The organism is Actinomadura sp. K4S16, from assembly GCF_008327685.1.
Lineage (GTDB): Bacteria > Actinomycetota > Actinomycetes > Streptosporangiales > Streptosporangiaceae > Spirillospora.
On sequence record NZ_BDDE01000015.1, the window covers coordinates 287,105 to 399,176 of the forward strand.

106 protein-coding genes and 1 tRNA gene (2 of these 107 cut by a window edge) are annotated in these 112,072 nt (G+C 73.2%); 40 read left to right on the plus strand and 67 right to left on the minus strand.

Translation table 11 applies throughout. The features are described from left to right. From K4S16_RS22485 to K4S16_RS22495, 3 genes are all read right to left on the minus strand, one after another. Window positions 1-326, minus strand: the 5' portion of a protein-coding gene (locus K4S16_RS22485) for a ribose-phosphate diphosphokinase (RefSeq protein ID WP_141578287.1). The gene continues 655 nt to the left of window position 1, outside the view; only the first 326 of its 981 coding nucleotides appear in the window; it begins with the start codon at window positions 324-326; its stop codon lies beyond the left edge, outside the window. Window positions 327-521: 195 nt separating this feature from the next. Beyond that, the gene (gene glmU, locus K4S16_RS22490; protein WP_268843264.1) at window positions 522-1,967 is read right to left on the minus strand and encodes a bifunctional UDP-N-acetylglucosamine diphosphorylase/glucosamine-1-phosphate N-acetyltransferase GlmU; all 1,446 of its coding nucleotides are present in this window, start codon (window positions 1,965-1,967) and stop codon (window positions 522-524) included. A 167-nt stretch (window positions 1,968-2,134) separates the two neighbouring features. Further along, window positions 2,135-2,207 (minus strand) — tRNA-Gln (locus K4S16_RS22495). 582 nt (window positions 2,208-2,789) lie between these two features. Between K4S16_RS22495 and K4S16_RS22500 the strand changes: the two genes are divergently transcribed. Beyond that, window positions 2,790-3,743 (plus strand): fatty acid desaturase, encoded by a 954-nt coding sequence (locus K4S16_RS22500; protein WP_149260977.1) that lies wholly within the window; start codon window positions 2,790-2,792, stop codon window positions 3,741-3,743. Window positions 3,744-3,760: 17 nt separating this feature from the next. Further along, the gene (locus K4S16_RS22505) at window positions 3,761-4,543 is read left to right on the plus strand and encodes a TetR/AcrR family transcriptional regulator (RefSeq protein ID WP_268843265.1); all 783 of its coding nucleotides are present in this window, start codon (window positions 3,761-3,763) and stop codon (window positions 4,541-4,543) included. Here K4S16_RS22505 and K4S16_RS22510 read toward each other — a convergent pair. Together K4S16_RS22510 and K4S16_RS22515 are read right to left on the minus strand one after the other, a co-directional pair. After that, on the minus strand, window positions 4,535-4,897 hold the full coding sequence (locus tag K4S16_RS22510; RefSeq protein ID WP_149260978.1) for a VOC family protein: 363 nt from the start codon (window positions 4,895-4,897) through the stop codon (window positions 4,535-4,537). The genes K4S16_RS22505 and K4S16_RS22510 overlap by 9 nt on opposite strands. Window positions 4,898-5,073: 176 nt before the next feature. After that, on the minus strand, window positions 5,074-5,868 hold the full coding sequence (locus K4S16_RS22515) for a trans-aconitate 2-methyltransferase (protein WP_149260979.1): 795 nt from the start codon (window positions 5,866-5,868) through the stop codon (window positions 5,074-5,076). Window positions 5,869-5,982: 114 nt separating this feature from the next. Between K4S16_RS22515 and K4S16_RS22520 the strand changes: the two genes are divergently transcribed. Together K4S16_RS22520 and K4S16_RS22525 are read left to right on the plus strand one after the other, a co-directional pair. Further along, complete coding sequence (locus tag K4S16_RS22520; protein WP_149260980.1) at window positions 5,983-6,783, plus strand: patatin-like phospholipase family protein; 801 nt, start codon at window positions 5,983-5,985, stop codon at window positions 6,781-6,783. A 45-nt stretch (window positions 6,784-6,828) separates the two neighbouring features. Then, window positions 6,829-7,317: a MarR family winged helix-turn-helix transcriptional regulator gene (locus tag K4S16_RS22525; protein ID WP_149260981.1), complete on the plus strand. Its 489-nt coding sequence runs from the start codon at window positions 6,829-6,831 to the stop codon at window positions 7,315-7,317. Between the two features lie 10 nt (window positions 7,318-7,327). Here the strand turns inward: K4S16_RS22525 and K4S16_RS22530 are convergent, their stop codons facing one another. The 10 genes from K4S16_RS22530 to metG all read right to left on the minus strand — a co-directional run bounded on the left by K4S16_RS22530 (window position 7,328) and on the right by metG (window position 17,826). Further along, the gene (locus K4S16_RS22530) at window positions 7,328-8,446 is read right to left on the minus strand and encodes an amidase (protein ID WP_160160992.1); all 1,119 of its coding nucleotides are present in this window, start codon (window positions 8,444-8,446) and stop codon (window positions 7,328-7,330) included. Window positions 8,447-8,493: 47 nt separating this feature from the next. After that, window positions 8,494-10,257: an ABC-F family ATP-binding cassette domain-containing protein gene (locus K4S16_RS22535; RefSeq protein WP_149260983.1), complete on the minus strand. Its 1,764-nt coding sequence runs from the start codon at window positions 10,255-10,257 to the stop codon at window positions 8,494-8,496. Between the two features lie 60 nt (window positions 10,258-10,317). Further along, window positions 10,318-10,683, minus strand: coding sequence for a hypothetical protein (locus K4S16_RS44420; protein ID WP_160160993.1), 366 nt, complete (start codon window positions 10,681-10,683; stop codon window positions 10,318-10,320). A 74-nt stretch (window positions 10,684-10,757) separates the two neighbouring features. Further along, complete coding sequence (locus K4S16_RS22545) at window positions 10,758-11,000, minus strand: hypothetical protein (protein ID WP_149260984.1); 243 nt, start codon at window positions 10,998-11,000, stop codon at window positions 10,758-10,760. A 126-nt stretch (window positions 11,001-11,126) separates the two neighbouring features. Next, the gene (locus tag K4S16_RS22550; RefSeq protein ID WP_268843266.1) at window positions 11,127-12,056 is read right to left on the minus strand and encodes a 4-(cytidine 5'-diphospho)-2-C-methyl-D-erythritol kinase; all 930 of its coding nucleotides are present in this window, start codon (window positions 12,054-12,056) and stop codon (window positions 11,127-11,129) included. 21 nt (window positions 12,057-12,077) lie between these two features. Further along, window positions 12,078-13,268 (minus strand): glycoside hydrolase family 26 protein, encoded by a 1,191-nt coding sequence (locus K4S16_RS22555; protein WP_235036988.1) that lies wholly within the window; start codon window positions 13,266-13,268, stop codon window positions 12,078-12,080. Continuing rightward, a complete protein-coding gene (gene rsmA, locus K4S16_RS22560) occupies window positions 13,265-14,170 on the minus strand; it encodes a 16S rRNA (adenine(1518)-N(6)/adenine(1519)-N(6))-dimethyltransferase RsmA (protein ID WP_149260985.1) in 906 nt (301 codons plus the stop codon). Before rsmA ends, K4S16_RS22555 begins: the two co-directional genes overlap by 4 nt. 59 nt (window positions 14,171-14,229) lie before the next feature. After that, window positions 14,230-15,054 carry a resuscitation-promoting factor gene (locus tag K4S16_RS22565; protein WP_149260986.1) on the minus strand — a complete coding sequence of 275 codons (825 nt, stop codon included), beginning with the start codon at window positions 15,052-15,054 and terminating at the stop codon, window positions 14,230-14,232. 157 nt (window positions 15,055-15,211) lie between these two features. Next, a complete protein-coding gene (locus tag K4S16_RS22570; RefSeq protein WP_149260987.1) occupies window positions 15,212-16,036 on the minus strand; it encodes a TatD family hydrolase in 825 nt (274 codons plus the stop codon). Then, window positions 16,033-17,826: a methionine--tRNA ligase gene (metG, locus tag K4S16_RS22575; protein WP_149260988.1), complete on the minus strand. Its 1,794-nt coding sequence runs from the start codon at window positions 17,824-17,826 to the stop codon at window positions 16,033-16,035. Before metG ends, K4S16_RS22570 begins: the two co-directional genes overlap by 4 nt. A gap of 181 nt (window positions 17,827-18,007) precedes the next feature. On the opposite strand from metG, the gene K4S16_RS22580 reads away from it, so the two are divergent. Next, window positions 18,008-19,612, plus strand: a complete 1,605-nt coding sequence (locus tag K4S16_RS22580; RefSeq protein ID WP_149260989.1) for a glycosyltransferase family 39 protein — start codon at window positions 18,008-18,010, stop codon at window positions 19,610-19,612. 161 nt (window positions 19,613-19,773) lie between these two features. Here the strand turns inward: K4S16_RS22580 and K4S16_RS22585 are convergent, their stop codons facing one another. Both K4S16_RS22585 and K4S16_RS22590 read right to left on the minus strand, forming a co-directional pair. After that, window positions 19,774-21,624 (minus strand): hypothetical protein, encoded by a 1,851-nt coding sequence (locus K4S16_RS22585; RefSeq protein WP_200842037.1) that lies wholly within the window; start codon window positions 21,622-21,624, stop codon window positions 19,774-19,776. Window positions 21,625-21,838: 214 nt separating this feature from the next. After that, window positions 21,839-23,209, minus strand: a complete 1,371-nt coding sequence (locus K4S16_RS22590) for a glycosyltransferase family 2 protein (RefSeq protein WP_235036989.1) — start codon at window positions 23,207-23,209, stop codon at window positions 21,839-21,841. Between the two features lie 395 nt (window positions 23,210-23,604). Between K4S16_RS22590 and K4S16_RS22595 the strand changes: the two genes are divergently transcribed. Next, a complete protein-coding gene (locus K4S16_RS22595; RefSeq protein ID WP_235036990.1) occupies window positions 23,605-25,449 on the plus strand; it encodes a glycosyltransferase family 39 protein in 1,845 nt (614 codons plus the stop codon). A gap of 23 nt (window positions 25,450-25,472) precedes the next feature. Here K4S16_RS22595 and K4S16_RS22600 read toward each other — a convergent pair whose 3' ends face one another. Beyond that, complete coding sequence (locus tag K4S16_RS22600) at window positions 25,473-25,775, minus strand: hypothetical protein (protein ID WP_149260990.1); 303 nt, start codon at window positions 25,773-25,775, stop codon at window positions 25,473-25,475. A 140-nt stretch (window positions 25,776-25,915) separates the two neighbouring features. Next, the gene (gene rsmI / locus K4S16_RS22605) at window positions 25,916-26,773 is read right to left on the minus strand and encodes a 16S rRNA (cytidine(1402)-2'-O)-methyltransferase (protein WP_149260991.1); all 858 of its coding nucleotides are present in this window, start codon (window positions 26,771-26,773) and stop codon (window positions 25,916-25,918) included. A 94-nt stretch (window positions 26,774-26,867) separates the two neighbouring features. Here rsmI and K4S16_RS22610 point away from each other — a divergent pair, with 94 nt between their 5' ends. Next, a complete protein-coding gene (locus K4S16_RS22610; RefSeq protein WP_235036991.1) occupies window positions 26,868-28,691 on the plus strand; it encodes a dolichyl-phosphate-mannose--protein mannosyltransferase in 1,824 nt (607 codons plus the stop codon). A 16-nt stretch (window positions 28,692-28,707) separates the two neighbouring features. Here the strand turns inward: K4S16_RS22610 and K4S16_RS22620 are convergent, their stop codons facing one another. After that, window positions 28,708-29,916, minus strand: a complete 1,209-nt coding sequence (locus tag K4S16_RS22620) for an MFS transporter (protein ID WP_149260992.1) — start codon at window positions 29,914-29,916, stop codon at window positions 28,708-28,710. 123 nt (window positions 29,917-30,039) lie between these two features. Here K4S16_RS22620 and K4S16_RS22625 point away from each other — a divergent pair, with 123 nt between their 5' ends. The 3 genes from K4S16_RS22625 to bla all read left to right on the plus strand — a co-directional run bounded on the left by K4S16_RS22625 (window position 30,040) and on the right by bla (window position 33,213). Continuing rightward, a complete protein-coding gene (locus K4S16_RS22625; protein ID WP_149260993.1) occupies window positions 30,040-31,053 on the plus strand; it encodes a LacI family DNA-binding transcriptional regulator in 1,014 nt (337 codons plus the stop codon). Between the two features lie 65 nt (window positions 31,054-31,118). Beyond that, on the plus strand, window positions 31,119-32,153 hold the full coding sequence (locus tag K4S16_RS22630; protein ID WP_149260994.1) for a magnesium transporter CorA family protein: 1,035 nt from the start codon (window positions 31,119-31,121) through the stop codon (window positions 32,151-32,153). 106 nt (window positions 32,154-32,259) lie between these two features. Continuing rightward, a complete protein-coding gene (gene bla / locus K4S16_RS22635) occupies window positions 32,260-33,213 on the plus strand; it encodes a class A beta-lactamase (RefSeq protein ID WP_149260995.1) in 954 nt (317 codons plus the stop codon). 95 nt (window positions 33,214-33,308) lie between these two features. Here the strand turns inward: bla and K4S16_RS22640 are convergent, their stop codons facing one another. Further along, entirely contained in the window at window positions 33,309-34,958 is a 1,650-nt protein-coding gene (locus tag K4S16_RS22640; RefSeq protein ID WP_149260996.1) for a penicillin-binding transpeptidase domain-containing protein, read from the minus strand. Window positions 34,959-35,110: 152 nt separating this feature from the next. Between K4S16_RS22640 and K4S16_RS22645 the strand changes: the two genes are divergently transcribed. From K4S16_RS22645 to K4S16_RS22655, 3 genes are all read left to right on the plus strand, one after another. After that, window positions 35,111-36,082 carry a LysR family transcriptional regulator gene (locus tag K4S16_RS22645; protein WP_149260997.1) on the plus strand — a complete coding sequence of 324 codons (972 nt, stop codon included), beginning with the start codon at window positions 35,111-35,113 and terminating at the stop codon, window positions 36,080-36,082. After that, window positions 36,079-36,984, plus strand: a complete 906-nt coding sequence (locus K4S16_RS22650) for a serine hydrolase (RefSeq protein ID WP_149260998.1) — start codon at window positions 36,079-36,081, stop codon at window positions 36,982-36,984. Before K4S16_RS22645 ends, K4S16_RS22650 begins: the two co-directional genes overlap by 4 nt. A 105-nt stretch (window positions 36,985-37,089) precedes the next feature. Next, window positions 37,090-39,849 (plus strand): AAA family ATPase, encoded by a 2,760-nt coding sequence (locus K4S16_RS22655; protein ID WP_149260999.1) that lies wholly within the window; start codon window positions 37,090-37,092, stop codon window positions 39,847-39,849. Window positions 39,850-39,894: 45 nt separating this feature from the next. Here K4S16_RS22655 and K4S16_RS22660 read toward each other — a convergent pair whose 3' ends face one another. Then, complete coding sequence (locus K4S16_RS22660; RefSeq protein WP_149261000.1) at window positions 39,895-41,223, minus strand: amidase; 1,329 nt, start codon at window positions 41,221-41,223, stop codon at window positions 39,895-39,897. 494 nt (window positions 41,224-41,717) lie between these two features. On the opposite strand from K4S16_RS22660, the gene K4S16_RS22665 reads away from it, so the two are divergent. The 6 genes from K4S16_RS22665 (at window position 41,718) to K4S16_RS22690 (ending at window position 49,615) form a co-directional block, all read left to right on the plus strand. Then, a complete protein-coding gene (locus K4S16_RS22665) occupies window positions 41,718-44,078 on the plus strand; it encodes a phosphoketolase (RefSeq protein ID WP_149261001.1) in 2,361 nt (786 codons plus the stop codon). Beyond that, on the plus strand, window positions 44,066-45,178 hold the full coding sequence (locus K4S16_RS22670) for an acetate/propionate family kinase (protein WP_375708338.1): 1,113 nt from the start codon (window positions 44,066-44,068) through the stop codon (window positions 45,176-45,178). The genes K4S16_RS22665 and K4S16_RS22670 overlap by 13 nt, the downstream gene beginning before the upstream one ends. A 9-nt stretch (window positions 45,179-45,187) precedes the next feature. Then, complete coding sequence (locus K4S16_RS22675; RefSeq protein ID WP_200842038.1) at window positions 45,188-46,420, plus strand: PP2C family protein-serine/threonine phosphatase; 1,233 nt, start codon at window positions 45,188-45,190, stop codon at window positions 46,418-46,420. After that, window positions 46,413-47,843, plus strand: coding sequence for an RNA polymerase subunit sigma-70 (locus K4S16_RS22680; protein ID WP_149261002.1), 1,431 nt, complete (start codon window positions 46,413-46,415; stop codon window positions 47,841-47,843). The genes K4S16_RS22675 and K4S16_RS22680 overlap by 8 nt, the downstream gene beginning before the upstream one ends. Window positions 47,844-47,923: 80 nt before the next feature. Continuing rightward, window positions 47,924-48,703, plus strand: a complete 780-nt coding sequence (locus tag K4S16_RS22685; protein ID WP_149261003.1) for an SDR family NAD(P)-dependent oxidoreductase — start codon at window positions 47,924-47,926, stop codon at window positions 48,701-48,703. Between the two features lie 225 nt (window positions 48,704-48,928). Continuing rightward, complete coding sequence (locus K4S16_RS22690; RefSeq protein WP_149261004.1) at window positions 48,929-49,615, plus strand: hypothetical protein; 687 nt, start codon at window positions 48,929-48,931, stop codon at window positions 49,613-49,615. Between the two features lie 24 nt (window positions 49,616-49,639). Here the strand turns inward: K4S16_RS22690 and K4S16_RS22695 are convergent, their stop codons facing one another. Further along, window positions 49,640-50,140, minus strand: a complete 501-nt coding sequence (locus tag K4S16_RS22695; protein WP_235036992.1) for an Lrp/AsnC family transcriptional regulator — start codon at window positions 50,138-50,140, stop codon at window positions 49,640-49,642. 67 nt (window positions 50,141-50,207) lie between these two features. On the opposite strand from K4S16_RS22695, the gene K4S16_RS22700 reads away from it, so the two are divergent. Continuing rightward, the gene (locus K4S16_RS22700) at window positions 50,208-53,750 is read left to right on the plus strand and encodes an indolepyruvate ferredoxin oxidoreductase family protein (protein ID WP_268843267.1); all 3,543 of its coding nucleotides are present in this window, start codon (window positions 50,208-50,210) and stop codon (window positions 53,748-53,750) included. Between the two features lie 3 nt (window positions 53,751-53,753). Here the strand turns inward: K4S16_RS22700 and K4S16_RS22705 are convergent, their stop codons facing one another. Then, window positions 53,754-54,584 carry a DUF6338 family protein gene (locus K4S16_RS22705; RefSeq protein ID WP_149261007.1) on the minus strand — a complete coding sequence of 277 codons (831 nt, stop codon included), beginning with the start codon at window positions 54,582-54,584 and terminating at the stop codon, window positions 53,754-53,756. Window positions 54,585-54,835: 251 nt separating this feature from the next. Between K4S16_RS22705 and K4S16_RS22710 the strand changes: the two genes are divergently transcribed. Beyond that, window positions 54,836-56,089: a protein kinase gene (locus K4S16_RS22710; RefSeq protein ID WP_149261008.1), complete on the plus strand. Its 1,254-nt coding sequence runs from the start codon at window positions 54,836-54,838 to the stop codon at window positions 56,087-56,089. Here the strand turns inward: K4S16_RS22710 and K4S16_RS22715 are convergent. Then, window positions 56,010-57,311: a transposase gene (locus K4S16_RS22715; RefSeq protein ID WP_235036993.1), complete on the minus strand. Its 1,302-nt coding sequence runs from the start codon at window positions 57,309-57,311 to the stop codon at window positions 56,010-56,012. The genes K4S16_RS22710 and K4S16_RS22715 overlap by 80 nt on opposite strands. Window positions 57,312-57,442: 131 nt before the next feature. Here K4S16_RS22715 and K4S16_RS22720 point away from each other — a divergent pair, with 131 nt between their 5' ends. The 3 genes from K4S16_RS22720 to K4S16_RS22730 all read left to right on the plus strand — a co-directional run bounded on the left by K4S16_RS22720 (window position 57,443) and on the right by K4S16_RS22730 (window position 58,998). Continuing rightward, complete coding sequence (locus tag K4S16_RS22720; protein WP_149261009.1) at window positions 57,443-58,012, plus strand: hypothetical protein; 570 nt, start codon at window positions 57,443-57,445, stop codon at window positions 58,010-58,012. A 147-nt stretch (window positions 58,013-58,159) separates the two neighbouring features. Then, window positions 58,160-58,765 (plus strand): DUF2975 domain-containing protein, encoded by a 606-nt coding sequence (locus tag K4S16_RS22725; RefSeq protein WP_149261010.1) that lies wholly within the window; start codon window positions 58,160-58,162, stop codon window positions 58,763-58,765. Continuing rightward, window positions 58,765-58,998 (plus strand): helix-turn-helix transcriptional regulator, encoded by a 234-nt coding sequence (locus K4S16_RS22730; RefSeq protein WP_149261011.1) that lies wholly within the window; start codon window positions 58,765-58,767, stop codon window positions 58,996-58,998. Before K4S16_RS22725 ends, K4S16_RS22730 begins: the two co-directional genes overlap by 1 nt. A 422-nt stretch (window positions 58,999-59,420) precedes the next feature. Here the strand turns inward: K4S16_RS22730 and K4S16_RS22735 are convergent, their stop codons facing one another. Beyond that, window positions 59,421-60,860 (minus strand): MFS transporter, encoded by a 1,440-nt coding sequence (locus K4S16_RS22735; protein ID WP_149261012.1) that lies wholly within the window; start codon window positions 60,858-60,860, stop codon window positions 59,421-59,423. A 65-nt stretch (window positions 60,861-60,925) separates the two neighbouring features. Here K4S16_RS22735 and K4S16_RS22740 point away from each other — a divergent pair, with 65 nt between their 5' ends. Next, window positions 60,926-61,432, plus strand: a complete 507-nt coding sequence (locus tag K4S16_RS22740; RefSeq protein ID WP_200842039.1) for a helix-turn-helix domain-containing protein — start codon at window positions 60,926-60,928, stop codon at window positions 61,430-61,432. Between the two features lie 34 nt (window positions 61,433-61,466). Here K4S16_RS22740 and K4S16_RS22745 read toward each other — a convergent pair whose 3' ends face one another. The 15 genes from K4S16_RS22745 to K4S16_RS22815 all read right to left on the minus strand — a co-directional run bounded on the left by K4S16_RS22745 (window position 61,467) and on the right by K4S16_RS22815 (window position 76,807). After that, entirely contained in the window at window positions 61,467-62,099 is a 633-nt protein-coding gene (locus K4S16_RS22745) for an ATP/GTP-binding protein (protein WP_149261013.1), read from the minus strand. Beyond that, on the minus strand, window positions 62,080-62,523 hold the full coding sequence (locus tag K4S16_RS22750) for a DUF742 domain-containing protein (protein WP_149261014.1): 444 nt from the start codon (window positions 62,521-62,523) through the stop codon (window positions 62,080-62,082). The genes K4S16_RS22745 and K4S16_RS22750 overlap by 20 nt, the downstream gene beginning before the upstream one ends. A gap of 6 nt (window positions 62,524-62,529) precedes the next feature. After that, the gene (locus K4S16_RS22755) at window positions 62,530-62,949 is read right to left on the minus strand and encodes a roadblock/LC7 domain-containing protein (RefSeq protein ID WP_149261015.1); all 420 of its coding nucleotides are present in this window, start codon (window positions 62,947-62,949) and stop codon (window positions 62,530-62,532) included. Then, a complete protein-coding gene (locus K4S16_RS22760) occupies window positions 62,946-65,762 on the minus strand; it encodes a nitrate- and nitrite sensing domain-containing protein (protein WP_149261016.1) in 2,817 nt (938 codons plus the stop codon). Before K4S16_RS22760 ends, K4S16_RS22755 begins: the two co-directional genes overlap by 4 nt. Window positions 65,763-65,858: 96 nt before the next feature. Next, window positions 65,859-66,473, minus strand: coding sequence for a hypothetical protein (locus tag K4S16_RS22765; protein ID WP_149261017.1), 615 nt, complete (start codon window positions 66,471-66,473; stop codon window positions 65,859-65,861). A 39-nt stretch (window positions 66,474-66,512) separates the two neighbouring features. Then, window positions 66,513-67,082, minus strand: coding sequence for an ATP-binding protein (locus tag K4S16_RS22770; protein WP_149261018.1), 570 nt, complete (start codon window positions 67,080-67,082; stop codon window positions 66,513-66,515). Window positions 67,083-67,223: 141 nt separating this feature from the next. After that, on the minus strand, window positions 67,224-67,805 hold the full coding sequence (locus K4S16_RS22775; RefSeq protein WP_149261019.1) for a PadR family transcriptional regulator: 582 nt from the start codon (window positions 67,803-67,805) through the stop codon (window positions 67,224-67,226). A 174-nt stretch (window positions 67,806-67,979) separates the two neighbouring features. Continuing rightward, window positions 67,980-69,854 (minus strand): fatty acyl-AMP ligase, encoded by a 1,875-nt coding sequence (locus K4S16_RS22780; protein WP_149261020.1) that lies wholly within the window; start codon window positions 69,852-69,854, stop codon window positions 67,980-67,982. 5 nt (window positions 69,855-69,859) lie between these two features. Continuing rightward, window positions 69,860-71,863, minus strand: coding sequence for an acyl-CoA dehydrogenase family protein (locus K4S16_RS22785; protein ID WP_200842040.1), 2,004 nt, complete (start codon window positions 71,861-71,863; stop codon window positions 69,860-69,862). A gap of 72 nt (window positions 71,864-71,935) precedes the next feature. Beyond that, on the minus strand, window positions 71,936-72,388 hold the full coding sequence (locus K4S16_RS22790; RefSeq protein WP_149261021.1) for a nuclear transport factor 2 family protein: 453 nt from the start codon (window positions 72,386-72,388) through the stop codon (window positions 71,936-71,938). Between the two features lie 29 nt (window positions 72,389-72,417). Further along, entirely contained in the window at window positions 72,418-73,248 is an 831-nt protein-coding gene (locus tag K4S16_RS22795) for an SGNH/GDSL hydrolase family protein (RefSeq protein ID WP_149261022.1), read from the minus strand. A gap of 34 nt (window positions 73,249-73,282) precedes the next feature. Then, on the minus strand, window positions 73,283-73,924 hold the full coding sequence (locus K4S16_RS22800; RefSeq protein WP_149261023.1) for an SGNH/GDSL hydrolase family protein: 642 nt from the start codon (window positions 73,922-73,924) through the stop codon (window positions 73,283-73,285). Continuing rightward, window positions 73,924-74,181 carry an acyl carrier protein gene (locus tag K4S16_RS22805; protein ID WP_160160994.1) on the minus strand — a complete coding sequence of 86 codons (258 nt, stop codon included), beginning with the start codon at window positions 74,179-74,181 and terminating at the stop codon, window positions 73,924-73,926. The genes K4S16_RS22800 and K4S16_RS22805 overlap by 1 nt, the downstream gene beginning before the upstream one ends. Before the next feature lie 463 nt (window positions 74,182-74,644). Continuing rightward, the gene (locus tag K4S16_RS22810) at window positions 74,645-75,649 is read right to left on the minus strand and encodes a sulfotransferase (protein ID WP_149261024.1); all 1,005 of its coding nucleotides are present in this window, start codon (window positions 75,647-75,649) and stop codon (window positions 74,645-74,647) included. A gap of 195 nt (window positions 75,650-75,844) precedes the next feature. After that, on the minus strand, window positions 75,845-76,807 hold the full coding sequence (locus K4S16_RS22815; protein WP_149261025.1) for a LysR family transcriptional regulator: 963 nt from the start codon (window positions 76,805-76,807) through the stop codon (window positions 75,845-75,847). Window positions 76,808-76,886: 79 nt separating this feature from the next. Between K4S16_RS22815 and K4S16_RS22820 the strand changes: the two genes are divergently transcribed. Then, window positions 76,887-78,134 (plus strand): MFS transporter, encoded by a 1,248-nt coding sequence (locus K4S16_RS22820; RefSeq protein WP_235036994.1) that lies wholly within the window; start codon window positions 76,887-76,889, stop codon window positions 78,132-78,134. On the opposite strand, the gene hypE is transcribed toward K4S16_RS22820, so the two are convergent. The 16 genes from hypE to K4S16_RS22895 all read right to left on the minus strand — a co-directional run bounded on the left by hypE (window position 78,117) and on the right by K4S16_RS22895 (window position 89,653). After that, the gene (gene hypE / locus K4S16_RS22825; protein ID WP_149261027.1) at window positions 78,117-79,184 is read right to left on the minus strand and encodes a hydrogenase expression/formation protein HypE; all 1,068 of its coding nucleotides are present in this window, start codon (window positions 79,182-79,184) and stop codon (window positions 78,117-78,119) included. The genes K4S16_RS22820 and hypE overlap by 18 nt on opposite strands. After that, window positions 79,181-80,350 (minus strand): hydrogenase formation protein HypD, encoded by a 1,170-nt coding sequence (gene hypD, locus K4S16_RS22830; RefSeq protein WP_149261028.1) that lies wholly within the window; start codon window positions 80,348-80,350, stop codon window positions 79,181-79,183. The genes hypE and hypD overlap by 4 nt, the downstream gene beginning before the upstream one ends. Then, a complete protein-coding gene (locus K4S16_RS22835) occupies window positions 80,350-80,619 on the minus strand; it encodes a HypC/HybG/HupF family hydrogenase formation chaperone (RefSeq protein ID WP_149261029.1) in 270 nt (89 codons plus the stop codon). Before K4S16_RS22835 ends, hypD begins: the two co-directional genes overlap by 1 nt. Then, a complete protein-coding gene (locus tag K4S16_RS22840; RefSeq protein ID WP_149261030.1) occupies window positions 80,619-81,287 on the minus strand; it encodes an SIS domain-containing protein in 669 nt (222 codons plus the stop codon). The genes K4S16_RS22835 and K4S16_RS22840 overlap by 1 nt, the downstream gene beginning before the upstream one ends. Window positions 81,288-81,292: 5 nt before the next feature. After that, the gene (locus K4S16_RS22845; RefSeq protein ID WP_160160995.1) at window positions 81,293-81,499 is read right to left on the minus strand and encodes a HypC/HybG/HupF family hydrogenase formation chaperone; all 207 of its coding nucleotides are present in this window, start codon (window positions 81,497-81,499) and stop codon (window positions 81,293-81,295) included. Next, window positions 81,496-82,092 carry an SIS domain-containing protein gene (locus tag K4S16_RS22850; protein ID WP_149261031.1) on the minus strand — a complete coding sequence of 199 codons (597 nt, stop codon included), beginning with the start codon at window positions 82,090-82,092 and terminating at the stop codon, window positions 81,496-81,498. The genes K4S16_RS22845 and K4S16_RS22850 overlap by 4 nt, the downstream gene beginning before the upstream one ends. Next, on the minus strand, window positions 82,089-82,607 hold the full coding sequence (locus K4S16_RS22855) for a DUF892 family protein (protein WP_149261032.1): 519 nt from the start codon (window positions 82,605-82,607) through the stop codon (window positions 82,089-82,091). The genes K4S16_RS22850 and K4S16_RS22855 overlap by 4 nt, the downstream gene beginning before the upstream one ends. 23 nt (window positions 82,608-82,630) lie before the next feature. Then, the gene (locus K4S16_RS44425) at window positions 82,631-82,789 is read right to left on the minus strand and encodes a DUF6893 family small protein (RefSeq protein WP_160160996.1); all 159 of its coding nucleotides are present in this window, start codon (window positions 82,787-82,789) and stop codon (window positions 82,631-82,633) included. Then, entirely contained in the window at window positions 82,786-83,562 is a 777-nt protein-coding gene (locus K4S16_RS22860) for a hydrogenase maturation protease (RefSeq protein ID WP_235036995.1), read from the minus strand. The genes K4S16_RS44425 and K4S16_RS22860 overlap by 4 nt, the downstream gene beginning before the upstream one ends. Continuing rightward, on the minus strand, window positions 83,559-84,551 hold the full coding sequence (locus K4S16_RS22865; RefSeq protein ID WP_149261033.1) for a hypothetical protein: 993 nt from the start codon (window positions 84,549-84,551) through the stop codon (window positions 83,559-83,561). The genes K4S16_RS22860 and K4S16_RS22865 overlap by 4 nt, the downstream gene beginning before the upstream one ends. Next, window positions 84,539-85,210 (minus strand): DUF6084 family protein, encoded by a 672-nt coding sequence (locus K4S16_RS22870; protein ID WP_149261034.1) that lies wholly within the window; start codon window positions 85,208-85,210, stop codon window positions 84,539-84,541. The genes K4S16_RS22865 and K4S16_RS22870 overlap by 13 nt, the downstream gene beginning before the upstream one ends. A 108-nt stretch (window positions 85,211-85,318) precedes the next feature. After that, on the minus strand, window positions 85,319-85,522 hold the full coding sequence (locus K4S16_RS22875; protein ID WP_149261035.1) for a hypothetical protein: 204 nt from the start codon (window positions 85,520-85,522) through the stop codon (window positions 85,319-85,321). After that, window positions 85,519-86,187 (minus strand): DUF5947 family protein, encoded by a 669-nt coding sequence (locus K4S16_RS22880; RefSeq protein WP_149261036.1) that lies wholly within the window; start codon window positions 86,185-86,187, stop codon window positions 85,519-85,521. Before K4S16_RS22880 ends, K4S16_RS22875 begins: the two co-directional genes overlap by 4 nt. Beyond that, window positions 86,184-86,669, minus strand: a complete 486-nt coding sequence (locus K4S16_RS22885) for a hypothetical protein (protein WP_149261037.1) — start codon at window positions 86,667-86,669, stop codon at window positions 86,184-86,186. Before K4S16_RS22885 ends, K4S16_RS22880 begins: the two co-directional genes overlap by 4 nt. After that, the gene (locus K4S16_RS22890) at window positions 86,669-88,474 is read right to left on the minus strand and encodes a nickel-dependent hydrogenase large subunit (protein WP_149261038.1); all 1,806 of its coding nucleotides are present in this window, start codon (window positions 88,472-88,474) and stop codon (window positions 86,669-86,671) included. The genes K4S16_RS22885 and K4S16_RS22890 overlap by 1 nt, the downstream gene beginning before the upstream one ends. 129 nt (window positions 88,475-88,603) lie before the next feature. Continuing rightward, window positions 88,604-89,653, minus strand: coding sequence for a hydrogenase expression protein HypE (locus K4S16_RS22895; RefSeq protein ID WP_149261039.1), 1,050 nt, complete (start codon window positions 89,651-89,653; stop codon window positions 88,604-88,606). A 181-nt stretch (window positions 89,654-89,834) separates the two neighbouring features. Between K4S16_RS22895 and K4S16_RS22900 the strand changes: the two genes are divergently transcribed. The 3 genes from K4S16_RS22900 to K4S16_RS22910 all read left to right on the plus strand — a co-directional run bounded on the left by K4S16_RS22900 (window position 89,835) and on the right by K4S16_RS22910 (window position 92,089). Next, entirely contained in the window at window positions 89,835-90,173 is a 339-nt protein-coding gene (locus K4S16_RS22900) for a hydrogenase maturation nickel metallochaperone HypA (protein WP_149261040.1), read from the plus strand. Then, window positions 90,166-90,972, plus strand: a complete 807-nt coding sequence (gene hypB / locus K4S16_RS22905; RefSeq protein ID WP_149261041.1) for a hydrogenase nickel incorporation protein HypB — start codon at window positions 90,166-90,168, stop codon at window positions 90,970-90,972. The genes K4S16_RS22900 and hypB overlap by 8 nt, the downstream gene beginning before the upstream one ends. Before the next feature lie 76 nt (window positions 90,973-91,048). Then, window positions 91,049-92,089: an aldo/keto reductase gene (locus tag K4S16_RS22910; protein WP_149261042.1), complete on the plus strand. Its 1,041-nt coding sequence runs from the start codon at window positions 91,049-91,051 to the stop codon at window positions 92,087-92,089. A gap of 49 nt (window positions 92,090-92,138) precedes the next feature. Here the strand turns inward: K4S16_RS22910 and K4S16_RS22915 are convergent, their stop codons facing one another. Together K4S16_RS22915 and K4S16_RS22920 are read right to left on the minus strand one after the other, a co-directional pair. Continuing rightward, window positions 92,139-94,289 (minus strand): acyl-CoA dehydrogenase, encoded by a 2,151-nt coding sequence (locus K4S16_RS22915; protein ID WP_149261043.1) that lies wholly within the window; start codon window positions 94,287-94,289, stop codon window positions 92,139-92,141. 75 nt (window positions 94,290-94,364) lie between these two features. Next, complete coding sequence (locus K4S16_RS22920) at window positions 94,365-95,369, minus strand: oxygenase MpaB family protein (protein WP_149261044.1); 1,005 nt, start codon at window positions 95,367-95,369, stop codon at window positions 94,365-94,367. A 110-nt stretch (window positions 95,370-95,479) separates the two neighbouring features. Between K4S16_RS22920 and K4S16_RS22925 the strand changes: the two genes are divergently transcribed. Further along, window positions 95,480-96,118 carry a TetR/AcrR family transcriptional regulator gene (locus K4S16_RS22925; RefSeq protein WP_149261045.1) on the plus strand — a complete coding sequence of 213 codons (639 nt, stop codon included), beginning with the start codon at window positions 95,480-95,482 and terminating at the stop codon, window positions 96,116-96,118. 12 nt (window positions 96,119-96,130) lie between these two features. On the opposite strand, the gene K4S16_RS22930 is transcribed toward K4S16_RS22925, so the two are convergent. Further along, entirely contained in the window at window positions 96,131-96,514 is a 384-nt protein-coding gene (locus tag K4S16_RS22930) for a MerR family transcriptional regulator (protein WP_149261252.1), read from the minus strand. 41 nt (window positions 96,515-96,555) lie between these two features. Beyond that, complete coding sequence (locus tag K4S16_RS22935) at window positions 96,556-97,275, minus strand: spermidine synthase (protein WP_149261046.1); 720 nt, start codon at window positions 97,273-97,275, stop codon at window positions 96,556-96,558. Between the two features lie 218 nt (window positions 97,276-97,493). On the opposite strand from K4S16_RS22935, the gene K4S16_RS22940 reads away from it, so the two are divergent. Then, window positions 97,494-99,101, plus strand: a complete 1,608-nt coding sequence (locus tag K4S16_RS22940; RefSeq protein WP_149261047.1) for a peptide chain release factor 3 — start codon at window positions 97,494-97,496, stop codon at window positions 99,099-99,101. 219 nt (window positions 99,102-99,320) lie between these two features. Then, complete coding sequence (locus K4S16_RS22945) at window positions 99,321-100,823, plus strand: SulP family inorganic anion transporter (RefSeq protein ID WP_375708339.1); 1,503 nt, start codon at window positions 99,321-99,323, stop codon at window positions 100,821-100,823. A gap of 18 nt (window positions 100,824-100,841) precedes the next feature. On the opposite strand, the gene K4S16_RS22950 is transcribed toward K4S16_RS22945, so the two are convergent. Beyond that, a complete protein-coding gene (locus tag K4S16_RS22950) occupies window positions 100,842-101,453 on the minus strand; it encodes a TetR/AcrR family transcriptional regulator (RefSeq protein ID WP_149261048.1) in 612 nt (203 codons plus the stop codon). Window positions 101,454-101,568: 115 nt separating this feature from the next. Here K4S16_RS22950 and K4S16_RS22955 point away from each other — a divergent pair, with 115 nt between their 5' ends. Beyond that, window positions 101,569-103,014 carry an MFS transporter gene (locus K4S16_RS22955; RefSeq protein WP_375708340.1) on the plus strand — a complete coding sequence of 482 codons (1,446 nt, stop codon included), beginning with the start codon at window positions 101,569-101,571 and terminating at the stop codon, window positions 103,012-103,014. A 75-nt stretch (window positions 103,015-103,089) separates the two neighbouring features. Here the strand turns inward: K4S16_RS22955 and K4S16_RS22960 are convergent, their stop codons facing one another. The 3 genes from K4S16_RS22960 to K4S16_RS22970 form a co-directional block, all read right to left on the minus strand. Further along, a complete protein-coding gene (locus tag K4S16_RS22960; RefSeq protein WP_149261049.1) occupies window positions 103,090-103,686 on the minus strand; it encodes an HD family hydrolase in 597 nt (198 codons plus the stop codon). A gap of 153 nt (window positions 103,687-103,839) precedes the next feature. Further along, entirely contained in the window at window positions 103,840-104,649 is an 810-nt protein-coding gene (locus K4S16_RS22965; protein WP_149261050.1) for an SDR family oxidoreductase, read from the minus strand. Continuing rightward, window positions 104,646-105,335 carry a hypothetical protein gene (locus tag K4S16_RS22970; protein ID WP_149261051.1) on the minus strand — a complete coding sequence of 230 codons (690 nt, stop codon included), beginning with the start codon at window positions 105,333-105,335 and terminating at the stop codon, window positions 104,646-104,648. Before K4S16_RS22970 ends, K4S16_RS22965 begins: the two co-directional genes overlap by 4 nt. 95 nt (window positions 105,336-105,430) lie before the next feature. Between K4S16_RS22970 and K4S16_RS22975 the strand changes: the two genes are divergently transcribed. The 3 genes from K4S16_RS22975 (at window position 105,431) to K4S16_RS22985 (ending at window position 108,402) form a co-directional block, all read left to right on the plus strand. Continuing rightward, window positions 105,431-106,096: a TetR/AcrR family transcriptional regulator gene (locus K4S16_RS22975; protein ID WP_149261052.1), complete on the plus strand. Its 666-nt coding sequence runs from the start codon at window positions 105,431-105,433 to the stop codon at window positions 106,094-106,096. A gap of 216 nt (window positions 106,097-106,312) precedes the next feature. After that, window positions 106,313-107,923: an FAD-binding oxidoreductase gene (locus K4S16_RS22980; protein ID WP_149261053.1), complete on the plus strand. Its 1,611-nt coding sequence runs from the start codon at window positions 106,313-106,315 to the stop codon at window positions 107,921-107,923. A gap of 152 nt (window positions 107,924-108,075) precedes the next feature. Further along, window positions 108,076-108,402 (plus strand): MmcQ/YjbR family DNA-binding protein, encoded by a 327-nt coding sequence (locus K4S16_RS22985; protein WP_200842041.1) that lies wholly within the window; start codon window positions 108,076-108,078, stop codon window positions 108,400-108,402. Here the strand turns inward: K4S16_RS22985 and K4S16_RS22990 are convergent. Beyond that, complete coding sequence (locus K4S16_RS22990; RefSeq protein ID WP_235037031.1) at window positions 108,373-109,251, minus strand: AraC family transcriptional regulator; 879 nt, start codon at window positions 109,249-109,251, stop codon at window positions 108,373-108,375. The genes K4S16_RS22985 and K4S16_RS22990 overlap by 30 nt on opposite strands. Between K4S16_RS22990 and K4S16_RS45835 the strand changes: the two genes are divergently transcribed. Together K4S16_RS45835 and K4S16_RS22995 are read left to right on the plus strand one after the other, a co-directional pair. After that, window positions 109,159-109,371: a hypothetical protein gene (locus tag K4S16_RS45835; protein ID WP_235037038.1), complete on the plus strand. Its 213-nt coding sequence runs from the start codon at window positions 109,159-109,161 to the stop codon at window positions 109,369-109,371. The two genes, K4S16_RS22990 and K4S16_RS45835, sit on opposite strands and share 93 nt — an antisense overlap. Window positions 109,372-109,381: 10 nt before the next feature. Further along, window positions 109,382-109,822, plus strand: coding sequence for a DUF6069 family protein (locus K4S16_RS22995; RefSeq protein ID WP_149261055.1), 441 nt, complete (start codon window positions 109,382-109,384; stop codon window positions 109,820-109,822). Between the two features lie 60 nt (window positions 109,823-109,882). Here K4S16_RS22995 and K4S16_RS23000 read toward each other — a convergent pair whose 3' ends face one another. Next, the gene (locus K4S16_RS23000; protein WP_160160997.1) at window positions 109,883-110,497 is read right to left on the minus strand and encodes a TetR family transcriptional regulator; all 615 of its coding nucleotides are present in this window, start codon (window positions 110,495-110,497) and stop codon (window positions 109,883-109,885) included. Between the two features lie 226 nt (window positions 110,498-110,723). On the opposite strand from K4S16_RS23000, the gene K4S16_RS23005 reads away from it, so the two are divergent. Further along, window positions 110,724-111,653 carry a metal-dependent hydrolase gene (locus K4S16_RS23005; RefSeq protein WP_149261057.1) on the plus strand — a complete coding sequence of 310 codons (930 nt, stop codon included), beginning with the start codon at window positions 110,724-110,726 and terminating at the stop codon, window positions 111,651-111,653. A 20-nt stretch (window positions 111,654-111,673) separates the two neighbouring features. Then, a protein-coding gene (locus tag K4S16_RS23010; protein WP_149261058.1) for an alpha/beta fold hydrolase crosses the window boundary here: on the plus strand, window positions 111,674-112,072 show its 5' end (the start). 465 nt of this gene lie beyond the right edge of the window; only the first 399 of its 864 coding nucleotides appear in the window; it begins with the start codon at window positions 111,674-111,676; its stop codon lies beyond the right edge, outside the window.

The following is a 112,072-nucleotide window of genomic DNA, read 5'->3' on the forward strand; positions in this document are numbered from 1 at the left end:
TGCTTCTTGTCCTGCCGGGCGTAGCCGAAGAACGGCGCCACCACCGTGATCCGCTTGGCCGACGCGCGCTTCAGCGCGTCCACCATGATCAGCTGCTCCATGATCCACTGATTGATGGGAGCCGTGTGACTCTGGACCACGAACGCGTCGGAGCCGCGCACCGACTCCAGGAACCGCACGAACGTCTCGCCGTTGGCGAAGTCGTAGGCGGACGTCGGCGTCAGCTCGACCTGGAGGTTGTCGGCTACTTCCCTGGCCAGGTCAGGGTGGGCTCGGCCGGTGAAGAGCATCAGCTTCTTCTGGCCGCTCGTTTTGATCCCACTCACCTCTGACAACTCCCCCTCAATGGAACTATGCCCTACATGTGGGTGGTTGTCCCCACTACCCGCGCGCCAAAGAGTCCGGTGCGCGGTCGTCTTGTGACCGAGCCGCTCTCACGTCGGGCGGCTCTCTGTTGTTCCGGAAGACGCCGTCGTCCTCCACCTCCCCGCCCTGCGGCGGGGCAGTCCTCATCGGGCGCGCTACCGCGCGTCCTCCTCGCCCTCCCGGGCACGCCGGGCCGCCTCGGCCGCGGGCGTCCCCGCCCGCCTGCGCTCGACCCAGCCCTCGACGTTGCGCTGCCGCCCCCGCGCGACCGCCATGGCCCCCGGCGGGACGTCCTGGACGATCACCGAGCCGGCCGCGGTGTAGGCGCCGTCCCCGATCGTCACCGGCGCCACGATCATGTTGTCGCTGCCGACCTTCACATGGGAGCCGATGACGCTGCGGTGCTTCTGCACACCGTCGTAGTTGACGAACACCGAGCTCGCGCCGATGTTCGAGCCCGCGCCGATCTCGGCGTCGCCCACGTAGGTCAGGTGCGGCACCTTCGTGCCCTCGCCGATGTCGGCGTTCTTGGTCTCGACGTACGTCCCGATCTTGGCCTTGGGCGCCAGCCGCGTCCCGGGCCGCAGGTAGGCGTACGGCCCGACCGAGGCCTCCGGCCCGATCTCCGCTTCCACGCACACCGCGTTGGTCACCGACGCGCCGGCGCCGACCACCGTGTCGGTCAGCGTGCAGCCCGGGCCGATCCGCGCGCCCTCGCCCAGATGCGTCCGGCCGTGCAGCTGCGTCCCGGGGTGGATCTCGGCGTCCGGCTCGGCGGTCACCTGCACGTCGATCCACGTGGACGCCGGGTCGACGATGGTGACGCCGGCCCGCATGTGCGCTTCGAGGATCCGGTCGTTCAGCTGCCTGCGCGCCTGCGCCAGCTGGACCTTGTCGTTGACGCCCTGGGTCTCCACCCAGTCGGCGGCCAGATGCGCGCCCGCCCGGTGACCGTCGCCGCGCAGGATCGCCACCACGTCGGTGAGGTACTCCTCGCCGCCCGCGTTGTCGGTGGTCACCCGCTTCAGCGCGTCCGCCAGGAGCGCGCCGTCGAACGCGTACATGCCGACGTTGATCTCGCTGATGGCGCGCTGCTCTTCGGTGGCGTCCTTGTGCTCCACGATCGCCTCGGCGCTGCCGTCCGCCGCCCGGACCATGCGCCCGTAGCCGGTCGCGTCGGGCATCTCGGTCGTCAGCACGGTGACGGCGTTGCCCTCGTCCTCGTGCGCCTCGACGAGCGCCCGCAGCGTCTCGCCGCGCAGCAGCGGGTGGTCGCCGTTCGTCACCACGACCGTCCCGTTCAGCGCGCCCGTGTGCTCCAGCGCCATCCGCACGGCGTGGCCCGTCCCGCCCTGCTGCTCCTGGACGGCGGCCTCCGCGTCCGGCGCGTGCTCGGCGAGGTGCTCGACGACCTGCTCGCGCCGGTGCCCGACGACCACGACGAGCCGCTCGGGCTCCAGCTCGCGGGCGGCGGCCAGCACGTGGCCGAGCATGCTGCGCCCGCACAGCTCGTGCAGCACCTTCGAGGTACGGGACTTCATCCGGGTGCCCTCGCCCGCGGCGAGGACGATGACGGCGGCCGGGCGGCTCGCAGCGCTCACAAGGAGGCTCCTCGGCATCGCGGACGGGGATCGGTCGCGGGCCCGCCCACCTGCGACATCACGATACGGCAGGCCGGGGCGAACCCGACACGGGCAGGATACCGCCCGCCCCGCTCCTGTCACCCCATCACCCACCCGAGGGCCACCCCTCGGGACATTTCCGACAGCTCCGCCGCCAGGACTCGAACCTGGACTCTTCTGAACCAAAATCAGCTGCGTTACCCGTTACGCTACGGCGGACCAGCAGGGCTCATCGCCATCGCGAGGGCGCCTGCAAGGGCCCACGATACCGGTGCGGGCCGCACGACCCCACACTTATCGCCTTCGCCCGCCGCGGTCGGCGAAACCTCGCTGAGAACCTCCCCCGGAACGGCCGATCAGGCGTGCCCCGGAGGCCTCCGAGCACGGCACCGCGGGTTCATCGGCCGACAGCACCTCGCACCGAGGCCGTTTTGTCCGGGTTGGTTTAGAACGTGTGTCATCGAGCAAGCAAACTGCGTGCCGAGCGGCCAGGGCCCGGTCGAGCGGCGCACCGGTCTCCGCGGAGACGCGGCGGTCGGCGAGCCCGGAGCAACCGGCTCCGGAGGCGTCGCCTACCGCGATCCGGCGAGGGAGCACTTCGCACGGCGCGTACGGTCAGGGCGAGGGCCCACGCCCGACCGTCCTTCCGCGGTGGCTCGTCGACCCTCCGTTCCGCAAGAGAGTTGTGTGGCCGAAGAGGCAGTTTCCCGCTCATTTTACGGTTCGGCTCTGCACAACCTACGGTCTCGTAGGTTACGTTGGCGTAGGTAAGGCTGCCCGAGTCACAGGAAGTGATGACGCATGACAACCGCTCCGACGATGGATCCGCCCCGCCCGCAGCGGCGTCCCGAACTCGCGCCCCAGAAGCGCGGCAACGCGGAACGGGCGCTGGTCGCCGTGTTCACCGCGGTGCCCTTCCTGGCACTGTTCGCCGCCGTCCCGCTGGCCTGGGGCCGGTTTCTCGGCTGGACGGACGTCGCGCTCATGGCCGTCTTCTACCTCCTGTCGGCCGGGGGCATCACGGTCGGCTACCACCGCTACTTCACCCACGGGTCCTTCAAGGCCACCCGCGGCCTGAAGATCTTCATGGCGCTGGCCGGGAGCCTGGCCATCGAGGGTCCGGTCATCACGTGGGTCGCCGACCACCGGCGGCACCACAAGCACTCGGACAAGGAGTTCGACCCGCACTCGCCGTGGCGGTTCGGCGACGACTGGAAGGCGCTGGCCAAGGGCCTCGCCTGGGCGCACTACGGGTGGCTGTTCGACGCCAACCGCACCTCCAAGCAGCGGTTCGCCAAGGACCTGCTCGACGACCGCGACATCCGGCGCATCCACCTGGCCTTCCCGGGCCTGGTCGCGGTGTCGTTCCTGCTCCCGGCGCTGATCGGCGGGCTCGTCACCATGTCGTGGGCGGGCTTCCTCACGGCGCTGTTCTGGGCCGGGTTCGTCCGGATCACGATGGTCCACCACGTCACGTGGTCCATCAACTCGATCTGCCACACGTTCGGCAAGGAGGAGTTCGAGGTCCGGGACAAGTCGCGCAACGTGTGGTGGCTGGCGATCCCGTCGCTGGGCGAGTCGTGGCACAACCTGCACCACTCGGACCCGACCTGCGCGCGGCACGGCGTGCTGAAGGGGCAGGTCGACATCAGCGCGCGCATCATCTGGATGTTCGAGAAGCTCGGTCTGGCCCGCGACGTCCGCTGGCCGAACCAGGAGCGGCTCGCCGCCAAGCGCACGAAGCAGGCGGCTTGACCGCCACAATTGATCCTGTGACAGAACCCGTTCCCAGGATCCGCAGGAAGCGGATGACCGGCAAGGAACGCCGCGAGCAGCTCCTCGAGATCGGCCGGACGCTGTTCGCCGAGCGCGGCCTGGACGGCACCTCGGTCGAGGAGATCGCGTCGGCGGCCGGGGTGTCCAAGCCGGTGGTGTACGAGCACTTCGGCGGCAAGGAGGGGCTCTACGCGGTCGTCGTCGACCGGGAGTTCGAGCGGCTGCTGGGGCTCGTCACCGACTCGCTGAACTCGGTGGTGCACTACCGGAGCAAGCTGGAGAAGGCGGCGCTGGCGCTGCTGGAGTACATCGAGGAGCGTCCGGACGGGTTCCGGATCCTCGTCCGCGACTCGCACGGCGGGACGGGGACCGGCAGCTACGCGAGCCTGCTGAGCGAGATCGCGGGCGAGGTCGAGTACATACTGGCGCAGGAGTTCGACCGCCACGGGTACGACGACAAGTTCGCGTCGCTGTACGCGCAGAGCCTGGTGGGCATGGTGGCGCTGACGGGCCAGTGGTGGCTGGACGTCCGCAAGCCGCGCCGCGAGGACGTGGCCGCGCACATCGTGAACCTGGCCTGGAACGGGCTGTCCGGGCTGGAGCCGAGGCCGTCGCTGGATCCGCGCCGGCGCCGCAAGGAGATGGAGCGGCAGGAGAAGCGCGCGGAGAAGGCCGCCGCGAAGGCGGAGCGGGCCGAGGAGAAGGCGGCGGCGAAGGCGGAGAAGGCCCAGCGGCGGGCGCGGCGCGACTTCGAGGAGCTCGCGGACCCGTCAGCCTGAGGGCCGCAGGAACTCCAGCCGGTTCCCGACGGGGTCGTCGGCGTAGAAGCGGCGGTGGCCCGGGAACAGGTCGTCGGGCGTGACGTCGTGGCCGGCGGCCCGCAGGCGGACCGCGAGGGCGTCGAGGTCGTCGACGAGCAGGCCCGGGTGCGCCTTGCGGGCGGGCCGGAAGCCGGGCTCGATGCCGAGGTGGAGTTCGACCCCGGGGCCGCGGAACCAGGCGCCGCCGCGCTTGGCGAGTTCGGGCGGTTTGGGGACCTCTTCGAGGCCGAGGACGCCGCCGTAGAAGGCGCGGAGCCGGTCCTCGCTGCCGGGCGGTGCGGCGAGCTGCACGTGGTGGACGCCGGTGATCATGGTTGCCTCCGGACGTGGCGCGCCGGCGGCCTTCCGGAGTTCGTCCGGAAGGCCGCCGGCCGGGGTCGCCGGTCTCGGGTCGCGAGCCGGGTCGTACGGACGCCGCCCGTCCGCCGGAGGTGGCGCACCGCAGGGGAACAGAGTCGCTTCCCTCGGGCAGGCGGGCGGCGTCCCGTCTAGGGGTCGTTCCTGGTCGCGATCACGAAGATCCTCCGGAACGGGAACACGGTGCCGTAGGGGGCGGCGGGATAGGCCCGCCTGAGCCTCTCCCGGTACTCGGCGAGGAACTCGCCGGCCTCGTCCGGGCCGAGCGCGGTGAGGACGGGCCTCAGCGCGGTGCCCTTGACCCATTCGAGGACGGGATCCTCGCCCTGGAGCACCTGCGTGTAGGTGGTCTCCCAGGCGTCGACGGCGCATCCGAGGCGGGCAAGGAGGTCGAGGTAGCCGGCGGGGTCGAGGACGGGCGCGTCGTGCTGCAGGTGCGCAATTCTGCCGCCCCACTTCGGGGATCGGCCCATCTCGCGCAGCAGGACGTGGCTGGGCGCGTCGAAGTTGCCGGGGACCTGGAAGGCGAGGCGTCCGCCGGGGGCGAGCGCGTCGACCCACCGTGGCAGCAGGTCGGGGTGCTCGGGGACCCACTGCAGGACGGCGTTGGAGATGACGAGGTCGACCGGTTGCTCGGGCTCCCAGGCGGCGACGTCGGCGACGCGGAAGGCGAGCCGTCCCGGGATCTCGTGCTCGCGTGCGGCGGCGATCATCTCGGGCGAGCTGTCGAGGGCGTCGATGACGGCGTCCGGCCAGCGGGCGGCGAGGGTGGCGGTGAGTTCGCCGCTCCCGCAGCCGAGGTCGGCGACGCGGGCGGGCGGGGGGCCGCCGAGCCGTCCGGCGAGTTCGTTGAAGGGCCTGGCGCGCTCGTCGCCGAAGACCCCGTACTGCGCGGGGTCCCACACGGCCGCGGTTTCTCTCGACATCAAGAGACATGATGCCCCGCCGCTATCTTGATGTCAAGAATCTTGTGGCCCGTCACCGCGGCCCGGTCGCCTGACTGATGCGCCCTTGCAAAGCGGGCTCCTAGGCTCACTGCCATGACAGACGACGAGAACGGCTGGGCGCTGGCGCTCGGCCCTGGCGGCCCGGTCGGGACGGCGTGGCTGATCGGGCTGGCGGCGGGGCTGCGCAAGGCGGGCGTGGAGCCGACGGACGCGGGGGTGGTCGTCGGCACGTCGGCGGGCGCCATCGCCGGAGCCGCGATCACCACGGGCCGGGACCTGGCGGCGCTGGCCGAACTGCCGCCGCCGAGCGAGCCGCCCGCGCCGGTGGACGGCTCGGTGATGGCGCGGGTGTTCGAGGTGGGCGGCACGCCGGGACTGGAACCGGACGAGGCCAGGCGGCGGATCGGGCGCCTGGCGCTGGACGCGGCGGCGCCGCCCGCGGAGCGCCATCGCGCGAGCATGCGGTACCTGGTCGGCACGGACGCGTGGCCGGACACCCGGCTGCTGATCACCGGGGTGGACGCCGTGTCGGGCGAACCGGTGCTGTGGGAAGCGTCGAGCGGCGTCCCGCTGACGCTGGCGGTGGCCGCGAGCAGCGCCGCGCCCGGGTTCTGCGAGCCGGTGCCGATCGGCGGGCGCCGCTACATGGACGGCGCGTTCACCGGATGGTCGGACGCGGAACTGGTGAAGGGGGCCGGGCCGCTCGTCGTGGTGGAGCCGATGCCCCGGGGCGGCGGCGGTGACGTCCGGATCGTCCCGGACGAGCGGGCGCTGGAGGCGTTCGGGCCGAACCTCGGGGACCGGTCGCGCTGGGCGCAGGTCTACCGCGAGGGGGTCCGGCAGGCGCCGGAGGCGGCGGAGCGGATCGCCGCGGCGCTGGGCGCCCGGCGCTGATCCCGCACCCACCTTTCTCGATATCAAGACAGGTAGGGTGTCGGCATGCGCGATGAGGTCGACAGGCTGGTCGAGGCGTGGAACACCGAGCGTCCGGACCTGGACGTCCGGCCGCTGCAGGTCCTCAGCCGCGTCTCCCGGCTGGCTCGCCACCTCGACCGCGCCCGCCGCGCCGTCTTCGCCGACCACGGCCTGGAGTCGTGGGAGTTCGACGTGCTCACCGCGCTGCGCCGGGCCGGCGCCCCCTACCAGCTGAGCCCCGGCCGCCTGCTGCACGCGACCCTGGTGACGTCCGGCACGATGACGAACCGCATCGACCGCCTGGCGGCGGCGGGCCTGGTCGAGCGGCACCCCGACCCGCAGGACAAGCGCGGCGTCCAGGTCCGCCTGACCAAGGCGGGCCTGACCCGAGTCGACGCCGCGTTCGCCGACCTGCTCCGCCGCGAGCAGGCGATCCTGGAAGGCCTCCCCCCCGACCAACGCGACACCCTCGCCACCCTCCTGAGAACCTTGCTGATCCCCTTCGACCAGTAACTCACTGAGGTCAGGGGGTCAGGGCGGTTTCCAGGGTGGCGGCCAGGGCGCAGAGGTGGTCTTCGGCGCCCGCGCGGCCGATGAGCTGGACGGATGTGGGGAGGTGCGAGCCTGGCATTGGGACGGGGAGGGCGAACGCGGGGAGGCCGGCCACGTTGATCTGGCCTACCAGGGCGGTGAGGACGAGGTCGGACTCGTCCGCCTCGTCGGGTTCTGGCGGGAGGCACGTCAGGACGGGCAGGGCGATCGCGGTGTGCCGGGCGAGGATGGCGTCCAGTTCGGCCCTGATCGACTTCCGCACGCCGAGCGCCCAGTCGAGCATCCCGGCCTCGGACACGTCGATCATGTGCTGGATGCGGCGGGCGATGCGTCCGCTCAGCTTGTCCGGTTCGGCGAGAAGGCGCCCGTTCTGGCGCGGGGCCTCGTCGCTGATGATGACGCCGTTGGCGGTGGCGGCGTCGGCGTAGTGCTCGGACGTGACGTCGGTGAAGGGGCCGAGGCGGCGCAGGGCGTCGTCGACGGCGGCGTCGATCGCCGGGTCCACGCCGTCCACGCGGAGGCGCGCGATCGTCCAGGACGGGTCGTAGGGGACGGGCGTGAAGCCGGGTTCGAGCAGGCGCATCCCGAGGACGACGGCGGCGACGTCGCGTCCCATCGGCCCGACGACGTCCAGCGTCGGCGACAGCGGGTAGACGCCCTCCAGGGGGATGCGGCCGTTCGTGGTCTTCAGGCCCGCGATGCCGCAGCACGCGGCGGGGATGCGGACGGACCCGGAGGTGTCGGTCCCGAACGCCACGTCGGCCTCGCCGGTGGCGACGGCGACCGCGGAGCCGCTGGACGAGCCGCCCGGGACCCGCGACGGGTCGAGCGGGTTCACCGGCGTGCCCGTCCACGGGTTGACGCCGTCCGCGGCCATGCACAGCTCGTTGAGGTTGGTCTTGCCGGCGATGCGGGCACCCTGCGCGCGGGCGGACGCGACGACGGGCGCGTCGACCGCGGCGGGCTCGGCGCGTTCGGCGACCGCCTGGCAGCCCGCGGTGGTGGGCAGCCCGGCGACGTCGATCGCGTCCTTGACGGCGAGGCGCGGACCGTCGCCCGGCTCGTCCGTCTTCAGGATCCAGGTCGTCATCCAGGGGATGATGCCCAGTACGCCCAAAAACCGCCAGGAAACTCCTGCTAGCCGAGATCTTCGGCGAGCATGAGCCATTCCTCTTCGACCTCGGCGGCCTCGGCTTGGACCTCCTTGAGGCGGGCGTCCAGTTCCTGGAGCTTGGCGTAGTCGGTGGCGTGCGCGGCCAGCTGCTCGTGGAGGGTGGCCTGCTGCCCGGCGAGCTTCTCCAGGCGGCGTTCGAGGCGGTCGAGTTCCTTGCGGGCCTTCCAGTCCTGGCCGCCGGCCTTGGGCTTGGGGGGCGGCGGGGCGGGCTCGTCGCGGACGGCGCCGGGTTTGGGGGCGGTTCCGGCGGCGCGGCGTTCGAGGTACTCGTCGACGCCGCCGGGGAGCAGCGACACGCGGCCGTCGCCGAGCAGCGCGACGACGTGGTCGGTGATGCGCTCCAGGAAGTACCGGTCGTGGCTGACGACGACGAGGGTGCCGGGCCAGCCGTCCAGCAGGTCCTCGACCTCGGTGAGGGTCTCGATGTCGAGGTCGTTGGTGGGCTCGTCCAAGAGGAGGACGTTGGGTTCGGCCATGAGGAGGCGGAGCAGTTGCAGGCGGCGGCGCTCACCGCCGGACAGGTCGCCGACGGGCGTCCACTGCCGGTCGCCCGCGAAGCCGAGGCGTTCGAGGAGCTGGCTCGCCGTCCACTCGCGCTTGCCCACGGTGATGCGGCGGCGGATCTCCTCCACCGACTCCAGGACGCGCCGGGCGGGGTCGAGCTCTTCCAGGTTCTGCGACAGGTGCGCGAGCTGGACGGTCTTGCCCTGCACCACCGTTCCGGACACCGGCCGGACGGAGCCGTCCAGGAGACGCAGCAGCGTGCTCTTTCCGCTGCCGTTGACGCCGACGAGCCCGACGCGGTCGCCCGGGCCGAGCCGCCACGTCATGCGCCGGAACAGGTCGCGGTCGCCCAGGCGGACGTCGACGTCCTCGATGTCGTAGACGGTCTTGCCGAGCCGCGCCGTCGCGAACCGGGTCAGCTCCACCGAGTCGCGCGCCGGCGGCTCGTCGGCGATGAGGGCCTGCGCGGCGTCCACCCGGAACTTGGGCTTGGACGTGCGGGCCTGCGGGCCGCGGCGCAGCCACGCCAGCTCCTTGCGGAGCAGGTTCTGCCGCTTGGCCTCGGTGGCGGCGGCGATGCGGGAGCGCTCGGCCTTGGCGAGGACGTAGGCGGAGTAGCCGCCCTCGTAGCGTTCGACGCGGCCGTCGACGACCTCCCACGTGCGGTCGGTGACCTCGTCCAGGAACCAGCGGTCGTGGGTGACGACGAGCAGCGCGACCTTGCGGCCCTTCAGGTGCCGGGCCAGCCAGTCGATCGCCTCGATGTCGAGGTGGTTGGTGGGCTCGTCCAGCAGGAGCAGGTCGGACTCGGGGACGAGGAGCCGGGCCAGCGCGACGCGGCGGCGCTCCCCGCCGGACATCCCGGCCAGCGGCGCGTCCAGGTCGAGGTCGGCGAGCAGGCCGCCGAGGATGTCGCGGGCGCGGACGTCGCCGGCCCACTCGTGCTCGGCGCGGTCGCCCAGTACCACGGACCGGACGGTCGCGGACTCCGGGAACGCGTCCCGCTGGGTCAGGTAGCCGAGCCGCAGGCCGCGCGCGTGGGTGACGCGGCCGTCGTCGGGTTCGGTCTCCCGCGCGAGGACGGACACGAGGGTGCTCTTGCCGCCGCCGTTGCGGCCGACGACGCCGACGCGGTCGCCCTCGTCCAGGCCGAGGGACACGGCGTCGAGCAGTGGCTTGGGCCCGTAGGCCTTGGCGACGTTCTCAAGATTGATCAGATTCACGGCGCCTTCAAGCGTATTGCCCTCCGCGCACCGCTCGCACGGCGCGCCCCGCCCGGACGATCAGTTCGGGGGCGGCGGGCTCGAAGGACCGGGCTGTCCCGGCTGTCCGTACTGGCCCTGCTCCCCAGGCTGCCCGTACTGGCCCTGGTCCCCCGGCTGGCCGTACTGACCGGGCTGGCCGGGCTGGCCGTATTGCCCCGGCTGGCCGTACTGGCCGGGTTGGCCGTACTGGCCCGGCTGGCCGTACTGGCCGTACTGGCCGGGCTGCTGCTGGGGCGGGTACGGGGCGCCGGGCGGCCCGTAGGCCGCGCCCCTGCGGGACCTCGACGAGCTGGTGGCGATCACCAGTAGGACCACCACGACGGCGGCAAAGAACAGGAGCAGGAGCAGGAGCAGGAAGGGGGACAGCATGCCAAGCCGAGCCATTTCGCTAAGTTCCGACAATCGGGGGAGGCGAACCTATCGATCAGGGCGACCAAGGTCCCGGCCGCGCGGCGAGCCTACTGCCCGCCCGGCTCCCCCGGCACCACGAAGCCGGGGGCCGCGGGCTCCGGCGCGGCGTTGCCCGAGGCCGCGGAGCCCGGCATGGCGGAATCCGGAACCGCGGACCCCGTTCCGGCGGCCGCCACCACCTTGTCAGGGGCGTTGCGGCGCAGATGCCGGTCGCGGCGCACCGCGAGCAGGACGAGCGTCCCCATCATGGCGATCGCCACGAGGCCCAGCATCGCGGACAGATACGTCATCGTTCCACCTCGCCGGTCGGGTCTACCGAAGGAACCGGTGTCACCGTTAGAGGACGCGCTCTGCTACCCCGAGGTTCGCTTGTGTGACGATGGCAGCTACCGGGACACGGCCGGCACACCGTTCCGTCAGAGGACTGTGGCCCCGGGGACGGGTCCGTGGGCCCGGACGATCTGCTCGGCGACGCCGGCGGTCTCCAGCGCGTCCGCCAGGGCGGCGGCGTCCTCGCGGGTCTCGGCGAGGAACGCGCAGGTGGGGCCGGAGCCGGAGACGAGCGCTCCGATCGCGCCGAGCTCGCGGCCGGTGTCGAGCGTGCGGCTCAGCGACGGGCGCAGCGACAGGGCGGCGGGCTCCAGGTCGTTGGAGAGCGCGGCGCCGAGGGCCTTGGCGTCGCCGGTGGCGAGCGCGGTCATCAGCGCCTCGGACACGGTCGGCCAGGCCGGCGCCTCCCCCGCCGCCAGGCGGAGCCGGTCGCATTCGCCGTAGACGGCGGGCGTGGACAGGCCGCCGTCGGCGGTGGCGAACACCCAGTGGAACGTCCCGCGGGTGAGGGCGGGGGTGAGCCGCTCGCCGCGCCCGAGGCCGACGGCCGTGCCGCCGAGGACGGCGAACGGCACGTCGCTGCCGAGGTCGCCGCCGAGCTCCATCAGGTCGTCGCGGGTGAGGGCGGGCTGCTCCCGGTCGTCCCAGAGCCGGGCGCACGCGACGAGCGCGGCGGCGGCGTCGGCGCTGCCGCCCGCCATGCCGCCCGCGACCGGGATCGCCTTGCGGATCGAGAGCCGGACGCCGCCCTCGACGCCGAGGCGCGCGGCGACGAGCCGGGCCGCCCTGGCGGCGAGGTTCTCCTCACCGGTGGGGACGCCGTCGACCGCGACGCGCGCGTGCGGGGCCGCCTCGACCTCCACCGCCAGCCGCTCGGCCGGCTCGGCCGTCACCTCGTCGAACAGGGAGACCGCGTGGAACACGTTGACGAGATCGTGGTAGCCGTCGTCGCGGACCGGACCGACGCCGAGCTGGAGGTTCACCTTGGCGGGGACCCGCACCGTCACTGCGCTCACTCGCGAAACCCTACGGGACCCTCAGCCGCCACTGGTGACGGGGAGGTTGCGGGGGTTGAAGTAGGGCGCGGTGGCGAGTTCGCGGAGCGCCGAGGTCGCGTGCATGTCGCCGGTCACCGAGTAGGCGCGGCGCTTGTCGCGGGCGTTCTTCGCCTGCTCGTCGGAGTTGAAGTACACGACGGCCTTGACCTGCGGGTCCTGCAGGGTCTTGGCGGCCTCGCGGAGCCATTCGGCGCGGCGCGGGCCGTAGGACTTCGGCACCCCGAACTCGGCGATCATGATGGGCTTGTGCCGCCCGCGGGCCCACTCGGTGAACAGCTTCAGCGCCTCCGACAGGTCGCGGTAGTCGTAGTCGGCGCCGGGCTGCGCGTCGGCGCAGATCCAGTCGACCTGGTCGTCGCCGGGGTAGTACGAGCCCGCGTTCGCGCCGCTGAAGCCGCGGGCGGTCGGGCACCACACCCAGGCGACGTTGTCGACCCGCTCCCGCTTGAAGATCTCCCGCACGTGCTTCCAGGCGGCGGTGAAGTCGGCCGCCGAGTGCACGCTCCTCTGGTTGGTGGACTTGTCCATGTCGCGCGACCAGCGCAGGAACACCGGCTTGCCGAGGGCCTTGACGGCGCGGGCGCGCTTGGCGATCAGTTCGTCGTGCTCGCCCTGGACGATCTCGCGGGTGTCGGCGCCGTCCCAGGTCAGCAGCAGGTAGCGGTTCCCCTCCGCGACGGACTCCTCCAGCGCGCCCGGGAAGTCGCTCTTCCAGCCGCGGTAGCTCTGCACGATGTCGAGCCGGCGGCCGAGGCGCTGCTCGAAGCCGACGATGGGCGCCATGCCGGGCTTGCCGGCGTCCTTCCCGGACGGCGTCTCCGACGCGGAGCCCGACGGCGAGCCGGACGGCGAACCCGCCGATGGATCCGAGGACGGGTCGGAATGGGAGCCGGACGGGGAGGCGGAGGCCGAGGCCGACGGACGGCCCGCGCGCTCCGGCGGCACCCACGCCCCGAAGTAGGCGCCCTGCGCCGGCGGGACCGGCGCCACGCCCGCCCGCGCCGTCGTCGTGATCTTGGGTGCCGCGCCGGCGCCGCCCCCGCAGCCCGCCGCGACCGTGGCGACCACGCCCGCGGTCGCGAGCAGCGCCGTCCCCACGATCGGCCATCCGGCTCGCGTCGCCCGCGAACGCGCCTTCACATCGACCTCCGGCTCATGCTGATGCGTCATCCCCCGCGGGGAGCCCTCGCCTCAGGGGTTCGAGGGTGATCACCCCGGCGAGAAGGACCATACTCGGCAATCCGGGCGAAGGCGGCCACGTCCAGCGCTTCGCCCCGGGCCCGCGGGTCCACGCCCGCGGCGCGCAGCGCGTCCTCGGCGGCGGCCGCCGACCCGGCCCAGCCCGCGAGCGCCGCGCGCAGCGTCTTGCGGCGCTGCGCGAACGCGGCGTCGACCACGGCGAACACCTCCTGCCGGGACGCCGCCGTCGCCGGCGGGTCGCGGCGGGTGAACGCCACGAGCCCGGAGTCGACGTTCGGCGCGGGCCAGAACACCGCGCGGCCCACCGGCCCGGCCCGGCGGGCGTCCCCGTACCAGGCGAGCTTCACCGAGGGCACCCCGTAGATCTTGGAGCCGGGCGCGGCGACCATCCGGTCGGCGACCTCGGCCTGCACCATCACCAGCGCGGACCGCAGCGACGGCAGGACGGCCAGCAGGTGCAGGACGACGGGGACGGCGACGTTGTAGGGCAGGTTCGCGACCAGCGCCGTCGGGGCCGGCCCCGGCACCTCAGCGATCTTCATCGCGTCGGCGCGCACGACCTCCAGCCGCCCGGCGAACTCCGGTTCGCGGGCCGCGGCGGTGGCGGGCAGCTCGGCGGCGAGCGCCGGGTCGATCTCCACGGCGACGACGCGCCGCGCCAGCGGCAGCAGCGCCAGCGTGAGCGACCCGAGCCCGGGGCCCACCTCGATGACGACGTCGTCAGGGCTCAGCTCGGCGGCCCGGACGATCCGCCGGACGGTGTTGGCGTCGATGACGAAGTTCTGCCCGAGCGTCTTCGTCGGCCTGATGCCGAGCCGCCCGGCCAGCTCCCGCACGTCCGCCGGCCCGAGCAGGCCCCTGGTGTCCCCCATGCGCCAAGTCTCTCCTGTCGTCGCGGGGGCCCGTCCCCCAGGTCCCCGGTGGGCGCCGCTCAGGAGAACAGGAACTTCCCGCAGTTGGGCCACTGGCCCTGCCAGCGGCCGTTCACCCGCTTGTAGAGCAGCTGCGCCCGGTAGGTCTGCTCGGCGGAGCTCGCGTCCGACGGCTTGCCCGATCCGCCGACCGACGCCCACGACGACAGGGAGAACTGGTAGAGGCCGTAGTACCCGGCCGGGTTGACGGCCTTGGGGTTGTTGTGGGACTCGCAGTTGGCGAGCCCGTGCCAGTTCAGCCGCGTCACCGAGCCGGTGTTCGCCGACTTCGGCCCCACCGCGACGATCCGCGCGACGGGCTTGCGCTTCACCTGCTTGGCGATGACGGTGATGACCCGGCGGCCCTTGCGCCGGGCGTAGGCCACCTTCACGACCGTGATGCCGGGACGGCCCTTGCGCAGTTCCTTCTCGCTCCACGGCGGGACGGACGAGCTCTTCTTGCGGACCGTCGGCGCGGGCGTCTTCACGACCTTGGTCACCGGGTCCGACAGCAGCCGCATGATCTTGATGACGTCCCCGGCGGGCCGGTCGGCGGCCGGCTTGACCAGGTCGTGCGGGCCGAGCGCGATCTTCGCCTGCTCCAGCACCTGCGCGACGGTCGTGCCTGTCGTCATCGTCTCGGTCTTCTTCGCGTCGACCACGATGACGACCTTGCGCGGCGCGGGGGCGCTGGTGCGCGGCGCGTCCGCGACGACGCCGTTCTTCGGGGCGGCCGATCCGCCGTCCCCGCCGCACGCCGAGGCCAGTAGCGCCGCCGCCAGCAGGACGGCGGCGGGGGCGAGTGCGCGGGGCGCGCGCGTCCGCGCGGCAAGGGGGGAAGGCACGGGGAGTTCCTCCAGGGAGCCGGGCTCGGGGGGCGCCCGTCCAACGGCCAGAGATTAGAGGTCTCCGCCCGTCTCCGCCACCGCAACGCCATCACTCGCCCCATTTGCCCGGTATGCGGGCCATTGGGTCCGCATACCGGGCGAAAGCGGGGCGCGGTCACCAGGGCCCGAAGGCCCGCTCCCCGTTCGCGGCGATCGCGGTGCAAAGCTCCGCCAGGTCCACGCCCTTGACCTCCGCCATGGCGCGGACGGTGTGCGGGATCAGGTACGAGGCGTTCGGCTTCCCGCGGTGCGGAATCGGCGTCAGGAACGGCGCGTCGGTCTCCACGAGCAGCAGGTCGAGCGGCGCCGCGCGCAGCGCCTCCCGCAGCGGCTCGGCGTTCTTGAACGTGACGTTCCCGGCGAAGCTCATCAGGTAGCCGCGGTCGGCGCAGACCCGCGCCATCGCGGCGTCGCCGGAGTAGCAGTGGAAGACCACCGTCGCGGGCGGGCCCTCCTCCTCCAGGATCGCCAGCACGTCGTCGTGGGCCTCGCGGTCGTGGATGACGAGCGCCTTGCCGGTGCGCTTGGCGATGTCGATGTGGGCGCGGAAGGAGCGGTGCTGGTCCTCCTTCGGCGCCCAGTCGCGGTAGTAGTCCAGGCCCGTCTCGCCGATCGCGCGGACCTTCGGGTGCGCGGCCAGCAGGGCGACGTCGTTCAGGACGGCGTCGCTGACGCCCGTCGTCTCGTTCGGGTGGATCGCGACCGCCGCGTACACGTCGTCGAACTCGCCCGCGGCCTCCACCGCGAACCGGGAGGACGGCAGGTCGCAGCCGATCGTGACGATCCGCGCGATGCCCGCCGCCCGCGCCGACCTCAGCTGCTCGTCCACCGGCGTCTCGACGATGTCCAGATGGCAGTGGCTGTCGAAGACGTCGACGGGCAGGCGCTCCGGGAGCGGCGGGTAGGACCGTGCGGCCTGCCCGTCCCCGTCTCGGGTCACGCCTGCTCCAGCCTGGCGAGCTCCTCGTCCACGACCGACGCGTCCAGCTTCTTGAACAGCGGCGTCGGCTTGGCCAGCGGGACGCCCGGCTTGATCGGCACGGACTCCCAGCGCGCCTCGGTCGCGTAGTCGCCGGTGAGGACGCGGTAGTCGGGGCCGCCCTCCTCCGACACCGTCTCCAGCTCCGGCATGCCGCTCCACACGCCCTGGCCGCCGAGCATCTCGTAGACCTTCTGCGAGGAGTTCGGCAGGAACGGCGTCAGCAGCGTCTTGGCGTCGTCGACGACCTGCAGCGCCGTGTGCAGGATCGACTTGACGCGCTCGGGGTCGTCCTTCAGCTTCCAGGGCGCCTGGTCCGACAGGTACTTGTTGGCGTCGCGGACGACGTCCAGCGCCTCGGTGATCGAGTTCTTGAACCGCGAGCGCTCCAGCTCGGCGCCCACCGCCCCGAACGCGTTCCGGCTGCGCTCCAGCAGCGCCCGGTCGGCGTCGGTGAGGTCGCCCGCCTCGGGGACCGCGCCGAAGTTCTTCGCCGCCATGTTCACCGAGCGGTTCACGAGGTTGCCCCACGCGGCCACCAGCTCGTCGTTGTTGCGGCGGACGAACTCCGACCACGTGAAGTCGGTGTCCTGGTTCTCGGGGCCCGCGACCGCGACGTAGTAGCGCAGCGCGTCGACGTCGTAGCGCTCCAGGAAGTCCTTCACGTAGATGACGACCTGGCGGGACGAGGAGAACTTGCGGCCCTCCATCGTCAGGAACTCCGACGACACGACCTCGGTCGGGAGGTTCAGCGCGCCCAGCGAGCCGGGGTTGCCGCCCCGGTCGCCCTGGCCGCTGTAGCCGAGCAGCATCGCCGGCCAGATCTCGGCGTGGAAGACGATGTTGTCCTTGCCCATGAAGTAGTAGGACAGGGCCTCCGGGTCCTGCCACCAGGCGCGCCACGCCTCGGGGTCGCCGGAGCGCCGCGCCCACTCCACCGACGCGGAGAAGTAGCCGACGACCGCGTCGAACCACACGTACAGCTTCTTGGCCGGGTTGTCGCGCCAGCCGTCCAGCGGGATCGGCACGCCCCAGTCGAGGTCGCGGCTGATCGCCCGCGGCTGCATGTCGTCCAGCAGGTTCAGGGCGAACTTCAGCACGTTCGGCCGCCACTGGCCCTGCTTGCCGCGCAGGTACCGGCCGAGGACCTCGGTGAACGCGGGCAGGTCGAGCATGAAGTGCTCGGTCTCGGTGAACTTCGGCGTCTCGCCGTTGATCCGCGACACCGGGTTGATCAGGTCGATCGGGTCGAGCTGGTTGCCGCAGTTGTCGCACTGGTCGCCGCGCGCCCCGTCGTACCCGCAGATGGGGCAGGTGCCCTCGATGTAGCGGTCCGGGAGCGTCCGGCCGGTGGACGGGGAGATCGCGCCCATCGTCTTGGTCGGGAAGATGTAGCCGTTGTCGTACAGGCCCTTGAAGACCTCCTGGACGACCGCGTAGTGGTTCAGCGTCGTCGTCCGGGTGAACAGGTCGTAGGACATGCCGAGGCCGTGCAGGTCCTCGGCGATCACGGAGCTGTAGCGGTCGGCCAGCTCGCGGGCCGTCACGCCCTCCTTGTCGGCCTGCACCTGGATCGGCGTGCCGTGCTCGTCGGTGCCGCTGACCATCAGGACCTTGCTGCCCGCCATCCGCTGGTAGCGGCTGAACATGTCGGCGGGCAGCGCGAAACCGGAGACGTGCCCGATGTGACGGGGCCCGTTGGCGTACGGCCATGCGGGCGCGGTCAAGATATGACGGCTTGACGAGGACATGGAATCAAGGGTAGTCGCGTCGCGGAGGCCACGGCACGCGAGTAACCTGGTCCGGCGTCGCGGGGCGGCGCGGGGGCGGCGCGGGGCGCCGCGAGGGCGCGGCCATCGGCGCCGCGGGCCGGCCGCCGGCGGCACGGATCGGCCACCACCAGCACGGACCAGCGGAGGCGGGAACCCAGGCATGGCCCAGACGACGTCCGACGAGCCGCTCGCCCGGGAAGCCGACGACGCGGGGCCGGACGCGCCGTCCGCGCGAACGGGCCTGGTGGGCCGGGTCCGGCGGACCCGGCGGGTCGTGTGGCTGTCGCTGCTGGTCGCGGCGTCCGCGGTGCTCGCCCAGTGGGTGGTCATGACGCCGCCGCTGTACTTCGACCCCTACTACGTGTGGCTCGCCGCCCGCGACTGGCCCCACATCCCGCTCACCCAGTGGCCGTTCGACGAGGTGCCGCACCAGGTCACCCGGATCGGGCTGGTGCTGCCTGCGCGGCTCGCCCAGGAGGTCCTCGGGGACGGCCAGGCCGCCTACTTCACCGTCGCGGCCGTCGGCGGCGCCGCCTTCTTCGTCGGGACGTACCTGGTCGTCCGGTCCCTGTTCGGGGACGCGGCGGGCCTGGTGTCCGCGGCGGTCATGCTGGTCCACCCGTTCTTCACCATGACCAACCCGTTCGGCCACGAGATCACCTGGTCGACCGGCGTCATGCTGCCGGACATGCCGGGCGCCGGGCTGTTCACGATCGGGATGGCGGGCCTCGTCGTCGCGAGCCGCAGGACCGGCCGGGCGCAGACGCGGATGCTGCTGGCCGCCGGGGTGCTCCTCGGCGCGTCGTTCCTCGTCCGGGAGTTCCTGGCCTTCCTCTTCCTCGCCATCCCCGCCTACCTGGCGCTGCTGCGCATCCCGTGGCGCCGCAACGTCACGGTCGGCGCGCCGATGCTGGCGATCCTGCTGCTCAACTTCGTCCACAACCAGCTCGTCTGGGGCAGCCCGCTCGCCGGGCTCATGTCGGCCGCCGAGCACGGCGGCCAGTCCCGCGACTACGTCACCCGCTCGCTCGCCGCGCGGTCGTTCCTGCGCGCGATGCACGAGTGGAACCCCCTCGGCCTCGTCTTCACCGCCGCGCTGGCCCTCACCGTCGTCGGCTGGGCCCTCACCCGCGACCGGCGGCTCGCGCTGGTGCTGGTGTGGTTCTTCACGCTCGCGGTGCCGCTGACGCTGTTCTCCGGCGTCCTCGACCCGAACGACATCTCGCTGCGCGCCTGGCTCCAGCGGTACTGGTTCGCGGTGCTGCCCGCGCTGCTCGCCGGCGGGTCCGGCTCGCTGATCCTGATGTTCCGGATGCTGCCGCCCGGCCTGGTGTCGCGGCTGCGGCTGCGGACCGTCGTGGCCCCCGTCCTGGCGGTCGCGCTGGGCGCGACGTACGCGGTGGCGGCCGTCCGCGCCGTCCCGGAACTGCCGCGCGACAAGGCGTGGAACGAGCTGCGCGGCTACCTCGGCGACCACCGCGACATCACGCTGATCTGCGCCGACCGGCGGCTCGCGCAGACCCTCACGTTCTACACGCGCGACATGTGGGGCCGCCCCGTCTGGCGCGGCGAGATCCGCGACTTCCCGCACTACCTGCCGGTCCCGCGCAACGCGACGGAGGGCCCGATGCTCTACACGCGCTGGCGCGGCATGGAGTCGCAGATCGGCGGCGGCTGGCGACCGGAGCCGTCCCAGGGCTGGACGCTCATGTGGCGCTCGTCGGACGGGGTCCTCCAGCTCTGGAATCCCCCCGCCGCGAGCTAGAGCCTGCCTCGAAGTGGCCTCCGCCACGCACGCGAACGCGTGACCTGGCCGGTGGAGCGAAGCCGGAGGCGAGCGGAACCGGGCAGATCGCGAAGCGATGCCGCGTTCGCCCAGGCCCGGTCACGAAGCGAGCCGCCAGGCGAGCGCAGTGGGCCGGGACTTCAGCCACGCAGCCAGGCGACCCAGTCGCCCTCGGCGGTGCGGCGGCTGGCGACGACGTGCCAGCCGGGCGGGGCGCCCTTCGGCCACGACGCGGTGGGCGGCGCGTCCTTCGGCCAGGCCAGGACGACCATGTCGGCGTCCTGCGGCGGCGCCGTCCACCGGGCGTCGAAGACGCTGCCGTCGCTCCACCAGGCCCAGTAGTACTGGGAGAGCCGGATCGTCCACCAGATGTTCCAGTCGACGGCGATGGACCGCTGCTTCGTCAGGTCGACGCTGCCCCGCAGGTCGGTGTAGGCGGTCTCGGCGCGCACCAGCGGCTGCGCGATCCGCTCGGTGGCGGTGGCGCACATGGCGAGCGCGACCGCGGCCAGCAGGCCCGCCAGCAGCAGCGGGCCGGTCGACCGGCGCGGGCGGACCAGGACGGCCGCCACCGACAGCGCGAGCAGCAGCAGGCCCGCCAGCGTGGCGTGCCAGAGGTGGAACGCCTTCCAGTCCCAGGTCAGGAACGCCGTCTCCGGGAAGTCGTAGGCCGTGTAGGTGTACCGGGTGAGCAGGTCGCCCGCGTACCACTGGACGACGCAGGCGGCGACGACCGTCAGGGCGGCCGCGGCACCGGCCGTCCACAGCAGCGTCCGCCGCGAGGCGCGCATCAGGACCGCGACGCCCACCGCGAACAGCACCGGCGTGACACTGGCCAGGTAGCGGCCGTACACGTAGTTGCCGATGCGGTACTCGACCGGCAGGGCCGCCGACGTCGCGAACGCGATGCCCGCCACGATTGCGAGGAGCGCGAGCGCCAGCGCCCGCGTCGGCCCCGGTGTGGTGCGGCGGACGGCGAGGAACGCGACCGTGACGAGGCCGAGCGCCGCCACGCCGCCGGTCGCGACGGCCTGGTACCAGACCTGGCCGGTGCCGAGCGAGAGCATCCAGCCCCACCCGTCCAGGGTGGTGACGCGCTTCACGACGTTGCCGCCGAGGTCGTTGTCGCCCTGCGGGTACATGTGCGGCAGCAGCGACCGGTTCAGCAGCATGCCGGCGGCCGTCGCGGCGCCGAGGACGAGCACGGACGCGGACACGGCCCGCCAGGACCGCCACCGCAGCACCAGGGCGGCCCCGAGCAGCGCGGCGTGCACGAGGAGCAGGATCGCGCCGCGGGTGTGGCAGGCGTAGGCGTAGGCGACCAGCAGCGAGGCGCCCGCGCCGGTCGGGGTCGGCCGGACCGGCGTGCGGCCCCCGGCCGCGGGCGGGGCGGTCAGCCAGGTGTGCGTCAGCAGCAGCCAGCCGGCCACGAGCACCGGCAGGATCGCGTCCGTCAGCACGAATCCGGAGTAGAAGAGCACGCACGGCAGCAGCGCCGTGACGTGCGCGAAGACGTACGACCAGCGCCGCCGCACCGCCAGCCGGCGCAGCAGCAGGTAGGCCAGCGGCAGCATCGCCGCGCTGACCAGCGCGTTGATCACCAGGGCGGCCCGGTACACCCCGACGGGGCCCGCGCCGATCCAGAAGGCGGGCGTGAGCAGCAGCGGGTAGCCGCCGCGGTACACCGTCCCGAACGACATGTCGGCGTCGGGGCCGCCGGTGAGGACGCGGGCGGCGAACAGGTAGCCCGACTCGTCCGGCGTCGCGACCGGCATCGTCTGCCCCGACGCGAGCCAGAGGCGCACGGCGACCTGCGCGGCCCAGCCGAGCACGAACAGCCAGGCCCAGCGGCGGCGGTCCGCGCGCGGGGCGGCGACCGGGTCCGCCGGCGGCCGCGCGACGGCGGCCGGCGCGGGCGGCGGTGCGGCGTCGTCCGGCGGCGCGGTGTCGTCCGGCGGCGCGGTGTCGTCCGGCGGCGTGCGCGTGCTCACCGGCGTACGGCCCGCCGGGCGCGGACGGTCGGGCAAGGGAGATCCATCGACGGTCAAGCCTGTCATAGTGCGGGCGGGGCGCCGGTCCCAGGCCCGGAGACGCTCAGCGAGCTCTCAGCCTCCGGCACGGTCTGCCCCCGCGGTTTCTCGGATGGTGACGAAGACCGGCTCCGCCGGGGACGGGTGCCGCGCGGGCCGCGAGCGCGGGCGCCCGTCAGCGCGCGGACGCGCCGTCCTCGTCGCCGTCCTCGTCGCCGGCCCCGGCCGTCGCGCCCGCCTTCGCGGCGGGGACCTTCTCCGGCTCGGCCGCGGCCTCGCCGGCCTCCGGCCCGGCGCCCCTCTCGGCGCGCTCCGCCTTCTCGGCCTCGCTCGCGGCGACCTTCCGCACGGCCGCGTCGACGACGCCCGCGGCCTCCTCGGCCGGGTCGGTGAGCGGCGGGTGCTGGCGGCGGCGGATGCCGAGGATGCTGACGAACAGCGAGGCGAAGATGGCCTGGAAGCTCATCACGAGCGCGGTCGCGGCGGGGACGACGATGCGCAGCGAGTGCCGCGGGTCGAGCTCGCCGAAGCTGTTCACCCGCCAGTGCAGCAGGGACGCGACGAGGCCGGCGAGGCCGGCGGCGGCGAGCAGCCCGCCGAGCAGCAGGCCGCGCTCCAGGCTCCACCAGTCGATGACGCGCTGCACCCGGCGGTCGTGCGGCAGGAAGCCCTCCTGCATCGCGTAGACCTTCGTCAGCAGCGCGAACAGCACCGCCTGGAAGCCGATCACCAGCGCGGCGGACGCGCCGACCAGCGTGTCGACGTCGAAGGCGATCTCTCCGACGGTCACCGGACCGGTCGACAGCGCGATCCCGGCGATCAGGCCGAGCGTCATGAAGACCAGGCCGGGGATGAGGAACAGCCAGCGGGGGCTGTAGAGCATGAGGAAGCGCAGATGGCGCCAGCCGTCGCGCCAGGTGTTGAGGTGCGGGGCGCGGGTCCGCCCGTCCGGCGACAGCGTGGTCGGCACCTCGCGGATGTCGTAGCCCTGGAGGGTCGCCTTGACGACCATCTCGCTGGCGAACTCCATGCCGCCGGTCTGGAGGCCGAGCCGCAGGATCGCGTCCTTGTCGAAGGCGCGCAGGCCGCAGTGGAAGTCACCGATCTTGCTGCCGAAGAACAACCGGCCGACGAAGCTGAGCACGGGGTTGCCGAGGTAGCGGTGCAGCGGCGGCATGGCGCCGTCGGCGATGCCCCCCTTGAACCGGTTGCCCATGACGAGGTCGGCGCCATCGCGCAGCTCGTCGAGGAACGGGCCGAGGGTGGCGAAGTCGTAGGAGTCGTCGGCGTCGCCCATCGCGACGTACTTGCCCCGCGCGGCCCGGATCCCGCCCATGAGGGCGTTGCCGTAACCCTTGTCGATCACCGGCACGACGCGCGCGCCCGCGTCCCGCGCGAGCTGCTGGCTGCCGTCCGTGCTGCCGTTGTCGGCGATGACCACCTCGCCGTCGATGCCCTTGTCCTCGAAGAAGGCGATCGTCTTGCGGACGCAGGTCTCGACCGTCTCGGCCTCGTTCAGACATGGCATCACTACGGAGAGTTCCACGCGATCTCCTTCGTTACCCCTGGTGGCGTCGTTACTCTTGGTGACCCTGTTACACCTGCTGACCGTCTGCGGCGTTTTCCACTAATCTCTGTTGTTCCGCGTGTGGTTCCTCGGGACGGCCCGTCAGCGTTCAATGATGCCCGCCGAGGGCGGGGCTTGAGGGCCGCTCTCGTCAAGAGCACCCGTATCGTGTTGCCCACTTGCAACCGGAAGACCCTATCCGGCGCGATCGCGGGCGGCATGTTAGGACGTCAAGCATACGGGCACGGCGGCCCGGAAAGGGTTGGGCGGCTGTGACGCGCTCCGCAGGACGCAGTGCCGTGGACGAACGTAGTGCCGGGGACGGACTCAGTGCCACCGGACCGGGGGCCGGACATCGAAGGGAAGGTGCGGCAGTGGCGGGGGAAACGCCGCGGGGCACCGCGCTCGACGGGTCGGCGCAGGGCGGAACGGCCCTGGCCACGGCGGCCGCGTCCGCCGCGACGACGGACGTCCCGGGCGACACGCCCGGGGGGCCGAAGACCATCCCGGATTCGGCCAAATCTCCTCCAGGCTCCGGCAAGGCCGCGCTCGATTCCGCGTCGGCGGCACTGGAGTCCGGCATATCCCGCCCCACGGTCGCCGATTCCGGCACCGCCATTGAGGACGGCCCGGAAACGGACACAAAGGCACGTCCGGAATCGGGCGACGCGCCCGAGGAGCCGTCCGCCGCGACTGCGGCGCCGGGCCGCCGGCGCGCTCGCGGCCTGTGGACGCTGGCGCGCCGGAATCCGACGTTCAGTGTGATCATTGCCATAGCGGCGCTGCTCCGCCTGGTGACGATGCTCGGCTACCAGCCGGTGATGTTCTTCAACGACAGCTTCGACTACCTGAACGTCGCGATGGACCCGTATCCGCACCCGCTGCGGCCCGACGGGTACTCGTTCCTGCTGCTCGTCCTGAAGCCTTTCCACAGCTTCGCGCTGGTCGCCGGGATCCAGCACCTCATGGGCCTGGCCATGGGCGTGATGATCTACGCGCTGCTGCGGCGCCGGTTCCGGCTGCCCGGCTGGGGCGCCGCGCTCGCGTCCGCGCCGGTCCTGCTGGACGCCTACCAGCTCCAGCTCGAGCACCTGGTGCTCTCGGACACGACCTTCACCTTCCTGGTGATGTGCGCGGTCACGCTGCTGCTCTGGCGGGACCGCCCGACCTGGAAGATCGCCGCGGCGGTCGGGCTCATCGTCGGGATGGCCTGGCTGACCCGCTCGGTCGGCATGCCGGTGCTCCTCGGCGTGCTGGTGTACATGCTCATCCGGCGCTGCGGCTGGCGGCTCATGGCCGCGACGCTGGTGGCCTGCCTGCTGCCGGTGCTCGGCTACATGGGCTGGTACAAGGCCGAGAGCGACAAGTTCGCGATCACCGAGAGCAACGGGATCTTCCTGTACGCCCGGGTCTACAAGTTCGCCGACTGCCACCGGATGAAGGACCTGCCGGTCAGCGAGTACCCGCTGTGCACCGAGCCGGGGAACCGGCTGCCCAACTCGCAGGACGGCATCTGGAACGCCCGCTCCCCGCTCAACCGCTACACCGGCACGCGGTTCAGCCCCGAGAACAACAAGCTCGGCAACGACTTCGCCAAGCGCGCCATCACCGCCCAGCCGCTCGACTACGCGCGGGTCGTCGCGCACGACTTCTTCCGTGTCTTCCAGTGGAAGCGCACGGTGTTCCCCGACCCGGCGACGTACTCGCAGTACGAGTTCGAGAAGAAGAGCAGGCCGCTGCCCGACTGGCACATGCCCGGCGGCGGGACGGCGGCGCAGGACGCGCGCGGCTACGAGCACGGCAACGCCCGCACGCAGGTCGCCGAGCCGTTCGCCGGGGTCGCCCGCGGCTACCAGGACGTCTTCTACCTGCGCGGGACGATGGTCGGCGGCATCCTGCTCATCGGCCTGGCCGGGCTGGTCCCGCTGTGGCGCCGGTTCGGCGGCGAGGCGCTGCTGCCGTGGACGCTCGCCACCGGGCTGCTGCTCGCGCCCGCGGCCACCGCCGAGTTCGACTACCGGTACGTGCTGCCCGCCGTCCCGCTGGCGGCGCTCGCCGCGGGGCTGGCGTTCCGGCCCGAGGCCCGCGAGACGGTGACCGGGTGGACGCGCCGCCTCGCCCGGCGCGCGAAGAGCGAGTCGGCACCGTCCCCCGAGCCCGCGCAGCCCACCGAGCCGGCGGTGCCCGAGTCACCCCTGGCCACCGAGGTCACCGCCTGAACGGCAGAGTCAGCGCCGGGCGGCTACCAGGCGTGCATCCGGCGGAGGTGGAAGACCATCGCCACGTCGCTGACGCTGCGGGCCATCGGCGGGTCCTCTCGCCTGCCATGCGTCGCGGACAGCGCCTTGACGTTCTCGCTGCCGCAGGTCGGGCAGCACCGGTTGACCCAGGGCGTCGTGCAGGGTTGGCCGTGGCGCTCGTAGACGACGGCCTCGTTGCCGTGCCCGTCGCCGGAGTGCCGGACCCGGAACTCCTCGTCCCAGGACCCCGCGCAGCTCAGGCACTCGAAGCCCCACACCTCGTGGTTCGTCCATGCCTCATGCACGGCACTCACCCCCTCGCAGACCGTTCCGTACGCATCTGACCGCGGCGCCTCTGGTCTGCTTCCCACGGATGCCCCGGCCGGAGGCCACCGGCTCAGTTATGCCCGCAAGGACCCCGTTTGCATCGCTCTGGGGGCGGTGACTATTTCCTTGCCTTGACGACGGCGTCGTAGACGAGGCGCTTCTGGGCGCCGTTCTCCCGGGCGACCTCGGCGATGGCCTGCTTGCGCGGCGTCCCGGCCGCCTCGCGCGCGGCGACCGCCGCCGCCAGCTCCACCGGGTCCGACAGCCCGCGCGGCTCGGGAGCGCCCCCGACCACCAGCGTGATCTCGCCGAGGACGCCGTCCTTCGCCCACGCGGCCACTTCGCCGAGCGTCCCCCGCCGGACCTCCTCGTAGGTCTTGGTCAGCTCGCGGCAGACCGCGGCGGGACGGTCCGCGCCGAACGCCTCCGCCATCGCCGCGAGGGTCACCGGCAGCCGTCGCGGCGACTCGAAGAACACCATCGTGCGGGGCTCGCCGGCGAGCGCCTCCAGCCGCCGGGCCCGCTCGCCCGGCTTGCGCGGCGGGAACCCCTCGAAGCAGAACCGGTCGGTGGGCAGCCCCGACACCGCCAGCGCGGTCGTGACCGCGGACGGCCCGGGCAGCACCGTGACCGGAACGCCCTCGGCGACGGCGGCGCGGACGAGCCGGTACCCGGGGTCCGACACGCCCGGCATCCCGGCGTCGGTGATGACCAGGACGTCCCGTCCGGCGAGCAGGTCCTCGACGAGGCCCGCCGCCCGCTCCCGCTCGTTCAGGTCGTTGTAGGACACGACGCGCGCGGCGAGTTCGACGCCGAGGTCGCCCGCCAGCCGCCGCAGCCGCCGCGTGTCCTCCGCCGCGATGACCGGCGCCTCCGCGAGCGCGGCCCGCAGGCGGGCCGAGGCGTCCTCGGGCCTCCCGATCGGCGCCGCGGCGAGCCGCAGCGTCCCCGTCACGGCCCCTGTCACGGCCTCCATCACGGCCTCCATCCCGGTCCGGTCACGGGGCCCATTGTCCCAGGGGGCGCCCCGAGGTCCTGAAGGAGGCGGCGAGTGCAAATAAACTCGCAGGATGGCGACGACGGATCTGGCTTCGGTCCCGGCCACGGCGTCCCGGCGCCGGCCCCCTCAGCTGCGGGAATGGCTCACGCCCGCGATCCCGGGCAGCCCGCTGCTGTCCTGGCTGGGCCCGCTGCTGGTCACGGCGCTCGCCGCGTACCTGCGGTTCGACCGGCTGGGGACGCCGAAGGCGGTGGTCTTCGACGAGACCTACTACGCCAAGGACGCGCTCGCCCTGCTGAAGTTCGGCTGGGAGCACAACACCGTCGAGAACGCCGACAAGATGCTCATCGCCGACCCGGACGCGCACATCTGGGGCAGCGGCCCCGCGTTCGTCGCGCATCCGCCGTTCGGCAAGTGGATGATCGCGATCGGCGAGGCGATGTTCGGCGCGACCCCCTTCGGGTGGCGGTTCGTGCCCGCCCTGGCCGGGACGCTGTCGGTGCTGATCCTGTGCCGGGTGGCGCGCCGGATGACGGGCTCGACGCTGCTCGGCTGCGCCGCCGGGCTGCTGCTGGCGCTGGACGGCCTGGCGTTCGTGACCAGCCGGGCCGCGCTGCTGGACGTCTTCGTGATGTTCTGGGTCCTCGCCGGGTTCGCCTGCCTGGTGAACGACCGGGACCGCTCCCGCCGCGCCCTCGCCGACCGGATCGAGGCCGGCGAGACCTCGGTGTACGGGCCGTTCCTCGCGCACGGCTGGCGGTGGGGGGCGGGCGTCTGCCTCGGTCTCGCCTGCGCCACCAAGTGGACGGGGATCTTCTACGTCGCCGCGTTCGGGCTGATGACCGTCCTGTGGGACTACGGCGCCCGCCGCGCCGCCGGGGTGCGGGCCCCGCTGCAGGGGACGATGCTGCTGGAGGCCGTCCCGGCGTTCGTGCAGATGGTCGTGGTGGGGCTCGTCACCTACCTGGCGACCTGGTGGGGGTGGATCTTCAAGCCGGGCGGCTGGGGGCGCGGCACGGCGTCGGACAACCCGCTGTGGCGGCCGTTCGAGGCGATGCCGAAGCTGTGGCACTACCACGCGGAGATGCTCGGCTTCCACACCGGGCTGGACGCCAAGCACCCCTACCAGTCGTGGCCGTGGGACTGGCCGATCCTGCGCCGCCCGGTCGCGTTCTTCTACACCGAGCCCAAGGGCGCGTGCGGCGGCGCGTCCCGCTGCTCGCGCGAGATCCTCGGGATCGGCACGCCCGCCCTGTGGTGGGGCGCGCTGGTCGCGCTGATCGTGGTCGCGTTCATCTGGCTGATCCTGCGGGACTGGCGGGCCGGGGCGATCCTGCTCGGCTTCCTCGCGGGCTGGCTGACCTGGTTCCCGTCGGCGTTCGCCGACCGCACGATGTTCCTGTTCTACGCGACGCCGCTGATCCCGTTCATGGTGCTGGCGGTCGTCCTCGTGCTCGGCTACCTGATCGGACCCGCGCCCGGCTGGGCGGCGGGCGCGCACGCGGCACGTCCCGGCGAGAACGGCGGAGCCGCCGATCCCCAAGGGGCCATGCCCGAAGGGCCTCCCGGCCTGCCCTGGGACTCCCCCGCCGACCAGGATCCGGCCCTCGCGCCGTACGGCGAGCAAGGCCGGTACGGCGAGCACGCTCCCTATGACGAGCAGCCGTACGACGACCACGGGTACGGCGAGCATCCGTACGGCGAGCACGGGGCGCACGCGCCGCCGGCGCCCGTCCAGACCGCCGGGGTCAGGCGGCTGATCGGCGCCGCCGCGGCGGGGGCGTTCCTGCTGGTGGTGCTGGCCAACTTCGCGTACTTCCATCCGATCCTGTCCGCGCAGACGATCCCCTACGAGGACTGGCACGAGCGGATCTGGTTCCAGTCCTGGGTCTGACGCCCGGCCGGGACCGCTAGAGCCCGGCTGCGGCGTCCACGGGGACGGCGGGGCGCGCGGCGGGGCGCAGCGTCCGCGCGCCGAGCAGGCACACGGCCAGGGCCAGGACGCCCCCGGCGCCGGCGCCCGCGAACGCTCCGGGGACGCCCGCGGCGTCCTGCCCGACGCCCGAGACGAACGAGCCGACGGAGCTGCCCGCGCCGATCGCCGCGACGATCCATGCGAACGCCTCGGTGACGGTCCCGGCCGGGGCGAGCCGGTCGACGAGCGTGAAGCTGCACGCCAGCACGGGCGCGAGGAAGACGCCGGAGGCGAACGCGATCACCGACATGAGGGGCAGGCCCGGCGCGAGGACGAGCGGGAGGTATCCGGCGGCGAGCGCGGCCAGCAGCCAGGGCAGCCGCCGGTGCGCCGCGCCCGCCCACGAGCGGGCGCCGTAGGCGATCCCGCCTGCGAGGGCGCCGCCCGCCATGCACGCCAGCAGCAGCCCGGAGGCGAGGTCGCTGCCCTGGTCCTCGGCGTAGGCGACGACGGCGACGGAGTAGACGCCGAGCGCGATCCCGGCGCAGCCGAGCGACAGCAGCAGGACCCGCAGGCCCGGGGACCGCAGCGGCCCGGCCCAGTCGGAGGCGCGCGGCGCGCCCCGCCACCTGCGCGACGGCCCCGACAATGCGACGACGAGCGTTCCGGCGATGCCGAGCGCGCCGGTGAGCAGCAGCGCGGTCTCGGTGTTCACGACGGCTGCGGCGACGACGAGCAGCGGCCCGGCGGTGAACAGCAGCTCCTGGGCGGCGGCGTCGAGCGCGTAGGCGGCGTCGACCTGCTCGGGGCCGTCCAGGACGTCGGGCCACAGCGCGCGGAGCCCGGCTTCGAGGGGCGGGGTGGCGAACCCGGCGGCGAAGACGGCGGCGACGGCCACCGGGAGCGGGTCCGCGCCGACCGCGGCGAGCAGGGCGAAACCGGCCGCGGAGGCGCAGGCGGCGGGCAGCAGGACGCGCGGCTGGCCGAACCGGTCCATGGCGCGGCCGAGGACGGGCTGCCCGGCGGCGGTGGCGAGGCCGAGGATCGCGGCGAGGGTCCCGGCGAGCGGGTAGCCGCCGTCGTCCGCGCGGACGTGCAGGACGACGGCGAGGATGCCCATCCCGTTGGGGAGCCGTCCGAGGAGGGTGCCGCCGAGCAGGCGTCCCGCGTACGGCCTCCGCAGGAAGACGACATAGCCGCGCATCGATGGCCCCCGAGATCCCGTCCTGCTTGCCGAGTCATACGTATTACTCCCGTCATACGTACCACCTCCGGGTCGTCCCGTTCTAGTCTGATTTCGTCCGACCGATCCGCCAGGGAGGCGCAGGTGCCGGCGATCAGCCGTCCCACCAGCAAGGACGTGGCTCAGGAGGCCGGGGTCTCGCAGTCCACGGTCTCGCTCGTGCTGGGCGGCAAGTGGAGCGGGCGCGTCTCCCCCGCGACCGCGCGCAGCGTGCGGAGCGCCGCGGAGCGGCTCGGCTACCGGCCCAACCAGGCGGCCCGGAACCTGCGGCTCGGCACGACCCGGACCGTCCTGCTGATGGTGCCGACCCTGACCGCGCCGTTCTTCGGCCCCGTCTACACCGGCGCGGCGCGGGTCGCCGCCCGGCACGGCTTCGGCGTCGTGGTCTCGACCTGGCCGGACGACGCCGCGGGCCCCGCCGACAGCCCGTTCGCGGCGCCGGACGAGGCGATCGACGGCATCCTCGCCAGTTCGATGGCCGTGGAGGCGCTCGGCCGGTTCCGCGGGACGCCCGCCGTGATGCTGGACAGCGGCCCGGCGGGGCGGCCCGGCGCCCCCGTCCCCACCGTCGACTTCGGCGTGGCCGACGGGATGCGGGAGATCGCGGCGCACCTCGCGGCCCTCGGCCACCGCCGGATCGGGCATGTCGCCGCCGCCGTGGACCAGTGGACGTTCCACGCCCGCGCGGACGCCCTCGCCGGCGCCGTCGCCGGCCTGCCGGGCGGTGTGCTGACCCGGTCCGCCTGCGCGATCGACGTCGCCTCGGCCAAGGGCGCCGCCACCCGGCTGCTCACCGCCCCCGACCCGCCGACCGCGCTCGTCTGCGACGACGACCTGATCGCGGCGGGCGCGTACAAGGCGGCGCGCGCGCTGGGGCTGGACGTCCCGACCGACGTGTCGGTCACCGGGTTCGACGACGTGCTGCTGGCGACGGCGCTGGAGCCCGAGCTGACCACCGTCCGGCTGCCCGCCGAGGAACTGGGCGCCCAGGGAATGGCGGCGCTGCTCGCCCTCCTCGACGGCCGCGCTCCGGCTCCCCTCGTCCTGCCCGGCGAACTCGTCGTCCGCGGGTCGACGGCGCCGCCGCGCCCCCGCTGACCGGTCCGGGGCCCGCAAGCCCACCGGACCATCATGTTTTCGAAAAGAGGGGTATAACGCCGCCCATGGAATCCCACCCGTCTGAGATCGACATCGCCGCGCATCCGGACGACCGGATCGGCTCGGCGCCGCCGCGCACGCGGGCCTGGCGGGACGGCCGCATCGAGGCGGAGGGGTTCCCCGTCGCGGAGCTCAGCGGCTACCTGGCGCGCCCGGACGTCGTCGTGTGGCTCGACCTGTGCGGGCCGCAGCACGAGGACATGCGCGTGGTCAGCCGCGAACTGGGCATCGATCCCGTCGCCGTGGAGGACGCGGTGTCCCGGCACGAGCGGGCGAAGCTCGACCGCTACCGGGGGTACGCGTTCCTCAACGTCTACGTTCCGGTGGTGACCGACGGCGAGCTGGCGATGCACGAGGTGTCGGCGTTCCTCAGCGAGCGCGCCTTCGTCACGGTCCGGCAGGACTGCGGCTTCGACGTGGACGCGCTCATCCGGCGCTGGGACCAGAGCCCGGACGCCGGGCTCGGCGAGCCGAACGCGGCCTTCCTGCTCTACGGGCTCCTGGACCTGGTGGTCGACCTGCAACTGGCGGCCGTCCAGGCGCTGGACGACGAGGCCGACGCGGTCGAGGACCTGGTCTTCGACGACGCGTTCCCGGTCAAGGAGATCCAGCGGCGCAGCTACCGGCTGCGCAAGAACCTGGCCGCACTGCGGCGGATCGCGCTGCCGATGCGGGAGGTGCTGAACACGCTGCTCCGCCGCGACCCGCGGATCGTCCCCGCACCGCTCGTCCCCTACTTCCAGGACGTCTACGACCACACGCTGCGCGTCGGGGAGTGGACGGACGCCCTGCGCGACCTCGTCGCCGACCTGCTGGAGACGCGGCTGGCGCTGCAGGGCAACCGGATGAACGAGGTGATGAAGAAGGTCACCAGCTGGGCGGCGATCATCGCGGTGCCGACCGCCGTCACCGGGTTCTACGGACAGAACGTCCCCTATCCCGGGTTCGGCCACTACTCCGGGTTCGTCGCCAGCACGGTCATCGTCGTCGTCTGCAGCCTCGCGCTCTATGTGATCTTCAAGGTCCGCGACTGGCTCTGACCGCCGGGTCCGGCCAGGTCACGGCACGTCATATGCGTTCGCATATCGGATCCCGCGCCATATCAATATTGGACATGTCGTTCGCGGCTCTGGTCTGCTCTCCCGCATGACGACCCACAGCACCCGACACCGGCGGCTCGGCGCCGCCGCTCTCGCCCTGACGACGATCGCCGGCCTCGCCGGCTGCGGTTCCGGCACGGAGCCGGACGTGCGGACCGCGGCGCCGCGCAGCGCCACGTCCACGATCGCCGTCGATCCCGCGCAGGCGAGGGTCACCCGGCAGATCGGCCGCCTCGAGGCGACGCACCACGCGCGCATCGGCGCCTTCGCGATCGACACCGGCACCGGGCGCGCCGTGGCCCACCGGCCGGACGAGCGCTTCCCGTTCGCCTCGACGTTCAAGGCGATGGCGTGCGGCGCGGTGCTGCGCAAGGCCCGGCAGTCCGACCCCGGCCTGCTCGACCGGGTGATCCACTACACGAAGGACGACCTGGTCGAGTACTCCCCCGTCACCGAGAAGCACGTGGACACCGGCATGACCGTCGCCGACCTGTGCCACGCCGCCATCACCCAGAGCGACAACACCGCCGGGAACCTGGTGCTCAAGCAGATCGGCGGGCCCGCGGGCCTCACCGCGTTCTTCCGCTCGCTCGGCGACACGGTCAGCCGCAGCGACCGCTGGGAGACCGACCTCAACATCTGGAAGCCGGGCGAGGTGCGCGACACCACCGCGCCGCGCCCGTGGGCGGGGAACCTGCGGGCGCTCACCACCGGCGGCGCGCTCGTGCCGGCCGACCGCGAGCGGCTCGTCGACTGGATGAAGGCGACCGTCACCGGGGACAAGCGCATCCGCGCGGGGCTCCCGAACAACTGGACGGTCGGCGACAAGACCGGCACCGGCGGCACCTACGGCACCGCCAACGACATCGCGATCGCCTGGCCGCCGTCCGGCGCCCCGCTGGTCATCGTGATCACCACGAACCGGTTCGCGCCCGACGCGGCCGCCGACGACCAGGCCGTCGCCCAGACGGCGCGCGTCCTCGCCAACGCGCTCCGCTGAGCGCTCCCCGGAAGCGCTCCGAAGGCGATCGCCCCTGGTACCGGACGTCCAGGCGTCCGGTGCCAGGGGCGACGCGCGTCGCGGACAGCCGCGGGCTAGAGCGCCCGGAGGAACTTCGCGGCGATCGGAGCGGCGGCCTCGGCGCCGGTGCCGCCGCCCTCGACGATCACGGCGAAGGCGACGTCCCCGCGGTAGCCGATGAACCAGGCGTGGGTCGGCGGGTCGTCGCCCTCGCCGAACTCCGCGGTGCCGGTCTTGCCGGCGGTACCGGCCGGGAAGCCGACGCCGGACGCGGTGCCCTCGCTGACGACGGCCGGCATGAGGGCGTGCAGGGCCTTCTCCACGGCGGGCTCCAGCCGCTTCGGCGGCTCGGGCTTGCGGCCCCCGGCGTCGGCCGCCTGCGCGGCGAGGGAGGCGCCGACCAGGCGGGGCGAGCGCCAGGTGCCGTCGGCCGCGGCGGCGGCGACGCTCGCCATGTTGAGCGGGCTGGTCAGCACCTGGCCCTGCCCGAAGGACGCGGCGGCGAACGCGGTGTCGTCCTTGGTGTCCGGGAACGCGGCGCGCACGGCGGGGAGTCCCGCGATGACCGGGGCGTTGAACCCGAACTGCGCCGCGACCTGGGCGAGCCGCTTCTCGCCCAGCTTGTCCACGGCGAGGCGCGCGAACGTGGTGTTGCAGGAGTGCGCGAACGCCTCCCGGAGCGGGACCGACCCGAAGTCCTCGTGCTTGTAGTTGTGGAACGACCGGCCGCCGACCGTGGTGGTCGCCGGGCACCCCACCTTCGACGCCGGGGACATGCCGCCCGCGACGAGCGCGGCGGCCGTGACGACCTTGAACGTCGAGCCCGGCGGGTACCGGCCCATCAGCGCGCGGTTGTAGCCGCCGGGCTGGTTCGCCACGGCGAGGATCTCGCCGGTGGAGGGGCGCAGCGCCACCATCGACGCCGGCTTGCTCGCGCTCGACACCGCCTGTCCTGCGGCGGCCTGCGTCTTCGGGTCGATGGTCGTCTTCACCGGCTCGCCCTCGGCGCCGCCGAACCGCTCCAGCGTCTTCACCGGGACGTCCTTGCCGTCCACGATCTGCACGGCGAGCGCGGGCTTGCCGGAGAGGCGGTGCTCGTACTGCTTCTGCAGGCCGTCCACACCGGCCGGGTCGCCCTTGCGGTAGGGAGCGCCGAGCTTGCCCGCGGCCTCGGCGGACACGGGGCCGACCTGCCCGGCGAGCTGCCGGGCGGACCCGGACGGCGAGGAGGCGAGGTCGCTGCCGTCCGCCGCGAGGACGGCGGCGCGGTCCGGCCAGGCGCGGGACGCGCGCAGCCGCTGCCCCTCCTTGAGCTCCGGGTACACGACCTGCGGCGACCAGCGCACGCGCCACTCGCCGTCCGTCTTCACCATCGGCAGCGACCCGGTGTACTTCCACTTCCGGTCCCCGGCCAGCGTCACCTCGGCGCCGTAGGACCCGCCGACCGCGTCGTCCTTGGGACGCCCCACGGAGGCGACCGTGTAGCGCTGCCCGACGGCGCCGAGGTCGTCCCGCATCCGCTTGAAGCGCGCCTCGAAGTCGGCGGGCGGCCGGTCGGTCAGCGCCTTCATGGCGGCGAAGTCGCCGCCGCTCCACGCCGCGAGATAGCGCTCGGCGGCGTCCCTCGGGTCGTCACCGTCGCGCAGGAACCACACCGCCCCCGCCCCCACGATCACGACCGCCACCGCGACCGCGGCGACGGCGAGCACACGGGATCGGCGCATCGTCCAACTCCTTCCCCCTGATCGGTCCACCGGCCGGGGGCCCGCTGACGGGCGGGCGGACCGGTGGGGGCACAAGGAGACCAGGCTCTGCCCGAAAAGTCCAAGATTGATATCGCTCCGGATGAATATCCGAATTGGTATCATCGCTGCTCGTGAACCTGGTCGGGCATCTGCGGTGCTTCGTCGTCGTCGCCGAAGAACTGCACTTCGGCCGCGCGGCCGAGCGCCTCGGCATGGCGCAGCCGCCGCTGAGCCAGCGTATCCAGCGCCTGGAGAAGGAGCTCGGCGTGCGGTTGTTCGACCGGTCCAGCCGGCGGGTGCGGCTCACCCCGCCGGGCGGCCTGCTGCTGGAGGAGGCACGTGACATCCTCACCCGCGTGGACCGCATCTACTCCGTCGCCGAGCGGGCCCGGCTGGGGGAGGTCGGGACGGTGCGCGCGGCCCTGCCGAGCGACCTCGGCGGCCGGGTCGTCGCCGCGCTGATCGCCGCGTTCCGGGAACGCCGCCCGGACCTGCGGCTCGACCTGCGCGAGACGGGCACCGACGACCAGATCCGCGCGCTCGCCGAGGGCGCGCTGGACGCCGGGGTGGTGCGGCACCCGTGCGACACCCGCGGGCTGGAGCTCGGCCCGATGCTGGCGCAGCCGCTCGGCGTGCTGCTGCCCGCCGGCGACGGCGCCGCCGAGCCGGGCGCGCCCCCCGAGGTGCACCTGGCCGACCTCGGCACCCGCGAGGTCGTCGTCCCGCCGCGCGAGGAGGCGCCGGGCGCGCACGACGAGCTGCTCGCGGGCTGCCGGCGGCACGGGTACGCGCCCGCCGCCGTGCACGAGGCCCGGCATCCGGGGTTCGCGCTGGGGCTCGTCCTCGCGGGGACGGCCGTGGCGCTCGTCCCGCGCACCGACGACACCGCCGGGGCGGCGTGGCGGCCGCTGGCGGGCGAGCCGCTCGCCTGGCGGACGTCGTGCGCCTGGCGGCGGGCCCGCGACCCCGAGCACGCCCGCGCCATCGCCGACTTCACCGCCGTCGCGACCGCGGTCCTGCGCGACGAGGCCGGCATGGCGCCCCTCGACCGGCCGCCCGCCCGCCGGGTCGTCCCGCGCCCCTCCTCGGGGTTCCTGGCATGAGCGGGGCCCCCGTCAGGAGCGCGGAGGCGGCCGAGCGGATCGAGACGGCGTTCCGGTCCGCCGGGGTGACCGGCTTCCTGCACGTCGTCGACATGGACACCGGCCGGGAGGTCGCGGTCGGCGCCGACGAGCCGGTGGTGCTCGCGTCGGTGTTCAAGGTGCCGCTGCTCGTCGCGTTCCACCGGCAGGCCGCCGACGGCGTCCTCGACCCGACCGAGCAGGTGGTGCTGCGCCCCGACGACCGCACGGCCGGGCCGACCGGGGTGTCGGCGCTGCTGGACGAGGTCCGCATGTCGCTGCGCGACCTCACCTGCCTGATGATCACCGTCAGCGACAACGCCGCCGCCGACGCCGTGATGGAGCGGGTCGGCCTGGACGCCGTCAACGCGACGGCCGCCGACCTCGGGCTCCGCCGGACCGTCATCCTGGGCAACGGCCGCGAGCTGCACGAGACGCTGCTCGCCGACGCCGGGGCGGACAGCGTCGCCGAGGTGTGGGCGAGGCTGGACGAGCCGGGCCTCCAGGGCCGGCTGCGCGCCCTCGACCCGCTCCGCACGAGCCGCAGCACGCCCCGCGACATGACCCGGCTGCTGTCGATGATCTGGCGGGACGAGGCGGCCCCGCCCGCCGGGTCGGCGGCGATGCGGCGGCTGCTCGGCCTCCAGGTCTGGCCGCACCGCCTGTCGTCGGGGTTCCCCTACGACGACGTCGTCGTCAGCGGCAAGACCGGCACGCTGCCGACCCTCCGCAACGAGGTGGGCGCGGTCGAGTACCCCGACGGGGCGCGCTACGCGGTGGCGGTGTTCACCAGGTCGACGCTGCCCGTCGCCGTCCTCCCGGAGGCCGACGCGGTCATCGGAACCGCCGCCCGGATCGCCGTGGAATCGCTTCGCCGGCCTTGAGTGCGCAGTGGGACCCTTGAGTGTGCGGTGGGACACGGACGCCACGGCACCCGCTCTGGAAACATAAGCTGTACCCCTGTTTTGGACGGTATTGGGGAGTGTTCGTTGCGGCTGCCGGAGCATCTGGAGCTACTGCTCACCGACGAGCCGGTGCTCGACGTCTACTCGCACGGCCCGTGGCGCGTCCCGGACGGGCTGTTCGAGGAGATCTCGGCCCGGATCGACGGGCTGGCGGCCGACCCGCGGGCCGTGGAGCTGACCACCGACGAGCACAAGCTGCTGACGCTGCCGGCGTCGCTCGTCACCGCGGAGATCTTCGGCATGCTGGCGTTCCTGCCGGGCGGCGGCGCGATCAAGGCGGGGTCGTGGTCGCAGCTCCCCGAGCGGCTGCTGCACCGCCACCTCGTGAACCCGGGCCCGCTCAGCGACCGCATGACCCGCTGGGACGCGCCCGGCGGCCGGTGGCGCCCGCCGGTCGACTGGCTCATCGAGGCGCCCGACCGGGCCCTGGCGATCGAGCTGGCCCGCGACTGCCTGTCGGTGCTGGAGGGCATCGAGCCGCTGGAGGAGCGGCGCAAGGCGCTGCTGCGCCTCTACGACGACCCGCCGGTCTGCGACGTGAACCTGCCCAAGATGGAGCTGCGCGAGCACTGGCACGCGCACGCCGGGGACGACATCGTCGCGGCGGTGCCCGAGCTGCTCGGCCCGGTCGGCTACCTGGAGTGGGTCTGCGCGGGGCTGACCGCGTCCTACGAGCACCTGGTCGAGGCGGCTCCGCGCGAGGAGGGCATCGAGGTCCACCTGGTCCAGCTGCTCCTGCAGGGCAGCATGGACCACGTCCCCGCCGAGCTCGCGGTCGCGCTCGGCGAGGACCGCTACGGCGAGCTGCTCCAGCGGTTCACCGCGGAGCGCCGCGGGTTCAAGCCGGGCGCGTGGCAGGAGCGGACGCGGGCGTGGCTCGTCCGGGCGCTCGTCGCGGGCGCCGCCGACGCGTGCCGCGGCTGGCTCGACATGGCGATGCGGTTCGTCGCGATCGTGCAGGGCCTGCCGGGCGACCCGTGGTTCCCGAAGGCGGAGTGGATCCCGGTCGGCCAGTTCCAGACCGACCTGCGCCGCCTGTACGCGCCGCGCCGCCGCGTCGTGAACCCGCTCACCGAGACGCTGAAGAGCGTCCCCGCGGCGGGCGGCGCGGGCGCGGGGGCCGCCGCCGCGCGCTCGGAGATCGCCACGACGCTGGTCGAGCAGCCGGAGGTGACCGCGGCGCTGGACGAGCTGACCCGCGGCAGCGCGCCCGTCCGGCTGCTGATCAGCGGCCCGGACGGCACCGGCAAGCGCGACGCCGCCGAGGAGCTCGGCAGGGCGCTCGCGTTCGGCCGCGACCCGCACTGGGTCACCGACAACCTGTTCGCCGGGCAGCGCCTGTCGGACGCGGTCGCCAAGCTGCACGCCGACGCCCGCGACTGCGCCGGCGACCGGCTGCTCATCATCGAGGGCCTGGACGGGATCGTCGCCGACCCCGGCAACGGCGAGGCCCTGGCCGCCGAGCTGCACCGGCTCCTCGCCGTCCACCCCGACCTGAACGTGGTGGCGCTGTGCGACGCCGGCGGCGAGGAGCGGATCCGCGAGATCAACCCCGTCCTGCCGCAGCGGTTCCGGATCGCGCGCACCCGGCCGTTCACGGCGGCGGGCCACGCCGAGCTGTTCCGCCGCGCGCTGGACGCCCGCGGCGCCCGCGCCACCCGCCCGGCCGTCGAGGCGGCGGGCGCGCTGCTGGCCGCGACCCCGCCGATGCAGACGCTCCGCAACGCCCGCCTGGCGCCGCACCTCGCCGAGCAGGTCGTCGCCGCGGCGCGGGCCAAGCTCGACCCGGGCGCGCCGGGCGGCGAGCCGGTCATCCGCAAGCAGGACATCCCGGCCGCGCTCGACACCGCGCAGGCCGCCGGGAACCCGCTGGCCGAGCTGCGCGAGCTCACCGGCCTGGAGACCGTCAAGCACGAGATCGCGCTGCTCGTCGCGGGCACCCACGCGGCGCGGCTGCGCAGCGAGTCCGGCCTGCGGATCACGCCGCCGACCCGGCACATGGTGTTCACCGGCAACCCGGGCACCGGCAAGACGATGGTGGCCCGGCTGCTCGGCCGCATCTACAAGCGGCTCGGCGTCCTGTCGTCCGGGCACCTGGTGGAGGCGTCCCGCGCCCACCTCGTCGGCGAGTACATCGGGCAGACCGCGCCCCGGACGCGCCGGCTCGTGGAGCGCGCGGTCGGCGGCGTCCTGTTCATCGACGAGGCCTACACGCTGACGCAGTCGCCGCTGAAGGGCGACTACGGGCACGAGGCGATCGCCGAGCTGGTCAAGCTGATGGAGGACCACCGCGACGACCTCGTCGTGATCGTCGCGGGCTACGAGCAGGAGATGGCCGAGTTCCTCGCCGCCAACCCCGGCCTGGACTCCCGGTTCCCCAAGCAGATCCACTTCCCCGACTACACCGACGACGAGCTGATCACCGTGTTCCGCCAGCTCGCCGCCGCCGACGGCTTCGAGCTGGCCCCCGGCACCGAGGACGTCCTGCACACGATGCTGCGCCGCGCGCCCCGCGGCCCGTCCTTCGGCAACGGCCGCCTGATGCGCAACATGCTGGACGTGGCCGTCGCGAACCAGGCCGACCGCGTCGCCTCCGCCGCCGTCTCCTTCAGGAAGGACGCGGCGGCCGAGAACGGGGCCGCGGCCAAGAAGGGCGCCGGGGGCAAGGAGAAGGCCGGCGTCCAGGCCGCACTCCCCACGAAGGAGGAGCTGGTCACCCTGACCGCCGAGGACCTCCCCCCGCTGCTGGAGCACCCCGAGGAGTTCTTCGGCCTCTACCTGTAGGCAAGGCCCCGCCTCACTTCGAGACAGGCCTGGGCGCGGCCCGGGTCAGGGGGCGAGGTGCTCGGCGGCGGCGAACAGGAGGCTCTCGCCGCCGCGGCGGGTGACGAGCTGCGCCCCGACCGGCAGGTCGACACCGCCGTCCGCCGGGACGGTCCCGGCGGGGACGGTCAGGGCGGGCAGGCCCAGCACGTTCCACGGCGAGGTGAGGCTGACCAGGAGCGCGGTGAGCGGCCCGAGCCCGACCTCGGCGGCCCCGATCCGCGGCGCGGGGATCGGCATGGTCGGCATGGCCAGCAGGTCGTAGCGGTCCAGCAGCCCGGCGATCTCCTCGGCGTACCGGTCCCGCTCGCGCAGCGCCCGGACGAGCCGCCAGCCCGGCATCCGGCCCGCCTCCTCCAGGCGGCCGAGCGTCGCCGGCTGGAACAGGCCGGGCGCCTCGGCGACGCGCTCGGCGTGCACGTCGTAGGCCTCGCTGTACTCGATCGCGAGGAACACCTGCCGGAGGCCGGCGAAGTCGATCCGCTCGGACGGCGCGTCCGGGAACAGGGCGCGGACGCGCCGCTCCACCTCGGGGTCGCACACCGGCGGCTCGATCCACGCGACGCGCCCGTACGGCGCGCCCCCGTCCGGGCCGCCGCTCGCGGACGGCCCGTCCACGCGGGAGGGGACGGCCACCGCCGGGCCGGTCAGCGCGTGGTAGGCGATGCGGCAGTCGTCGGCCGTGGCGGCGAGGACGCCCACGTGGTCGAGCGAGCGCGAGAGCGGGAACACGCCGTCCGCCGGGATGACGCCGTAGGGCGGCTTGAACCCGGCGATCCCGCAGAACGCGGACGGGATGCGCACCGACCCGCCCGTGTCCGTGCCGATGGCCAGCGGGACCGTGCCGGAGGCGACCGCGACGGCGCTGCCGCTGCTGGACCCGCCGGACATCCGCTCCCGGTCGCGGGGGTTGCGGACCGCGCCGTTCACCGACACGTCGCCGCTGCCGCCGAACGCGAACTCCTGCGTCCCGGTCTTGCCGAGGATCACGGCGCCCGCGTCCCGCAGCATCCTCACGCAGGCCGCGTCGGTCTCCGCGACGTGCCCGGCGAAGTGCCCGGACCCCATCCCGGTGGGCAGCCCGGCGACGTCGATGATGTCCTTCACCGCGACCGGGACGCCGTGCAGCGGCCCCCGGTCGACGCCGGACGCCAGCTCCTCGTCGGCCCAGCGGGCGGCGGACTCGGCGCCCTCGGCGTCCAGGGTCGTGAAGGCGTTCAGGTCCTCGTCGACCGACTCCAGCGCCCGGGCGACCAGGCCCCGCGCCGACTCCCGGCCCGAGCGCAGGTCGCGCCCGATGCCGGTCAGCGTCCGTCCGGTGAAGAACCCGCCCATTCCGCCTCCTTGCCGGTTACCTGTACCGATCTGCGTAGCATCTCAGACCGCACCGGCCCCTCCGGCCCCTCCGGCGGCCCCCGCCGGCGGGGCCGCGATCGGGCGCTCCGTCACCATTTGATCACTCATTGTCGACCGCTCGTCGCAGGCGGCCCGCCGCTTGTCGACCGCGCTCCGGGAACCGTGCACCTACGCACGGGTAGGCGGCAGGCTTCATCGCACCCAGTGGTCCCGCCGGTTCGCTGGGGGGCGGGGCGGAGGCCGGGCGCCGGCTCGCACGGCAGGCCGCCCCTGTAACCGGCGACGTTCACATCCAGGTGGGGGGAACGAGGTCACGGCCGAGCGCCGTGGCCTCGTTGTCGTTCCGGCCTTCCGGGACGTTCGGCCCTAGGCCCGCGGGCAAAGGGCTGATGGGCTCTCCATGACGGTTGAGAACCCCGTTCGTGGGGACGGGATGTCCTCAGGGCGGTCACGAGCACCCGGAGGACGCGCAAATGACCCAGTCGGTCACCCTGAGCGATGACGAACTGCGAGAGATCAACGCGTACTGGCGGGCGGCGAACTACCTGTCGGTCGGGCAGATCTACCTCCTCGACAACCCGCTGCTCCGCGAGCCCCTCGAACGGCGGGACCTCAAGCCCCGGCTCCTCGGGCACTGGGGCACCACGCCGGGGCTGAACTTCTGCTACGCGCACCTCAACCGCGTGATCAAGGCGCGCGACCTCGACATGATCTACGTCATGGGCCCGGGGCACGGCGGGCCGGCGGCGGTCGCCAACGCGTGGCTCGAAGGCACCTACAGCGAGGTGTACCCGGAGGTGTCGCAGGACGAGGCGGGCATGCGGCGGCTGTTCCGGCAGTTCTCCTTCCCCGGCGGCATCCCGAGCCACGTCGCGCCGGAGACGCCCGGCTCCATCCACGAGGGCGGCGAGCTCGGCTACTCCCTCGCCCACGCGTTCGGCGCCGCGTTCGACAACCCCGACCTCGTCGTTGCGTGCATCGTCGGGGACGGCGAGGCGGAGACGGGGCCGCTGGCGGCGAGCTGGCACTCCACCAAGTTCCTCGACCCGGTGCGCGACGGCGCCGTCCTCCCGATCCTGCACCTCAACGGCTACAAGATCGCCAACCCGACGGTGCTGGCCCGGATCCCTGAGGAGGAGCTCGTCCAGCTACTGGACGGGTACGGCTACCGCCCGGTCCTGGTGAGCGGGGACGAGCCCGCGTCGATGCACCGCAAGATGGCCGCCGCCCTCGACCAGGCCCTCGACGAGATCGCCGACATCCAGCGCGGCGCCCGCGAGGGGCGGGCGACCGAGCGGCGCCGCTGGCCCATGATCGTCCTGCGGTCCCCCAAGGGCTGGACGGGCCCGAAGGAGGTGGACGGCCTGCCGGTCGAGAACACCTGGCGGGCCCACCAGGTGCCGCTCGCCGGCGTGTGCGAGGACGCCGGGCACCGCGCGCAGCTGGAGGAGTGGCTGCGCTCCTACCGCCCGGAGGAGCTGTTCGACGAGGACGGCCGCCCGGTCGCCGCGCTGCGGGCCCTCGCGCCCGAGGGCGAGCGGCGGATGAGCGCGAACCCGCACGCCAACGGCGGGCTGCTGCTCAAGCCGCTGACGCTGCCCGACTTCCGCGAGTACGCCGTGGAGGTCGGCAAGCCCGGCACCGTCACCACCGAGCCCACCCGGCGCCTCGGGACCTTCCTGCGCGACGTCGTGCGGGCCAACCCGGACAACTTCCGGATCATGGGCGCGGACGAGACGGCGTCCAACCGGCTCGGGGACGTGTTCCAGGCCACCGACCGCGTCTTCGAGGGCGAGCTGCTGCCGACCGACGAGCACCAGTCGCCGTCCGGCCAGGTGATGGAGGTGCTGAGCGAGCACCTGTGCCAGGGCTGGCTGGAGGGCTACCTCCTCACCGGGCGGCACGGGCTTTTCAACAGCTACGAGGCGTTCGTGCACATCGTCGACGCGATGTTCAACCAGCACGCGAAGTGGCTGAAGGTCACCCGCGGCCTGCCGTGGCGGCGGCCGATCGCGTCGCTGAACTACCTGCTGTCGTCGCACGTGTGGCGGCAGGACCACAACGGCTTCACCCACCAGGACCCCGGCTTCCTCGACGTCGTGCTGAACAAGAAGCCCGAGATCGTCCGGGTGTACCTGCCGCCGGACGCGAACACGCTGCTGTCGGTCGGGGACCACTGCCTGCGCTCCCGCGACTACGTCAACGTGATCGTGGCCGGGAAGCAGCCCGCGCTGAACTGGCTGCCGATGGACGCCGCGATCGCGCACTGCACCCGCGGCATCGGCATCTGGGAGTGGGCCTCCACCGACGGCGGCGAGGACCCCGACGTGGTGCTCGCCTGCGCGGGCGACATCCCGACGCTGGAGACGCTCGCGGCCGTCGACCTGCTCCGGCAACTGTTCCCCGAACTGCGCGTCCGGGTCGTGAACGTCGTCGACCTGATGCGGCTCCAGCCGGACAGCGAGCACCCCCACGGCCTGTCGGACCGCGAGTACGACACCCTGTTCACCAGGGACAAGCCCGTCATCTTCGCCTTCCACGGCTACCCGTACCTCATCCACCGCCTCACCTACCGGCGCGCGGGCCACGGCAACCTGCACGTGCGCGGCTACAAGGAGGAGGGGACGACGACCACGCCGTTCGACATGGTCATGCTGAACGACCTGGACCGGTTCCACCTCGTCATGGACGTCATCGACCGGGTCCCGCAGCTCGGCGCCCGCGTCGCCCACATCCGGCAGCGGATGGCCGACCAGCGCCTCTTCCTGCGCTCCTACACGCGCGAGCACGGCGAGGACGCGCCCGAGGTCAGCGACTGGACGTGGCCCTACTGATGCGGGTCCTGACGGTCAACCCCGGGTCGAGCAGCCTGAAGGTGAGCCTGCTCGACGCCGACGACACGGTCCTCGCCGAGGACTCCGGCGGCGGCCACGAGATGGCCGGGCTGGTCGCGGACATGCCCCGGCCGGACGCCATCGGCGTCCGGTTCGTCCACGGCGGTACCGACTTCACCGAACCGGTGCGCGTCGACGGGAAGGCCGCCGAGCGGCTCCGCGAGCTCGCCGACCTCGCGCCGCTGCACCAGCCCGCCTCCCTGCACGCCCTGGACGAGATCACCGGCGTGCTGCCGGACGTCCCGGCCGTGGCGTGCTTCGACACCGCGTTCCACGCCACGCTGCCGGAGGCGGCCGCGGCCTACGCGCTCCCCCGGGAGTGGGTCGAACGGTTCGGCCTGCGCCGCTACGGCTTCCACGGCCTGTCGTTCTCCTACGCCGTGCGGCGCGCCGCCGAGATGCTCGGCACGGACCCGGCCGCGCCGCGGATGGTGGTGTGCCACCTGGGGGCCGGCGCGTCCCTGTGCGCGGTGGCCGGAGGCCGGTCGGTCGACACCACGATGGGGTTCACGCCGCTCGAAGGGCTGGTCATGGCGTCCCGGGCAGGAAGCATCGACCCCGGCATCCCGCTGTGGCTGATCAAGCACGGGGTGCCGGCGGCGGAGGTGGGCGACGCGCTCGAACGCAGCTCCGGGCTGCGCGGCCTGACCGGCACCGGCGACATGCGGCGGGTCCGCGAGCGGGCCGCCGAGGGCGACCCGGCCGCCCTCGGCGGCCTCGACGTCTACCACCACCGCCTCCGCGCCTGCGCCGCCGCGATGACCGCCTCCCTCGGCGGGCTCGACGTGCTCGTCTTCACCGGCGGGATCGGCGAGCACGATCCGGCGGTCCGCGCGCGGCTGGCCGAGGACCTCGCGTACCTCGGGACCTCCGTCGACCCCGGCCGCAACGCCGCCGCGGACGGCGACACCGACGTCACCGCGGACGGCGCCGCCGTCCGGACGCTCGTGGTGGCGGCCCGCGAGGACCTGGAGATCGCCGACGGTGTCCGGAGGTGCCTCGGGAACGATTCCTGCCAGGACCGGCGGGTTAGTACATAAGGTGTGAAGGTGGAGAAGACGGCGGGCGCTACGGAGGGCGCGAACCGCAGGCTGGCGAACATCCAGGCGATCACCGACGAGGCGTTCGCCCAGATGGACGTGGACGAACTGCTCGACACCCTCCTCGACCGCGTCCGCGCCGTCCTCGGCGTGGACACCGCCGTCGTCCTGCTCCTGGACCGCGAGGAGCGCTTCCTCGTGGCGACCGCCGCGAAGGGCATCGAGGAGGAGGTCGCCCAGGCCGCCCACGTCCCGGTCGGCGAGGGGTTCGCGGGGCGCGTCGCCGCCGAGCGCCGGCCGGTCTACATCCCGGACGTCCCGAGCGCCGGCGTGTTCAACCCGCTGCTCGTCGAGCGGGGCCTGCAGTCGCTGCTGGGCGTCCCGCTCGTCGGCGCCGGAAGGCTGGTCGGCGTCATGCACGTCGGGACGCTCGCCCACCGCCGGTTCACCTCCGAGGAGACCGAGTTCCTCCAGCTCGCGGGCTCCCGCGCCGCGCAGGCGGTGCAGTCCGTGCTCAGCCGCTCCGAACACGCCGGCGCGCTGGAGCTGCAGCGCAGCCTGATCCCGGGCGCGCCGCCGGACGTCCCCGGGTTCGAGATGGCCGCCCGCTACCGTCCCGGCAAGGCGATCGTCGGCGGGGACTGGTACGACGTGTTCACGCTCCCGTCCGGGGAGATCGGCATCGTGATCGGGGACGTGGCGGGCAACGGGCTCCCGGCGGCCGTCGTCATGGGCCGGATGCGCAGCGCGCTGCGCGCGTACGCGCTCGACAACGACGATCCGGCCGAGGTGCTGCGCAAGCTCAACCGGAAGATGCTGCACTTCGAGCCCGAGGCGACGGCGACCGTGCTGTACGCGGTCGCCGACCGCGGCGGGGGCCGGATCCGGCTGTCGTCGGCCGGCCACCCTCCGCCCGTCCTCGCGCCGCCGGACGGCCCGGCGGAGCCCGTCGACATGAAGTTCGACGTCCTGATCGGCCTGGGCGAGGACATCCCCCGGCGGACCAGGACCATCGACGTCCCGCCGGGCGCCCTGCTCTGCTTCTACACCGACGGCCTCATCGAGCGGCGGGACGACTCGATCCTCAACGGCGTCGCCCGGCTGTGCCGGGCGGTCCACGCCGGTCCGCCGGAGGCGGTCGGCGCGGCGGTGATGTCGGCGCTGATCGGCCGCGAGGCGGCGCCGGACGACGTCGCCCTCCTGCTCATGCGCCGCGTCCCGCAGGACCCCCGGGATGGCTGACACGGCGCCGGGCCGCGCGTGCCGTTCCTGCGGCAAGCCCATGCCGCCCGCGGCCGGGAGGCCGGGGCGCGCGTCGCTGTACTGCTCGGCAGCGTGCCGGCAGAAGGCGTACCGGACGCGGCGGGCCGGGGGCGAGGCCGTCCACGAGCTGATCTCCGACATCGAACGCCAGGTGCGCGGCCTCACCCCCGAAGCGCCCGGGCCGTTCTACACCGGCGTTCAGTCGCTGGCGTCCTCGGTCGGACGGCTGCGCCGCATCGCCCGGGTGGCCCGGGACGCGGCGGGAACCGCAACGCCGGAACGCGTGACGCAAACCGACGCGGCGCCGGGCCCCGCACCGCGGAATTCCGTAACGGAAGCCTCCGTGACGGAACCGGTCGCGACGGAATCAGGCGTAACGCAACCGGGCGCGACGGAACCGGACGAGGCGGCGGAGTCGGAGGAGGCGGCCGTCCTCCGGGAGGGCGACGAGTGGGCCTTCGCCGGGCTGGTCGAGCGGTACCGGCACGAACTCCAGGTGCACTGCTACCGGATGGTCGGCTCCTACGACGACTCCGAGGACCTCGTCCAGGAGACGCTGCTCAAGGCGTGGAAGAACCGCGACGGCTTCGCGGGGCGCTCCAGCCTCCGCGCCTGGCTCTACAAGATCGCCACGAACACGGCGCTGGACTTCCTGCGCCGGGACGAGCGCCGTCCCCGGCGCTACGGCCCCTCGCCGGTCCCGCCCACCGACGGGGTGGAGGCGTCGCCGTTCCTCCCCTGGTTGCAGCCGTTCCCGGACGCGGAGCCCGAGGCGGCGGCCGAGTCGTCGGAGACGATGGAGCTGGCGTTCCTCGCCGCGATCCAGCACCTGCCGCCCCGGCAGCGCGCCGTGCTGATCATGCGGGACTTCCTCGGCTGGCCCGCCGCCGACACCGCGACCGCCCTCGACATGACCCTGGCCTCGGTGAACAGCGCCCTCCAGCGGGCCCGCCCCGCCCTGCGCGAGCGCCTCCCGCGGCGGCGCGAGCGGTGGGCGCGCGGCGCCGACCCGTCCGAGGCGGAGAAGGACCTGCTCGCGCGGTACATGAAGGCCGCGGTGGAGGGCGACACCGCCGCGATGGCGGCCATGCTCCGCGACGACGTGCGGATCACCATGCCGCCCAACCCGCTCTGGTTCGGCGGCCGCGAGGCGATCATCGGCATGCTCCGCCAGACGTTCGACCCGGCCTCCCCCGCCTACATCGGCCGCTGGCGCCACCTCCCGACCCGCGCCAACGGGCAGCCGGCGGTCGCCGGTTACGTCCAGCGCCCCGGCACCAGCGTCTACCGCGCCCAGGTGCTGGACGTCCTGCGCGTGGAGGACGGCCTGATCGCCGAGATCACCTCCTTCGAGCCCCACCTGTTCCCCGCCTTCGGCCTCCCGCTCACCCTGGCGCCCTGACCTTCCCGCCCGGCCCGCGATGATTTCTCAGCCGGGGTACGTCTCAATATCCGTTCGCCCTACAGGAACGGAGCAAGGACATGCTGGAGAACAAGAACGCGATCATCTACGGCGGCGGCGGCGCGATCGGCGGCGCGGTGGCCCGGACGTTCGCCCGGCACGGCGCGACCGTCCACCTGGCCGGCCGGACCCGCGCGAGCCTGGAGGCGGTCGCGGCCGGCATCGCCGCCGCAGGCGGCCGTGCCGAGGTCGCCGTGGTGGACGCGCTGGACGAGAAGGCCGTCGAGGAGCACGCCCGCCGCGTCGTGGAGGAGGCCGGGAGCCTGGACGTGTCGCTCAACCTCGTCTCGCGCGGCGACGTCCACGGGACCCCGTTGACCGCCGTGCCGGCCGAGGACTTCCTGCGCCCCGTCACCACGGGCATCACCGCGAACTTCCTCACCGCCCGGACCGCCGCGCGGCACATGTCCGAGCAGGGCTCGGGCGTGATCCTCGCGCTGAACAGCGGCTCGGCCAAGGGCAGCCCGATGATGGGCGGCACCGGCCCGGCGGACGCCGCGATCGACGCCCTCGTCCGGAACCTGGCGCAGGAGTGCGGCCCGAGCGGCGTCCGCGTCGTCGGGATCTGGACGGCCGGGCTCCCCGAGACGATGACGCGGGAGAAGCTCGCCCTGCACGGCGCCGACCTGGACGAGGCCGCCTTCGAGAGGCTGCTGACGCGGCTGGCCGAGATGCGGATGCTGCGCCGCTCCCCCACGCTCGCCCAGATCGCCGACACCGCCGCCTTCCTCGCCTCGGACGGCGCCGCCGCGATCACCGCGACGTTCGTCAACGCGACGGCGGGCATCTTCACCGACTGAGCGGCGCCGCTCAGTCGGGCGGGGGGTGTGGGGGGTCGCCCCCACAAAGACACTGCCGACTGAACGGCGCGCTGCCGACTGGCCAGGAGTTCCGCCCGGTCGCGGAACCTCGGCGTCGGCGGGAGCGTCCGAGCGGACGTTCGGAGAGGTGAGGGGGCGGCGGTGGCGGGCGTTCGGCGGGTGGTTCTTGGTCGGCGATGGCTTCTGGGCGCGATCCTGGCGGGGATGGTTGCAGTGGCGGGAGCGGTCGCGACAGCAGTGGTCGTCCTCGCCGAGCCCGCGCGGCCTCGGGGGTGCGGGTGCGCGCTGCCGCCGGACACCAGCGGGATCAGCGGGGTGCCGCGCGAGTGGCAGGCCGCCATGGCCCGGCGCGACGCCGGGGCGGCCTGGCGGTTGCTGACGCCTGAGGCGCAGCGGCGGTACGGCTCGGTGAGGGGTCTGCGCGGCGCGCTCCCTCGGCTCGCCCCGGATTCCCATGGGTCCGCGGGGTGGAGGCTCGTCCGCCAGGTCACGCAGGGGCGCGGCACGCCCAGCCGGTTCCTCTACCTGCTCGTCGAGAAGCGGAGCCTGCGGCCGGCCGGAGCCGTCGTCGTCCACTCCATGGCGGACGGCTCCGCCGATGGGCGGGTCGATCCCGCGCCCGCCGCAACCGTCCGCATCCTGGAACCGGCCGCGCGGGCCACCGTGGACGCGCGCCCGCGCCTGCGTGCTGCGACCGGGAGTCCTCCCGCGTACGTGGTCGTGCGGCGGGACGGTGAGACCCTCGGTGCCGTGGGATCCATCCGTGGCGCGGACGGGTGGGACACACCGTTCCACAAGGCGCTCAAGCCCGGGCCCGCGCTGATCGTCGCGGTCGATGCGGACGGCGGCGGGCGCCTCTCGTACGGAAGCGTCCGCGTCACGATCCGCTGACCCGGACCGGGGCCGCCGGTGCCGTCAGTCGGCCGGTTTGCGGGCCTTCGCGCGGGCGCGCTTCTCCTCGTCCTCCAGGAGGGGGCCGATGCGGAACGGGACCTGGTGGGTCAGGACGATCGAGGTGGTGCTGCGGCGGACGCCGGGGCAGGCGAGGATCGAGTCGATGACCTCGTGGAGCTGCTTGCCGTTGGGCGCGACGGCGCGGACGAGGAGGTCGCCCTGGCCGGTGATCCCGAGGACCTCCAGCACGCGCGGGATCGCGGAGAGCGCGACGGCGGCCTCGCGCAGCCTTCCCTGGGCGACCTCCAGGGTGACGAAGGCCGTCAGTTCGAAGCCGATGGCGCCGAGGTCGACCTCGCGGCCGCGGTGGCCGATGACGCCCTCGCGTTCGAGGCGCTCCACGCGGGCGTGCGCGGTGTTGCGGGCGATGCCGAGCTTGGCGGCCAGTTCCGTGACGCCGATGCGGGGCTGCTCGACGAGGCGGCGGAGGATCTGCAGGTCGAGGAGAGTGGTACGGGTCACAACGCTCAGCTCCGGCGGGTAACTCGGTTCTGACTTGAGCAATCTGCTCAAGTATCGTCCCACCATCTTGCACTCCGCTCAGCAGAGGCGGCTCAATGCAAGCATGAGCACCACCGTTTCTTCCTCCCCCCTCCGCGACCGGCTCGAACTGGAGCGCGGCCGGATCGCGATCGGCGGGGTGCACGCGCTCGTCCGGCTGCTGCTCGAGCAGCGCCGTGCGGACACCCGGCGGGGCTGGCGGACCGCCGGGTTCGTGTCCGGGTACCGCGGGTCCCCGCTCGGCGGCCTCGACCAGCAGCTCATGCGGGACGCGAAGCTGCTGGAGGGCCACGACATCCGGTTCGTGCCGGGCGTGAACGAGGAGCTCGCGGCGACGGCCGTGTACGGGTCGCAGCTGGTCGAGCACCTGCCGGGGCCGCGGTTCGAGGGCGTGTTCGGGCTCTGGTACGGCAAGGCGCCCGGCGTGGACCGGTCGCTGGACGCGTTCAAGCACGCGAACTGGCTCGGCACGTCCGAGCGCGGCGGGGTGCTCGCGGTGGTGGGCGACGACCCGTCCGCGAAGTCGTCCACGCTGCCGTCGGCGACGGAGGGCGCGCTCGCCGAGGCGTTCATGCCGGTGCTCGTCCCCGGGTCGGTGGGCGACCTGCTGCACCTCGGACGGCACGGGTTCGAGATGTCCCGGTTCAGCGGGGCGTGGACCGGGTTCAAGCTCGTGACGGACGTCGCCGACTCCCACGAGGTCGTGGACGTGGAGCCGGTGCCCGACCCGGTGTACCCGGAGTTCGCGTGGCGCGGCCGCCCGTGGAAGCCGACGCGCAAGCCGGGCGTCGACCTGAAGGGCACGAACGCCCTCGAAACGGAGGTCCTGCAGGGCCGCCTGGAGGCCGCGACGGCCTACGCCGCGGCCAACGGCCTCGACCGGATCGAGGGGGCCGCCGGCGACGCGGTGATCGGGCTGGTCGCCGCGGGGCGCACCTACGTGGAGCTGCGCGAGGCCCTCGACCGGCTGGGACTGGACGACGAGGCCCTGGCCCGCCGGGGCGTCCGGCTGCTGCGCCTCGCCCTGATCTACCCGCTCGACGCCGACCGGATCCGCGAGTTCGCCCGCGGGCTCCGCGAGATCGTCGTCGTGGAGGAGAAGCGGGCGTTCGTCGAGACGCAGATCCGGGACGTCCTGTACGACCTGGCGGAGCGCCCGGCCGTGTACGGCAAGAACGGCCCGGACGGCGCCGGCCTGGTCCCGACGGACGGCGGCCTGGACGCCGACCGCCTCGTGAAGGCCCTGGCCAGGCTGCTCGCCGACCGCGTCGGCGAGGAGCACGTGGACCTGCGCGACGCCGTGCTCAAGCCCCGCAAGCCGCAGATCAACCTGCTCGCCCCGGCGCGCACCCCGTACTTCTGCTCGGGCTGCCCCCACAACCGGTCGACGGTCGTCCCGGACGGGTCGGTCGCGGCGAGCGGCATCGGCTGCCACGTGATGACCGTGTTCACCGACCGCAGCATCGGCACCACGCAGATGGGCGGCGAGGGCGCGATGTGGGTCGGCGCGGCGCCGTTCTCGGACACCGAGCACATGTTCCAGAACCTCGGCGACGGGACGTTCTTCCACTCTGGCAGCCTCGCGGTCCGGCAGGCCGTCGCCGCCGGGACCAGCATCACCTTCAAGCTCCTCTACAACGCGGCCGTGGCGATGACCGGCGGGCAGGACGCCGACGGCGGCTCCGACCCGGCCGCGATCACCCGGATGCTGCACGCCGAGGGCGTCGCGAAGATCGTGGTGGTGGCGGACGACCCGTCCCGCTACCCGCGCGGCACCGACTGGGCGCCCGGCGTCCGGGTCCGGCACCGCGACGACCTCGACGCCGTCCAGCGGGAGCTGCGCGAGATCCCGGGCGTGACCGTGCTGCTGTACGACCAGGCGTGCGCGGCCGAGACGCGGCGCAAGCGCAAGCGCGGCCTCGTCCCCGACCCGCAGACCCGCGTGCTGATCAACGAGGCGGTCTGCGAGGGGTGCGGCGACTGCGGCACCAAGTCGAACTGCCTCAGCGTGGAGCCGGTCGAGACGGAGTTCGGCCGCAAGACGCAGATCAACCAGACGTCCTGCAACAAGGACTACTCGTGCGTCGACGGCGACTGCCCCTCGTTCGTCACCGTCATCCCCGGCGACAAGCCCAAGGCGGCGCGCACCCTGCCGCGGATCGGCGAGCTGGAGGAGCCCGCGGAGCGGCCCGAGTCGGCGGACGTGCTGCTCGTCGGCATCGGCGGCACCGGCGTCGTCACGGTCAACCAGGTCCTCGCCACGGCGGCCCTCATCGACGGCCGCCACGCCCGCGCCCTCGACCAGACCGGCCTCAGCCAGAAGGCCGGCGCGGTCGTGTCGCACCTGCGCATCGGGACGGCCGACCGGGACCGGCCGGGCATGGTCGGCGCGGGCGGCGCCGACGCCTACCTCGTGTTCGACTCGCTGGCCGGGACCTCGGAGACCAACCTGCGCCGCTGCGCGCCGGACCGGACCGCCGCGGTCGTGTCCACCAGCGAGGTGCCGACCGGGCGGATGATCGTCGACACCTCGGCGTCGCTGCCGCCGAGCGCGTCCCTGGTCAAGCAGATCGCCGAGCGCACCCGGGCGGACCGCCTGGTCGCGCTCGACGCCCTGGCGCTCGCCGAGCGCTGGTTCGGCAGCACGACCACCGCGAACTTCGTGGTGGTCGGCGCCGCCTACCAGGCGGGGCTGCTGCCGCTGTCGGCGAAGGCGATCGAGGAGGCCCTCACGCTGAACGGCGTGCAGGTGGAGGCGAACATCCAGGCGTTCCGGGCGGGCCGCCGGCTGGTGCTCGAACCGGAGGGCCAGGACGCCTCCGCCACGGCGGGGACCGCGCAGGTCGCGCCGCGCCCGCTGGACTCGACCGCGTCGGCCGCGATGGACCTCGTCGACGCGTCCGGCGTGGACGGCGAGCTCGCCCGCGTCCTGCGGATCCGGGTGCCCGACCTCGCCGCGTACCAGAACCTGGCGCTCGCCAAGCGGTACCTGGACGCGGTCCTGCGCGTCGCCAGGGCCGAGGAGGCGGCGGGCGCGGGCGAGCGGCGGCTCGCGGTCGCCGTGGCGCGGAACCTGCACAAGCTGATGGCCTACAAGGACGAGTACGAGGTGGCCCGCCTGCACCTCGACCCGGAGCTCACCCGGCGCGTCGAGGAGCAGTTCGGCCCCGGCTCCACGGTCGCGTACATGCTGCACCCGCCGCTGCTGCGGGCCGTCGGGGTGGACAGGAAGATCGCGCTGCGCCGGACGGCCCGGCCCGCGTTCCGCGCGCTGCGCGCGATGCGGCGGCTGCGCGGCACTCCGCTCGACCCGTTCGGCGCCACCGCGCAGCGGCGCGCCGAGCGGCGCCTCGTCACCGGGTACGTCGCGGTGGTGAACGAGCTGGTGGCCGGGCTGGAGGCGGGGGCCGCCGGGGACGGCCGCCTCGACGCCGCCGTGCGGATCGCCGAGCTGCCCGACATGATCCGCGGCTACGAGGACGTCAAGACCGCGAACGTCGCCCTGTACGAGGAGAGCCTGCGCGAGCAGCTCGCCGCGTGGCGGGCCGAGCGGTCGCCCAGCCGGGTGTGACGCTCAGGTGATCGCGCCGGCCAGCGCCCCGGCCAGCGCGATCACCACCAGCTCCAGGGCCAGCAGCTTGACCAGCGCGCCGGGCACGAGCCGGCACGCGTAGCACTGCTCGACGAAGATCTTGAGCTGGTCGGCCGGGCGCAGGCGCGGCGCGGAGTGCCGGGACGGGACGCCGCGCAGCGCCTGCGGCGGGGGCGGCTGCTCCTCCACCGGGCGCACCAGGACGCTGTTGACCGCCCGCGTCGGCACGACCATCCGGTCCCAGTGCAGCGCGTCCAGCGGCAGCGGGCCGCCGTGCCCGTCGAGCTGGAAGATGGGGCCGCACAGGGTGATGAAGGACAGGTCGGGCCCGCGCGCCGCCGATTCCTCGCCGAGGAGTCCGCGAAAGGTCTCTCCGCTGTTCAACGTGATTTCGAGTTCGACGTCGCGGTCGGCGTAATCGGCGCGCGGGCCGGTTGCCGGACGGGCCGCGGCGGGCAGCGGCCCGGGAAGATTCTCCAGGCGCGCGAGAACTGCCGCTGCCAGCGAGGAAAGCGTCAGGGAAATCGCGAGGAAACAGCACACCGCCCAGGCCGCGGCAAGGGTCGGGACCGCGCCGCCGCCCTCGTCCAGGAGGAGGCGGGGGCTCGGCACGGCGGACTGCCCCAGCACGCCCAGCAGGATCGACGTCACCGTCGTGACCACCACCCCGGCGACCACCGCGCGGGACAGCCGCGGCAGCGCGTCTCCGGGTCGGGCCCGTTCCCGGCGGCCGCGCACCAGATCGAAATGCAGGCCCGGCACCGCCGCCAATGCCAGCAGCGCGACAGGCACGGCAATAGAGCCTTCGGTCATGGTCACCCCTGCCCTGAGTCGGGGGTCATGAGGTACAGATCCTGTCAGTTGGACCGGGGATTCTCAATATCGAGACACCTGACTCCCGGTCCAATTGCCGTTCCATTTCCCGGAGCCGTTCGGAAAGGCCTTCGCCGCGCACCGGCCCCGGGTCGAGGTGGACCGGTCGAACCCCGCCGCGCCCGCGGTGCGTACCTCCTGGCGAGCCGGGGACCACGCCCGGCACCGGAGTGCGACGAGGGTGACGTCGAGTGGAATCGGGCTTGCGGCTGACGGAGCGCTACCGCCTCGTGGAGCGCCTCGACGACGGCGGGGCGATGGAGGTTTGGCGCGGCTGGGACGAACTCCTGGGACGTCCCGTCGCGGTGAAGGTCCTGGCGCCCGCGCGCACCGGCCCGAACCGGGCCTTCCGGCGCGGCGTGAACCGCGCCGCCGCGCTGTCCCACGCCGCGCTGGAGACGGTCTACGACAGCGACCAGACCCGCGACGCGTCCGGTCGGCTCGCGTCCTTCGTCGTGACCGAGTTCCTGGTCGGCGAGACCCTCGCCGACCGGCTGCGGCGCGGGCCGCTCCCGGCGCCCGAGGCGGCCGCCGTCTGCGGCCAGATCGCGGGCGCCCTGGAGGTCGCGCACGCCGCGGGCGTGACGCACGGCGATCTGCGGCCGGAGAAGGTCATGCTCGTCCACGGCGATGCCGGGGCCGACGTGAAAGTGGTCGACACCGGCATCGGCGCCGTCGTCCGCGGCGCCCGCACGCGCGAGGGCGCGGAGGACGCGGACGGCTTCCCCGCCGCCGCGAGGGCCGCCGACGTGCGCGCGCTCGGCGCCGTCATCGCCGCCTGCGTCGCGCCCGGGGCGCCCGAGGACCTGTCCGCGCTCGCCGCCCGCTGCATGGGCCGGGACGCCCCGTCCGCCGCCGAGGTCGCCGCTCTCCTCGGCCGCGACGAGGAGCCGTCGAACGCCGTCTTCACCGTCTCCCGCACGGCTTTGCCAAGCGACGACCGCACCAGGGCCCTGCCCCCGCCTCCCCCACCGCCTCCGCCGGCCCGCCGCGGAGGCGCCCGCCTCGCCGCGTTCGCCCTCGTGGCGGCCATTCCGGTCACGGCCGCCGCCGCGGTCGTGCTGTCGGCGCCGCGCTCCCCGGTCGCCGTCGCGCCCCCGGCGCGGACGAGCACCGCCCCCTCGGCCGAGGCCCCGGCACCCACGGTGCGCACGCCGCAAACGCCGCCGCCGGAGGGCGGCCCCCGCGTCACCGACGCGCTGGGACGGCTGCGTCCCATCGTCAGCCGCGGCTACGCCTCCGGGAAGATCCGCTCCGACGTCGCGATCGACCTCAACAACGTCATCACGAACCTGGAGAACGACCTCACCGCCGACCGCGACGTCGACGTGGGCGGCCGCATCGCCGAACTGCACGACAAGATCGTCACCCGGCTGCGGGAGCGCGGCCTGTCCCCCGAGCTCGCGGACGAACTGAACCGCGTCCTCGCCACCGTGCAAGCTTGACTTCCTCTCCCGCCTGAAGGCGGAGGATTCCAGCGGTCGCCCGCCGGGTTTCCTGCTTCGCCGACGAGTGCCCCGTCCGGGAGGAGTCCCGTTGAGGTCTTACACCGTCTCCACAGGCCGACACCGCCAGCCCGGCGGCCAGGATGTTGCGCGCCGCGTTCACGTCGCGGTCATGCACCGCGCCGCACTCGCACGTCCATTCGCGGACGTCCAGCGGCAGCTTGGCGCGGACGGTTCCGCAGGTTCCGCACAGCTTGGAGGAAGGGAACCAGCGGTCGACCACGACCAGCTCGCGCCCGTACCAGGCGCACTTGTACTCCAGCATCGACCGCAGTTCCCGCCACGCGGCATCGGAGATGGCGCGTGCGAGCCCGCGGTTCTTGAGCAGGTTGCCGACGGCGAGGTCTTCGATCACGACCGTTTGGTTCTCACGGACGAGACGGGTCGACAGCTTGTGCAGCACGTCGCGGCGCCGGTCGGCGATCCGCGCGTGGACGCGGGCGACCTTGCGGCGGGCTTTGTCCCTGTTCGCCGAACCGGGGGCCTTGCGGGCCAGGTTCCGCTGCGCCTTGGCCAGGCGGCCGTGGTCACGGCGCTCGTGCCGGGGATTGTCGACCTTCTCCCCGGACGACAGCACCACCAGGGAAGTGATCCCGGCGTCCACCCCGACCACTGCCTCCGTGGCGGGGGCCGCAGAGATGGTGTCCTGGCACAGCAGGGACACGAACCAGCGGCCCGCGCTGTCGCGGGAAACGGTCACCGTAGTCGGCTCCGCACCCTGGGGCAGCGGACGCGACCAGCGGATGGCCAGAGGCTCGGCCATCTTCGCCAGCGTCAGCCTCCCCTCGCGCCAGGTGAAGGCGCTGCGGGTGTACTCGGCCGAGCAACGCGACCGCTTGCGCGACTTGAACCGCGGATACCTGGCGCGCTTGGCGAAGAAGTTGCCGAACGCCGTCTGAAGGTGCCGCAGCGCCTGCTGGAGCGGGACGCACGACACCTCGGCAAGGAAGGCCAGTTCCGGAGTCTTCTTCCACTGCGTCAGCAAGGCCGAGGACTGCGCGTAGGAGACGCGGCGCTGCTCGTCGTACCAGGCTCGAGTGCGCTCCTCCAGCGCCTTGTTGTACACCAGCCGCACGCAGCCGAACGTGCGCGACAGCTCCGCCGCCTGCTCGCTCGTGGGGTAGAAGCGGTACTTGAACGCCCGCCTGACCTGCCGCGCCATGACCTACGTTCTAGCAGCCTCGGTGCGCGCCAACCCGGTGGACGGCAAAACACCCTGGCTTCCCCGACCTGCCCCGCAAGAGCCCGTTTCCTCACCGGCCCGAATGCCGGGGTATCCACGCAGGAGAACCGATGACGGGCGAGCGGGAGAACGCGAAGTGGCGGCGCGAGGACCTGCCCCGCGCCCCGTCCTCCGTCCGCTTCCCCTGGCTCGCGCTGGCCGGTGTCGCCGCCACGATCGTGGCGGCGACCGTGCTCGTCCTCGGCATCGGCGACACCGTCTCCAGCCGGGACGGCTCCGCGGACCGGCTGCTCCCGCTCCAGGCGGCCTCCCCGCCCGCGACGTCCCCGCCGGAGACGACCGGCTCGCAGACGCCCTGGCCGCCCCCCGCCGAGCCGCCCCCGCCGACGACGCCGCCCGAGACGGCCCCGCCCCGCGGAATGAGCGTCGACGGCGCCCTGATGAGGCTGCGCCGCGCCGTGGACGAGGGCGTGGCCGCGGGAGAGGTCCGCGACGACGTGGGCGTAGACCTCGGCAACGTGATCGAGGGGATCCTCGATCGCCGGGCCCGGAGCCTGGACCGCCTACGCGCGGACGTCGCCGGCCTCCGCCACAAGATCGCCACCCGCACCCGCGAGGGCACGATCACCGGCGGCCGCGCCGAGCAGTTCCGCCTGATCCTCGACAACGCGGCCGTCTGACCACCCGGCCGCTCCCCCGCCCCGCCACCGACCGAGCTGATCGGCCTCTCCCGACCCTCCATGTCCGTTCACGGACGAGGGCTTGACGGCGACATATCGTTTATCGTTACTATCGAAAAACGATATGCCCCCCTCAAGGAGACGCGCATGGCCCCGAAGACGCTCTGGACGCGATTCGACAGCCGCGTCCTGGAACTGGCCATCGGCCTCGGCCTGCTGCTGGTCGGGCTGTTCCAGGTCCTCTTCCCGATCCTCGGCGTGACCGGCCCCTTCCCGCCGATCGACACCCGCGACGTCCGCCTCGACACCACCGCGCAGGTGCCGCACCTCGCGTCCGGCGGAGCGGCCCTGCGCGGCACCCACCACGCCGAGCTGGCGGTCAGCGACCCCGGCTTGTGGGACCGGGTGCTGCTCGCCGCCCCCGAGGTCGCCCGGGGCGTGCTGATCATCGTGATCCTGTCGCTCCTGATGCGGATGGCCGCGACGTTCCGTTCCGGGGACGTGTTCGTCCCGGCGAACATCCGGCGGCTCTTCACGATCTCCACCGCCGTCCTGCTGCTCGGCACCGCCGCCCCCGCCCTCGACATGATCACGATGAACGCGCTGGTCGGCGGCACCCCGATCGAGCCCGCGATCGAGATCGGCTTCACCGTCCAGGCCTCGACCGTCCTGCTGGCCATCCTCATCGCCGCGCTGGCCGGGGCGTTCGGGCACGGCGCCCGGCTGCGCGAGGACACCGAGGGCCTGGTCTGATGCCGCCCGAGGACCCCCACCAGATCACCGTCCACCTGGACGCCGTCCTGGCCGAACGCGGCATCACCCTCGTCGAGCTGGCCGAACGCGTCGGCGTAACGCCCGTCAACCTCTCCATCCTGAAGAACGGCCGCGCCAAGGCCATCCGCTTCACCACCCTCAGCGCCCTCTGCCGCGAGCTGGGCTGCCAACCCGGCGACATCCTCTCCTTCACCGAAGACAAAGCCCCTTGACGGAACGCAACCGCCGAGGGCGACAGGTCCGAGCCCACGAGCACCAGATCGCCGAGTGAGCCGCCAGGCGAACAAGGCGATGCACGAACCGCACCGTCCGCACGGTCGGCCACCGTCGGACGCGACAACCCCAGCCGCCACAGCAACCACCCGACAACCTCCACCGTCGCGATTGCGAGCGAAGCCAGGTTCGAGCCTGCGAGAACCTGATCGCCGAGTGAGCCGCCAGGCGAGCCGAGGCGATGCAGCAATCGCACGTGTTTTTTGGGCGGTCGGCGCCCCCCGGGCGCCGACCGCCCAAAAAACACAATAAATACAGCAGGCACCTCTCCGGATGAGGTGCCTGCTGTGCGGGGTACGGACGAACCGGGCCTCGCGGTCCGGGTCAAGGCTTCGCCCGTTTCCCGTGTCAAGGAGGGGTTTCAGGCGCGGGCGATCACTTCCGTTTCTGGCTCGGGGACGGGACTGGACGGCCGGGGCCGGCGCGGTGTCATGCCAAGGGCGGTGATCGCGGCGATCACCATGAACGCGCCGACCATCAGCCAAGCGTGGACGTAGGCGGTGTGGAGGCCGGGGTAGCCGTGCGGGGTGCCGAGGACCGCGACGGCGAGGCTGACGCCGAGGACGGCGCCGATCTGGCGGCTCATGTTCACCACGGCGCTGCCGGTGGCGTAGCGGTGGGACGGCAGCTCGACCGCGGCGGCGGACAGGATGGTGGGCAGGGCCAGGCCGACGCCCGTCCCGCCGACGAGCCAGCCCGGCAGCATCTCCGACGCGTAGGCCGGCGCGGGGCCGAGGCTCATCGCGATCAGGACGACGCCGAAGGCGCAGAGCATGCACCCGACGGCGGTGATCAGCCCGACCGGGACGCGCGCGGCCGCGAGGCGTCCGGCGATGAGCGCCATGACGGGGACCATCAGCGGGCCGGGCGCGACGGCGAGCCCGGTGCGGATGGGCGAGTAGTGCCAGACCTGCTGCATCCACAGGACGCCGAGCAGCAGGTTGGCGGCGAACGCGACGGTGAACAGCAGCACCGCGGCGTTGGACCAGAAGAAGGTGCGGACGGCGAGGAGCGCGGGCTCGATCACCGGTGCGGGGTGGCGCAGGGAGCGCAGCCAGAACCAGGTGAGCGCGAGCAGCGCGGCGGCGACCACGACGGTGGTCCGCTCGCCCGGCCAGTCGTTGATCTTGACGAGGCCGAGCGCCAGCAGCGCGATCGCCGCGGTGGCCACGGCCGTGCCGGCCAGGTCGGGGACGCGGGCGGTGGCGCCCTCGCGCGAGTCGGGGACGAGCCGGGCCGCGAGCAGCACCGCCGCGATCCCGATGGGGACGTTGACCTCGAACACCCAGCGCCAGGAGGCGTCGACGAGGACGCCGCCGACGGCGGGCCCGGCCGCGGCGGCGATCGCCGAGGCCGCCGACCAGATCCGCACCGCGCCGCCGCGCCGCTCCGCCGGGAACGCCGACAGCAGCAGGCCGAGGCTGGTGGGGATGAGCGCCGCGGCGCCCGCGGCCTGGACGACGCGGAAGGCGACGAGCCACCACAGCGAGGGGGCCGCGGCGCACGCCTGGGAGGCGAGGGTGAAGACGGTGAGGCCGAGGACGAGGCCCGCCTTGCGGCCGTAGCGGTCGGCGAGCCTGCCGAGCGGCACGAGCAGCGCGGCGAAGGCGATCGCGTACCCGTTGAGCACCCACGACAGGTCGGCCATCGACTCCCCGGCGAAGTCGCGGCCGATGTCGGTGAACGCCACGTTGACGATGAACAGGTCGAGGCCCGCCATGAAGGAGGCGACGGAGAGCACCGCGAGCACCGGCCCCCTGCGGACCCGGCCCGCGCCGCGCACCTGACTTTGTTCCACCATAGTCAGGGAGGCTAGCGAGCCCCCTGACTTTGGTCAAGCAAAGTCAGCAGGTTTATAGTGGAACGGTGACAATCACACTGGAAGGGCACTTCGCCGACCGCGAGACCTGGTCGATGCAGAACTGCCCGGTCGCGAGGACGCTCGCCGCGCTCGGCCCGCCGTCGGCGGTGCTGGTGCTCAGCGAGGCCTTCTTCGGGACCAACCGATTCGGCGACTTCGTGCGCAACCTCGGCATGACGGAGTCGGCCGTCACCGCCCGGCTGCGCCATCTCGTCGACGCCGGCCTGCTCACCAGGGAGCCCTACCAGGAGCCGGGGCAGCGCACGCGCTACGAGTACCACCTGACGAAGATGGGCCTGGACCTCGCGCCCACCCTCGTCAGCCTCATGGAATGGGGCGAGACCTACCTTCCCCACGAGGAGGGGCGCCAGGTCATGCTGACGCACGCCCGCTGCGACGAGCGCGTGACGGCGCAGGTCAGATGCGCCGACGGCCACGACGTGGCGGTGGACGAGATCGTCATGGGGCCGCCGAGCACGGCGGACGACGAGCCCGGCGGAACCGGGGGCTGACCGGCGGCGGGCCGGTCCCGCGACGGGCCGGCGGTCAGGGATGCCGGGTGCCGCCGGCGAGCCGCAGGGCGTGCTCGACCAGCGACACGAGCACCTGCTTCGCCGACACCGTCCGGCGCGCGTCGCACAGCAGGACGGGGACGTGGGGGTCGATGTCCAGCGCCGACCGGATCTCGGGCGGCTCGTAGCGGTCGGCGTCGTCGAAGCAGTTGACGGCGACGATGAACGGCGTGCCCTTGCGCTCGAAGTAGTCGATCGAGGCGAAGCTCGCCATCAGCCGCCGCGTGTCGGCGAGCACGACCGCGCCGAGCGCGCCGCGCGACAGCTCGTTCCACATGAACCAGAACCGCTCCTGGCCGGGCGTGCCGAACAGGTAGATGGCGACGCCGTCGCGCAGCGTGATGCGGCCGAAGTCCATCGCCACGGTCGTGGTGGTCTTGGCGGCCACGCCGTCGAGGTCGTCGACGCCGACGCTCACGTCCGTCAGCGCCTCCTCGGTGCGCAGCGGCCGGATCTCGCTGACCGCGCCGACCAGCGTCGTCTTCCCGACGCCGAACCCTCCGGCGACCAGGATCTTCAGTGCGACGCGCGGGCCGTCCGCCCGTTCGTCGGGCTCGTCCGGGGCCGCCGCGGCGGGGGGCGGGGCGTCAGAGCGCGCGGAGTTCATCGAGCACCCTCCTGAGCAGGTTCGGGTCGTTGTGCGGCTGGATGGCGGTCGCCTGGCCGAACGGCCCGGACGGCGACGGCGCCGGGGACCATCGCTGGACTTCCAGGAGGCCGGAGTCGATCAGGTCGCCGGCCAGCACCCGGATCACCCCGAACGGCAGGTTCAGGTCCGAGGCGAGGTCGGCGAGGGCGTGCGGGCGCCGGCACAGCGCCAGCAGCCCGCGCTGCTGGCGGGAGAGCCGGCCGGGCTCGGGCGGCGGCCGCCCGGTCGCGACGAGGATCGCCACGATGTCGAGCGGCTCGCCGCTCGGCCGGGTGCGGCCGCGCGTCACCGCGTAGGGGCGGACGATCGGCCCGGCGGCGGCGTCGAGCCACCGTTCCCGGCCGGGACCCCGGGGAGCACCGGGCCCGCTACTGGGGTCCATGGCGGGTCACCTGGGTCCGGTCCCGGGCGCGCCCTGCCTGAGTCCGGTGGACAGCTGCCGGTGGACCCGCTTGACCAGCATCGTCATCTCGTAGGCGACGAGTCCCGCGTTGGCGCCGACCTCGCTCAGCAGGGCGAGGCAGCTGTTGGCGCCGGCGGGCACGACGAAGAACAGGCCCTTGTCCATCTCGACGAGCGTCTGCCGGATCTCGCCGGAGTCCAGTTGCGGCCGCGCCCCGACGGCGAGGCTGTGGAACCCGGCGGCGAGGGCCGCGAGGTACTCGGAGTCCTCGCGGCCGACGCCCCGCGACATGCCCATGACGAGCCCGTCCCTGGACAGCACGACCACCTTCCGGATCTGCGGGACCCGGTCGACCAGGTCGTCGAGGAGGAAGTTGAGCTCGGCGGCGACTCCCTGATGGGTCATGATCTTCCTTCCGTGCCGTCCATGGGTCCGTCCGGCGCCTCGTCCTCGTCCCGGCCGCGCAGCCAGCCCGCCTGCAGGGACGCGAACAGGTCGCGGGACGCCTCCGCCGACCGTTCCTCCCAGGCGGCGATCGCGTCACCGGTGGCCGCGGACTCTTCTCCGTACGGGCCGGTCTCCTCGTAGGGGTTCGTCTCCTCGTAGACGGCGGCGTCGCGCAGTTGGGGCGCCAGGCTCCCGCCGCGCACCCGGCGCGGCAGCGGGGCCCGCCCGCCGGCCGTCTGCGCCTCCCCGAACGGCGCCCCGCCGAACGGAGGCTCCCCGAACCCGGGGTCGCCGAACGACGCGGGCGCTCCGTACCGGCCCGCCGCTCCCCCGTACGTCCCGCCGCCGTAGGCGGGAGCCTGGGGGCGAGCGGCCTGGAACGGCCGCGCGGCCTCGGTCTGCGGCGGCGCCCCCCGCGACGGCGGCGGACCGTGCGACGGTGGGGTCCCGAACGACGTCGGGGTCTGGTCACCGTCGCCGAACCCCACCGCCGCGTTCTGGTCCGGCCTCTCCTCGCTCGTCCATTCGGGGAGGGACACCGGCGTCTCTGACGGCGCTCCTTCGCCGACCGGCCCCGTCTCGTGGGGCGCCGTGCCATTGGGCACAGCACCGTTGGGCAGTGCGCCGTTGGGCAGGGTGTGGTTGGGCGCCGTGTCCGTGGAGGCCGTGTCGGTCGGCGCGAGGTCCTGGACGGAGGCCGTGTCGTACACGGGCGCGTTGAGCGTCGCGGTGGACGCCGGGGGCGGGGGCCACGGCCGCAGCGACCCGTTCACCGGCGCCGCGCCCCGCTGCTGGGCGGGCCCGGCCTGGACGGCGCCGTCCTCGTCCTCGGGCTGGTCGACGTCCACGATCAGTTGGCGCGGGATCAGCACGACCGCGCTGACGCCTCCGTACAGGGACGGCTGCAAGGCGACCCTGATGCCGTGCCGGCCGGCGAGCCGGGCGACGACGAACAGCCCGAGCCGGTCGGTGACGGCCAGGTCGAACTCGGGCGGCCGCGACAGCCGCAGGTTCAGCGCGTCCAGCTCGGACTGGTCGAGCCCGATGCCGCGGTCGATGATGTCGACGGCGAACCCGTTGGCGCCCATCTCGCCGCGGACGAGCACCTCGGTGGGCGCGGGCGAGAACACCGTGGCGTTCTCGATCAGCTCGGCGAGCAGGTGGATGATGTCGGCGACGGCCTCGCCGATCACCGCGGCCTGCCCGGACACCACGACGATCTCGACCCGCGTGTAGTCCTCGACCTCGGCGACCGCGGCGCGCAGCACGTCCTCGACGTGCACCGGCCGGCTCCAGCCCCGCCCCGGGGACGTCCCGGACAGGATGACCAGGCCCTCGGCGTGCCGGCGCATGCGGGTGGTGAGGTGGTCGAGGCGGAACAGGTCCTCCAGCACCTTGGGGTCGGACGCGTCGCGCTCCATCTCGTCCAGCATCCGCAGCTGGCGGTGCAGCAGCGACTGGCTGCGCCACGCGACGTTGAGGAAGACGCGGCTGATGCCCTGCCGCAGGTAGGACTCCCGGACGGCGGTCTCGATCGCGGTGTGCTGCACCTTCGTGAAGGCGTCGCCGACGCGCGCGACCTCCCGGGTCTTGCCGATGACGAGCGGCGGGGCCTCGGCGTCCACGTCCACCTCCTCGCCGCGCCGCAGCCGGGCGACGACGCCGGGCAGCCGGTCCTCGGCGAGCTTCAGCGCGGCGCGCTGGAGCCCCCGCAGCTCGCGCGACAGGCTGCGCGCCGCGAGCAGCGACAGCACGATCGAGGCGATGACCGCGAGCAGTCCGAACCCGCCCGCCAGGACGAGCCGCATGACGATCCGCTCACCGATCGGCTTGGCCATCTCGTTGAGCGCGAGGCTCGCCTCGGTGACCTTCTGCGCCCACGCCTGCGACAGCAGCTGCGAGGTGGCCTGCCAGTCCGCGGCCTCGGACGGCAGCCGGTCGCCGCGGGCGTTCACGATCGCGTCCTCGGCCGCCCGGTACCGCTGGAACTCCGGGGACGCGGCGAGCCGGCCCAGCGGCCCGCGGATCTGCTCGTTCAGGTCGGCGAGCCCGGCGTCGAACTCGCGCCGGCCCTCCGCGGCCCACTGGACGAACGCGGTGTGCTCGGCGGGGGTGAGCCGGCCGCCCCGCGCCATCGCGGCGGTGACGAGCGAGTCCTCCCGCAGCATGTAGGCGCGGGCGTTGCCGATGCCGATCAGCGCGCGCCCCTGGGTGAAGATCGCGACGTCGTTGACCGTCACCAGGCCGTCGAAGACCTTGATGACCTGGTCCAGCAGGACGCTGTAGGAGTTGATGACCTCCAGCGGCTGGACCCGGCCGGAGTCGACCTTGGCGCGCAGCTGCGGCAGCCGGTCCAGCGCCCGGACCGCCTCGGCGAGCCGCTTCTTGGTCTCTGGGCGGGCCGCGTCCCGCGCGTCGGGCGACAGCGCGGTGGAGCGGAACGCCTTGTCGACGGCGCTCACCCGGGCGCGCTGCCCGCCTAACTTCTGCCGGTCGGCGGGGTCGCGCGTGCTGAGCGCGACTACGCTGAGGGACCGCTCCGCCTGGAGCTGGTTCACCAGGTAGATGCCGGGAAGGCCGACCTTCTCGTACGTCGTCGAGAAGTCGTACTTGTCGAACGCGTCGCCGAGCGTGATGTTCGCGGCGAACGCCCACAGGGCGATGAGCGACACCAGCGGGACCAGCAGCAGCGCCGTGATCCGCAGCCGGATGGGGCGCCTGCGCCGGGGCCTGCGGCCGGCCGCGTCGTCGCGGGGTTTGGTGCGGGACATCGAGATCACTACCTCAAGCCGGGGACGGGCCGCGCCTGCCGGCCCTTGTGTCGGGGGTGCCCACGTGTCGGGGGTGCCCGTGTGTCGGGTGTTCGGTCAGGGCCGCGCCTCGTCCAGCGCCGCGCGGGCGACCAGGCCGCGCAGCCGACTGGTGATCATGGCGACCGCCTGGGCGTGCCCGCGCAGGGCCTTCTCCCGCGTGGTGTACTGCCCGATGTCCGCGTGCATCGCGTGGTCGGACACGATCGTCTGCCACAGCAGCGGCCTCCCGTTCGCCGCGAGTCCGAGGTCGATCACGGTGAACCAGGTCGAGACGACCACGACGACGGCGCCGACGCGGATGACGTCCTGCGCGAGCAGGCGCCCCCGCACGTCGAGCAGCAGCCGCTGGGCCTCCTCGGCCGTGGCGCGCCGCCCGTCCTCCCGGTAGTAGTCCGGGGGGCGGCGGGGATCGGCGGGCCGCCGGCCGGCCGGCTCGTCCTGCCGGGGCCGGTGGTCGCCGGGCCTCTCGGCGGGCCCTCGGCCGACGGCCCCCTGCCCGAAGGCCCCCTGCTCGAAGGGGCTCCGGTCGACGGGCCGCCGGTCGGCGGGCCCGGGGTCGACGGGCCTCTGGTCGGGCCGGCGGTCGGCGGGCCACCGGTCAGCGGGCCCCTGGCCGCCGGGCCCCTTGTCAGCGGGCCCGTTGCCGGCGGGCATGGCGTTAGCAGGCATGGCACTTCCCATCGCCGTACCGGGGTGCGCGGGAGATGCTCAGCGGCCGGGGTGCTCGTCCCGCGGCCAGGCGCGCACCTCGCACCAGACCGCCTTGCCGGAGGCGGTGTGGTCGGTGCCGTGCCCGTCGGCCATGACCGCGACGAGGAACCAGCCGCGGCCCGTCTCCTCCATGAGGTCGACCGGCCGCGCCGTCGGGACGGCGGCGCTCTGGTCGTGTACCTCGATGCGGAGCCGGGTACCGGCGCGCAGCAGCCGCAGGGACAGCGCGGAGCCGGGGACCGGCGCATGCCGGACGGCGTTGGTGACCAGCTCGGACACGAGGACCTCGGCGTCGTCGGCGATGTGCCCGATGCCGGACGCGGTGCTGACGGACCGGCTGAACCGCCGGGCCCTCGGCACCGACTCCCGCTCGGCGGGCAGCGCCAGCTCGCCCAGCAGGACCGCCGGGGGCTCGTCCAGGGCCCGCAGCCCGTCCGGCAGGGTGCCGTTCGGCAGCGTGCCGTTCGGTGGGGCGCCGTTCGGTGGCGCGGCCTGCGACGCGGTGGTGGTCAGGTGGCTCGGGAGTGGGGTGCTAGGGAGTTCGATGGTGTGGTGGTCGCCCGACATGATGAACGCCTCCTTGACTAAGGCGTGCCGCCCTGTTCCAGCCCGGCCGGGGTGCGAGGCTGAGATGGGCTCGGGGGGTTGGTGCCGGTGCCGCCGCCGTCCGGGCGGACGGCGGCACGGCGTGCGAGGGACGCGGCCGGCTCATGGCGGGCCGCTCCCCTCGGACTGGGTGCCCGCCCGGGCGCGCAGCAGCCGGGCGGTGCTGGTGAACCACTCGTAGTTCTCCTGCTCGAAGCGGCGTCCGCGCAGGCACGTGAGGTAGGGCCCGAGGGGGGACCCGGTGCGCAGGAACTCCTCCTCGTCGAGGTCGCCGCGCAGGTGCTTGAGGGTCCGTTCGAAGACCTCGACCTTGGCCGCCGAGGCCACCGCCCGGTCCTCCAGCTGCGCGATGACGGAGTCGGCGGAGAGGTGGTCCACCGCCTGGACCATGACGAGCAGGTTCTCGCGGATGATCCCCGGCTTGGCGGGGGTCACGGCGAACCGTTCGAGCTCGTCGACGCCGGCCTGGGTGACGGTGTACACGCGCTTGTTGGGCCGGTCGTGCTGGATGATCTGCCGCCCGCTGATCAGACCTTCCGTCTCCAACCTCGACAGCTCCGAGTAGAGCTGCTGCGGTACGGCATGCCAGAAGTTGGAGACCGACAAATCGAAGATCTTGGCCAGCTGGTAGCCGCTGTACTCGCCGTCGAGCAGCGCCGCCAGCACCGCGTGACGCAACGCCATCGGCCTTCTCTCCCCGCCTTGACTCAGGGTGATGCCCGACGTTATCAGACAACGACATGATTAGTCATCATTTTGACTAGGATTGGTCAGCGCCAATTTGGACGATCTTCGAATGGGACGCCCGAAGCGCACGAAAAGGGCGCACGGCGGCGCGCCGAGCGCCGGGCCCGGCGCTCACGCGCGCGCTCCGCCGAGGCCGGCGACGCCCGGTTCGAGGGCGCCGGCGAGCTCGCTGATCTGCCCGTTCAGGAACGCCTCGCGGGTCAGCCGGCGCTGCATCTTGCCGCTGGTCGTCCGCCTGACCGAGCCCCGCGCCGCCAGCACGACGCTGACGGAGGGCAGCTCGAAGGCGCGGGCGACCCGGGTCTTGATGACCGCCGCGACCTCCTCCAGGGGCGTCCCGGCCGCGGCGCGGGTGCTGATCTCCTGGACGATGACGACCTGCTCCCGGCTCGCGTCGACCTCCCGGCCCGTGTCGGCGGGGTCGCCGACGTCGGCGTCGATGGCGGCGTCGATCGCGAAGGCGGCGCCGTGCAGCGCCGCCGGATGGGCCGCCCGCGCCACCTCCTCGATGTCGTGCGCGTGGATGTTGCGGCCGTTGACGATGATCAGATCCTTGATCCGCCCGGTGACGTAGAGCTCCCCGTCGGCGACGAAGCCGAGATCGCCCGTCCGCAGGAACGGGCCCTCGTCCGCGGCCGTGCGCGCGCGGAAGACCGCCTCGGTCTGCTCGGGGCTTTCCCAGTAGCCGCGGGCGACGCTGCCGCCGCGCACCCAGATCTCGCCCACGCGCCGCTCCGGCCGCTCTTCGCGGGTCTCGGGGTCGACGACGCGGACGTCGAGGGTGACGGGCCGCCCGCTGCTGACGAGCCGCCTGACGCCGCCGCGGCCCGCGCCGTTCGAGGAGGCGGAGCCCTCCGGAACCTCGCCCGCGGGGGCCGCTTCGCTCGCGGGGACGGCCTCGTTGCGTGCGAGGGCGCCTGCGTCGAAGTCGCGGACGACGGGGCCGCCGCCGAGGGGCGCGCCGGTGATGAGCAGGGTCGTCTCGGCCATCCCGTAGCAGGGCATCCACATCGAGGGCTTGAACCCGACCGGGGCGAAGCGCTCGGCGATCGCCTCCAGCGTCGCGGCCCGGACGGGCTCGGCGCCGTTCTTCACGACGGTCAGCGACGACAGGTCCAGGCCCTCCAGCTGCCGGTCGGTGACGCGGCGCAGCACCAGCTCGTACCCGAAGTTCGGCGCCACGGTGATCGTCCCCCGGTGCCGGGTGATCAGCTCCAGCCACAGCACGGGCCGCTTGATGAAGGTGATCGGCGAGGTGAACACGTACCGGCAGCCGAGGTAGAGCGGCTCGATGAACTGCCCGACCAGGCCCATGTCGTGGTAGTGCGGCACCCAGCCGACGCCGACGGTCGCGGACGACCCCTCGATGCGGCGCTTGATCTCCTCGCCGTTGGCCAGCAGGTTGCCGTGGGTGACCATGACGCCCTTCGGCGCGCTGGTCGACCCGGAGGTGTACTGGAGGAAGGCGAGGGTGTCCGGGCCGCACTCCGGCGGGGCCCAGTCGCCGGGATCGGTGTCCTTGCCCGCCTGGGTGTCCAGGCAGTGGACGCGCCCCTTCAGCCCGGCGGCCGACAGCCACGCGTCGAGGGTGGCGCGGTGGGCGGTGTCGGTGAGGATGAGCGCGACGTCGGCGTCCTCGATGATCCGGCGGGTGCGGCCGAACCTCCCCGCGTCCAGGTCCGGGAGCGGGGCCGGGACGGCGACGACGCGCGCGTACAGGCAGCCGAGGAACGCCGTCAGGAACTCCAGCCCTTCCGGATAGAGCAATAAGACGGCCCGGTCGCGCAGGCCGCGCGCCTCCAGGCGGCAGCCGAGCGCGCGGGCCTTCCGGTCGAGTTCGGCGAAACCGAGCACGTTCTCCTTGTACTTCCGTCCCGGTTCCTCGCTGATGAAGGTGAAGGAGCGGGCGTCGCCGTGCGTCCGGACGTTCTGCCGGACGAGCGACACGAAATCCGCGTGTCCCGTGGTCTCCGGTGCCCCGGCCATGGGTGTCACTCGTCCCCGGCCGAGGGGAGCAGGGAGGAGGACGGCGGGACGAGGGAGAGCAGGGAGAACCAGCGCCGCTCGCCCGTGGCGGCGAACATCGCCTCCTCCAGTGCGGGGAGGAGGTCCTCGGACAGGACGGTGTCGGGTTGCGCCCGCTGGAGCAGCCGTTGCAGGCACAGGACGAGCCACTGGCCGTCCTCGAAGGCCCCGCCGAACGCGCTCCGGTTGTGCAGCCAGGTGAGCATGCACGAGGTCATCGCGTGCAGTTCGCAGTACCTCTTGGCCCGCGTCAGCGCCGCCACCGACGAGGTGTCGCCCTCGTTCGCGCGGATGCCCTCCTCGATCCTGGCGCGCAGCGCGCCGATGGCCGAGACCAGGTCCTTCAGCTCGGCCGCGACGCCGGGCGCGGCGTGCGCGTTCGCCGCCGCCAGCATCTCCTCGGAGATCTCCTCGAACCGCTGGCCGACCTCGTCGCGGCCCTCGTTGGTGAGCTGGAGCAGGCGGCCGTCGGGGTCCCAGGGGGGCGGCGTCCGCGTCCAGCGGAACAGGTCGGCGAGCAGCTCGTCCTCGCGACCCGTCTCCGCCGGCGGGTCGATCAGGAAGGGCAGCTGGCCGGCGACGTTGGCGAGGTTCACGTGCGTGGTGCCCTCGAAGATGCTCGCGATCGCGTGGTCGCGCTGGAGCTTCTGGAACACCCCGTGCGCCACGCCCTCGCGCAGGTAGCCGCGCGCGGCGAGCACGGTCCCGATGCTGGCCACGACCTCCTCGCCGAGGACGGGCACGAAGTACTTCGCGATCGACGACCACAGGCTGAGCCGGCCGGGCGCGACCGTCAGGCAGCGCGCCACCGGGATCGCCACGCACTCGGCGATCAGCAGGTCCAGGTGCGCCTTGACCAGGTGGTCGCGGATGACCGGGATCTTGTAGATGTCCGAGCCGTACAGGGTGCGCTGCCGCGCGTACTCCATCCCGATGCGCACCACGGCGTCCATCGTCCCGACCGACAGCGCGGCGATCGCGGTCCGCGTGATCTGGAGGGTCTTCAGCGTCTGGACGAGCCCGGAGCCGCGCCGCCCGATCACCCGCTCGGCGGGCAGCCGCGCCCCGGAGAACGCGACCCCGGACAGGTCGTGGCCGCGCAGCCCGACCGTCCGGACGGGCGGCAGCGACGACCAGGCGGCCGGGTCCAGCTCCCGCTTGTCGACCAGGATGAGGGAGAAGTCGCGCGGGCCGGTCCTGGCATAGGTGGTGACGAACCGTCCGCGGGTGGCGTTGCCGACCGGCCACTTCACACCGGTCAGGACCAGCTCGTCCCCCTGGATCTCGGCCTCCGACTCCGACGCCATCACGTCGCTGCCGTGGTCGGCCTCCGAGACGCCGAAGCAGGCCAGGTCGCCGCGCAGCACGCCGTCCGCGACGGTCCTGCGCTGCCAGTCGTCGCCCCACAGCCACACCGGGTTCACCGCCAGGAGCCCGGAACCGTACATGACCGCGACGGTGACGCTGCGGCGGGAGATGCCGCGGGTGACGAAGAACAGCTCCTCAAGGGTCGTCAGGCGCCCGCCCAGCCCGATCGGCACCAAGTACTTGGGAAAACCCCATGCCCGGACGGCGTCGACCGCACCGGGCGGAAGCTCGTCGCGCTCCTCCGCCTCCACGATGGCCTTGTAGGAGAACGGTCCGGCCTCGTCGTCCATCGGGTCGCCGAGGTAGCCGTCCAGATCGGCTGCGATCCGGTGCGCGGGGGCCAGCCGCTCGCGCGGCGGCCTCTCGCGTGCGGCCCCCTCGGGGCCGGGGTTCCCGGGTCCGCGGTCGTCAGGTCCAGAGTTCTCGGGTGCGGAGTTCTCGGGTGCGGAGTTCCCGGGTGCGGGGGTCTCGGGGGCCGGGTTCTCGGCATGGCCCGGGTGGACGGAATGCGCGGGGTGGGCGGGGTTCTCGGCGTGGGCCCCGTGCGCGGAGTGGGCGGGGCGGGCGGAGTGCACGGGGTGTGCGGGGACCTTGCTATCCATTTTTCTCTTCGACTCCCTTGTGCGGGTCGCGCCTCCCGGGGCGAGGGCGCGACTCCTGTGCGGGTCGGCTCCCTATGGCTGCGCGGTATCGCCGGACGGGCCCCCCGCGTCGTCGGCGTTCATCGGATCCTCCATGCGCCTCCCGACCACCCGGGCGAGCGTCATCGCCGCGGGCAGCGGGCGGACCATGACGGTCAGACCGGTCACGAGCCCGGTCTCGCCGTACCTGAGCAGGTCCAGTCCCTGGACGGCCTTGCCCAGCACCTTCGCGCTGAAGACCAGCGCGTGCGCCGGCGGGCCCGCGCCGTTCGCCCCGCCGGAGGGGACCCCCACCAGCTCGTCGGTGTAGTGGAAGTCCTCGAAGACGTCCAGCAGGACGCCGAGCAGCGCGGCGACGGTGTCGCGGCCCACGTAGGGCTTCACCATCACCGGGCTGCGGAACTCGATGGCCGGGTCCAGCGCACCGATGATCGCGGCGAGGTCCTTGGCCTCCACCGCCGATCGGAACGTTCCGGGCACCGTCATCTCGGCTGCTCCCTTCGCTTGCCGTGCGGTCAGTCGGCCGTCCTTGGCGGGACGGCGCCGGCGGGGGGCGTGTCCGGTGCGGGGTCGCCGAGCGCGGCGGCGGGAGCGGTGCGGGGCACGGCGGCGCTGGCGAGGTCCCGCGCCCAGACCCGGTAGCCCGCGGCCGACGGGTGGAAGCCGTCGGACGCGAACAGCCGCCGGTCGCGGGCCATCGCCTCGTCCATGGGAGCGTGGACGGCGCCGCCCGCCGCGGCCGCGTCCCGCATGACGCGGTCCATCGCGCGCGCCCGCGCGCCGAGGACGGAGCGCAGCGGGCGCGGGAGGGCGGGGAACCGGTGCACCGGCGGCATGCCGGCGACGAGCACCGTCGCGTCCGGGAACCGTCCGCGCAGCAGGGCGACGAGCTCGGTCACGTCCGCCGCCCAGCGGCGCAGGGAGCGCCGCCGGATCAGGTCGTTGATGCCCGTGGTGACGACCACGAGGTCCGGCGGCGACCCGTTCGCGGGCGGGACGAGCCCGCCGATGATGCGCCGGGCCGTCGCGCCGTTCTCGCCGGAGACCGACCAGGACACGCTGCGCCGCAGCCGCTCGCCCAGTTCCTCCGCCAGGAAGCCGGGCAGCGCCTCCGCGTGCCGGGACGCGCCGACGCCCACGGCGGTGGACTCGCCGATCACCACGACCCGGAAGGCGGGGCCCCGCCGGGGATCGGCGCCGGCGACGAAGCCCCTCTCGTCCCCGGTCGCCGGGGCGAGCCGCGGTGTCCGCCGCACCGTCCGCCATGCCTGCACGGCCAGCACGGGAGCGAGCAGCGGCAGCAGCGGCGAACGCAGCGCGCGGGCGGCGGAATATTCTCTTTTCATCAGTCTCCCAGACTGCTTGATCGGCCCCCGGAACTCATTTCACCCGCTCGCCGAGCAGGCTTGCCGCGATCTGCGCCATCACCTCCGCGACATAGGCGTGCCCTTCCGGGTTCAGATGGATTCCGTCGGCGCTCCACATCGCCGGATCGGCGACTCTCGCCACCGTTTCCCGCTCGGGGAACGCCATTCCGAACTCGCGCGACACCCGGTCGAGTTCGGCGTTGAAGTCGTGAATGCGTTGTACGGTGCGTTTCTTTCGGAACTGCGATATCGGGCTGATGTCCAGCAGCGGCGGCCGCGGCACCGGGATGGCGAGGGCGACCGCGCCGCGCCCGCGGGCCCAGCCGAACAGCTCCGCCAGCCGGCGGGCCGCGGCCTCCGGCTCGAAGCCGCGCAGCGCGTCGTTCATGCCGCAGCCGAGCACGACCAGCCGCGGCCGCAACTCCCGCACGCCGGGCAGCTGGTCGCGGACCACGTCCTCGACCGTCGCGCCCGGATCGGAGGCGTTGAGCATCTCCTCGCGGGGAATCCCCAGGTGACGGGCCAGTCGTCCGGCCCAGCCGAGCCAACCGCCGGCCGGATCCGGATCGTCCTGGCCCTCGGCCACGCTGTCGCCGAGCACCACCATGGCGGGCATGGCGGGCCCGGCGGCGCCGGCCTCGGGCCGGCCGGCCATCACGTGACGAGGTCGAGCAGGTAGTCGGTGAGGTCGGCCACCGTCTCCCGGCGCCGCGCCTCGGCCACGTCGACCTCGACCTGGAGGTGGTCCTCGATGTCGCTGATGATGCTGATCGCGTACACCGAGTCGACCCCGTAGCGGGCGAGTTCCACCCCGGGATCGATGTTTTCCACAGGCCTGTCGAGGTAGAAGGCGATCTTGTCAAGAAGCCACGATTGCAGCTCGTCGTGGGAAATTGTTTCCGATCGGGTCACCGCCACTCCTCCTTTGTCAGAGGATCATCGAATCAATCGCGATTGGTAACGGAAGACGAGCAACACGCAAGATACAACCAAATGGTGGGCGTGTCTCGATCCGGCTGTGAACGATCGGACACGAAGGTGTCTCCGTCCTGTAAACCGAGTCAGTGGTACGGTAAAAACGGCGAGAAGTTACCGATCAGTAACCACTTCCGATTAGGGCCCAGCGCGGGCCGGGCGGGCACGCCCTCACCCCGCGCCCCACCGATACGTCCACCCCCGCGGGCCCCCCGGCGGCACGCGACCTGCGCCGTTCCCCAACCGGCTCGGCCCCGGGGCGCCGCTCCGCCGACCGCACCCCGGGCACGTTCCATGAGAATTTCGGACAACCCTTCGACCGGGTGCCGCGCGGCCCCGCGGCGCCGGTCTTACCAAGAGGCAAGGTTCATCTGTCCAACCGGCAGGAGCCATCAGTCGGTCAGGACACGCTTACAGGGCCGTCCAGGCACGACACGACGGGGTTGGGCTCGCGCGCCTCCGCGAGCCGGGCGAGGACCGCCCGCGCGTGCCGCGACCGCCACCGGTACACCGCGAGCCGGTGGAATCTTACGAGTTGCCCGGCCGGAGGACGGGCCCCCTCCGTCAGCGCGTAGCCGTGGCGGCGCAGCCGCGACGCGAGAACGTACTGGACGAAGTCCGCCTCCCAGCCCTCCAGGCGGTCGCGCCAGGCCCCGACCCGGCGGGCGTTGACCTCCTCGTGCGTGCGCAGGTGCCACTTCCGCGTGGACGGCACCGTCTGCCGGGCGTGCCGGTGCGCCGTCCTCATCCCGGGGTCGTACTCCTCGCCGAGGAACTCGCAGAGCCGCGTCAGGGCGTCCTCAGGGTCGGCGACCAGGTCCTCGTAGCGGAACTCGTAGAACGTGGCGGGGCCGAGGCGGGCGCGCAGGCGCATGCCGGTGTCGACCGCCTCCCGCCATGTCAGCGCGGCGGTGTGGATGTCGCCGTGGAACCACGGCATCCGCATCAGGGAGCTCACCGCGTCCCGTCCGTCCCTGACGAGATGGATGAACTGGGCGTCGGGGAACATCCGCCGGAGCATCGGCACCCGGCGGAAGTAGCTCGGCCGCTTGTCCCCCCAGCGCGGCTTGCCGTGCCGGCGGGCGTAGGCGCGGAACACGGCCGCGATCGCCGAGCCGAGCGTCGGCGGCCCCTGCACGATCTCCTCGACCACGGCGGCGGCGTCCAGCCGCAGGACCTTGAACTTGGTGCCCTCGCCGCTGGTGATCCACTCGGCCAGCGCGCGCCGGTTCTCCGGCCGCTCCAGGTCGCCGAACCGGTGCCGGGCCTCGTAGGCGGTGTGCACGAACCGCGTCTCGGACGGGAACGCGATGCGCCGGTGCGAGTGGAGCATCTGCTGGAGCAGCGTCGTCCCCGACCTCGGGCACCCGAGGACGAAGACCGGCCGGCACGATTCCCCTGTCATGGCCAGCGGGTACCCGCGCCCCCCGCGAAGAACGCCCAAGCGGATCTCAACATCACGTGAAAAGCGCAGGCCTGCGGGCCGGTGGGCCGGTCGGTCCCCAATTGTCGGCCATGTAATGCCAACAAGCGGTTTCTTGGTCTCCGCATAGGGCGCGGGATATGCGCCGCCGGACGGAGTCGAAGCCGCCGGAGTGGTTCACCGCCCGGCGGCTTCGACCTCGTCCGGCGGCGCCCCGCCCTTTTCCGGCCCTGGCGTTTCCGGTGTTGCGCCGCGAGGTGGGGCGGTGGCCGCCGGGACGTCCAGGCCCGCCAGGAAAGCGGCGGCGGCCGGGGACGGGCCCAGGCGGCTCCAGATCATGTGCTCCACCCGGGTGGGCGGGTCGCGGAGTTCGATGACGTGCAGGCCGGCGACCCCGGTGACGTAGGCGGCGGGCAGCATGCCGACGCCCAGGCCGAGCCGGACCAGCCGCACCACGAGGTCCGGGGTCGTCACCTCGAAGGCGACGTCCCGGACGACCCCGGCGGCGGCGAAAGCCTCGTCGGACTGCGCGCGCCCGGCCGTCCCGGCGGAGAAGTCGACGAACACCTCGTCCGAGAGCCCCCGCAGGTCGACGTCCGCCGCCGCGGCCAGCGGGTGCCCGGGGGCGACCACCGCGACCAGTTCACCGCGGGCCAGGACGCGGCCGTGGACGCCTTTCGGCTGCGCGCTGCGCGGCAGCCCGAGGAACGCCACGTCCAGCGTGCCCTGCCGCACCCGCTCGGCCATCTCCGCGCTCCCGCCCAGGCGCAGCGTGATCCGCACCTGCGGATGGCGGACGTGGAAGTCCTTCAGCGCGTTCGGCAGGTCCACCGCCGTCACGGTGGGGATCGCGCCGATGGCGAGCCGGCCGCGGATCTCGCCGGACACCGCCGCGACCTCGGCGCGGGCCCGGTCCGCGGCGTCGAGGGCCTGCCGGGCGGCGAGGAGGAAGGCCTCCCCCGCCGGGGTCAGCCGCACCCGGCGGCTCGTCCGGTCGAAGAGGCGGGTGCCGAGCTCGCGTTCCAGCCGGGCGATCTGGTGGCTCAGCGCCGACTGGACGACCCGGCACCGCTCGGCCGCGCGGGTGAAGTTCGCCGTCTCGGCCACCGCGACCACGTAGCGCATCTGCTGGAGCTCCATCGATCCATCGTGAATCACGATCAATCAGATGACAAACATGTGTTGGACTCATCAATGGCTCCCTGGCGAGACTCCGGGGGTGGACAAGAACGCGCCGACAAGCGAGAACGAGAAGACGGCCGAGAGCCCGGCCGCACCCGAGGAGCGGACCCCGGCGGCCCTGCGGGCATGGCTGGGGGTCGCGGCGATCACGGCGAGCCTGTTCGCCTTCCTCACCACCGAGTTGATGCCCGTCGGCATCCTCACTCCGGTGAGCACCAGCCTGGGCGTCTCGGTCGGGGTCGCCGGGCTGATGGTCACCGTCTACGGCATCTCGGCCGGGCTGGGCGTGCCGTTCATCGTGGCGTGGACCAGGCGCGTCAACCGGCGCGTCCTGCTGTCGGCGCTGCTCGCGGTCCTGGCGGCGGGGAACCTGGTCACCGCCGTCTCCCCGAACTTTCCGCTGCTGCTGGCGACGCGGCTCGCCATGGGGTTCGCCAACGGGGTGTTCTGGGCCATCGGCGTGAGCATGGCGATGCGCCTCGTCCCGGAGCGCCACGCGAACAGGGCGGCCGCGGTGGTGATGTCCGGCATCTCGATCGCCGCGGTGGCGGGCATGCCGCTCGGGACGCTCCTCGAGGACCTCACCGGCTGGCGGACGACGTTCCTCATCTGGAGCGGCCTCAGCGCGCTGGTGCTCCTCACGGTCGCCGCCGTGATCCCGTCACTGCCGTCGCGGAACGCGGTGCCGGTCCGGGAGGTCTTCCTCCTGCCGGTCAGGAACGTGCCGCTCCGGACGGTGATGGTCACCGTCGTGCTGTTCGTGCTCGGCCACTTCGGCGCCTACACCTTCGTGCGGCCGTTCCTGGAGGGCGACGCGAACGCCTCCCCCGCGGCCATCACCGGGCTCCTGATGGCCTACGGCATCGGCGGCGCGGTCGGGAACTTCGTCGCCGGGCACACCGCGACCAGGCACCTGCGGGCCACCTTCGTCACCGCCTGCTCGGGGCTCGTGGCGTCCCTGCTGCTCCTGCTCGCGATCGGGCACTGGACGGCCGCGCCGGTCGTCCTGCTCGTCCTGTGGGGCGTGTCCTTCGGCGCCTGGCAGCTGTGCCAGGTCAACATGACGCTCGCCGCCGCGCCCGACACCTTCGAGGCCGCGATGTCGCTGAACACCATGGCCTACAACACCTCCATCGCGGTCGGCGCCCTGTTCGGCGGGCTGTTCGCCGACCATCTGGGGGTCAGGAGCGTCCTCTGGTTCGGGGCGGCGCTGACGGCGGCGTCGCTGCTCGTCACGCTCGCCGGCGTCCGCCGGGGCCGTCCCGCGTCAGCAGATGCGCGGTAGCGGGTCGCCGACGAGGAGGTCCACGATGCGGGTGCCGCCGAAGGCCGTCCGCAGCAGGACGAGGCCGGACGGGTCGTCGGTCACGCGGCCGATGACCGCGGCCTCCTCGCCGAGCGGGTGGGCCCGCAGCGCCGCCAGCGCGGCCTGCTCGCACTCGGGGGCGACCACGACCACGGCGCGGCCCTCGCACGCGACGTACATCGGGTCGATCCCGAGCAGCTCGCACGCGCCCCGGACGGCCGGCCGCACCGGGATCGCGTCCTCGTCCACCGCCACGGCCGCCCCGGCGTCCGACGCCAGCTCGTTGAGGACGGTCGCGACGCCGCCCCGGGTCGCGTCCCGCATCCGCCGGACGCCGCCCGGGCACGCGTCGGCCAGGTCGGCGAGCAGGCAGGTCAGCGGCGCGGTGTCCGACTCGACGTCGGCCTCGAAGTCGAGCTCGCCGCGGGCCAGCATGATCGTGACGCCGTGCTCCCCGATCGGCCCCGTCACCAGCACGGCGTCGCCGGGCCGGAGCTCCCCGGACAGCCGGGAGCGCACGACCCCCACGCCGCCGGTGTTGATGTAGCAGCCGTCGGCCTTCCCGCGCTCGACGACCTTGGTGTCCCCGGTGACGATGTCGACGCCCGCCGCGTCGGCCGCACGCCGCATCGACTCGGTGATGCGGCGCAGGTCGGCGACGGGGAAGCCCTCTTCGAGGATGAACCCGGCCGACAGGTGCAGCGGGCGCGCGCCGCAGACCGCGAGGTCGTTGACGGTCCCGTTGACGGCCAGGTCGCCGATGTCGCCGCCGGGGAAGAACAGCGGCGACACGACGTAGGAGTCGGTGGTGAAGGCGAGCTCGGCGCCGTTCACCGCGAACCGCGCCGAGTCGTCCAGCCGGTCCAGGAGCGGGTTGGCGAACGCCTCCCGGAACACCGCCTCGATCAGCGTGTGGGTGGCCTTGCCGCCGGAGCCGTGCGCGAGCGTGATGGCGTCCTCGCGCAGCCTGGCCTTGCGGCCCCGCGCGCGCTCGATCCGTTCCAGCACCTGCTCCTCGCGGACGGTCATCGAACTGTCTCCCTTACCTGGCCGGGGTTCTCCGGCTGCCTCGTCCGGCCGACCTCGATGATCCGCTCGCGGGTGAAGCGGCCGAAGTTGTAGTACGCGGCGCACGCGCCCTCGGACGAGACCATGCACGTGCCGATCGGCGTCTCCGGGGTGCAGGCGGTCCCGAAGACCTTGCACTCCCACGGCCTCAGGACGCCCTTGAGCACCTCGCTGCACTGGCACGCCTTCGGGTCGGCGACCCGGCCGCCCGGGATCTCGAAGATGCGCTCGGCGTCGAAGGCGGCGTACTCCTCCTTCATCCGGAGCGCGGAGTGCGAGATGAAGCCGAGGCCGCGCCACTCGAAGTACGGCCGCAGCTCCATGACCTTGGAGATCGCGTCCAGCGCCCTGGGGTTGCCGTCCCACGGGACGACCCGGCCGTACTGGTTCTCCACCTCCGAGCGGCCCTCGGCCAGCTGGACCAGCAGCATGTGCACGGCCTGCAGGATGTCCAGCGGCTCGAACCCGGCGACGACCAGGGGCTTGCCGTAGTCGCCGGTGATGAACGAGTAGGGCCGGCAGCCGATGACGGTCGACACGTGCCCCGGGCCGAGGAAGCCGTCCAGGCGCAGGTCCGGCGAATCGAGGATCGCCTTGATCGCCGGAAGGATCGTCACGTGGTTGCAGAACACCGAGAAGTTCTCGATGCCCGCCGCCGCCGCCCGCAGCACCGTCATGGCCGTGGACGGCGCGGTCGTCTCGAACCCGATGCCCATGAACACCACGCGCCGCGACGGGTTACGCTCGGCGATCCTCAGCGCGTCCAGCGGCGAGTACACCATCCGGATGTCGGCGCCGGCGGCCTTGGCGTCCAGGAACGACCCCTTGCCGCCCGGCACCCGCATCATGTCGCCGAACGACGTCATGATGACGTCCGGCTGGGACGCGATGTGGATCGCGTCGTCCACCCGCCCCATCGGGATCACGCACACCGGGCATCCCGGCCCGTGCACCAGCGAGATGGACTCGGGCAGGTAGTCCTCCAGGCCGTGCTTGTAGATGGTGTGCGTGTGGCCGCCGCACACCTCCATGAACTTGTAGTGCCGCCCGGGCTCGCACAGCGAGGCGATCGAGGCCGCGAGCGCCCGCGCCCGCTCCGAATCCCGGTACTCGTCGACGTAGCGCATCAGTCGATCCTCGATTCCCGCAGCGCGTCGATCTCGTCGTCATAGGCCTCGCCGAGGCCCTCCAGCAGCGCCAGCGTCGCCCGCGCCTCGGCCTCGTCGATCTTGGACATGGCGAACCCGACATGGATGAGGACCCAGTCGCCCGCGGCGAGCCGCTCCCCGTCCAGCAGGGCGGTGTTCACCGCCCGCCGGACGCCGGTCACGTCCACCTTCGCCACCGGGCGGTCCGGCATGATCTCCACGATCTCGCCCGGTATCGCCAGGCACATCAGAAAGCCTCCCCCGTCGATCCCTGCTGTGCGAGTTCGTGCTGGGTCAGTTCGTGCTGGGTCAGTTCCCAGAGGGCGTGGTAGACCGTCGTCTGCGCCTCCTGGATGCGGTGCACCGACGACGAGGGCACGGTGAACAGGTGGTGCAGGCCGGGCATCTCCGCCATCTGCCCCCCGGTGTATCCGGCGAGCCCGACCGTCACCATCCCGCGCCGCTCCGCCTCCCGCAGCGCGGCGATCAGGTTGTCGGAGTTCCCGCTGGTGGACAGCGCCAGCGCGATGTCGCCGGGACGCCCGAACGCGGCGAGCTGACGCGCGAACACCACCTCGAACCCGATGTCGTTGGACAGCGCGGTGACGACGGCGGCGTCGGTCGTGAGCGCCAGCGCCGGCAGCGGCCGCGCGGACCCGCCCGGGTGGAGGAACAGCGCCGCGACGTCCTGCGCGTCCGTCGAGCTGCCGCCGTTCCCGAACGCGAACAGCCGGCCGCCGGAGCGGAACGCGCCCGCCATCCGCGCGGCGCAGGCCGCGAGGTCCTCGCCGTACTCCTCCAGGACGGTCTCGCGCAGCCGGACGATGTCGCCGGCCTTCTCGCGCGTCGAGCGGCGCACGTCCTCCAGCAGGGTGTCCAGCCCCGAGCCGCCCGCGTACAGGAAGGGATAGAGCATGTCGGTCACGTCGCCACGACCCCGATCGCCTCCTTGGCGTGGACGAGCACGGTGTCGCCGACACCGGCGTCCACCAGTGCCACGCTGACCCGTTCGAGCCGCCCGCCGCCGACGTCGACGTCCGCGAGACCGCCGTCGAGGAGCCGCGCGACGACGACCGGGACGGCCTCGTCCGCGCAGGTCACGCAGTGGTCGCCCGTGCATCCGGTCACGCGGTCACCTCCTGGTCGAGCACGGCCGGCTGCTCCAGGAACACGTGGACCAGCTCCCACAGCACGTGGTACGCGGTGACGTGCACCTCCTTCACGACGCGCGGGTCGTCGGACGGCACGGTGACCAGGTGGTCGACCGCCCCGGCGAGCGCTCCGGGGTCCCCGCCCGCCAGCGCGACCGTCAGCATGCCGAGCTCCCGGGCGCACTCCAGGGCGCGCCGGACGCTGCCGCAGCGGCCGTCCGGCGAGATCCCGAGCGCGATGTCGTCCGGGCCGCCGAAGCAGCGGACCTGGTGCGCGAACACGTCGTCGAACCCGGCGTCGGCGCAGACGCCGGTGAGCGTCGCGACGTCGCCGGTGAGCGACAGCGCGGGCAGCGCCCGCTTGCCGACGATCACCGGGTGCACGAACTCGACCGCGACGTGCTGCGCGTCGGTGGCGGCGGCGCCGGTCCCGAAGGTGAGCAGGCGCCCCCCGCGGTGGAACCGGGCCGCCATCGCGTGGCAGGCGGCGGCGATGGCGCCCGCCGCGTCGGCGAGCGCGGCCGCCGGCTCCGCGCGCCGCCGGAACACCTCCGCCACGGCCGCGGTCATCGCCCGCCCCCCGCGGATGGCGGGGAGTGCCCGGCGCCGCGGGCGCGCAGCGACATCTCCACGGCGATGTCCCAGCGGTCCGACAGCTCGTGCGACATCGCGTGGGCGTCCTCGCACATCGCCGCCGCGACCGCCGCCGTCTCCCGGTCCCCGGCGCGCTCGGCGAACCGGCGCAGCGTCTCGCCCGCCGAGATCTGCAGGTGGACGGCGACGTAGGCGTCCCGCATGTGCCGCACGGGGTCGCGGTGGCCGCGCCCGACCCCGGCCTCCACCACCGACGCGAGCAGCGACCCCGCGTCGCGGGCGATGCTCGGCGACGCCCCGTGCGCGTGCAGCCGCGCCTCGACCGCCCTCGTGTACGCCCGGGACCGCTCGGCGTAGTGGCCGAGCGGCCGGGAGAGGTCCGGCTCGTCCGCCGCCGCGGTCAGCATCTCGCTCAGCGCGGCCTCGGCGTGCTCCTGGAGCGCGTGCGCCTCCTTCAGCTGGCCGACGAGGCGCCGCTCGATCGACGTCATGAGCGTCCGCTCCGCGTCCCCGATCACATCGACTCGGCTTTGAGGTACCGGCGCAGCCCCGGAAGCTCCCTGACGACCAGCACGACCGCGCCGACCGCGACCAGCGCGAGCATCACCCGGGCCCCGCCCGCGCCGATGCAGAACCCCTTCTTGATCTCCACTCTCCGTCCGTTCGCCTTCATCTCCCCGCTCCCTCCTGCGCGAGTTCCTGCGTGAATTCCTCCGCGAGCAGCCGCTCGACCAGCGCGGCGGCCTCCCCGACCGCCGCCTCGACCGGCGCGCTGAGCCGCATCTCCCAGGTGGCGTCCGTGGTCCGCGCCGCCGGCTCGCACGCCACGAGCAGGATGCGCGGCGGGACCGGGCCGTTGTCCCTGGCCAGCCGCAGCACCTGCGCCGGGTCGAGGCCGTGCGCGTCCACCGCGACGCCGCCGAAGTCGTCCGGGCCGGGCTCGACCAGCGACACGGTGCCCGGCGGGTGGCCGCGCTCGGCGGCGTCGACCAGGACCGCCGCCCCGTAGCCGTCGCCGAGCGCGTACATCAGGTCGATGCCGCGGATGCCGAAGTCGACGACGTCCACGCCGGGCGGCAGCGGCCGCGTCTCCAGCCGCCGGACGACCTCCACGCCGAACCCGTCGTCGCCGTGGAACACGTTGCCGATCCCCGCGACGAGGACCCTGCGGTCCGGCGCCTCCCCGGGCAGCGGCTCGACCTCGTCCGGCCGGACGAAGAAGCGGTGCCCGAGCTGGTTGCGGGGGCCGAGGTCGCGGCCCGGGTCGTCGTCCAGCGCGACGACCAGGTGCACCCCGCCCTCCATGTCCTCCTCGACGCGCTCGACGACGGCGGTGCGCCCGACGAGCGCCAGGTCGAAGATGTCGGCGCCCCCGCGGGGACGCAGCCTGACCCGGCTCCCGGGTGCCGTCTCCCGCCCGCCCGTGCCCATCTCTCCCCCGCTCACCACACGTCCTTCCGCGGATCCCGCAACGTCCCGTGCAGCGCCAGCAGCTCACCGGACGACAGCGCGTCGCACCGCTCCAGGATCCGCCGCGCCTTCGGATCGGTCGCCGCCATCTCCCGCCGCTCGTCCTCGGTGAGGCTGAGCACGCTGAGGATCAGCAGCCGGTCGATCTCCGTCCCGTCGAACAGGTCGCCGGGGCTCTCCGGCGCCACCTGCGGCCAGTCGTAGAGGACGATCGGCGCCGCGAGCACGGTGTCGTGGCCGCCCGGCTCGCCCGCGAGCACCGGCCACAGCCCGTCCTTGCCGCACTCCGCCGCCGCCTGCGCGAGCCGCTCCGGCGGGTCGGTGAGCGAGACGAACGCGCCGCCGCCGGTGTGCGCCACGACGTGCGCGCACAGCATCCCGGCCCGCACGGCGTCCTCGCGCTCGTCGGCGGCGCCGGTGTTGACGACCTCCACGCGCAGCCGCACCGCGCCGTCCCCGGCGGGCACGGCCGAGACCTCGACCCGTCCGTCCACCCGCTCCCACGACCGGACGAACCGCACCCCGCCGCCTCCGCACGGCCCCCTGCCGTTCACGGCCTCCTCTTCGCTGCCCGCCGCGACCTCGACGGGGACCTGGACGGGGGCGCGCACGAGGCGCTCGACCGCGACCGGCCCGCTGGTGAGTTCGCGTTCTCGGGCCTCCTGCCAGGTGGTGCAGATCTCGTTCCCGACGCGGATCTCGTCCACCGGGGCGTCGCCGTTCATCACCTGGCGGTGCACCGCGTGCAGGAAGCGCAGCGTGACCTCGACCTCCGCGCCGGGGCCCGCCTCCATGAGGAACTCGGCGTGGACCGTCCAGCGGTCGCTGTTCCGCTCGGCGTAGCCGCGCGGGTAGACGCCGCCGATCGTCCAGCGCTGGCGGTTCTTCAGGGCCGACCGGCGGTACGGCCAGAGGAGGTACCCCTCGTAGAGGACGGTGTCCGCGATGGCCCTTACGCGGTCCACTCTTCCTCCTCACGTCGGCTCTCGGCGTGCCGCAGCAGCTCGTCGACCGTGTCGTCGAACGAGGAGTGCGCGCGGCGGGCCCGGTAGGCCGACAGGCGGCCGAAGCAGTCGTCGTCCAGGCGCAGCCAGCGGGCGGTGCCGTAGTAGCGGCCCATCAGGTCCCGCCACGCCTGGAGGGGCAGGTCGCCGGTGGCCTCGTGGTGCCACGGGATCTGCATGGTGCGCAGCCTGCCGTCCTCGCCGGGGTAGAACACCGTGCCGTTGAAGGTCAGGTCGAGCGGGACGTCGCCGCCGCCGAGCGCGTGCAGGTAGCGGTCGGCCGCCACCTGCATGTCGTGCCCGCACGGCAGGGACAGCGCCACCTCGGTTTCCCCGCGGAACGTCGGCACGGTGGCGCCGACGCGCGCCCAGGTCAGGCCGTGCAGCGACCGGTCCCACATCTCCGGCGGGCCGAACACCCCGGCGAGCCGGTCGCGCTCGGCGTCGTCGTAGCCGCGGCGCGCCGCCGCGATCGTCACCGTCGTGGTGAGCAGGACGCACTGCACGGGCCCGCCGTCCAGCCGCCGCAGCCCGACCCGCAGGCTCAGCGTCGGCGTAGCCGCGTACGCCTCCGCCTCGATCCCGAGCAGATCGAGCCCGAGCTCCGGTGTCGAACTCATGCTCCGCCTCCCCGAGGGGGGACGCCCCCCCACGCCCCCCGCTTCGCTTCGCTCATGCCCTGCTCCTTCGAGGGGGGGCGACCCCCCACGCCCCCCGGTTCGCTTCGCTCATGCCGGAGACAAATTCGGCATCGAGTCGAGGATCGGGCCGCGGGCCGCCGGGTTGATCCCCGTCGAGCGGGCCGCGGTGGACGTGCCGTCGGGCAGGTGCCCGACCTGCTTGTCGTAGTTGCCCGTCGCGTTGCCCTCGTGGACGCCCCTCGTGTGCGAGGGCTTGTCGGGCGAGACGTCGGGCTTCCCCACCTTGATCATCGTGTTCTCCTCTTCTCCTCGGTGCCTGCCTGCGCCGCCTTCCCACCGGCCGCCCTCAACTCCGCGAAGAACGCGCCGATGCGCTCCCAGACCGCGTCGCCGCCGGTGAAGCCCGTCCAGTGCTCGCGCAGCAGGGCGGTGAGCCGGTAGCAGTCGTCGATCGGGAGGATCCAGTGCTCGGCCGCGCCCCGCGCCCGGTGCACGACGAGCGCCTCCACGTCCGGGCGCAGCTCCGCCAGGACGGGGTTGGCGTCGGCCACGCGCCGCCAGTTCTCCGCGTGCACGGCCGCGCGCAGCGCGCCGGCCGGGCTCGGGTAGCGGGCGGTGACCTCGCCCAGCTCCGAGACGGAGAAGAAGGCCAGGTCGACGGGGATGCCGAGGCCCGCCCACAGCGGGCCGTCCAGCCGGAAGCCGGTCAGTTCGCGCCGCCGGTCCGGGACGAGCCGGTAGTGCCGCCCGCCCGCCGCCCGGCCGTCGAACAGCAGGGTGCACGCCCCGCACGCGCACAGCAGCTCGCCCTTGTCCAGGTCGAGCAGGTGCCGGTGCGCGCCGCGCACGGGTTCGGCGCACAGGTCGCACTGCTCCTCGGCCTCGGCCGCCGGCGGCGGGAGCGGCGGCGCCGAGGCCAGCGCCGCCAGCCTCGGCGTGGACAGCGCGGGCGTCATGCGCGGCTCCGCACCTGGTCCAGGGTGATCAGCACCTTCTCCGGCGCGGGCGCCTCGATCTCGACCCGCTCCAGTTCCGGCGCCGCGGCCAGGGCCGCCCGCTCCACGGCGTCCAGCACCGGGCGGGGCGCGGCGGCGCGCCCCTCGGTCGCGACCTTCAGCCGCACCGCCGCCCCGTCGATCCCGGCGAACTCCACCGACGTGCGGTGCTTGCCGAGGAACCCCTCCAGCGCGGCGAGCGCCCGCCCGACCCGCGCCTCCGGCGTCTCCGGGTGCAGGCCGTGCATGGCCAGCAGGTGGCCGACCAGCTCGTCGCCGGCGAGGGCGGAGGCGTCCGCGGTGAGCCGCACGATCCGGTCGAGGGCCTCCCCGTACAGCTCCACCAGCGCCTGGACGGCCTGGTGCGCCGCCGGGTCGAGGCCGTCGAGCAGCCCCTCCAGGCGCCGGACGTGCTCCCGCACGCGCTCGTCGTCCCAGCCCATCAGTGCTCTTCCTGGGCGCCGAACATCGGGGAGTGCCGCTTCTCGATCGTCCGGCCGTTGCCGACGTACATGTGCACGCCGCACGGCAGGCACGGGTCGAAGCTGCGGACGGTCCGCATGATGTCGATGCCCTTGAAGTCGTCCGGGCCGTTCTCCTCGAAGATCGGCTGGCCCTGGACGGCGTCCTCGTACGGGCCGGGCGTGCCGTAGGAGTCGCGCGGGCTGGCGTTCCACGGCGTCGGCGGGTACGGGTGGTAGTTGGCGATCTTGCCGTCGCGGATGACGAGGTGGTGCGACAGCACGCCGCGCACGGCCTCGTGGAACCCGCAGCCGATCGCCTCGTCCGGGACGTCGAAGTCGGTGAACACCTTCGTCCGCCCGCCCCTGACCTCGTCGAGGGCCTTCTCGGCGAAGTACAGCGCCATCCCCGCCGCGTAGGCGATGAAGTAGGCGCGGGCCCGGTCGCGCTCGATCGTGTTGGCGTACTGCGGCGGCTTCCACTCCAGGTTGACCTCCGGCATGCCGGGCGTCTTCGGCAGGTCGATCTGGACGCTGTGCCCGGTGGAGCGGACGTACGGGGTGTCCACCTCGCCGGCCAGCGCGGTCGCCCACAGCCGGGCGAGCGGCCCGCCGCCGGTGTCGAGGGCGAGGTGGTCGCCGGTCTCGGGGTGGCGCCAGCGCGGGCTCATCACCCAGCTGTACTTGCCGCCGTCGAGGTCGCGCTTCTGCGGGTTCGGCAGCGTCGTCTGGTTCCACGGGTGCCGCTGGTCGATCGGGTTGCCGAGCGGGTCCTCCTTGACGAAGGTCTCCTCGTTGACCCAGTCGTCGTAGTAGGAGCTGCCCAGCAGGATCCGCATGCCGAGGTTGATGTCGACCAGGTCCGTCGTGAGGAGCTCCCCGTCCACGACGATGCCCGGGGTGACGTAGGCGGCCCGCCCCCACTCGGACATGTGCCGGTAGTCGTAGTCGCAGACGTCCGGGTTCTGGAAGGCGCTCCAGCAGCCGAGCAGCGTCCGCCGCCGGCCGACCTGGTCGTAGCCGGGCAGCGCCTCCAGGAAGAAGTCGAAGATGTCGTCGTTCATCGCGACGGCCCGCTTGACGAAGTCGAGGCAGCGCGTCAGCCGGACGAGGTAGTCGGTGAACACCTGCGGCGTCGCGACCGTCCCCACGCCGCCCGGATACAGCGTCGACGGGTGGACGTGGCGCCCCTCCATCAGGCAGATCATCTCGCGGGTGATGCGGCTGAGCTGGAGGGCCTCCTTGTAGACCGAGCCCTCGAACGGGTTGAACGCCGTCATGATGTCGGCGATCTTGCGGAACCCGTGCACGGAGCCGCGCGGCGCGTCGGTGTTCTTCGCCGTCGCCAGCAGGCTCGGGTTCGTCTCGGCGACCATCCGCTCGCAGAAGTCGACGAAGACCAGGTTGTCCTGGAAGAGCGTGTGGTCGAACATGTACTCGGCGGCCTCGCCGAGGTTGATGATCCAGTCGGCGAGCGGCGGGGGCTTTATCCCGTACGCCATGTTCTGTGCGTAGATAGAGCAGGTCGCGTGGTTGTCGCCGCAGATGCCGCAGATCCGGCTCGTGATGAAGTGCGAGTCGCGCGGGTCCTTGCCCTTCATGAACACGCTGTAGCCGCGGAAGATGGACGAGGTGCTCCGGCACTCGGCCACCTGCCCGTTCGCGAAATCGATCTTGGTGTAGATGCCGAGGTTGCCGACGATCCGGGTGATCGGGTCGAACGCCACCTCCACGAGGCCCGCCTGCGTGGCCGCCCGTTCGCCGCGCGCCGCCGTCCCCTGCTTCATGACTCGCCCCGCTTCATCGCTCGCCCCTGTTCCGCGGCCCGTCCGCCGTCCCCGGCGCGGCCGTCCTCCGCTCGTGTCTTTCCTGGTCGGGCCGTGCCGCCGCCGGCCCGGCGGCGGTACGGCCGCCGCTCACTGGTGCGGCCAGCGGGGCTGGTAGCCGCTGGTCAGCCGCTCCCGGTTGTGGCGCCACTTCGGCTCCCGGTTCGCGCCCCTGTTGGTGATCGACCGCATCGTCCGGATGAACGGCCCGTAGGACCTCAGCAGCGTGGTGGACAGGCTCGCCCCGGGCGGCTCGTCCATGAACGGCATGAACTTGTCCGGGAAGCCGGGCATCGTGCAGCCGATGCAGATGCCGCCCACGTTGGGGCAGCCGCCGACGCCGTCCATCCAGCCGCGCTTGGTGACGTTGCAGTTCACCACCGGGCCCCAGCAGCCGATCTTGACCTGGCACTTCGGCGAGTTGTAGTCGCGCGCGAAGTCGGCCTGCTCGTAGTAGGCGGCGCGGTCGCAGCCCTCGTGGACGGTCTTGCCGAACAGCCACGTCGGCCGCAGCTTCTCGTCCAGCGGGATGACCGGCGCCAGCCCGGCCGCCTGGTGCAGCACCCAGAGCAGCGTCTCCATGAAGTTGTCCGGCTGGACCGGGCAGCCCGGCACGTTCACGATCGGCAGCCCGCCCGCGGAGCGGAAGTCCCAGCCGAGGTAGTCGGCGAGGCCCATGCATCCGGTCGGGTTGCCCGCCATCGCGTGGATGCCGCCGTAGGTCGCGCAGGTCCCGGCCGCGACGACCGCCCACGCCTTCGGCGCGAGCCGGTCGATCCACTCGTTCAGCGTGATCGGCTCGCCGGTCTCCGGGTCGTTGCCCATCGACGTCCAGTAGCCGTCCCCGTTGATGTTCTCGTTCGGGATCGAGCCCTCGACGACGAGGACGAACGGCGACAGCTCGCCGCGCGCGGCCTGGCGGAACGCCTCCATGAACTCGTCGCCGTTCTCGTAGGCCAGCACCTTGTTGTGCAGGTGGACCTTCGGCAGGCCCGGTATCGCGCCGAGGACGACGTCCTCGATGCTCGGCAGCGAGGCCGCGGTCACCGAGACCGTGTCCCCGTCGCAGCTCATTCCCTCGGACGTCCACAGAATGTGGATCTCGTCCGTCAGCGGCTCCGCCGGAGCGACGCTCGTCATCGCTTCCCCCCTCGACCGGCTGCGGTCATCACCTCTTGCGGTTGCCCTGCGGGAACGGCGCGAAACACCGCCCGAAAAGCGCCTCAACCCCTTTCCTCGGTTCGGTAAACACACCGTTTGAACTGGGGAGATCGGGGCAGCAGAACGGCGGTGGGGCAATGGAAGCGGGCCGGGAGGACGCGTGCACGAATTGGCCGTCACGGAGAGCGTCATAGCGGCAATTTCCACCCAATTGCCCGATTCGCGGGTGGTGGTGGTCCACCTCGAAATAGGGAGACTTTCCGGAGTCATGCCGGACGCGGTGCGTTTCTGCTTCGAACTGGCCGGCGAGGGGACGTGCGTCGAGGGCGCGCGGCTCGACATCACCGAGCCGGAGGGCGTCGGCGACTGCACCGCCTGCGGGGCCTCGTTCCCCGCGCGCGATCCGCTCGCGGTGTGCCCGTGCGGCAGTGCCGACGTGGTCATCAGCGGCGGCGCCGACCTGACGATCAAGGCGGTGGAGGTCGCCGACGATGTGTGAGAACTGCGGCTGCGACGGCGAGGACGCCGCGCGCCTGACGACCCTGACGGCCCCCGGGCACGTCCACGGCGAAACCGCCGGGCACGTCCACGGGCACGTCCACGATCTCGTACACGACCTGGAGGACGACCTCGGGGAGGAGGAGGGGCACGTCGTGCCGCTGGGCCGCAGGGTGCTGGCCCGCAACGACGAGCTGGCCGGCCGGAACCGGGCGTGGCTGGCCGAACGCGGCATCGTCGCGCTCAACGTGATGAGCTCCCCCGGTTCGGGGAAGACCACGCTGCTGGAGCGCACGGTCGCCGACCTGAGCCGCGACCGTCCGATCTCGGTGATCGAGGGCGACCAGGAGACGCTGCTGGACGCGCGGCGCCTCACCGCGGCCGGGGCCCGGACCGTCCAGGTCAACACGGGCGCCGGCTGCCATCTCGACGCCGGGATGGTGGCCGGGGCGCTGGCCGCGCTGGCCCCGCCGGACGGCTCCACGGTGTTCGTCGAGAACGTCGGCAACCTCGTCTGCCCGGCGCTGTTCGACCTCGGCGAGCGGGCCCGCGTCGTGCTCATGTCCGTCACCGAGGGCGACGACAAGCCGCTGAAGTACCCGCACATGTTCCGCGGCGCGGACGTCCTGCTGGTCAACAAGACCGACCTGCTGCCGTACGTCGACTTCGACATGGACGCCTGCCGGGACGCGGCCCGCCGGCTGTGCCCCGGGCTGCGCGTGCTGCCCGTCTCGGCGACCCGCGGCGACGGCCTGGACGCCTGGTACGACTGGCTCGCCGAGACGGCGTCCGGCGCCTGACCGCGCTTGACCGCGCTTGACCTGGAGCGCGCTCCAGCACCTAGCGTTCCTCGCGTTCGCCTAACGAGGAGCACGCATGCAGTACCGCAAGCTCGGCCGTACCGGCGTCGAGGTCAGCACCCAGACCCTCGGTGCGATGATGTTCGGCGCCGTCGGCAACCCCGACCACGGCGAGTCCGAGCGGATCGTCCACCGGGCGCTGGACGCCGGCATCAACTTCATCGACACCGCCGACATGTACTCCACCGGGGAGAGCGAGAAGATCGTCGGGAAGGCCCTCAAGGGCCGCCGCGACGACGTCGTCCTCGCGACCAAGTTCTTCTTCCCGCTCGACGACGACGCGCGCAACGCCCGGGGCGGCTCCCGGCGCTACATCGTCCGTGCCGTGGAGGACAGCCTGCGCCGCCTCGGCACCGACCGCATCGACCTGTACCAGATGCACCGCCGCGACTGGGAGACCGACCTCGAGGAGACGCTCGACGCCCTGACCGACCTCGTCCGCCAGGGCAAGGTGCTGTACGTCGGGTCGTCCTCCTTCCCCGCCGACTGGATCGTCGAGGCGCAGTGGGCCGCCGAGCGCCGGGGCGGCGTCCGGTTCGTCTGCGAGCAGCCGCAGTACTCGATCTTCGCCCGGTCGATCGAGGAGTCCATGCTGCCCGCGGCGCGGCGGCACGGGATGGGCGTCATCCCGTGGAGCCCGCTCGCCGGCGGCTGGCTCACCGGCAAGTACCGGCGCGGCGAGCAGGCCCCCGAGGGCGCCCGCTTCGCCCCCTCGGACAGCCCGGTGTGGCGGGGCCGCACCGTCGACACCGACCCCAGCACCTCCGCGCGCTACGACGCCGTGGAGCGGCTCACCAAGATCGCCGAGCAGGCGGGCCTCTCGCTGACCCACCTGTCCCTCGGGTTCGTCGCCGAGCACCCGGCCATCACCTCGACGATCATCGGCCCGAAGACGATGGCGCAGCTGGAGGACCTGCTCGCCGCCGCCGACGTCCGGCTCGACGCGGCCACCCTCGACGCCATCGACGAGGTCGTCCCGCCCGGCACCGACATGGCCGGCATCAGGCACATGACCGGCAACCCGTCCCTGGAGCCGGCCCACCGCCGCCGGTCGTGAACGCAAGGCCCCGGCCCCGGCGTGACCGCGCCGGGGCCGGACCGTCCCGTCAGCGGATCAGCGGGTCGCGGGGCAGGCCGAGGATGCGCTCGGCGATCTGGTTGCGGGTGATCTCGGAGGTGCCGCCCGCGATGGAGATGCCGCGCGACCCGAGGCGCATCAGGCCCGCGAACTGGCCGAGCCCCTCGTTGAACGCGGTCTCGGGGCCGGCGAACTCGGCGAGGAGCGCCGCGGTGGCGTGGCCGTGCTCGGCGAGGACGAGCTTGGTGATGTTCCCCTCGGGGCCCGGCTCACCGCCCGCGACGGCGCGCTCGGCCGAGCGGAGGTTGAGCAGCCGGAGGGCCTGCTCCTCGGCCGCGTACGCGCCGACCCGCTCGGCCGCCGCCGGGACGCGGGCACCGCGCTCGGTGTAGAGCCGGAACACGTCGGGTCCGGGCGGGCCTCCGACGCCGCCGCCGATGCTGACCCGCTCGTTGCCGAGGGTGGCGCGGGCGACCGACCAGCCCTTGTTCGGCTCCCCCACGACGTCGGCGTCGGGGACGAAGACGTCGGAGAAGAACACCTCGTTGAAGTCGGAGGCGCCGGTCGTCTGGCGCAGCGGCCGGACCTCCACGCCGGGGTGGTGCATGTCGATGACGACCATCGTGACGCCGGAGTGCTTCGGCGCGTCCGGGTCGGTGCGGACGGTCGCGAAGCCCCAGCGGCAGTACTGGGCGCCGCTCGTCCACACCTTCTGGCCGTTGACGAGCCAGCCGCCGTCCACCTTGACGGCGCGGGTCTTGACGGCCGCGGCGTCCGATCCGGCGTCGGGCTCGCTGAACAGCTGGCACCAGACCTCCTCGCCGGTGAGCGCCGGACGCACCCACCGGTCGATCTGGTCCTGCGTCCCGTGCTGGACGAGTGTGAGGATCACCCAGCCGGTGATGCCGAGCTGCGGGCGCTTCACACCTGCGGCGCGGAACTCGTCCTCGATGACGAGCTGGAGCCCGGCGCTCGCCTCCACGCCCCAGGGGCGCGGCCAATGCGGCTGGACGTAGCCGGTCTCGATGAGCCTCTCGCGCTGCTCGGCCTTGGGCAGCGCGGCGATCTCCCGGGCAAGCTCGCGGATCTCCGCGCGCCGCGCCTCCGCCTCGGGCGGCAGGTCGAGGCTCGTCTCCCGGACGACCCCGGCCACCCGCAGCCGGGTCACGTCGCGCTCCGCCGCGTGCGGGTCGCCGACGGCCTCCAGCGTCGCGGCCCGGCGCAGCAGCAGGTGGGCGTCGTGCTCCCAGGTGAAGCCGATCCCGCCGTGGACCTGGATGTTCAGGCCCGCGTTGGAGGTGAAGGCGGGCAGGGCGAGCGCCGCCGCGACGGCCGCGGCCAGCTCGAACTGGTCGGCCGGACCGGACGCGGCCCGCGCCGCGTCCCACACCGCGGCCGTGGCCAGCTCCGCGGCGACGAGCATGTTCGCGCAGTGGTGCTTGACGGCCTGGAACGTCGCGATCGGCCGCCCGAACTGCCGGCGCACCTTGGCGTACGCGGTGGCCGCGTCGACGCATTCCAGCGCGCCCCCGACGGCCTCCGCGGACATCAGCGTCCGGGCCACGGCGGTCGCGTGCGCGCGGGCCCCGGGGAGGACCTCCACGGCGGCGCCGTCGAGCCGGACGCGCGCGGAGCGGCGGGCCGGGTCCAGGTTCTCGGGCACCTCGACGGTGACGCCCGGTGCGTCCGCCCGCACGACCACCATGTCGTCCCCGGCGGGCAGGACGAGCAGCTCCGCGAGGCCGCCGCCCAGCACGACGCCCGCGTCCCCGGTGGCGGCGCCGCCGCTCACGGTGAGCGCCCCGTCCAGGCCGAGGGCCGCCGGGGTCGCGCCCGACGCGAGGCCGGGCAGCAGCCGGGCCCGCGGTTCCTCGTCCTCCGCCGCGGCGAGCACGGCGGACGCGATCATCGTCGGCAGCATCGGGCCCGGCGCGGCGGCGCGGCCGAGCTCCTCGGCGACCACGACGAGCTCCGGGAGGCCCGCTCCCCCGCCGCCGTGCTCCTCGGGAAGGTGCAGGCCGAGCAGCCCCAGTGCGGCGAACCCCGTCCAGAAGGCGGGCAGGGTCTCCTGCTCCGCGTCCAGCAGCGCGCGGTTCGCCGCCCGCGCCTTCTGGTCGCGCAGGAACGCGCGCGCCGTCCGTGCCAGCTCGCGGTGTTCGTCGCCGATCGCGATCGCCATGGCCCCTCCAAGTTCTGCGTCCAGAACACCAGAATGTCATTCGGTTGCCGTCCGGGGCGAGGGTGGGCGCCGAAATCAGGCGATGGCCTCGACCTCTTCGCGGGACAGCTCCGGGTCGGGCGCGGCCGGCGCGGTGGAGGCGACCGGCGCCGCCGCGCCCGCCGCCACCCGGGCCCGCGCCTGGCGGAACTCCGGCAGCGGCCCGGTGGCGTCGTGCAGGGCGTTGAGGGCGACCCACAGCGTCGTCCGGCGCAGCCGCAGCGCCACCGGGTTCGGCGGCCGGTAGAGGGCGAGCTTCCGCGCCCACTCCGGCAGCATGTCGCGGGCCGCCCAGTCCATGAACGGGCTGCCGGGCTCCCACGGCTTGGCCTTGCTGTCGCGCAGGTTGGGCCCGGTCCCGAACGCCTTGATCGGGGTGAGGGCGAGGCGCGGCAGGTAGGACTCCAGGCACTCGGCGACCTCCGCCTTGGTGGCGGGAAGGTCCGTGCCGCCCAGCGCCTCGCCGACGCGGACGAACTCGCGGTAGTAGCGCTCCAGGCCGTCGCCCTTGAGGGGGCGGCGGTGGTAGCGCTCGTGCGCGGTCGCCAGCCCCCACACGACGGTGGCGTAGTTCCAGCGCAGCCAGTCGGGGTCGTCGGCGTCGTAGGGCAGCCCGTCCGGACGGGTGCCCTTCACCGTGTGGTGCATGGCGCGGACGGTCCGGGCGAGGCGCTCGGCCGTCGCGGTGGAGCCGTAGGCCGTCCCGATGAAGAACGACAGGGAGTGCCCGAGCCGCACCGCCGCGCCCTCGGGGTCGATGCCGCCGGTCGGGACGCCGTCGACGCGCTCGGGGATGCGGGAGTGGTCGTAGGCCATCCAGCTGATGCTCGGGTCCAGGCCCTCGATGTAGGCGGCCCCGACCAGCCCGAGCAGCAGGGTCGGCAGGTGCGAGTGGACGTACCAGACCGCGCTGCCGGGCCCGAACCAGCCGGGGTCGCCCTCCGGCCCGGCGAACTCCAGGCCGCGGAAGAACCTGGAGCGGATATCGGTGTCGAAGGCCCGCTCGAACCGCGCCGCGATGATGTTGGTCCTCGATGGCATGCCGCAACTCCCGGCCCATTCTGGTGACAGGTGTATCCAGAGTAAGTGTTTGGGTACAACCGTGTCCAGACTTCCGGGGCGCGCGGCGGCGCGGGGGTAGGGTGACCGGCATGGCGAGCACGCGCACGGCCGCGTCCACACGGTGGGCCGGGGTCCCCGCGAGCAGGCGCCGCGACGAGCGGCGCGCCATGCTCGTCCGGGCCGCGTTCCGGCTGTTCGGCGAGGAGGGCGAGGCGGCCCTCACCGTCCGCGCCGTCTGCCGCGAGGCCGAGCTGCACACGCGCTACTTCTACGAGAACTTCCCCGACACCGGCGCGCTGCTCGCCGCCGTCTACGACCGGGAGGCCGCCTCGCTCGCCGAGGTCCTGGCCCGCGCCCTGGAGGAGGCGGGCCCACACCCGGACGTCCGCACGCGCGCGGGCATCCGCGCCGTGCTGAGCTTCATCAGCGAGGACCCCCGCCGCGGACGCGTACTGTTCGCCGAGGCGCGCGGCCACGAGGTGCTGGCCGAGCGCCGCCGCGCCGCGCAGACCGCCCTGCTGGAGGGCGTCCTCGCGATGAGCCGCACCGAGAGCCCGCGGCTCCCCGTCGTCGTCGGCGCGACGATGTTCACCGGCGCGATGACCGAGCTGGCCCAGCAGTGGGCCGACGGACGGCTGGGCGACGACCTCGACGCCGTCGTCGACAGCGCCGTCGAACTCTCCCTCGCCCTGCACGCCACGACCGCCCCCCACCTCCCCGGCGAGTGAGCCCCCGCCGGGTCAGCGGCGGTGCTTGCGCAGTTCCGACGTGAGTTCGGTGGAGAACCGCTCGGCGTCCGACAGGCGGGTGCGGAGCTTCTCGCAGCGCTCCTCGACCAGGGCGCGGTAGAGGGCGAGGCGCTTGGCGAGGTCGGCCCGCGTCGCCTCGTCGGCGTCGCCGGAGCGGAGTTCGTCCAGGACGGTCAGCAGGTCGCGCATCTCTTCGAGGGTGAAGTCGAGCGGCTTCATCCGCTTGATGACCAGCAGGCGCGCGACGTCCTCGTCCGTGTAGAGGCGGAACCCGCCCTGCGAGCGCGCCGTGGGGACCGCGAGGCCGACCTCTTCGTAGTGGCGGATGGTGCGCAGGCTCAGACCGGTCCGGTCCGCGACCTCGCCGATCTGCATCTGCCGGCCGTCCGTCGGCTTCCTCCCCACGCCGGCCCGCCTCACCGCTCGGTGCGGGCGACGTAGACGGTGTTGGCTGAAGTACCCCCTTGGATGGGGTTCGAGAACTCCACGACGTGCGCCTCCGCCTCGGCGAACACCTCACCGAGCACGGCGCTGAAGCCGTCGTCGGGGGCTTCGTTCGACCAGAGGGCAAAGATGCCGCCGGGGTGGAGCCGCTCGGCCATGCGACCCAGCGCCGGGGGCCGGTAGAACGAGGCGTGGGCCGGGTCGAGGACGTGGCTCGGCGAATGGTCGATGTCGAGCAGGATCGCGTGGAAGCGGGCTTCCGGATTGCGCGGGTCCAGCCCGTCCGGGGAAGGGGCCATGGCGAAGAAGTCACCCTGGACCAGGCGGCAGCGCTCGTCGCCCGCCAGCCGTTCGCCCAGCGGCACCAGCCCTGCCTGATGCCATTCGATGACCTCGGCAAGGGCCTCCACCACGACGAGCGAACGCACGCGGGGATCGTCCAGCGCGGCCTGGGCGGTGTAGCCGAGACCGAGCCCGCCCACGGCGACGTCGAGCGCGTCACCCACCGCCGCGGCCAGGCCGAGGCGGGCGAGCTCGGTCTCGCCCTCCGTCCACAGGCTCGACATCAGGAAGTCGTCATCGAGTTTGATCTCGTAGACATCGACGCCGGCGGCAGGATCGCGGCGCCGCCGCAGGCTGACGGCGCCCATGGGCGTCGGACGCCAGTCGAGTTCTTCGAACCGTGCGCCCATGGGGTTCACATCCTCGTGGTCCTGCGGCGTCCGGCCGGCCGTCCGGTCGGCTCTGCGGGCGCGGCGACAGCCGTGCAAGCCATCTCCGCCGACCCGCCCACCTCGAACTCTAACGTAAGGTTAGATTGTTCCGGGACGGTCTCGGACGTACGAGCGGCCGTGGCGGACCGGACGCGTCCGGCCGGGCCCGGCGAGGCGGAGCACGGGAGAGGAGCGCGGTGAGCGCCGGAATCGGGACGGCGGAGGACGTCGCGGCGGAGGCGGCGCGGCGCCGGACGTTCGCGGTGATCAGTCATCCGGACGCGGGCAAGTCCACGCTGACCGAGGCCCTCGCGCTGCACGCGCAGGCGATCGAGCAGGCGGGCGCGGTGCACGGCAAGGCCGGCCGGCGGGGCGTCCGGTCCGACTGGATGGACATGGAGCGCTCGCGCGGGATCTCCATCACCTCCTCGGTGCTGCGGTTCGAGTTCGGCGGCGCCCTGCTGAACCTGCTCGACACCCCGGGCCACGCCGACTTCTCCGAGGACACCTACCGCGTGCTCGCCGCCGTGGACGGGGCGATCATGCTGCTGGACTCGGCCAAGGGCCTGGAGGCGCAGACGCTCAAGCTCTTCGACGTGTGCCGGCACCGCGGCATCCCCGTCATCACCTTCGTCAACAAGTGGGACCGGCCGGGCCGCGAGCCGCTGGAGCTGCTGGACGAGGTCGAGCAGCGCATCGGCCTGCGCCCGGCGCCGCTGAACTGGCCGGTCGGGATCGCCGGCGACTTCCGCGGCCTGATCGACCGCGCCGACGGCTCCTTCACGCGGTTCCGCCGCACCCCCGGCGGCGCCACCCGCGCGGCCGCCGAGCACGTCCCGGCCGACCGGGCCGCCGCCGAGGAGGGCCAGGCGTGGACGACCGCGAACGAGGAGCTGGCGCTGCTGGAGGAGATCGGCGCCACCCTTGACATGGACGCCTTCGCCGCCGGCGTCTGCACCCCGGTGCTGTTCGGGGCCGCATTGCCCAACTTCGGCGTGAGCGCGCTGCTGGACACCGTCCGCCGGCTGGCGCCCGCGCCGTCCGCGCGCACCGACTCCGAAGGCCGCGAGCGCCCGGTGTCGGCGCCGTTCTCCGGGCAGGTGTTCAAGGTGCAGGCGGGCATGGACAAGGCACACCGCGACCGGCTGGCCTTCATCCGGGTCTGCTCGGGCCGCTTCGAGCGCGGCATGACCCTCACCCACGCCCCGACCGGGCGTCCGCTGGCCACCAAGTACGCCCAGACGGTCTTCGGCCGCGACCGCTCCACCCTGGACGCCGCCTACCCCGGGGACGTGATCGGCCTGCCGAACGCCTCCGGCCTGACCGTGGGCGACACCCTGTACACCAAGACCCCCGTGGCCTTCCCGCCGATCCCGGCGTTCGCCCCCGAGCACTTCATGGTGGCGCGGGTCAAGGACAACAGCCGCGCCAAGCAGTTCCGCCGCGGCATCGACCAGATCGACAGTGAGGGCGTCGTCCAGGTGCTGCGCAGCGACCTGCGCGGCGACCAGGCCCCCGTGCTCGCCGCGGTCGGGCCGCTGCAATTCGACGTGGTGACCGCGCGGATGGCCGACGAGTTCGGCGCGCCGGTCGAGCTGACCCGCCTCGACTACACCACCGCCCGCGTCACCGACAAGGAGTCCGCCGAGACGCTCGCCGGGCGCCGCGGCGTCGAGGTGCTCACCCGCACCCTCGACGGCTCGTACGTCGCGGTCTTCGTCGACAAGTGGCGGGTGCGCGCCATCGAACGCGAGCACCCCGACGTCACCCTCACCCCCATGCTGGCCGCCGGCGTCCTGGACTGACCCGCCCGCGAGGGGTGTGACGCTCGTCCCTGCCGGCTGCCCGGCGCCTCCCGGCGGCACCGGAAACTCTCCCCTTACGTTAGGGTAGTGAACGAGCCGCGGCCTGACCGCCCGCGCGTCCCGCGGCCTTCTCGCCGGCATCGGCGCCGGCCCCCGCCCGCACGCCGTTGTTCGTGTGCCCGCGCCGTACCGGTGCGGACGATTCATGTCTGGAGTGTTTTGAGCCTGCCTGCCGTCCTGGCACGCCATCTGAAGCCCGCTCTCACGCCTTCGCAGCCGGTCACCGCAAGGCTGCTGCGCACCGAGGCGCTGGCCGGCCTGGTGGTCGCGCTCGCGCTGATCCCCGAGGCGATCTCCTTCTCGATCATCGCCGGGGTGGACCCGCGGATCGGGCTGTTCGCCGCCTGCACGATGGCCGTCACCATCTCGGTCGTCGGCGGACGCCCCGCGATGATCTCCGCGGCCACCGGCGCGGTCGCCCTGGTCGTCGCGCCCATCGCCCGCGAGCACGGCCTGGGACACCTGTTCGCCACCGTCGTCCTCGCCGGGATCTTCCAGATCGTCCTCGGCGCGCTGGGCGTGGCCCGGCTGATGCGGTTCGTGCCGCGCAGCGTGATGGTCGGCTTCGTCAACGCCCTGGCCATCCTGATCTTCATGGCGCAGGTCCCCGAACTGCGCAACGTCCCGTGGCCCGTCTACCCGCTGGTGGCCGCCGGTCTGGCGCTGATGGTGCTGTTCCCCCGCGTCACCAAGGCCGTCCCGGCGCCGCTGGTGTCGATCGTCATCCTCACCGTCATCACCGTCGCCGCGGGCATCGCCGTGCCGACCGTCGGAGACAAGGGCGCACTGCCGTCCTCCCTGCCCACCCCCGGCATCCCCGACGTCCCCCTCACCCTGGACACCCTCACCCTCATCGCCCCCTACGCGCTGGCGTTCGCGCTGGTCGGGCTGATGGAGTCGCTGATGACCGCCAAGCTCGTCGACGACATCACCGACACCCGCTCGGGCAAGACCCGCGAGTCCATCGGACAGGGCATCGCCAACATCGTCACCGGGTTCTTCGGCGGCATGGGCGGCTGCGCGATGATCGGCCAAACCATGATCAACGTCAAGAGCGGTGCCCGGACCCGGCTGTCGACCTTCCTGGCCGGGGCGTTCCTGATGACCCTGTGCATCGCCTTCGGCCCGATCGTCTCCGACATCCCCATGGCCGCCCTGGTCGCCGTCATGGTCCTGGTCTCGGTCGGCACCTTCGACTGGCACTCGGTCCAGCCGTCCACCCTCAAGCGCATGCCGCTCGGTGAGACCATCGTCATGGCGGTCACCGTCGCCGTCGTGGTCGCCACCCACAACCTCGCCATCGGCGTGGTCGCCGGCTCGATCACCGCAATGATCGTCTTCGCCCGCCGGGTCGCGCACCTGGTCAACGTCTCCGCCGTCACCGACCCCGACGGCGGCCAGGTCGTCTACGCCGTCACCGGCGAACTGTTCTTCGCCTCCAGCAACGACCTGGTCTACCAGTTCGACTATGCCGGCGACCCCGACCGCGTCACCATCGACCTCACCGACGCCCACGTCTGGGACGCCTCCACCGTCGCCGCCCTCGACGCCGTCACCACCAAATACGAGCGGCACGGCAAGACCGTCGAGATCGTCGGCCTCAACGAGCACAGTGCCCGCATGCACGGCGCCCTCAGCGGCGAGCTCGCCGGAAGCCACTGACCGCCCGGCGCTCACGCGTCAGGGGTAGAGGGCGGCGATCGCGTTGAGGACGCGGTCACGCGCCGCCTCCGGTGCGGTGACGCCGATCAGGACGTAGTAGGCGAGGCCCTCGGCGAGCGCGACGAGATCGACGGCCGCTTCTCGGGGGTCCACCACCGCGGAGAGGAGCCCGGCCTCCCGGTCCCTGCGGAGCAGGTCGGCGATCTGGTCGTGGAAGCGCGCGTAGTCCGCCCGCATGCGCCGCGCGATCGACTCGTCCGTGAGGGCCAGCGCGGTGAAGGACTGGCGGACGCGCATGTGCGCCCGCGTCTCGGGGTCGTAGGCGATGAGCTCGGTCAGCACGACGACCAGCACCGTGCGCGGCGCGGCGCCTTCGAGGTCCTCGCCCACCAGCGACCTGATGCGGGCGGCGCTCAGCTCGTTGCCGCGCTCGAACGCGGCTTCGACGAGCTTCTGCTTGGTGGGGAAGTAGTGCTGGACGCGTCCCGCCGACACCCCCGCCTGCGCCGCGACCTCGGTCAGCGACACGGCCGGAAGGCCGCGCTCGGCGACGACCGCCAGCACCGCGTCGGCGATCTCCCGCCGCCGCACCTCGTGGCCCGCCCCCGGCCCGCGCGTCCGCCGCTCCATCGACCACTCCCGGCTTTATCGATGCGACCACATCGGATTGACCTCCGAACCTAGCCGACCCTAGCCTGATGCGAGCAATACGATGTGAGCACATTGATTTGACTGGCGGTGGCATGTGACCCGAACCGGACCGGACGGTGCCCGCACGACCGCCGAGGCGCCGGCCGCACCCGCGTCCCGGGTGATCCTCGCCCTCGCCTGCGCCGCCCAGTTCATGGTCGTGCTGGACGTCTCCGTGGTGAACGTCGCGCTGCCCTCGATCCAGACGTCCCTGGGCTTCGCGGCCACCGACCTGCCGTGGGTCGCGGGCGCCTACACGCTCGCCTTCGCCGGCTTCCTGCTCCTGGGCGGGCGACTGGCCGATCTCTACGGGACCAGACGCGTCCTCGTCGCCGGCCTCGCCCTGTTCACCGTCCCGAGCCTGATCGGCGGCCTGGCGACCACGCCCGCGCTGCTGATCGCGGCGCGCGCGGCGCAGGGGGTCGGCGCCGCCGTCCTCGCTCCGGCGACCCTGACCGTCCTCACCACCACGTTCCCCGAAGGCCCCCGCCGCACCCGCGCCCTCGCCGTCTGGACGGCGGTGAGCCTGGCGGGCGGCGCGGCGGGAAACCTCGTCGGCGGCGTCCTCACGCAGTCGCTGTCCTGGCGCTGGATCCTGCTGATCAACGTGCCGATCGGCGCGGCCGCGCTCGCCCTGACCGGCCGCCTGCCCGCCGCCCGCCGCCGCACCGGGCGCGCCGCCCGCCTCGACCTTCCCGGCGCCGCCACGGCCACCGCCGGCCTGGCGCTGCTCGCCTACGGCATCATGCAGGCCGGACCGCGCGGCTGGGACGACCCGGTGACCGCGGCCGCCCTCGCCGCCGCGGCCCTCCTCCTCGCGGCGTTCGCGCTCATCGAGACGCGCCTCGCCCGCGACCCGCTGATCCCGCCGCGGCTGTTCCGCATCCGGGCGGTCTCCGCCGGGAATGCGGTCATGCTGCTCGCGGGCGCCTGCTTTCAGGTGCCGATGTGGTACTTCCTGACCCTCTACATGCAGGACGTCCTGCACTACACCGCGCTGGAGACGGGCCTCGGCTTCCTCCCGCACACGCTCCTGACGATGATCGTCGGCCTGCGCGCCACCCCGCGGCTGATGAGGCGGGTCGACGACCGGGCCCTCGTCATCGCCGGGGCCCTCGTCGCGGCCGCCGGCTTCCTGTGGCAGAGCCGCATCACCGCGGACGGCGGCTACCTCTCGGCCGTGCTCGGCCCGGCGGTCCTCATGTCCGTCGGCGGCGGCCTGCTCAACACGCCCCTGACGGCCACCGTCACCTCCGGCGTCACCGAGCGCGACGCCGGGGCGGCCTCCGGCCTGATGAACACCGCCAAACAGGTGGGCGGCGCCCTAGGCCTGGCCGCCCTCACCGCGGCCGTCGCAGACCATGCCCCCACCCCGCCGTCCCTCGCGGACGCCTACGGCGACGCCTTCCTGATCATGGCGGTCATGCTGCTCGCCATCGCCGCCGCCTCCCTCGCCCTCCCGCCCAGACGCGACCCCGCGGCCGCGGACACGCCGCGGTGAGCCGGAAGGCCGTACTCCTCGAGGGCGGCAAGAGCATCGGCCGGCACATTCGCAGTCCTGAATCCGGCGGCGGGGTCACGGGAGGTCTTCAGGGTTTCTGGGGGTGTTCAGGGCTTGGGTTAGCCAGGCTAGGGAGCCGGTTTTCTGGGTCTGCTCGGCGAGGCGTTTGGCCGACGGGGTCTGGAGTTGGGCCAGTGAGCTGTCTATCCACGGTTGGGTGTTCCGGTTGCCCTGCTCCCGGTACTCGATGGCCTGGATGAGGCACTCCAGTTTGTCGGCGTCGCGGGCGCACAGCGCCTCGGCGCTGTCCTTGCCCTCGTACTCCGCTACGGCACCCGTGATCAGGGCGGCCACCGCTTCCGGCAGGCCGCGTGTCTGGTGCTCGGTGACCTGCTCGTTGGGCGCCTTCTCCACGTACGGTCTGGCCAGGTACGGGAGGTCCGTGAGGCGCGTCTCCTGGCTGTCGTGGAAGAGGCTCAGCAGCGCGGCGCGGGCGGGGTCGGCGCCCTCCAGCGCGGCCAGGACGCTCGCGATGACCGCCGTACGGAACGAGTGGTCGGCGATGCTCTCCGGGGCGTTCACTCCCGCCACGAGCCAGCCCGTGCGCTTGTAGCGCTTGAGCAGGCCGATCTCGTACAGGAAGCCAGCCAGCCGCTCCGTCTCGTTCGCCATGCCCGCCCTTCTCTCCCCGGTCGTCCGCCGGACCAGGCTTTCACGTGCTCGTGGCGCGCCGGGGGATCAGGCGGGATTCAGCTCGGTGGTCCCCACATACGCCGCCGGGCGGACAGGGCGTCCCCGCTGTGCCGCGTCCGCCCGGACAGCGGGTCAGGGGCCGGTGCGGTCGAGGTAGGCCCGCCGCTCGTCGGGGTCGAAGTCGCCGGGCGGACGGTGGCGGGTGACGACGCGTTTGAGGGTTTCCAGCGCCGGTTCGGGCAGGGCCTGCTCCACAGCGCCCATGGGGGCGAGCCAGCGCGGCACGGTGACCTCCCGGCGGCCGTGCCGGGCACTGGCGACGATCGCCTCGGCGACGTCCTCGGGCTTCAGCGTCGGCTGGAGGTCGAGGGAGACACCGGAGGTGAGGTCGGTGCGGGTGGCGGCCGGCATGATCGTGGTGAGGGTGACGCCGGTGCCGTGCAGCTCGGCGCGGACGGCGCGCGACAGCGCGGCCACGGCGAACTTGGTGGCGCAGTAGACCGCGATGCCGGGGGTGGTCACCTTGGCGGCCATGGACGCCACGTTCACGATGTGGCCGCGCCCCCGGGCGATCATGTCCGGCAGGACGAGGTAGGTGCCGTTGACCACACCGGACAGGTTGACGGCGATCTCGTGGTGGTGGCCGGCCAGCGACTGCTCGGAGAACGCGCCCATCCGCATGATGCCCGCGTTGTTGACCAGCATGTCGACCGGGCCGTCCGCGCGGGCGGCGTCCAGGAACGCCCGGAAGCCCTCCGGATCGGTGACGTCCAGCAGATGGCCCTTCACACCCAGGTCGGACGCCGTCTCGGCGACCGCGTCGCCGTCGACGTCCCCGATCCACACGCGCGCGCCGCGGGCGGCGAGCGCGGCGGCCGTGCAGCGGCCGATGCCCCGGGCGGCCCCGGTCACGCACACCACCGCGCCCTTCAGCTCGATCATGCGCGCAGCCCGGCGACCGGTTCGCGGAGCGCGAAGTGGGCGACCGTGCGGATCTCGCCGCTGTGCATGGTCAGCAGGGCGCGGCCCAGGTACAGGCCGGGCAGGAGCTCCACGATCTCGTCGCGGGTCCGCTTGATCGGGAACGTCCGCACGCTCGGGTTGCGATAGGCGCTCACGCCGTAGTCCAGGGCCCGGACCGGGATGTGGGGCTCGATCAGCCCGGTGTCCAGGCGGTGGTCGAAGTCGAACCCCTCCATCGCGTTCCCGGCGCGGCGCAGCCCGCCGTAGCGGGGGGCGATCACCCGCATCGCGTACCGGGCGAGCGGGATCAGCCGGTTGAAGCCGGTTCCGGCGGCGGCGTCGAAGGTCTTGCCCAGCCAGGTCGGGTCGATCGCCAGCAGCGGGTTCGCCAGCGCCGCCTCCGGGATGCCGAACAGCCGGCCGACGATCAGGCCCTCCAGCCTCCCGTCCAGCTCGCCCGGGGGCAGTCCGCGGGCGAACAGCGCCGAGATCGCGGCGCGGTCGTTCTTGCGCCCCAGTTCGCGCAGGTACTCCCAGCCCGCGACCCGGGCCCGGCAGGGCGAGACGGCGGCGAGCGCCCGCAGCTCGTCCAGCAGCGGATCGCCCGATCCCGCGGCTTCGCCGGCCGGGCGCGGCACCGCGGCGGCGGCACGTTCGGTGGTCATCGAGAACCTCCACGGATCGAATCTGGTACATTTTTGTACCAGATGGCGGGCAGGAGGTGTCAAGAGCGGGTCCGGCGGGATGCCACCATGACCTGGTGGCAGACGAGACGGTCCGGCGGCGCGCCTACGGAGGGCAGTCCGCCGACCAGCGCAAGGCGGTCCGCCGCGGGCGGCTCATCGACGCCGCCCTCACCTCCATGGCCGACGGCGCCTGGCGGGCCGAGACCGTCGCGCGGCTGTGCGCCCGAGCGGAGTTGAACAAGCGCTACTTCTACGAGAGCTTCACCGACCTCGACCAGCTCGCCGTCGCGGCCATCGACCAGATCGCCCAGGAGGTCGGCCAGGCCGCACTCGACGCCTACGCCGCCTCCGCCGGCCTCCCTCTGGCCGGCCAGGCCCGCGCCGCCATCGGCGCGGTCGTCCACGGCCTGGCCGACGACCCCCGCAAGGCGCGCGTCCTGTTCGGCATGGTCGGCGGCCCGCCGCTCATCCAGCAGCACCGGGCCGCCGTCGTCCAGGGCCTCACCGAGATCCTCATGGACCACGCCCGCGCCATCCACGGCGTCGAACTCGCCGCCGACAGCCTCGCCCGGACGGCCCCGCCCTTCGTGGTGGGCGGCACCGCCGAAACCATCCTGGCCTGGGTGAACGGCACCGTCGCCGTCCCGCTCGACATCCTCATCGACGACCTGACGACCCTGTGGCTGATCACCGGCAACGGTGCCGCCGACCACGCCCGCCACCGCGTCCGCAACCCCTGACCCCACCGCCCGAACGGCGGCCGGCGGAAGGCCGCTCCGGGGGCGTCGACCGCCAGAGATCTTCCAACGATCTACTACTCATAGCATTCACAGCAACACTCTGGGTCAACTAGTAGTGGAGGGGCCGGACGTATCCGGGCGTCCCCCGCGTCCCGGATCGGCCGCCTCCTTCCGCCCGGCCGGGTCACCGGCTCGAGTCCCCCCGGAGGTCAGTGCATGCCCCCCAACCCTCCGCCGTTCGAACCCGAAAAGCGTCCCGCCATCACCATCGGACCCGACGACGGCCGGTACCCCACGCTGAGCCGCGGCTTCAACCAGCGGTGGATCGCCCACCCGGAGTACGTGCGGCTGATCACCTCCTCGGACGGCGTGGTGACCGCGCTGCGGGAGGCGGTCAACCAGAAGCCCGCCGACCCGAAGCGCACGCGCGTCACCGTCCGGTCCGGCGGCCACTGCTACGAGGACTTCGTGTGCGGCGACGACGTCCGGGTGATCCTGGACCTCAGCCCGATGTGCGGCATCGCCTACGACCCGCGCCTGGAGGCCTGGGCCGTCGAGGCGGGCGCCACCAACTGGCACGTCTACAGCCACCTGTTCCCGCTGTCGGGCCGCACCCTGCCCGCCGGATCGTGCTACTCGGTCGGGCTCGGCGGACACATCACCGGCGGCGGCTACGGGCTGCTGTCGCGCCAGGCCGGCCTGACGGTGGACTACCTCTACGCCGTCGAGGTCGCCGTGGTCAACCGCGACCGCACCGTGGACCTGGTGGTCGCCACCCGCGACGACCCCGACCCCCACGTGCGGGACCTGTGGTGGGCGCACACGGGCGGAGGCGGCGGCAACTTCGGCGTCGTCACCCGGTTCTGGTTCCGGGACCTGCCCACCCCGCCCCGCAAGGTCCTCATCACCGCCCGCGCCTGGCCGTGGTCCGGCTTCAAGGAGAAGAAGGACTTCATTCCACTGGTCGCCAACTACTGCGACTACTTCGCCCGCCACCAGGACCCCGGCACCGCGGCCGGACGGCTGTTCGCCCTGCTGACCCTCAACCACCGCGCCAACGGCGAGATCGGCCTGGTCGCCCAGGTCGACACCGCCACCGACGATCCCGGCGACACCAAGGACGCGGGTGTCGCCGCGATGCAGGACTTCCTGCGCCAGGTCGACAGCCGCGCCGTGCCGGACTCGAGGCCGATGTGGGAGTCGGTCGCCGAGCACGCCGCCATCCCCAACGCATGGCACCCCCGCATGATGCCGTGGCTGACCGCCACGCAGGCCCTCAACGGCTCCGGGGAGAACCGCTGCGGCAAGTACAAGTCGGCCTACCTGCGCAAACCCCTCACGGACGACCAGATCGGCGCCATGTGGGACTACCTCGGCAACGCCCACTTCAAGGACTACGACAACAAGGCGGCGGTCATCCAGATCGACTCCTACGGCTCGGCGGTCAACCGTCCGCCCCGCGACACCGCCACCCGGCAACGCGACTCGATCCTGAAAATGCAGTACCAGGTGTACTGGAACCGGCCCAGCGACTCGCTCCCCGACCACGAGGCCGAGGCGCGGCATCTGAAATGGATCCGCGAGACCTACCGCGCCACCTTCGCCGAGACCGGCGGCGTCCCGGTGACCGACGGCCGAAGCGACGGCTGCTACATCAACTACCCGGACGTCGACCTGTCCGACGACGACTGGAACAAGTCCGAACAGCCCTGGTCGCAGCTGTACTACAAGGACGCCTACGACCGCCTGCAGCGCATCAAGGCCCGCTGGGACCCCCTCAACGTCTTCCACCACGGCCAGTCCATCCAACCCAAGTCCACGCGCTGAAAGCACGGGCCCCGAGCATCCGCCACTGCCGGCGCCCCCGCCGAGTGAGACGGTCTCGGCGGGGGCGGTCCTCTCATCGGCCGGGCAGGACCGGTGACCGCGGTGGTATCGACGGCGGTGAAGCGTCCGACCCGGCTGGTACACCTTCGGGCATGCGTCCTGAGGAGTTCCTGCACATGGTGCTCGACCTGCCGGAGGTCACCGAACGCGAGGCGTTCTCGAACCTGACCGGCTTCCGGGTCCGCGACAAGGGGTTCTGCTATTTCAACGAGGACGAGGGCTTCGTCCTGCTCAAGGCCACCCGGGAGGAACAGGCCGCCCTCGTTGCCGACGACCCCGGCACCTTCTCCCCGTCCTGGGCCAGTGGGCGCTTCGCATGGGTGGAGGTCAAGCTGGCCAGCGTCGACCCCGAGGAAATGAGAGAGCTGGTCACCGAGGCCTGGCGGCTCTCAGCCCCGAAACGCCTCGCGGCCGGATGACGGCTCGGCGTCCTCCGTCCGGTCCGGCCGGCCAGGAGTGCGGCTGTCGCGCCGGTGGCGCCCGGGGGAGACACCGAACTCGCGCTTGAACGCGTTGGCGAAGGAGAACTCCGAGGCGTACCCGACCTGCTCCGCCACGGCGCTCAGCGGAGCGTCGGAATCGCGTAGCGGCCGCATCGCGGTCGTCAACCGCCACCAGGTCAGGTACGCGAGCGGCGGCCGCCCCACCAGCGCCGTGAAACGGCGGGAGAAGGCGGCCCGCGACAGTGCCGCGTGCGCGCCCAGGCTCGCGACGGTCCAGGGCCGTGCCGGATCGTCGTGGATCGCCCCCAACGCGGCGCTGACGGCGGGATCGGCGAGCGCCGCCGCCCATCCGGTGGCCCCGCCGTCCGCCGGTTGGTCGGCGAACCAGGCCCGCAGGATGTAGAGCAGCAGCGTGTCCAGCAGCGCGGGCACCAGGGCACCCGTCCCCTGCTGCGGTTCCTCCAGCTCGGCGCCGAGCAGATCGACGGCGGCGCGCAGCCGGGGATGGCGTCCGAGCCGAGCGGGCAGGTGCAGCAGCGGAGGCAGGTCGGCCAGCAGCGGGTGGACGCGAGCGGCGTCGAGCTCGTAGGCCCCGCACAACGTCACCGTGGTCGAAGCACCGGCGGGTGCCCGGCCGACCGGCGGCGCGGCGTACCTGCGTTCGAACCTGGGGCCTTCCCGCGGGTCGCAGACGTGTTCGGCCAGCGGCGTGGACGGAGCGTCGGCCAGGCCGTGCCGACCCGCGTGGGGCAGGAACACCACGTCGCCGACGGCGAGCGGGAAGGGCTCACCCTCTTCGGGAATGAGCCAGCAGGGGCCGCGCAGATCGACGCGGGCGCGGTGCGGGTGGACGCCACGGCGTCCCGCCCCCTCACCGAGCTGCCGGCCGTGCACCGCGACGCCGAAGCCGGCCGCACCAGCGGCAAGACCATCCTCATTCCCTGAAGGAGCCCAGATGACGACCACTCCCACCCGCCCGGCCGGTCAGAACCTCCGCCGCTACGCCTACGCGGTGGGCGGCGCCGTCCTGGCCACGGTCCTGGTGTGGACCGCGGCGCACGGCCTGGGCGTCGACCTTCGCGTTGATCCCGGCGATGGACGGCCCGGCCAGGTGGTCGGCCTGCCCCTCACCGCCGGCGTCACGTTCGTCGTGGGTCTGCTCGCCTCGGCCACGCGGGCGGCGCTGGACCGGTTGACCGACCGCGCTCCGGCCATCTGGACCGGATCGGCCTTCATCGTGCTGCTGGTGTCGTTCGTGCCGGTGCTGTACGTCGAGGCGTCAAGCAGCACCCGGCTCATCCTCGGGTCGCTGCACCTGATCGTCGCCGCCGTACTCGTCCCGCTCCTGAGCCGCCGGAACCGGCCGGTTCCGCACCGCGAGCGACCCGCGAAGTAGCGCCCACCGGCTCGGCCCCAATGCGGGGCCGAGCAGAGCGCGTTCCCGGACGGGGCGGGATCACGGTTGGTCGGGGTCGCTGCGCGGGACGAGGTTGCGGCGGGCGAGGCGGGTCAGGCGGGCGACGGTCGTCTCGGTGGGGTCGAGGGGTTGGAGCAGGTGGCTGGCGGTGAGGCGGACGAGGGCGTCGGCGGTGGCGGTGACGTCCTCCTCGTCCAGATGGGGTGCGCGGGCGGTGATGTGCTCCTGCAGCACCTGCCCGGCGAGGGTGATCAGAGGCTGGGAGTTGGCGGTGAGGAGGCCGAGCAGGGTGTCGCCGCCGTGGTCGCCGGACAGCACGGCGCGCAGCAGCGGGTTGGCCGAACCCTCGGTGAGTCCGTAGCGGACGGCGGCTTCGATCGCGGCGACGGGGTCGTCGTGCGTGGCGAGCCGGTCGGCGACGCCGTCGAGGAACCGTGCGGCCTCGCGGTTCAGCAGGGCCTGGCCGATCTCGTCCTTGGAGGAGAACTCCTTGTAGAGGGTCTGGCGGCTGACGCCCACTTCGGCGGCGATCGCGGTCATGGTGACCGCCGCCCAGCCCCGGTCGACCAGGAGCCGGTACGCGGCGTCGAGGGCGTCGTGATGCAGCTGGTGGCGCACTCGCGCGTGGAAGTTGGCCGGTGCGGAACTGGTCACGGGCTCGACACTATCAAGCGGACTGTCCATGCAGCTGACATCGACCCAGTCACTACGCCATGGGTGACAGTTATTGTCTGACCGTTCTTGCCCTTGACAGTTGAGCATAGAGTGTCAACATGGAGGCGTGCCGAGCCGACGAGCCGTCCGCCGCCCTCGGCGTTCGCCCTGGCTCGGCCGCCGCCATGGCGAACGCCCCGCGGGATGCCACAAGGAGAACGCGACCGTGACCGACCTGCAGATCCGCAAGATCCCATTCGAGTTCGACGAGTCCGTGCCCTTCCAGTGGAACCCCGCCAACCCCGACTTCGGCCTGCTGGTCAACGCGCTCAGCGTGCTGGCCATCGCCTTCGAGCGGTACATCCTCGGCGTCACCCGGCAGGTCCTCCCGAGGCTGAGCGACCCCGGGATCGTCGAGGAGGCCGAGGCCTTCCTGCGGCAGGAGGGGCAGCACTCGCGCGCACACCGGCTCCACGTCAACGCGCTCATCCGGCAGTACCCCGGTCTGCGGGACGTCCTGGACGGCGCGATCGCCGACTACGACCGGCTGCGGGAGCGGGAGTCGCCCGAGTTCGGCATCGCCTACATCGCCGCCGTCGAGGCCACGTTCACGCCGCTGTTCAAGATGATGCTCGACAACCGCTCGACGCTCTTCAGCCCGGGCGACGCGAGGGTCGCCTCCCTGCTGGTGTGGCATCTGGTCGAAGAGATCGAGCACCGCAGCTCAGCCCTGGTCATCTACCACGGGCTGATCGACGACCCCTGGTACCGCACCCGGACGGCCCCGCGGGTCTTCGGGCATCTGACCCGGCTCTACGGTGAGGTCATCGAAGGCTTCCACCGCCACGTACCGCCCGAGGACCTGCAAACCGATCTCCGCCGCATCAAATCCAAGCAGGCCTGGGTGCGGGAGGCCGCGGTGCACCTCCCCCTCATCGGACCCCGGAGGCGCTCGTCGGACCGTCCGACCGCCTTCCAAGCGGTGCCCGGCCGTCAGCTCATGGTGGCCCTCCTGCGGCTCCTGCTGTCGCAGACCCCGCACCACCGGCCGGCCGACGAGCCCCTGCCCGCCTGGGCCGAGACCTGGTTCGCCGCCTACGACGAGGGCGTGGACATGACCCGGTTCGAAGGCAAGCCCCTGCGGAGCGCCTCTTGAGCGACATGACGGAGATCGACATGACTCAGCCGATACGGACGATCAAAGCCAACGGTCTGGATTTCGGCTACCTGTCGGCCGGGCCGGACGACGGCCCGCTCGCCCTGTGCCTGCACGGCTTCCCCGACTCGGCCTACTCCTGGCGGTATCTGCTCCCCGAGCTCGCCGCGGCGGGCTATCACGCGGTCGCCCCGTTCATGCGCGGCTACGCGCCCACCGAGGTGCCGTCGGACGGGGCCTATCAGAGCGGGGCGCTCGCGGCCGACGCGAACGCGCTGCACGAGGCGCTCGGCGGCGGCTCGGACGCGGTACTGATCGGCCACGACTGGGGCGCGATCGCCGCGTACTCGGCCGCCGCCCACGCACCGGACCGCTGGAGGACGGTCGTCACCCTGGCGGTCCCGCCCGTGTCCGCCATG

Excerpts from the sequence above, each read along its gene's own strand:
- K4S16_RS22500 (WP_149260977.1), top strand. The coding sequence starts at position 2,790 with ATGACAACCGCTCCGACGATGGATCCGCCCCGCCCGCAGCGGCGTCCC.
- K4S16_RS22510 (WP_149260978.1), bottom strand. The coding sequence starts at position 4,897 with ATGATCACCGGCGTCCACCACGTGCAGCTCGCCGCACCGCCCGGCAGC.
- K4S16_RS22515 (WP_149260979.1), bottom strand. The coding sequence starts at position 5,868 with ATGTCGAGAGAAACCGCGGCCGTGTGGGACCCCGCGCAGTACGGGGTC.
- K4S16_RS22520 (WP_149260980.1), top strand. The coding sequence starts at position 5,983 with ATGACAGACGACGAGAACGGCTGGGCGCTGGCGCTCGGCCCTGGCGGC.
- K4S16_RS22525 (WP_149260981.1), top strand. The coding sequence starts at position 6,829 with ATGCGCGATGAGGTCGACAGGCTGGTCGAGGCGTGGAACACCGAGCGT.
- K4S16_RS22530 (WP_160160992.1), bottom strand. The coding sequence starts at position 8,446 with ATGACGACCTGGATCCTGAAGACGGACGAGCCGGGCGACGGTCCGCGC.
- K4S16_RS44420 (WP_160160993.1), bottom strand. The coding sequence starts at position 10,683 with ATGGCTCGGCTTGGCATGCTGTCCCCCTTCCTGCTCCTGCTCCTGCTC.
- K4S16_RS22545 (WP_149260984.1), bottom strand. The coding sequence starts at position 11,000 with ATGACGTATCTGTCCGCGATGCTGGGCCTCGTGGCGATCGCCATGATG.
- K4S16_RS22555 (WP_235036988.1), bottom strand. The coding sequence starts at position 13,268 with ATGACGCATCAGCATGAGCCGGAGGTCGATGTGAAGGCGCGTTCGCGG.
- rsmA (WP_149260985.1), bottom strand. The coding sequence starts at position 14,170 with ATGGGGGACACCAGGGGCCTGCTCGGGCCGGCGGACGTGCGGGAGCTG.
- metG (WP_149260988.1), bottom strand. The coding sequence starts at position 17,826 with ATGTCCTCGTCAAGCCGTCATATCTTGACCGCGCCCGCATGGCCGTAC.
- K4S16_RS22580 (WP_149260989.1), top strand. The coding sequence starts at position 18,008 with ATGGCCCAGACGACGTCCGACGAGCCGCTCGCCCGGGAAGCCGACGAC.
- rsmI (WP_149260991.1), bottom strand. The coding sequence starts at position 26,773 with ATGGAGGCCGTGACAGGGGCCGTGACGGGGACGCTGCGGCTCGCCGCG.
- K4S16_RS22610 (WP_235036991.1), top strand. The coding sequence starts at position 26,868 with ATGGCGACGACGGATCTGGCTTCGGTCCCGGCCACGGCGTCCCGGCGC.
- K4S16_RS22620 (WP_149260992.1), bottom strand. The coding sequence starts at position 29,916 with ATGCGCGGCTATGTCGTCTTCCTGCGGAGGCCGTACGCGGGACGCCTG.
- K4S16_RS22630 (WP_149260994.1), top strand. The coding sequence starts at position 31,119 with ATGGAATCCCACCCGTCTGAGATCGACATCGCCGCGCATCCGGACGAC.
- bla (WP_149260995.1), top strand. The coding sequence starts at position 32,260 with ATGACGACCCACAGCACCCGACACCGGCGGCTCGGCGCCGCCGCTCTC.
- K4S16_RS22640 (WP_149260996.1), bottom strand. The coding sequence starts at position 34,958 with ATGCGCCGATCCCGTGTGCTCGCCGTCGCCGCGGTCGCGGTGGCGGTC.
- K4S16_RS22650 (WP_149260998.1), top strand. The coding sequence starts at position 36,079 with ATGAGCGGGGCCCCCGTCAGGAGCGCGGAGGCGGCCGAGCGGATCGAG.
- K4S16_RS22660 (WP_149261000.1), bottom strand. The coding sequence starts at position 41,223 with ATGGGCGGGTTCTTCACCGGACGGACGCTGACCGGCATCGGGCGCGAC.
- K4S16_RS22665 (WP_149261001.1), top strand. The coding sequence starts at position 41,718 with ATGACCCAGTCGGTCACCCTGAGCGATGACGAACTGCGAGAGATCAAC.
- K4S16_RS22680 (WP_149261002.1), top strand. The coding sequence starts at position 46,413 with ATGGCTGACACGGCGCCGGGCCGCGCGTGCCGTTCCTGCGGCAAGCCC.
- K4S16_RS22685 (WP_149261003.1), top strand. The coding sequence starts at position 47,924 with ATGCTGGAGAACAAGAACGCGATCATCTACGGCGGCGGCGGCGCGATC.
- K4S16_RS22690 (WP_149261004.1), top strand. The coding sequence starts at position 48,929 with ATGGTTGCAGTGGCGGGAGCGGTCGCGACAGCAGTGGTCGTCCTCGCC.
- K4S16_RS22705 (WP_149261007.1), bottom strand. The coding sequence starts at position 54,584 with ATGACCGAAGGCTCTATTGCCGTGCCTGTCGCGCTGCTGGCATTGGCG.
- K4S16_RS22715 (WP_235036993.1), bottom strand. The coding sequence starts at position 57,311 with ATGGCGCGGCAGGTCAGGCGGGCGTTCAAGTACCGCTTCTACCCCACG.
- K4S16_RS22720 (WP_149261009.1), top strand. The coding sequence starts at position 57,443 with ATGACGGGCGAGCGGGAGAACGCGAAGTGGCGGCGCGAGGACCTGCCC.
- K4S16_RS22725 (WP_149261010.1), top strand. The coding sequence starts at position 58,160 with ATGGCCCCGAAGACGCTCTGGACGCGATTCGACAGCCGCGTCCTGGAA.
- K4S16_RS22730 (WP_149261011.1), top strand. The coding sequence starts at position 58,765 with ATGCCGCCCGAGGACCCCCACCAGATCACCGTCCACCTGGACGCCGTC.
- K4S16_RS22735 (WP_149261012.1), bottom strand. The coding sequence starts at position 60,860 with ATGGTGGAACAAAGTCAGGTGCGCGGCGCGGGCCGGGTCCGCAGGGGG.
- K4S16_RS22745 (WP_149261013.1), bottom strand. The coding sequence starts at position 62,099 with ATGAACTCCGCGCGCTCTGACGCCCCGCCCCCCGCCGCGGCGGCCCCG.
- K4S16_RS22750 (WP_149261014.1), bottom strand. The coding sequence starts at position 62,523 with ATGGACCCCAGTAGCGGGCCCGGTGCTCCCCGGGGTCCCGGCCGGGAA.
- K4S16_RS22755 (WP_149261015.1), bottom strand. The coding sequence starts at position 62,949 with ATGACCCATCAGGGAGTCGCCGCCGAGCTCAACTTCCTCCTCGACGAC.
- K4S16_RS22760 (WP_149261016.1), bottom strand. The coding sequence starts at position 65,762 with ATGTCCCGCACCAAACCCCGCGACGACGCGGCCGGCCGCAGGCCCCGG.
- K4S16_RS22765 (WP_149261017.1), bottom strand. The coding sequence starts at position 66,473 with ATGCCTGCTAACGCCATGCCCGCCGGCAACGGGCCCGCTGACAAGGGG.
- K4S16_RS22770 (WP_149261018.1), bottom strand. The coding sequence starts at position 67,082 with ATGTCGGGCGACCACCACACCATCGAACTCCCTAGCACCCCACTCCCG.
- K4S16_RS22775 (WP_149261019.1), bottom strand. The coding sequence starts at position 67,805 with ATGGCGTTGCGTCACGCGGTGCTGGCGGCGCTGCTCGACGGCGAGTAC.
- K4S16_RS22780 (WP_149261020.1), bottom strand. The coding sequence starts at position 69,854 with ATGGCCGGGGCACCGGAGACCACGGGACACGCGGATTTCGTGTCGCTC.
- K4S16_RS22785 (WP_200842040.1), bottom strand. The coding sequence starts at position 71,863 with ATGGATAGCAAGGTCCCCGCACACCCCGTGCACTCCGCCCGCCCCGCC.
- K4S16_RS22790 (WP_149261021.1), bottom strand. The coding sequence starts at position 72,388 with ATGACGGTGCCCGGAACGTTCCGATCGGCGGTGGAGGCCAAGGACCTC.
- K4S16_RS22795 (WP_149261022.1), bottom strand. The coding sequence starts at position 73,248 with ATGAAAAGAGAATATTCCGCCGCCCGCGCGCTGCGTTCGCCGCTGCTG.
- K4S16_RS22800 (WP_149261023.1), bottom strand. The coding sequence starts at position 73,924 with ATGGCCGGCCGGCCCGAGGCCGGCGCCGCCGGGCCCGCCATGCCCGCC.
- K4S16_RS22810 (WP_149261024.1), bottom strand. The coding sequence starts at position 75,649 with ATGACAGGGGAATCGTGCCGGCCGGTCTTCGTCCTCGGGTGCCCGAGG.
- K4S16_RS22815 (WP_149261025.1), bottom strand. The coding sequence starts at position 76,807 with ATGGAGCTCCAGCAGATGCGCTACGTGGTCGCGGTGGCCGAGACGGCG.
- hypE (WP_149261027.1), bottom strand. The coding sequence starts at position 79,184 with ATGACCGTCCGCGAGGAGCAGGTGCTGGAACGGATCGAGCGCGCGCGG.
- hypD (WP_149261028.1), bottom strand. The coding sequence starts at position 80,350 with ATGCGCTACGTCGACGAGTACCGGGATTCGGAGCGGGCGCGGGCGCTC.
- K4S16_RS22835 (WP_149261029.1), bottom strand. The coding sequence starts at position 80,619 with ATGTGCCTGGCGATACCGGGCGAGATCGTGGAGATCATGCCGGACCGC.
- K4S16_RS22840 (WP_149261030.1), bottom strand. The coding sequence starts at position 81,287 with ATGCTCTATCCCTTCCTGTACGCGGGCGGCTCGGGGCTGGACACCCTG.
- K4S16_RS22850 (WP_149261031.1), bottom strand. The coding sequence starts at position 82,092 with ATGACCGCGGCCGTGGCGGAGGTGTTCCGGCGGCGCGCGGAGCCGGCG.
- K4S16_RS22855 (WP_149261032.1), bottom strand. The coding sequence starts at position 82,607 with ATGACGTCGATCGAGCGGCGCCTCGTCGGCCAGCTGAAGGAGGCGCAC.
- K4S16_RS44425 (WP_160160996.1), bottom strand. The coding sequence starts at position 82,789 with ATGAAGGCGAACGGACGGAGAGTGGAGATCAAGAAGGGGTTCTGCATC.
- K4S16_RS22870 (WP_149261034.1), bottom strand. The coding sequence starts at position 85,210 with ATGAGTTCGACACCGGAGCTCGGGCTCGATCTGCTCGGGATCGAGGCG.
- K4S16_RS22875 (WP_149261035.1), bottom strand. The coding sequence starts at position 85,522 with ATGATCAAGGTGGGGAAGCCCGACGTCTCGCCCGACAAGCCCTCGCAC.
- K4S16_RS22880 (WP_149261036.1), bottom strand. The coding sequence starts at position 86,187 with ATGACGCCCGCGCTGTCCACGCCGAGGCTGGCGGCGCTGGCCTCGGCG.
- K4S16_RS22885 (WP_149261037.1), bottom strand. The coding sequence starts at position 86,669 with ATGGGCTGGGACGACGAGCGCGTGCGGGAGCACGTCCGGCGCCTGGAG.
- K4S16_RS22890 (WP_149261038.1), bottom strand. The coding sequence starts at position 88,474 with ATGAAGCAGGGGACGGCGGCGCGCGGCGAACGGGCGGCCACGCAGGCG.
- K4S16_RS22895 (WP_149261039.1), bottom strand. The coding sequence starts at position 89,653 with ATGACGAGCGTCGCTCCGGCGGAGCCGCTGACGGACGAGATCCACATT.
- hypB (WP_149261041.1), top strand. The coding sequence starts at position 90,166 with ATGTGTGAGAACTGCGGCTGCGACGGCGAGGACGCCGCGCGCCTGACG.
- K4S16_RS22910 (WP_149261042.1), top strand. The coding sequence starts at position 91,049 with ATGCAGTACCGCAAGCTCGGCCGTACCGGCGTCGAGGTCAGCACCCAG.
- K4S16_RS22915 (WP_149261043.1), bottom strand. The coding sequence starts at position 94,289 with ATGGCGATCGCGATCGGCGACGAACACCGCGAGCTGGCACGGACGGCG.
- K4S16_RS22920 (WP_149261044.1), bottom strand. The coding sequence starts at position 95,369 with ATGCCATCGAGGACCAACATCATCGCGGCGCGGTTCGAGCGGGCCTTC.
- K4S16_RS22925 (WP_149261045.1), top strand. The coding sequence starts at position 95,480 with ATGGCGAGCACGCGCACGGCCGCGTCCACACGGTGGGCCGGGGTCCCC.
- K4S16_RS22930 (WP_149261252.1), bottom strand. The coding sequence starts at position 96,514 with ATGCAGATCGGCGAGGTCGCGGACCGGACCGGTCTGAGCCTGCGCACC.
- K4S16_RS22935 (WP_149261046.1), bottom strand. The coding sequence starts at position 97,275 with ATGGGCGCACGGTTCGAAGAACTCGACTGGCGTCCGACGCCCATGGGC.
- K4S16_RS22950 (WP_149261048.1), bottom strand. The coding sequence starts at position 101,453 with ATGGAGCGGCGGACGCGCGGGCCGGGGGCGGGCCACGAGGTGCGGCGG.
- K4S16_RS22960 (WP_149261049.1), bottom strand. The coding sequence starts at position 103,686 with ATGGCGAACGAGACGGAGCGGCTGGCTGGCTTCCTGTACGAGATCGGC.
- K4S16_RS22965 (WP_149261050.1), bottom strand. The coding sequence starts at position 104,649 with ATGATCGAGCTGAAGGGCGCGGTGGTGTGCGTGACCGGGGCCGCCCGG.
- K4S16_RS22970 (WP_149261051.1), bottom strand. The coding sequence starts at position 105,335 with ATGACCACCGAACGTGCCGCCGCCGCGGTGCCGCGCCCGGCCGGCGAA.
- K4S16_RS22980 (WP_149261053.1), top strand. The coding sequence starts at position 106,313 with ATGCCCCCCAACCCTCCGCCGTTCGAACCCGAAAAGCGTCCCGCCATC.
- K4S16_RS22985 (WP_200842041.1), top strand. The coding sequence starts at position 108,076 with ATGCGTCCTGAGGAGTTCCTGCACATGGTGCTCGACCTGCCGGAGGTC.
- K4S16_RS22995 (WP_149261055.1), top strand. The coding sequence starts at position 109,382 with ATGACGACCACTCCCACCCGCCCGGCCGGTCAGAACCTCCGCCGCTAC.